85 protein-coding genes and 4 tRNA genes (1 of these 89 running past the window's edge) are annotated in these 89,964 nt (G+C 40.5%); 63 read left to right on the plus strand and 26 right to left on the minus strand.

Going from position 1 to position 89,964, the window contains the following annotated elements; translation table 11 throughout:
* Positions 1 to 154: the final stretch of a quinolinate synthase NadA gene (gene nadA, locus KCG35_RS04495; protein ID WP_215818472.1), read on the plus strand. It extends 911 nt beyond the left edge of the window; the window shows 154 of its 1,065 coding nt (coding positions 912–1,065); its start codon lies beyond the left edge, outside the window; the stop codon is at positions 152 to 154.
* Between the two features lie 124 nt (positions 155 to 278).
* On the opposite strand, the gene KCG35_RS04500 is transcribed toward nadA, so the two are convergent.
* Positions 279 to 1,715: a M48 family metalloprotease gene (locus KCG35_RS04500; RefSeq protein ID WP_215818473.1), complete on the minus strand. Its 1,437-nt coding sequence runs from the start codon at positions 1,713 to 1,715 to the stop codon at positions 279 to 281.
* A gap of 368 nt (positions 1,716 to 2,083) precedes the next feature.
* Here KCG35_RS04500 and KCG35_RS04505 point away from each other — a divergent pair, with 368 nt between their 5' ends.
* Together KCG35_RS04505 and KCG35_RS04510 are read left to right on the plus strand one after the other, a co-directional pair.
* The gene (locus KCG35_RS04505) at positions 2,084 to 2,317 is read left to right on the plus strand and encodes a sulfurtransferase TusA family protein (RefSeq protein ID WP_215818474.1); all 234 of its coding nucleotides are present in this window, start codon (positions 2,084 to 2,086) and stop codon (positions 2,315 to 2,317) included.
* Between the two features lie 55 nt (positions 2,318 to 2,372).
* Positions 2,373 to 3,452 (plus strand): AI-2E family transporter, encoded by a 1,080-nt coding sequence (locus KCG35_RS04510; protein ID WP_215818475.1) that lies wholly within the window; start codon positions 2,373 to 2,375, stop codon positions 3,450 to 3,452.
* Positions 3,453 to 3,480: 28 nt separating this feature from the next.
* Here KCG35_RS04510 and KCG35_RS04515 read toward each other — a convergent pair whose 3' ends face one another.
* Positions 3,481 to 3,948: a peroxiredoxin gene (locus KCG35_RS04515; protein ID WP_215818476.1), complete on the minus strand. Its 468-nt coding sequence runs from the start codon at positions 3,946 to 3,948 to the stop codon at positions 3,481 to 3,483.
* Between the two features lie 392 nt (positions 3,949 to 4,340).
* Between KCG35_RS04515 and dapA the strand changes: the two genes are divergently transcribed.
* The 4 genes from dapA (at position 4,341) to KCG35_RS04535 (ending at position 8,473) form a co-directional block, all read left to right on the plus strand.
* Entirely contained in the window at positions 4,341 to 5,216 is an 876-nt protein-coding gene (dapA, locus tag KCG35_RS04520) for a 4-hydroxy-tetrahydrodipicolinate synthase (RefSeq protein WP_215818477.1), read from the plus strand.
* Complete coding sequence (bamC, locus tag KCG35_RS04525; RefSeq protein WP_215818478.1) at positions 5,216 to 6,388, plus strand: NlpB/DapX family lipoprotein; 1,173 nt, start codon at positions 5,216 to 5,218, stop codon at positions 6,386 to 6,388. The genes dapA and bamC overlap by 1 nt, the downstream gene beginning before the upstream one ends.
* Positions 6,389 to 6,477: 89 nt before the next feature.
* Complete coding sequence (gene purC / locus KCG35_RS04530; protein WP_215818479.1) at positions 6,478 to 7,194, plus strand: phosphoribosylaminoimidazolesuccinocarboxamide synthase; 717 nt, start codon at positions 6,478 to 6,480, stop codon at positions 7,192 to 7,194.
* A gap of 424 nt (positions 7,195 to 7,618) precedes the next feature.
* Positions 7,619 to 8,473, plus strand: a complete 855-nt coding sequence (locus KCG35_RS04535; protein WP_215818480.1) for a tetratricopeptide repeat protein — start codon at positions 7,619 to 7,621, stop codon at positions 8,471 to 8,473.
* Between the two features lie 24 nt (positions 8,474 to 8,497).
* On the opposite strand, the gene rdgC is transcribed toward KCG35_RS04535, so the two are convergent.
* Positions 8,498 to 9,409, minus strand: coding sequence for a recombination-associated protein RdgC (gene rdgC / locus KCG35_RS04540; RefSeq protein ID WP_215818481.1), 912 nt, complete (start codon positions 9,407 to 9,409; stop codon positions 8,498 to 8,500).
* Between the two features lie 289 nt (positions 9,410 to 9,698).
* On the opposite strand from rdgC, the gene KCG35_RS04545 reads away from it, so the two are divergent.
* From KCG35_RS04545 to KCG35_RS04560, 4 genes are all read left to right on the plus strand, one after another.
* Positions 9,699 to 9,774: transfer RNA gene (locus tag KCG35_RS04545), tRNA-Val, on the plus strand.
* 15 nt (positions 9,775 to 9,789) lie between these two features.
* Positions 9,790 to 9,866: transfer RNA gene (locus KCG35_RS04550), tRNA-Asp, on the plus strand.
* A 243-nt stretch (positions 9,867 to 10,109) separates the two neighbouring features.
* Positions 10,110 to 10,185: transfer RNA gene (locus KCG35_RS04555), tRNA-Val, on the plus strand.
* Positions 10,186 to 10,200: 15 nt separating this feature from the next.
* Positions 10,201 to 10,277, plus strand: a tRNA-Asp gene (locus KCG35_RS04560).
* Positions 10,278 to 10,559: 282 nt separating this feature from the next.
* Here KCG35_RS04560 and KCG35_RS04565 read toward each other — a convergent pair.
* The 3 genes from KCG35_RS04565 to KCG35_RS04575 all read right to left on the minus strand — a co-directional run bounded on the left by KCG35_RS04565 (position 10,560) and on the right by KCG35_RS04575 (position 14,847).
* Complete coding sequence (locus KCG35_RS04565) at positions 10,560 to 12,680, minus strand: carboxy terminal-processing peptidase (protein ID WP_215818482.1); 2,121 nt, start codon at positions 12,678 to 12,680, stop codon at positions 10,560 to 10,562.
* Between the two features lie 461 nt (positions 12,681 to 13,141).
* A complete protein-coding gene (locus KCG35_RS04570) occupies positions 13,142 to 13,318 on the minus strand; it encodes a hypothetical protein (RefSeq protein WP_215818483.1) in 177 nt (58 codons plus the stop codon).
* A gap of 212 nt (positions 13,319 to 13,530) precedes the next feature.
* Positions 13,531 to 14,847 (minus strand): M18 family aminopeptidase, encoded by a 1,317-nt coding sequence (locus KCG35_RS04575; protein ID WP_215818484.1) that lies wholly within the window; start codon positions 14,845 to 14,847, stop codon positions 13,531 to 13,533.
* A 55-nt stretch (positions 14,848 to 14,902) separates the two neighbouring features.
* Between KCG35_RS04575 and KCG35_RS04580 the strand changes: the two genes are divergently transcribed.
* Entirely contained in the window at positions 14,903 to 16,057 is a 1,155-nt protein-coding gene (locus KCG35_RS04580; RefSeq protein WP_215818485.1) for a tRNA-queuosine alpha-mannosyltransferase domain-containing protein, read from the plus strand.
* 19 nt (positions 16,058 to 16,076) lie between these two features.
* On the opposite strand, the gene KCG35_RS04585 is transcribed toward KCG35_RS04580, so the two are convergent.
* Genes KCG35_RS04585 through minC form a run of 4 tightly spaced genes read right to left on the minus strand, consistent with a single transcriptional unit; the run spans position 16,077 to position 18,648 of the window.
* Positions 16,077 to 16,712 (minus strand): RluA family pseudouridine synthase, encoded by a 636-nt coding sequence (locus tag KCG35_RS04585; RefSeq protein ID WP_215818486.1) that lies wholly within the window; start codon positions 16,710 to 16,712, stop codon positions 16,077 to 16,079.
* Between the two features lie 54 nt (positions 16,713 to 16,766).
* Positions 16,767 to 17,036: a cell division topological specificity factor MinE gene (gene minE / locus KCG35_RS04590; protein ID WP_215818487.1), complete on the minus strand. Its 270-nt coding sequence runs from the start codon at positions 17,034 to 17,036 to the stop codon at positions 16,767 to 16,769.
* A gap of 6 nt (positions 17,037 to 17,042) precedes the next feature.
* Positions 17,043 to 17,852 carry a septum site-determining protein MinD gene (gene minD / locus KCG35_RS04595; RefSeq protein WP_215818488.1) on the minus strand — a complete coding sequence of 270 codons (810 nt, stop codon included), beginning with the start codon at positions 17,850 to 17,852 and terminating at the stop codon, positions 17,043 to 17,045.
* Positions 17,853 to 17,907: 55 nt separating this feature from the next.
* Positions 17,908 to 18,648, minus strand: coding sequence for a septum site-determining protein MinC (minC, locus tag KCG35_RS04600; RefSeq protein WP_215818489.1), 741 nt, complete (start codon positions 18,646 to 18,648; stop codon positions 17,908 to 17,910).
* Between the two features lie 229 nt (positions 18,649 to 18,877).
* On the opposite strand from minC, the gene lpxL reads away from it, so the two are divergent.
* Positions 18,878 to 19,792: an LpxL/LpxP family Kdo(2)-lipid IV(A) lauroyl/palmitoleoyl acyltransferase gene (gene lpxL / locus KCG35_RS04605; protein ID WP_215818490.1), complete on the plus strand. Its 915-nt coding sequence runs from the start codon at positions 18,878 to 18,880 to the stop codon at positions 19,790 to 19,792.
* 132 nt (positions 19,793 to 19,924) lie between these two features.
* Here the strand turns inward: lpxL and rapA are convergent, their stop codons facing one another.
* The gene (gene rapA, locus KCG35_RS04610; RefSeq protein WP_215818491.1) at positions 19,925 to 22,807 is read right to left on the minus strand and encodes an RNA polymerase-associated protein RapA; all 2,883 of its coding nucleotides are present in this window, start codon (positions 22,805 to 22,807) and stop codon (positions 19,925 to 19,927) included.
* A gap of 136 nt (positions 22,808 to 22,943) precedes the next feature.
* Positions 22,944 to 23,246, minus strand: coding sequence for a YebG family protein (locus KCG35_RS04615; protein WP_215818492.1), 303 nt, complete (start codon positions 23,244 to 23,246; stop codon positions 22,944 to 22,946).
* 915 nt (positions 23,247 to 24,161) lie between these two features.
* Here KCG35_RS04615 and KCG35_RS04620 point away from each other — a divergent pair.
* The 6 genes from KCG35_RS04620 to KCG35_RS04645 all read left to right on the plus strand — a co-directional run bounded on the left by KCG35_RS04620 (position 24,162) and on the right by KCG35_RS04645 (position 28,247).
* Positions 24,162 to 24,473 (plus strand): BolA family protein, encoded by a 312-nt coding sequence (locus KCG35_RS04620; RefSeq protein WP_215818493.1) that lies wholly within the window; start codon positions 24,162 to 24,164, stop codon positions 24,471 to 24,473.
* Positions 24,474 to 24,905, plus strand: coding sequence for a hypothetical protein (locus KCG35_RS04625; protein ID WP_215818494.1), 432 nt, complete (start codon positions 24,474 to 24,476; stop codon positions 24,903 to 24,905). It abuts the gene before it with no gap.
* Positions 24,906 to 24,938: 33 nt separating this feature from the next.
* Entirely contained in the window at positions 24,939 to 25,865 is a 927-nt protein-coding gene (gene trhO, locus KCG35_RS04630) for an oxygen-dependent tRNA uridine(34) hydroxylase TrhO (RefSeq protein ID WP_215818495.1), read from the plus strand.
* Positions 25,866 to 26,059: 194 nt separating this feature from the next.
* Positions 26,060 to 26,500 (plus strand): acyl-CoA thioesterase, encoded by a 441-nt coding sequence (locus tag KCG35_RS04635; protein WP_215818496.1) that lies wholly within the window; start codon positions 26,060 to 26,062, stop codon positions 26,498 to 26,500.
* Positions 26,497 to 27,561, plus strand: coding sequence for a DUF2804 domain-containing protein (locus KCG35_RS04640; RefSeq protein ID WP_215818497.1), 1,065 nt, complete (start codon positions 26,497 to 26,499; stop codon positions 27,559 to 27,561). The genes KCG35_RS04635 and KCG35_RS04640 overlap by 4 nt, the downstream gene beginning before the upstream one ends.
* A gap of 35 nt (positions 27,562 to 27,596) precedes the next feature.
* A complete protein-coding gene (locus tag KCG35_RS04645; protein WP_215818498.1) occupies positions 27,597 to 28,247 on the plus strand; it encodes an ion channel in 651 nt (216 codons plus the stop codon).
* Here KCG35_RS04645 and KCG35_RS04650 read toward each other — a convergent pair.
* Positions 28,244 to 28,885: an O-methyltransferase gene (locus tag KCG35_RS04650; protein ID WP_215818499.1), complete on the minus strand. Its 642-nt coding sequence runs from the start codon at positions 28,883 to 28,885 to the stop codon at positions 28,244 to 28,246. The genes KCG35_RS04645 and KCG35_RS04650 overlap by 4 nt on opposite strands.
* A 194-nt stretch (positions 28,886 to 29,079) precedes the next feature.
* Here KCG35_RS04650 and KCG35_RS04655 point away from each other — a divergent pair, with 194 nt between their 5' ends.
* Complete coding sequence (locus KCG35_RS04655; RefSeq protein ID WP_215818559.1) at positions 29,080 to 29,355, plus strand: Rdx family protein; 276 nt, start codon at positions 29,080 to 29,082, stop codon at positions 29,353 to 29,355.
* Here the strand turns inward: KCG35_RS04655 and KCG35_RS04660 are convergent.
* The 3 genes from KCG35_RS04660 to KCG35_RS04670 all read right to left on the minus strand — a co-directional run bounded on the left by KCG35_RS04660 (position 29,352) and on the right by KCG35_RS04670 (position 31,204).
* Positions 29,352 to 30,026, minus strand: a complete 675-nt coding sequence (locus KCG35_RS04660; protein ID WP_215818500.1) for a TIGR04211 family SH3 domain-containing protein — start codon at positions 30,024 to 30,026, stop codon at positions 29,352 to 29,354. The two genes, KCG35_RS04655 and KCG35_RS04660, sit on opposite strands and share 4 nt — an antisense overlap.
* Before the next feature lie 272 nt (positions 30,027 to 30,298).
* The gene (locus tag KCG35_RS04665) at positions 30,299 to 30,598 is read right to left on the minus strand and encodes a YciI family protein (RefSeq protein ID WP_215818501.1); all 300 of its coding nucleotides are present in this window, start codon (positions 30,596 to 30,598) and stop codon (positions 30,299 to 30,301) included.
* Positions 30,599 to 30,607: 9 nt separating this feature from the next.
* The gene (locus KCG35_RS04670; protein WP_215818502.1) at positions 30,608 to 31,204 is read right to left on the minus strand and encodes a septation protein A; all 597 of its coding nucleotides are present in this window, start codon (positions 31,202 to 31,204) and stop codon (positions 30,608 to 30,610) included.
* A 265-nt stretch (positions 31,205 to 31,469) separates the two neighbouring features.
* Between KCG35_RS04670 and KCG35_RS04675 the strand changes: the two genes are divergently transcribed.
* The 5 genes from KCG35_RS04675 (at position 31,470) to rluB (ending at position 36,249) form a co-directional block, all read left to right on the plus strand.
* Positions 31,470 to 32,342 carry a PHP domain-containing protein gene (locus KCG35_RS04675; protein WP_215818503.1) on the plus strand — a complete coding sequence of 291 codons (873 nt, stop codon included), beginning with the start codon at positions 31,470 to 31,472 and terminating at the stop codon, positions 32,340 to 32,342.
* A 23-nt stretch (positions 32,343 to 32,365) separates the two neighbouring features.
* The gene (locus KCG35_RS04680) at positions 32,366 to 32,992 is read left to right on the plus strand and encodes an L-threonylcarbamoyladenylate synthase (protein ID WP_215818504.1); all 627 of its coding nucleotides are present in this window, start codon (positions 32,366 to 32,368) and stop codon (positions 32,990 to 32,992) included.
* A 424-nt stretch (positions 32,993 to 33,416) separates the two neighbouring features.
* Positions 33,417 to 34,316: a segregation and condensation protein A gene (locus KCG35_RS04685; protein ID WP_215818505.1), complete on the plus strand. Its 900-nt coding sequence runs from the start codon at positions 33,417 to 33,419 to the stop codon at positions 34,314 to 34,316.
* A complete protein-coding gene (gene scpB / locus KCG35_RS04690) occupies positions 34,313 to 35,308 on the plus strand; it encodes an SMC-Scp complex subunit ScpB (RefSeq protein WP_215818506.1) in 996 nt (331 codons plus the stop codon). The genes KCG35_RS04685 and scpB overlap by 4 nt, the downstream gene beginning before the upstream one ends.
* 77 nt (positions 35,309 to 35,385) lie before the next feature.
* Entirely contained in the window at positions 35,386 to 36,249 is an 864-nt protein-coding gene (gene rluB, locus KCG35_RS04695) for a 23S rRNA pseudouridine(2605) synthase RluB (protein ID WP_309227288.1), read from the plus strand.
* Between the two features lie 9 nt (positions 36,250 to 36,258).
* Here the strand turns inward: rluB and KCG35_RS04700 are convergent, their stop codons facing one another.
* The 5 genes from KCG35_RS04700 to KCG35_RS04720 form a co-directional block, all read right to left on the minus strand.
* The gene (locus tag KCG35_RS04700) at positions 36,259 to 37,206 is read right to left on the minus strand and encodes a GGDEF domain-containing protein (RefSeq protein ID WP_215818507.1); all 948 of its coding nucleotides are present in this window, start codon (positions 37,204 to 37,206) and stop codon (positions 36,259 to 36,261) included.
* Positions 37,207 to 37,596: 390 nt separating this feature from the next.
* A complete protein-coding gene (locus KCG35_RS04705; RefSeq protein WP_215818508.1) occupies positions 37,597 to 38,337 on the minus strand; it encodes a YciK family oxidoreductase in 741 nt (246 codons plus the stop codon).
* 22 nt (positions 38,338 to 38,359) lie between these two features.
* Positions 38,360 to 39,046: an HAD-IA family hydrolase gene (locus tag KCG35_RS04710; RefSeq protein ID WP_215818509.1), complete on the minus strand. Its 687-nt coding sequence runs from the start codon at positions 39,044 to 39,046 to the stop codon at positions 38,360 to 38,362.
* A gap of 90 nt (positions 39,047 to 39,136) precedes the next feature.
* A complete protein-coding gene (gene ubiG / locus KCG35_RS04715) occupies positions 39,137 to 39,889 on the minus strand; it encodes a bifunctional 2-polyprenyl-6-hydroxyphenol methylase/3-demethylubiquinol 3-O-methyltransferase UbiG (protein WP_215818510.1) in 753 nt (250 codons plus the stop codon).
* 41 nt (positions 39,890 to 39,930) lie between these two features.
* Positions 39,931 to 41,259, minus strand: coding sequence for a TRZ/ATZ family hydrolase (locus tag KCG35_RS04720; RefSeq protein WP_215818511.1), 1,329 nt, complete (start codon positions 41,257 to 41,259; stop codon positions 39,931 to 39,933).
* Positions 41,260 to 41,643: 384 nt separating this feature from the next.
* Here KCG35_RS04720 and mtnA point away from each other — a divergent pair, with 384 nt between their 5' ends.
* The 35 genes from mtnA to KCG35_RS04895 all read left to right on the plus strand — a co-directional run bounded on the left by mtnA (position 41,644) and on the right by KCG35_RS04895 (position 81,172).
* Positions 41,644 to 42,711, plus strand: a complete 1,068-nt coding sequence (mtnA, locus tag KCG35_RS04725) for an S-methyl-5-thioribose-1-phosphate isomerase (protein ID WP_215818512.1) — start codon at positions 41,644 to 41,646, stop codon at positions 42,709 to 42,711.
* Positions 42,712 to 43,292: 581 nt separating this feature from the next.
* Positions 43,293 to 45,977, plus strand: coding sequence for a DNA gyrase subunit A (gene gyrA, locus KCG35_RS04730; protein ID WP_215818513.1), 2,685 nt, complete (start codon positions 43,293 to 43,295; stop codon positions 45,975 to 45,977).
* Positions 45,978 to 46,117: 140 nt separating this feature from the next.
* Positions 46,118 to 47,206, plus strand: a complete 1,089-nt coding sequence (serC, locus tag KCG35_RS04735; protein WP_215818514.1) for a 3-phosphoserine/phosphohydroxythreonine transaminase — start codon at positions 46,118 to 46,120, stop codon at positions 47,204 to 47,206.
* Positions 47,207 to 47,213: 7 nt separating this feature from the next.
* A complete protein-coding gene (pheA, locus tag KCG35_RS04740; protein WP_215818515.1) occupies positions 47,214 to 48,302 on the plus strand; it encodes a prephenate dehydratase in 1,089 nt (362 codons plus the stop codon).
* Positions 48,303 to 48,334: 32 nt separating this feature from the next.
* The gene (hisC, locus tag KCG35_RS04745) at positions 48,335 to 49,438 is read left to right on the plus strand and encodes a histidinol-phosphate transaminase (RefSeq protein ID WP_215818516.1); all 1,104 of its coding nucleotides are present in this window, start codon (positions 48,335 to 48,337) and stop codon (positions 49,436 to 49,438) included.
* 82 nt (positions 49,439 to 49,520) lie between these two features.
* The gene (locus KCG35_RS04750; RefSeq protein ID WP_230409006.1) at positions 49,521 to 51,773 is read left to right on the plus strand and encodes a bifunctional prephenate dehydrogenase/3-phosphoshikimate 1-carboxyvinyltransferase; all 2,253 of its coding nucleotides are present in this window, start codon (positions 49,521 to 49,523) and stop codon (positions 51,771 to 51,773) included.
* Positions 51,773 to 52,456 carry a (d)CMP kinase gene (cmk, locus tag KCG35_RS04755; protein ID WP_215818562.1) on the plus strand — a complete coding sequence of 228 codons (684 nt, stop codon included), beginning with the start codon at positions 51,773 to 51,775 and terminating at the stop codon, positions 52,454 to 52,456. Before KCG35_RS04750 ends, cmk begins: the two co-directional genes overlap by 1 nt.
* 171 nt (positions 52,457 to 52,627) lie before the next feature.
* Positions 52,628 to 54,307, plus strand: coding sequence for a 30S ribosomal protein S1 (gene rpsA, locus KCG35_RS04760; protein WP_215818517.1), 1,680 nt, complete (start codon positions 52,628 to 52,630; stop codon positions 54,305 to 54,307).
* A 216-nt stretch (positions 54,308 to 54,523) separates the two neighbouring features.
* Entirely contained in the window at positions 54,524 to 54,820 is a 297-nt protein-coding gene (gene ihfB, locus KCG35_RS04765; protein ID WP_215818518.1) for an integration host factor subunit beta, read from the plus strand.
* A gap of 116 nt (positions 54,821 to 54,936) precedes the next feature.
* Complete coding sequence (locus KCG35_RS04770) at positions 54,937 to 55,245, plus strand: LapA family protein (RefSeq protein WP_215818519.1); 309 nt, start codon at positions 54,937 to 54,939, stop codon at positions 55,243 to 55,245.
* Between the two features lie 11 nt (positions 55,246 to 55,256).
* On the plus strand, positions 55,257 to 56,438 hold the full coding sequence (gene lapB, locus KCG35_RS04775) for a lipopolysaccharide assembly protein LapB (RefSeq protein ID WP_215818520.1): 1,182 nt from the start codon (positions 55,257 to 55,259) through the stop codon (positions 56,436 to 56,438).
* 254 nt (positions 56,439 to 56,692) lie between these two features.
* Positions 56,693 to 57,385: an orotidine-5'-phosphate decarboxylase gene (pyrF, locus tag KCG35_RS04780; RefSeq protein ID WP_230409007.1), complete on the plus strand. Its 693-nt coding sequence runs from the start codon at positions 56,693 to 56,695 to the stop codon at positions 57,383 to 57,385.
* A 17-nt stretch (positions 57,386 to 57,402) separates the two neighbouring features.
* Entirely contained in the window at positions 57,403 to 57,882 is a 480-nt protein-coding gene (locus KCG35_RS04785; protein WP_215818522.1) for a transcription termination/antitermination NusG family protein, read from the plus strand.
* Positions 57,883 to 58,003: 121 nt separating this feature from the next.
* Entirely contained in the window at positions 58,004 to 59,032 is a 1,029-nt protein-coding gene (locus KCG35_RS04790; protein ID WP_215818523.1) for a Wzz/FepE/Etk N-terminal domain-containing protein, read from the plus strand.
* Positions 59,033 to 59,312: 280 nt separating this feature from the next.
* A complete protein-coding gene (locus KCG35_RS27045) occupies positions 59,313 to 59,513 on the plus strand; it encodes a transposase (RefSeq protein ID WP_373687351.1) in 201 nt (66 codons plus the stop codon).
* Positions 59,514 to 59,637: 124 nt separating this feature from the next.
* Entirely contained in the window at positions 59,638 to 60,375 is a 738-nt protein-coding gene (locus KCG35_RS04800) for an IS3 family transposase (RefSeq protein ID WP_309227294.1), read from the plus strand.
* Between the two features lie 162 nt (positions 60,376 to 60,537).
* A complete protein-coding gene (locus KCG35_RS04805) occupies positions 60,538 to 61,536 on the plus strand; it encodes an FAD-binding oxidoreductase (RefSeq protein ID WP_215818526.1) in 999 nt (332 codons plus the stop codon).
* Between the two features lie 20 nt (positions 61,537 to 61,556).
* On the plus strand, positions 61,557 to 62,330 hold the full coding sequence (gene rfbF, locus KCG35_RS04810; RefSeq protein WP_215818527.1) for a glucose-1-phosphate cytidylyltransferase: 774 nt from the start codon (positions 61,557 to 61,559) through the stop codon (positions 62,328 to 62,330).
* A gap of 2 nt (positions 62,331 to 62,332) precedes the next feature.
* On the plus strand, positions 62,333 to 63,400 hold the full coding sequence (gene rfbG / locus KCG35_RS04815; protein WP_215818528.1) for a CDP-glucose 4,6-dehydratase: 1,068 nt from the start codon (positions 62,333 to 62,335) through the stop codon (positions 63,398 to 63,400).
* A gap of 20 nt (positions 63,401 to 63,420) precedes the next feature.
* A complete protein-coding gene (gene rfbH / locus KCG35_RS04820) occupies positions 63,421 to 64,764 on the plus strand; it encodes a lipopolysaccharide biosynthesis protein RfbH (RefSeq protein ID WP_309227289.1) in 1,344 nt (447 codons plus the stop codon).
* A 17-nt stretch (positions 64,765 to 64,781) separates the two neighbouring features.
* Entirely contained in the window at positions 64,782 to 65,663 is an 882-nt protein-coding gene (locus tag KCG35_RS04825) for an NAD-dependent epimerase/dehydratase family protein (RefSeq protein WP_215818529.1), read from the plus strand.
* Positions 65,660 to 66,679, plus strand: a complete 1,020-nt coding sequence (locus KCG35_RS04830) for a GDP-mannose 4,6-dehydratase (RefSeq protein WP_215818530.1) — start codon at positions 65,660 to 65,662, stop codon at positions 66,677 to 66,679. Before KCG35_RS04825 ends, KCG35_RS04830 begins: the two co-directional genes overlap by 4 nt.
* A complete protein-coding gene (locus KCG35_RS04835; RefSeq protein ID WP_215818531.1) occupies positions 66,679 to 68,016 on the plus strand; it encodes an oligosaccharide flippase family protein in 1,338 nt (445 codons plus the stop codon). The genes KCG35_RS04830 and KCG35_RS04835 overlap by 1 nt, the downstream gene beginning before the upstream one ends.
* On the plus strand, positions 68,003 to 68,965 hold the full coding sequence (locus tag KCG35_RS04840) for a glycosyltransferase family 2 protein (protein ID WP_215818532.1): 963 nt from the start codon (positions 68,003 to 68,005) through the stop codon (positions 68,963 to 68,965). Before KCG35_RS04835 ends, KCG35_RS04840 begins: the two co-directional genes overlap by 14 nt.
* The gene (locus tag KCG35_RS04845; protein WP_215818533.1) at positions 68,962 to 70,209 is read left to right on the plus strand and encodes a glycosyltransferase; all 1,248 of its coding nucleotides are present in this window, start codon (positions 68,962 to 68,964) and stop codon (positions 70,207 to 70,209) included. The genes KCG35_RS04840 and KCG35_RS04845 overlap by 4 nt, the downstream gene beginning before the upstream one ends.
* On the plus strand, positions 70,199 to 71,377 hold the full coding sequence (locus tag KCG35_RS04850) for a hypothetical protein (protein WP_215818534.1): 1,179 nt from the start codon (positions 70,199 to 70,201) through the stop codon (positions 71,375 to 71,377). Before KCG35_RS04845 ends, KCG35_RS04850 begins: the two co-directional genes overlap by 11 nt.
* Positions 71,378 to 71,470: 93 nt before the next feature.
* A complete protein-coding gene (locus KCG35_RS04855) occupies positions 71,471 to 72,508 on the plus strand; it encodes a glycosyltransferase family 10 domain-containing protein (RefSeq protein WP_215818535.1) in 1,038 nt (345 codons plus the stop codon).
* Between the two features lie 52 nt (positions 72,509 to 72,560).
* Positions 72,561 to 73,586 carry a glycosyltransferase family 2 protein gene (locus KCG35_RS04860; RefSeq protein ID WP_215818536.1) on the plus strand — a complete coding sequence of 342 codons (1,026 nt, stop codon included), beginning with the start codon at positions 72,561 to 72,563 and terminating at the stop codon, positions 73,584 to 73,586.
* Positions 73,587 to 73,657: 71 nt separating this feature from the next.
* Positions 73,658 to 74,740 (plus strand): glycosyltransferase, encoded by a 1,083-nt coding sequence (locus KCG35_RS04865; RefSeq protein ID WP_215818537.1) that lies wholly within the window; start codon positions 73,658 to 73,660, stop codon positions 74,738 to 74,740.
* Between the two features lie 29 nt (positions 74,741 to 74,769).
* Positions 74,770 to 75,888, plus strand: a complete 1,119-nt coding sequence (gmd, locus tag KCG35_RS04870; protein WP_215818538.1) for a GDP-mannose 4,6-dehydratase — start codon at positions 74,770 to 74,772, stop codon at positions 75,886 to 75,888.
* Positions 75,889 to 75,900: 12 nt separating this feature from the next.
* Positions 75,901 to 76,869, plus strand: coding sequence for a GDP-L-fucose synthase (gene fcl, locus KCG35_RS04875; protein ID WP_215818539.1), 969 nt, complete (start codon positions 75,901 to 75,903; stop codon positions 76,867 to 76,869).
* A complete protein-coding gene (locus tag KCG35_RS04880) occupies positions 76,870 to 77,622 on the plus strand; it encodes a glycosyltransferase family 2 protein (protein WP_215818540.1) in 753 nt (250 codons plus the stop codon).
* A complete protein-coding gene (locus tag KCG35_RS04885) occupies positions 77,622 to 78,548 on the plus strand; it encodes a UDP-glucose 4-epimerase family protein (protein WP_215818541.1) in 927 nt (308 codons plus the stop codon). The genes KCG35_RS04880 and KCG35_RS04885 overlap by 1 nt, the downstream gene beginning before the upstream one ends.
* Positions 78,545 to 79,102 carry a sugar transferase gene (locus KCG35_RS04890; RefSeq protein WP_230409008.1) on the plus strand — a complete coding sequence of 186 codons (558 nt, stop codon included), beginning with the start codon at positions 78,545 to 78,547 and terminating at the stop codon, positions 79,100 to 79,102. The genes KCG35_RS04885 and KCG35_RS04890 overlap by 4 nt, the downstream gene beginning before the upstream one ends.
* Before the next feature lie 48 nt (positions 79,103 to 79,150).
* Positions 79,151 to 81,172 (plus strand): polysaccharide biosynthesis protein, encoded by a 2,022-nt coding sequence (locus tag KCG35_RS04895; protein WP_215818542.1) that lies wholly within the window; start codon positions 79,151 to 79,153, stop codon positions 81,170 to 81,172.
* Between the two features lie 49 nt (positions 81,173 to 81,221).
* Here the strand turns inward: KCG35_RS04895 and KCG35_RS04900 are convergent, their stop codons facing one another.
* Positions 81,222 to 82,145, minus strand: coding sequence for a DMT family transporter (locus KCG35_RS04900; protein WP_215818543.1), 924 nt, complete (start codon positions 82,143 to 82,145; stop codon positions 81,222 to 81,224).
* A gap of 189 nt (positions 82,146 to 82,334) precedes the next feature.
* Here KCG35_RS04900 and KCG35_RS04905 point away from each other — a divergent pair, with 189 nt between their 5' ends.
* Together KCG35_RS04905 and KCG35_RS04910 are read left to right on the plus strand one after the other, a co-directional pair.
* The gene (locus tag KCG35_RS04905) at positions 82,335 to 82,907 is read left to right on the plus strand and encodes a DJ-1 family glyoxalase III (protein ID WP_215818544.1); all 573 of its coding nucleotides are present in this window, start codon (positions 82,335 to 82,337) and stop codon (positions 82,905 to 82,907) included.
* Between the two features lie 445 nt (positions 82,908 to 83,352).
* Positions 83,353 to 83,673: a hypothetical protein gene (locus KCG35_RS04910; RefSeq protein WP_215818545.1), complete on the plus strand. Its 321-nt coding sequence runs from the start codon at positions 83,353 to 83,355 to the stop codon at positions 83,671 to 83,673.
* A gap of 66 nt (positions 83,674 to 83,739) precedes the next feature.
* Here KCG35_RS04910 and KCG35_RS04915 read toward each other — a convergent pair whose 3' ends face one another.
* On the minus strand, positions 83,740 to 84,435 hold the full coding sequence (locus tag KCG35_RS04915; RefSeq protein ID WP_215818546.1) for an OmpA family protein: 696 nt from the start codon (positions 84,433 to 84,435) through the stop codon (positions 83,740 to 83,742).
* Between the two features lie 198 nt (positions 84,436 to 84,633).
* On the opposite strand from KCG35_RS04915, the gene KCG35_RS04920 reads away from it, so the two are divergent.
* Complete coding sequence (locus tag KCG35_RS04920) at positions 84,634 to 85,128, plus strand: DUF2244 domain-containing protein (protein ID WP_215818547.1); 495 nt, start codon at positions 84,634 to 84,636, stop codon at positions 85,126 to 85,128.
* Between the two features lie 29 nt (positions 85,129 to 85,157).
* On the opposite strand, the gene KCG35_RS04925 is transcribed toward KCG35_RS04920, so the two are convergent.
* Genes KCG35_RS04925 through KCG35_RS04935 form a run of 3 tightly spaced genes read right to left on the minus strand, consistent with a single transcriptional unit; the run spans position 85,158 to position 89,584 of the window.
* The gene (locus KCG35_RS04925) at positions 85,158 to 86,363 is read right to left on the minus strand and encodes a lipocalin-like domain-containing protein (RefSeq protein ID WP_215818548.1); all 1,206 of its coding nucleotides are present in this window, start codon (positions 86,361 to 86,363) and stop codon (positions 85,158 to 85,160) included.
* 3 nt (positions 86,364 to 86,366) lie between these two features.
* Positions 86,367 to 88,904, minus strand: a complete 2,538-nt coding sequence (locus KCG35_RS04930; RefSeq protein ID WP_215818549.1) for an FtsX-like permease family protein — start codon at positions 88,902 to 88,904, stop codon at positions 86,367 to 86,369.
* Positions 88,901 to 89,584, minus strand: coding sequence for an ABC transporter ATP-binding protein (locus tag KCG35_RS04935; protein ID WP_215818550.1), 684 nt, complete (start codon positions 89,582 to 89,584; stop codon positions 88,901 to 88,903). Before KCG35_RS04935 ends, KCG35_RS04930 begins: the two co-directional genes overlap by 4 nt.
* Positions 89,585 to 89,964: the final 380 nt, after the last annotated feature.

Raw genomic sequence — 89,964 nt, forward strand, 5'->3', positions numbered from 1 at the left:
TATGAATGGTTTGGGTAATGCTATTAGTACACTTGAACAAGGTAATAATGAAGTATTTGTAGAACCTGAGCTGGCAAAGCGAGCAATGATTCCTCTCAATCGAATGCTTGAGTTTGCAGCTGAATATCAGCTTAAAATTAAAGGTAATGCTTAGCCTTTGTACCTTTATGCTTATCAGTGATAGAGCTATTAAAAGAGCCAACAAGAAGTGATAAACATCCTGTTGGCTTTTTTTATGGTCAGGCCTGCAAGCTTGAAGTATGGGTTAATAAACTTATTTAACCAAAGCCAAGGTCTTTTAATTCTTTTTTATAGGCTCTTAGGTCTTCTATTTGTTTGTTTAGTTTTGCAGTAATTGCAAACTTACCTTTTGCAAGTTTCAGTGCGTATTCAAGGTGTTCAATTGCTTTATCAACATTACCATTGAGCCGGTAGTATTCTGCTCGAGCTTCATGTACACCCAAAATATTTTTATTTAACCCTCTTGCCTCTGCGAGTAAGTACCATACATAGGGGTCGGTTGCACGATTGCGTGAAAGACGGCGTAAGGTTTGCTCTGCTTTTGCGTATTGTTTTCCTGCCATCTGGTTTTCAGCCAGCTGTAACATTAATGCATGATTTTTTGGATAAATATCCAATAAAGTTGTCACTGTTTTGTTAGCTTGGCTTATATTGCCCATCGCTTTTTCCAGTCGCGCTTGTGCTAGTGCAAACTGGATATTATCAGGTGATTTTTCATAAAGCGGTTTGAGTGTGCTTTGGGCTTGTTTTAGTTGGCTACTTGCTGTTTGTGCCAGTGAAAGACCATAACGCGCCACAGTTTGCTTGGCATTAGCTTTGAACTGTTTGGCTGCAGTTTGTGGAGTACTAGCATAATGAAGTTTAATTTTTGCTTTGATTAGCCCATAACGAGAGTTATAGGTGTAATTTTGTTTAGGAAATTGTGTTGCTCGGCTTTTTGAATCCGCGATACGGTTTTGAGTGACAGGGTGAGTTAACAAAAATTCAGGTGGTTTTTGCCCAAGAAAGCGTGTTGCACGATTCATTTGCTCAAACATGGCTGGCATAGCTTGAGGGTTCATTCCAGCACGATAGAGGTTTTGAATACCAACATTGTCAGCTTCCCGTTCATTTTGTCGGCTAAAACTGAGCATCTGGCTGCGCATACCTGCTTGTGTGGTAGCCAGTGCCGCAAATCCTGCATCTCCTCCACCTGCGGCAAGAACGGCTATGCTGGCAAGAGTTGCGGCAATGTAAGGCAATTTGTTTCGTTCAGCATTTTCAACACCACGAGCATAGTGTCGTTGACTTAAGTGTGCTAATTCATGGGCAATAACGGAGGCAAATTGATGTTCATTTTTAGCATAGAGAAAAAGACCTGCGTTAATTCCAATAATGCCACCTGGTGCAGCAAAGGCATTAAGCTTAGGACTATCAATGACTATGATCTCTAAACGACGGTCTTTAACTTCGCTGGTATTGATGAGCTTAAAAATCAGTTCTTCAACATAGTCCTGTACTTCTGCATCCTGCAGCATGGGGACCTGGCCGCGAAGGGAGGCGAGAAATGCACGGCCAAGCTTGTGCTCATGGGATGGAGAAACAATGGCTGAACTACTATCCCCTAGGTCCGGAAGTAAAAGCTCATTCCCTGATGCAGTCAATGAAAGAGCCAATGAACAGGTACATATTGTTGTGCAAAATTTTTTAAACATGATGAGATTTTTTCGCCAGCGGATAAAAAAGATTCAAACAATTCTTCTGACGGCTATCCGAAAGAGCGTTTATAAATGAAACCTTGATCCTATTGTGTCGTTAGTGACAGCCAGTTGTCACCTTGTTAAGTTGAAACACATTAACATGATGGAATTTAAACTGTCTCCTAGAAGCCTCTGTACTTTTTACTGTCAGTGCATTTTAGTGCATTGCGTTTTAGTGCATTGCGTTTATGGATGCTAGCCGTAATAATGAGTTAGCATTATTCCTTATACTGCAATTAGTTACTTGATTCGAGTGCATTGAGCACACTTTTGTTCCTTGGCAGAGCTTTAAGGTCAGGATAACAACAAATTATTGAGCCACCATGACAACTACTGATATCGAACTGGATATGATTGGGCAGCGTTGTCCAATGCCATTGTTGAAGGCTAAGCAAGCGCTTGTATCAATGCAGCTGGGACAAGTACTCAAAGTTGCGGCCACAGACCCTGGCTCAGTTAGAGACTTTGCTGCATATTGTCAGCTGAGTGGACACACGTTACTTTCAAGTAATTTGGTTGATGGGGTTTACTACCACAGGATTAAAAAAACATCTTAGTGGCTTTAGGGCAAGATGCCAATTCAAAATGTACATGGTATGAAAGGTACACCGCATGTTAGACGTTTTTAAAAGCTGGTTTCATCGCTATTTTTCTGACCAGGAAGCAGTTGTGTTAACTGTGCTATTGGTGGTGGGACTTGTTGTGATTCTTACCATGGGCGTTATGTTGGCTCCAGCACTGGCTGCATTGGTATTAGCATTTTTGCTTCAAGGTCTGGTTGCTTTATTAGAGAAGTATAAAATACCTCATGCGCTTGCAGTAACCATTGTGTTTATTCTATTTGTTGCTGCTTTAACCCTGATATGTTTTGTATTGTTACCCTTAATTTGGGATCAGATAACAGGGTTAGTTAATGAACTGCCTGCCATGATTAAAGATGGACGTCAGATTCTATTGTTGCTGCCAGAGAAATATCCTGAGTTTATTTCTGAGTCTCAAGTTAATTTATGGATTAGCTCAGCAAGTAAACAGTTAGCCGATCTAGGACAAACGGTGTTGTCCTTTTCACTTTCTCAACTTCCTAATTTTGTAGGAATCATTGTTTATTTAATCCTTGTACCTATTCTTGTTTTTTTCTTTTTGAAGGATCGAAACGTTTTACTCAATTGGGTAACTGCTTTTTTACCAAGTGAACGTCCCTTGATTGATCGCGTATCAGAGGAAATGAACGAGCAAATTGCAAATTATGTTCGTGGCAAGGTCATTGAAATTCTTATTGTGGGGACGGTTACTTATATTGCTTTTGCCTTTTTGAATGTTAATTATGCTGCTTTATTAGGTTTGCTCGTAGGGCTGTCTGTTATTGTTCCTTATATTGGCGCTGCCGTTGTCACAATACCCGTTGCGTTAATTGGTTTCTTTCAGTGGGGCTGGGGTAATGATTTTATTATTCTAATGGTTGTATACGGTATTATTCAGGCACTTGATGGGAATGTATTAGTACCCTTACTTTTCTCAGAAGCAGTTAATTTGCATCCCGTAGCCATTATTGTCGCAGTGCTTGTGTTTGGGGGACTTTGGGGCTTTTGGGGCGTATTTTTTGCTATACCGTTGGCAACTTTGCTCAAGGCGCTATTGTCAGCCTGGCCAAGAGTTTCTACAAAAGCAGAGGGAGTAAACCCGCAAAGTTAGCGGGTTTGACCAATAACAATCAAGTTGTTTAAGACAAGGCCTCTGCCGCAGCAAGTACTTCTTTAACATGGCCTGGAATGGATACTTTACGCCACTCTTGTCTAAGTACGCCTTCTTTATCAATTAAAAATGTACTGCGCTCAATACCCATAACCTGTTTGCCGTACATATTTTTCATTTTGATGACATCAAATAGCTTGCACAGTTCTTCGTCTTGATCAGAAATAAGTGCAAAGGGAAAGTTTTGTTTCTGCTTAAAGGCTTCATGCGATTTTAGTGCGTCGCGGGATACGCCAAACACAACTGTTTTGCATGCTTTAAACTCGTTATAGTGGTCTCTGAAGTCTTGTCCTTCCGTTGTACAGCCTGGCGTGCTGTCTTTAGGATAAAAATAAAGTACGACGTTATATCCTTTCAGGGCTGACAACAAGACATCTTTATTGTTGGTTGCTTGTGCTTGAAAGTCACTTACTGGTTCACCCACGGTTACACTCATTATGCCGTCCTTACTCTTTGTACAGTTGTTGCTGAATTACAGTAACAGTTAGTTAGATATGAGAAACCCAGAGTGGGGTTATGATGATCACTAACGACTACCTGTGTACTACTTATACAGGTATGAAGCCGGTAATGTGTAATAATTTAACGGATTGCGGTGGAATTATTAGAGTATGATTTTATTAAGATTAGGTAAAGAGATAAAGCTATTTACAGGAGAGGGCTGCTACTGACTAGCTGCAAATTGTTCACTTAGTCAATGTTATGTGACTTAAAACATACTCAAGCCGCAAAGTATTTTTTTTAGGCATGAATATTACGGGATTACTTGAGCAATTCAGCCAGCCTCAGTAACATAACCGCCAATTAAAGTGTGAATGGAGCAAGGCAATGATTTCAGGCAGCATTGTAGCCCTAGTAACCCCTATGCATAGTGGGGGTGGTATAGATTGGGAATGCTTGACGAGACTGGTTGACTTTCATTTGGAACAAGGTACTCATGCTATAGTTGCTGTGGGAACCACTGGAGAGTCTGCAACCCTGACTGTTCCTGAACACTTGAAAGTGATTAAACATGTTGTACAACAGGTGAAAGGAAGGATTCCCGTTATAGCAGGTACGGGGGCAAACTCAACAGCTGAAGCAATAATTCTTACCCAAGAGGCTAAAGATGCAGGCGCTGATGCCTGTTTACTGGTAACTCCTTACTATAACAAGCCGACTCAGGAAGGATTATTTCAGCACTTTAAAACAATTGCCGAGCAAATTGATATACCTCAAATTTTGTATAATGTGCCTGGCCGTACAGCCGTTGACCTGCTTCCTGAGACTGTAAAACGTTTGTCTGAACTCCCTAATATTATTGGTATCAAAGAAGCAACAGGTGATGTCTCTCGTGCTGTGGATATTATTGAGCAGTGTGAGAGAGAGTTTTTGGTATTGTCGGGAGATGATGCAACAGCAGTGGAGCTTATGCTAGCAGGAGGTAAGGGGAATATCTCTGTAACGGCAAATGTGGCGCCAGCTAAAATAGCTGAACTATGCACTTTAGCTGTCGCAGGTAAAACTGAAGAAGCTAGAGCGTTGAATAATAGTCTTATGCCACTACATAAAGCGTTATTTTGGGAGTCAAACCCCATCCCTGTTAAGTGGGCTTTGGTAGAAATGACGTTAATTGACAAAGGAATACGTTTACCATTAACCCCCTTAAGTGAACAATTCCGAGCACCATTAGTTGATATTTTACGGGAACAAGGATTGCTATAATGGCGCCTAACTATGTTCAATTTGACCTTAACCCAGGTCGTCTGAAGTGCCTGCTTGTGGCATTTTCTGTAACAGCCAGTGCACTATTATCTGGGTGTAGTTTTTTTGGTGACGGGGGGTATATTAGAGACCGTTCCAATGATTATTTAAAAGCGGAAACTACTCCTCGCTTACAATTGCCAGAACGCTTAAAAGAGAATGCTATTGATGATGCGATGGCAATCCCTGAAATTGATCAGGATACAACATTAGCTGATGAGTTTCGGTTACCGCGTCCTGAGCGTGTGGTAGTGAAGTCAGATAATGTCCATTACCAAATTATTAAACGTGGACCTCTACGTTGGATGATTACTGATAAAACACCTGACTATGTTTGGCAGGAACTGCTGTCTTTTTGGAAGCAAAATAAAATTTCGCTTGAAAAACAAGATACATCTGCAGGTGTGATGGAGACGGGTTGGTTAACACCTCGAGAGTACAGTAATGCTGACTTTATTGGTCACTTTATTTTGGATCTTATTGGTGATGATGATGAGGACCTGTTTAATGACAAGTTTCGTGTATTTGTAACAAAACGTGCAGAAACAGGAGAAACTCAGGTTTTTGTTATGCATGGTCGACAAACAAAGTCGCAACGTGATGATGATGAGCAAATAGATTGGGAAAAAAATAAGCAATCGACTGATGCTTATGCGGCAGGAATGTTGAACGAACTCTTACTGTACTTCTCTCGAGGAGGGAGTGGTCAACAGGTAGTAGATACTTCACTAGACCTTAGTGCAACAGCATTACTTGAGGAAGATGGTAATGGTAATCCTGCATTGTTGATCAAGGCGCCTTTTGAACGAAGCTGGGCTGCTACAGGTCAAGCACTGGCTGAGGCGAATATTAAAGTGGCAGATAAGAACAGGTCTGCAGGTTTGTACTATATAGCTGTAGGAGAGAACCAGGAACCCGTTAAGGCTGAAGAGGAAAATCCTGGGTTTTTTTCCCGTCTGTTTGGCGGTGATGAGGATGAAGAAGAAGGGACAGCTAAGCCAACACAGTATCAAATCAGGGTAACGCCCTTTGGTAATAAAGTATATGTTTCTGTTGAGAAAGACATTAACACCATTGCTCCAAAAGACTTTAGTCAGGATTTGCTAAGGTTAATAAAGGATAACTTGCGATAGTGATGTTGAAAGACCAGGCCAAGTGCCTGGTTTTTTTTGTCTGAATTATTCTGTGTGCCGCAATAGTGATTTGTTCGTGGAGAAAATCAATGGAAAAGCGTAATGAGTTGTATTCGGGGAAAGCAAAGTCGGTTTATACGACGGATGATCCAAATCGATTGGTATTGCACTTTCGTGATGATACCTCTGCGTTTGATGGTAAGAAGAAAGAAGCATTAAATCGTAAAGGTGCCGTTAATAACCAGTTTAATGCTTTTATTATGGAAAAACTTGAAGCTGCTGGTATAGCAACTCATTTTGATAAAATGTTATCAACACAAGAGTCTCTGGTTAAATGCTTAAAGATGATTCCTGTAGAATGTGTGGTGAGAAATATTGCAGCAGGAAGTATCTGTCGTCGTTTAGGTGTGCAAGAAGGGATAACGCTTGAGCAACCTGTCTTTGAATTTTTCTTAAAAAATGATGAGCTGGGCGACCCAATGATCAATGACTATCATATTGCGGCATTTGGGTGGGCTGAGTCGGTGCATGTAGAGCGAATGAAAAAGCTTACCCTTGCAGTAAATGATGTGCTTAAGCCACTCTTTCTGTCTGCAGGACTCTTGTTGGTAGACTATAAACTTGAATTTGGCCTTTATGAAGGTGAGCTAGTACTAGGTGATGAGTTTACGCCTGATGGTTGTCGTTTATGGGATGCTGAAACTAGAGCTAAGCTTGATAAAGACAGGTTTCGCCAAGGATTAGGTAGTGTGGTAGAAGCTTATGAAGAAGTAGGGCAGAGACTTGGAATTACCTTTAATTACTAAGCATTTTTTCTAGCGAAGTGTCACTGCTGGTTAGCACGCTCGCTAATGAGTGGTGACGCTTTTGGACGGATTATACATTTGGCTTCTTATAATTTTCTCTCAGGTTTATTACTAGTTAGTCACTAAAATGAAGTGTACATTTGCTGTTCAATTTGAAAAATAGGTCTATATTTATAGGATTTAGTCCCTTTTAATAAGGGTGATCCACAAACTTATCCACAGAAACTGTGAGTAACCCTCATTCTGGCTTTAAATCACCATGCTTGAAATGTGCAACTAAGAACACCATGTTCATACTATAGGTTTGAAACAGTTGAGTTGTTTATTGTGCACTTTGAAAGTAGCCTTCAGCATTTTTATTTGAGTCACAATATTTAAAGTGCCAGATAATACGTCTATTTAAAAACATTGTTTGGAAGAGAGCATGTCAGACAGCCCTTATATTGTTGATGTCACTGTTGATAACTTTCAACAGGTGGTTGTTGAAAAGTCGCAGTCAGTACCTGTATTGCTAGATTTTTGGGCAGATTGGTGTCAGCCCTGTAAAAGCCAGCTTCCTATTCTGGAAAAGCTGGCAACAGCATATGGTGGTAAATTTATTGTCGCTAAAATTAATGCCGATGAACAACCCATGTTGGCACAGCATTTGGCTGTACGTTCTTTACCAACACTAAAAATTATTTTTCAGGGACAAATTGCTCAAGAATTTACGGGTTTAACCAGCGAAGCGGATTTAAAAGCTGTATTGGATGAATTGACCATGAGCCCTGCAGATCGGATTCAATTGCAAGTTGACGCTTTGGTTGAGGCAGGGCAGTTTGATCAAGCATTATTGTTTGTTCAGCAAATGCTACAAAATGAGCCTGATAACCAGGCGCTGAAAGTTCAGTTAGCTAAATTACTGTTACAAACAGGAAAAATAGAAGATGCTAAGCAGGTAATGGCTAGCATTCCTGATGATGCACCAGGTATAGAGCAACCTAAAGCCAAAATTGCCTTTTATGAGATGGCCGCAGAGTTGCCTTCTACAAGTGAGCTTGAAGCACAATTAAGCAAACAGCCTGAGGACCTAGAGGTTTCTTACCAGTTGGCCGTCAGGCGAGTGGTAGACGACGAGTTTGAGTCTGCATTATCTCTACTTTTCACTATTGTGCAAAAAGATCGAACCTTTAAAGAAGACGGTGCCAGATTATTAATGTTGCAGGTTTTTGATTTGCTGGGGTCTGCAGATGATCGGGTTAAGTTATTTCGTCGCAAGTTGTTTAGTCTGATGCATTAGTCTTAAAAGCCCTCTGAGAGGGCTTTATTCATCGTTGGAAAATCCTCCAAATTGTTCTCCCAACTTATTAAGAAGTGCTAACAGTGTTGTGGTCATGAGGGTAAAGTCTGCATCAAATTGTGCAGCTTTATTATCTGGGTCATCAATAGAAGCTTGTTCTATCAATTCATCCGCAAACTTTAAGCGTTTAAGAGTGAAGTCATCAGCAAGGACAAAGGATAGCTCTGCTTCGAGTTGTAAGGACAGCTTACTGACTTGCTTGCCATTGGTAATAAGTGTGCAGATTTCATCATTAAGCAAGTCTTGACGTTTACAACGAATAATACTGCCATCCTCTGTTGGTTCTCTCAGCTCACATTCATCACCAATAATAAAAGGTGTTGGTAACTCATTACCATTAAGCCAGCTAGTCATAATGGAGTTTGGTGAGTCATTAGGCATTAGTGGTACAACAGGTAGTGAGCCTATGGATTGCCTTAGAAAACTTGTTAGCTCTTCCGCTTTCTTATGGCTTGCTGCATCCACTAATAACCAACCTTGTTGTGGTGCCAAGCAAGCAAAGGTTTTTTGAGAGCGGCTAAATGCTTTGGGTAGAAGTGCTTGAATAGTATCTTCTTTTATTTGTTCGCGCTCTTTGCGAGTGACTTTGCGGAACTGACTTTCTTCTATTTCGGTAACTTTGTCTTGAACAAAATCTTTAATAACAGACGCTGGGAGTATTTTGTCTTCTCGTTTGGCACATAGGAGAAGTAGGCCATTAGCTTGATGAACAAATAAATCACTGTGTGATCCCAGAGGGGGAACCCAGCCATAGGTGGAAGCTTGCTGTTTAGTGCAGGGGGTAAATAAATGATCTTGTAGTTGTTGATCAAGTTGTTCGCTATCAAAATCAATGGGCTTAGTTAAACGGTAAGCGATTAAGTTTTTAAACCACATACTTGCCTCACTTTGTTAAGAGGCCGCATGTTAGCAAAAGCTTACTTGGCACCTCAAAGTTTTTTGCTTTGGCTGCATCTCATTTAACATATTGATGAAGAATATCATGCGGTGTTAATACCCAAGTTGAAAGAAGTTTATGTGGAGTTGTATGGCAGTTTTTTGGGATAGGTTGAAGAATGTTTATAAGTTAGCTGGTTGAAATAGAAAGCTAAATAAGAAAAAACTTTACAGAAGGGTTGCAATGCGAGCAAAAGCGCTTATATAATTCGCTCCGTCCTAAAGCGATGGGCAGATAGCTCAGCTGGGAGAGCATCGCCCTTACAAGGCGAGGGTCGGGGGTTCGATCCCCTCTCTGCCCACCATTTCTTATAGGATTCGGAGCGGTAGTTCAGTTGGTTAGAATACCGGCCTGTCACGCCGGGGGTCGCGGGTTCGAGTCCCGTCCGCTCCGCCATATTCATCTCATCAAAATCTCTTTTTTCCTTCATTATAAAACTTACTAAAAATTTAGTAGTGTCTTTATAAAGCTAAGCTTTTGTGCTTTCTAGTATTTGTTTTTTTCTTAGATTAACCTCTACTTAAGCAGGCTGTATGGCGTGTGTTAAAGTGCTAGAGCTTAGCTATCAGTGAAAAGTGTTAAAAGATAGTTGCAATCAGTCATCTATAGTGCGTATAATGCGCCCCGTCCTGAAGCGATGGGCAGATAGCTCAGCTGGGAGAGCATCGCCCTTACAAGGCGAGGGTCGGGGGTTCGATCCCCTCTCTGCCCACCATTTCTTACAGGATTCGGAGCGGTAGTTCAGTTGGTTAGAATACCGGCCTGTCACGCCGGGGGTCGCGGGTTCGAGTCCCGTCCGCTCCGCCATCACTTCAAATAAACACACATAGTGTTTTTCTTATACTTATCCTCATCTATTTAAACATGCTCTGTTACTTTTAATTCTTTATCTTGTTCTGCTTTTGTGCTTAATGTTTTTCTTGTCCATTGAATATAATGCTGGGATACGAGTTAGCTTTGCTTTCCTCGTTGGGCTAGTAATGAGGGCTTTGTTTGGGTGGTGAGGGGCTGCCAGGATGGTGGGAAAAAATGCTAAAGCTATTAGCCATTTCTGGCTAATAGCATGATACCAAATATGTTTAACAACGTTTAGAAAACATTATCATTAGCAGCGATGCGGTGCTTAAGCTGAATGTAATCAACCAATACATTGCCTGCTTCAAATAGGTAGGCATCATCCTCAACAGGAAGGTCATCTTGCTCCTTCTGACTTTCTTCTGCGGCTATTTTTTCAAAGTCAGAATAGTCTTTATAAACGTTCTTTCCTTTTGCTTTGCGGAAGATGTTTTCTATTGAGAGTCGCTGCTCCTGACGCTGTTTAAGTTCGTCTTGCCGTTGTTTTTCATTTAATGAGATCGCTGTTTGCTTCTCAAGTTCTCTTTGATAATTCAACTGATCCTGAATGTAAATAAAATCAGGGCTAGATTGAATCCGTTGATTATGTTTCTTTTGCAATAACATCATTTCAGGAATACTGGCTTGATATGGCGTATGTCGAACAGGCTTGATGGTATCCCAGGGTAGAGCATCAGGTAATGAGCTTTCACCAATTTCTTCAGTATTGTAGACAGCGGGAAAATGTATGTCCGGCATAATGCCTTGGTGCTGTGTGCTTTGCCCAGATATGCGATAAAACTTCGCCAAGGTGTATTTAAGTTGCCCATGATTTAATGGCTGAATACTTTGCACTGTGCCTTTACCAAAAGTTTGGCTGCCAACGACGAGTGCACGGCGATAGTCCTGCATGGCACCAGCGAAAATCTCAGATGCAGAAGCGCTTAAGCGATTAACAAGAACGACCATGGGTCCATCATAATAAATTGAGCTATCAGGATCTTCCTGAGTATCTACTCGTCCAAAGCTGTCTTTTACAACAACCGTTGGACCTTGTTTGATAAATAATCCAGTAAGTTCATTCGCTTCTTGTAGAGAGCCACCACCATTGTTACGAAGATCAATGACTAACCCATCAATTTTTTCTTTTTCCAGCTCTTTAAGAAGACGTTTAACATCGCGTGTTGTGCTTCTGTAGTTAGGGTCGCCAGCTTGAGCAGATTTGAAGTCGATATAGAAGGTTGGAATTTGGATAATGCCAACTTTAAATGATTTTCCTTTTTCCTTAATGCTGAACAGCTTTTTCTGCGCTGACTGTTCTTCAAGCTTAACCGTATCACGCTTGATAGAATAAACTTTTCCTGGTCCTGTACTGTTGCTGCCAGAAGGAAGAACCTCTAGTCTTACAATTGTGTCTTTTTTGCCACGTATTAACTCAACAACTTCATCTAGCCGCCACCCGATTACGTCAACTATATCACCATCTGTTCCTTGACCCACACCAACAATCTTATCTGCTGGTTTTAGTTGTCCGGCTTTATCGGCTGGCCCTTTATTTACTAGGCGGACAACTTTTGTATATTCATCTTCAGATTGTAAAACCGCACCAATACCTTCAAGCTTAAGGCTCATATTGATATCAAAGTTTTCGGCTCTGCGAGGTGAAAAGTATTGTGTGTGAGGGTCGTAGATTTGTGTGAAGGCATTTACAAAAATTTGGTAAGCATCCTCATTATTGTTTTGATGTAGTCGGTTGAGCTGGTTATTAAAGCGCTTAGTAAGCAGTTTGGCTATTTCTTTATCTTCTTTACCTGCGAGCTTCAATCGCAATATGCGGTCTTTTAATATTTTTCGCCATAAACTTTGTTGTTCTGTATGAGTCACTGACCAGTGAGCATTTTTTCGATCAGTTTCAAGGGTCTCTTTGATAGCAAAGTTAAAGCGATTAACACCACGTTTCAATAGCTTAAGGTTGAATAGCAAGTGTTGTTTAACGCGAGCTTGATAACGATTGAATATTTCAAATGCATGGCGCAGATTGCCTGTTTTTAAATCGTTATCTAGCTTATGACGGTACTTTTCAAACGCATTAATATCTTGAACTAGGAAGTAGCGTCGGTCAGGGTCAAGATTTTCAAGGTATCGGTCAAAAATTTTAACTGAGCTTTGATCGTTAAGAGGAATCTTTTCATAATGACGACGCAATAATTGCACCATGTTTACAGTTGCCAGACGTTGATCTTCAGTAGGCGTTAATTCTTGCAAATTTAGCTGTTCTGCAGGAATAACCTTTGCCACTGTCGCAAGTGATATGCCAGCCAGGGTAGTAAATAATAGCGCATGTATTAGCTTGTTTTTACAGAGATTTAATGCCATTGGTTAATGCTCGATACCTTTCCGATGCTTATAGTCTTTTTATGCCCTATTTGGAGAGCCTGTATGCATTATTAGTTCCCAGTTTCCTACTTCCAGGAGAGGGGATACTTGCAATCATAACCTGTTTTACGTGTTAAGTTTAGCCTATTTATGGTTGTATCAGCCTTGAACAACTGCATAAAACCTATGGGAGGGAATCTCGAACCTGTCAATATGTGAGCTGGAAGGCTAATGATGTGAGAGTAACTGCTTTCGGCTAATAAAGAATATTGAATGAAGATGATCAAGTTGTGCAGGAAAGGTTGTATATATTGTTATATATAAGGAAGTTAACATTGCTAGATAATATAAAGCCACTTAAAATATAAAATTAAGTGGCTTAAAGAAATCTTGGTAGTTAGCTAAGTTCTATCTAATAAACGAAGACTATAGTTAAATAGTGCTTTTAAGCTATTTGTTATTTAATTATAGCCTCGCACAAAATTTGCGTTTGAGTCATTTTCAATATCAATTTTGGTAGTGAACTTAGACTTAAGAAGAGTAGCTGTTGAGTTTTGAGTATTTTTTTCAGATCGTTTTCCAAAACGATGGCAGGCGATGTGGTCAGCAAAGCTTGCTCTTTTGGTTCTGGTAGGCATGTTGAGCTCCAAGCGTTGGTCATGCAAGTTCTGGCTGCTTCAGACTGAGCCTTTGGCTTTTCTCAATCCGTGATGGTTATTTTAGCACCAATTTGGTGTGAACTGACTCCGTATGAATACGTAAATGTGGATGGTACTGCGACTATATCTTCATAAAGTCGCAGTTTTTTTATTGCGGAAAATGAGGGCTTTCGTACTATTTTGCTATTGATTTATGAAGGAAGTTGAGGTGTTTTAAAAAAGGTTTGTAATACCTTATTTAAGGTATAGCCATCTTGGTTACCAGTTAATTCTCTAGGTGAGTGCATAGCAAAAGTAGGAACACCAATATCTAACGTTTTTACCCCTAATTCTCCTGCAGTAATTGGACCAATGGTTGAGCCACATGCCATATCTGTGCGGACAATAAATGATTGAAAGGGCGCATTTTGCTGCTGACTTAACCATTTGTAAATAGCTGCTGTTTCACTGTTTGTAGCATATCGTTGATTACAATTTTGTTTAATGACTGGGCCATGATTAAGTATTGGGCCATGGTTAGCATCATGCCGGTCTGCATAGTTTGGGTGAATACCATGGGCATTATCTACAGAAATCATAAGTGAATCTGACATTACTTTAGCTGTGGTGATAGGGCAGCCGATGATACGAGTTAATGTTTGTTGTAGAAAAGGTCCCTGAGCACCACAGTGTGATTGACTGCCGACTTCTTCGTGATCATTACAAACCAGTAAGCATGGCACTTCATTACTTTGATAGTCACTGTTGACTAGGGCATGAAGTCCAATAAAGCAACTTAACAAATTATCCAGTCGAGCACTGGCAATAAACTCTTTTTTTAAGCCAACTAGTGCTGGAGGCTGTTTGTCATAGAAGCAAAGTTCGTAATCTAAAATTTCTTTAATATCTTGATGACCAGTACTGTTCAATTGATCAATTAACAGTTTATTGAGAGTAGGTTTTTCTGTGCTGTCCTCTGCAATTAGGCCTAAAATAGGCGGGATATCCGTTTGAGGGTTAATAGAACGTTCTTTATTAGCATTTCTATCCAGGTGTATAGCTAAGCTTGGAATAATAGCTATAGGCTCCTCAAAATTAATTAAGGTACTGCACATTTGTTTTTGGTTATTTAAAAAAGTAACGCGGCCAGCCAAAGATAAATCACGGTCATACCAAGGGTTTAGCAAAGCACCACCATAAACTTCTACACCCAATTGCCAATAGTTTTGTTGGTATAGGTCAGCATTTGGTTTGACTTTAAGGCAGGGGCTATCTGTATGGGCACCCACAAAACGCCAGCCATGTTTGGTGTATTGCTGGTTACCAGTTGTAAAAACAATAATTGAAGAGTCATTTCGTGTGATAAAATATCCCTGAAAGTCTTTGAGTGACCAGTCTTCATTTTCTTTTAAAGGTATAAATCCAGCGTTAATCAGCAATTCTGTCATAGAAGAAACAGCGTGAAATGGTGTAGGAGATGCATTCAAAAACTGTAGAAGCTGCTGATTGAAGTCTGACAATGTACTCATAAGTTACTCTAAATCCATAATGAAAGCTTTGTTTTATTCATATAGTGCCAAAGCTATGCCAGAAAACAATACACCAGTTATTTTTCCTAAACGTATTTTGCTGCTTTCACCCTATGATGCAGTGAGTCATCGATATTGGCATAAGGGATTAGTGAAAGCTTTTCCTGCAATAGAGTGGACGGTACTGACGTTGTCACCACGCTATTTTTCTTGGCGAATTCGTGGAAATAGTTTGACGCTAGGATTGGGCTATCAAGATACACTTCTTCAGCCGTATGATTTAGTTATCGCTACTTCAATGACGGACCTGTCATCCCTTCGTGGACTGGTACCCGCGTTAACTCAGATACCAACAATTCTTTATTGTCATGAAAATCAGTTTGTGTATCCAGCTCAGGAAAATGCTGTTGATTCTGTGGGTGCACAAGTCGTAACGCTTTACTCAGCATTAGCGGCTGACTGTGTGGTATTTAATACACTGTATAATCAGGAGACTTTTATTTCTGGAGCAAAAAAATTATTAGGTCAGTTTCCTGATGGGGTGCCAAAAAACGTGATATCTGAAATAACAAGAAAGAGCAGGGTGATACCTGTACCACTACAAGCAGATCTCTTTTTTAAAATTAAACCTACAGTATCAGAGCAGAAATTACAGATCGTTTGGAATCATCGCTGGGAGTATGATAAAGCGCCAGAACGTTTTTTTTCAGCAATTGCTCAGTTAGCTACCAAAACGAGAAATATATGTGTTCATGTGGTTGGACAACAATTTCGAAAGAAGCCACCGTACTTTGCTGAGTTTTATCAGAAATATGCCGATATAGTCGGACAGTGGGGATTTGTTGATAGTCGTGAAGATTATCATCAGTTGCTGGCCAACAGTGATGTTGTTGTTTCTACTGCATTACATGACTTTCAAGGAATATCAATTCAAGAAGCTGTGGCGTTAGGCTGTATTCCTGTTGTACCTGATCGGCTTGCTTACCCTTATTTATTTTCTAAAGCGTTCTGTTATCAATCTAATATTGATGACGTTGAAGGTGAGGTAGATACTCTTGCGAATCGACTATATCAACTTGTAGTTGCAAAGCAGGAAAATAAATTACCTCAAGCGCCTGAAATGCAAGAGTGGTATTGGTCATCATTAAAAGAAGCTTATGCTTCCTTATTCACTCAAGTTTGCACTTCATTAACTAAGTACGAGTTATAGGGCTGCTTTATAAGTGTTTTTAAAAGGGGGCAGGAGAAGAAAAAGACATTGGGTTAGCATGAATTGGGTGATTAAACTTTAAGTATTTTGCATGAAGTAGCATTCGTTCACTCAAGCGTTGTACTTCATCTGGTGCATACAGTGAATCACCAAGGATCGGGTGTCCTAGCATCATCATGTGTACACGTAATTGATGAGAACGACCTGTCACAGGTTTAAGCTTAACACGGGAATGCTGTTTTGTTTTGTGTATAACATGCCAGTGAGTTAAAGCGGGCTTGCCTTGTTGAGAGTCTACTTTTTGTTTTGGGCGGTTTGGCCAGTCAGCACAAAGAGGCCAAGTAGCTTTTCCATGATCTTCTTTTATTGCTCCATGTACTATAGCTTCATAGCATTTATCAACTAAGCGATCATGAAACTGTTTTGATAAGTTTCGGTGTGATGTTTTATCTAAGGCAAGTACCATTAAACCAGATGTTTCCCAGTCAAGGCGATGTATAACTGAGGCATTAGGAAACAACTGTTGTGCTCGAGATGCAATACTATCCTTATGCTCAGGTAAGCGGCCTGGAACCGCCAGCAAGCTATTGGGCTTATTGACCACTAAAATATGATTATCTTGAAAGATAATATCGAGTGCTGCTTGCTGGGGCATGAGGTTTAACCAGTGATACGGCAGGAACTACTTTAGTCCTAGAAAATCCACCCACTACTCTTGAGCGGGAAGGTTCTCGGGTAGGGTTACATTAAGCTCCAAAATGGCATAGTCATCGAGGGTATCAAAATTAACGGCAACATCCTCTGGATTGATTGAAATATAACGACGCACGACTTCTAATATATCTCGCTGTAAAGCGGGTAAATAATCTGGCCCATCACGCGTGGCACGTTCATGTGCCACAATGATTTGCAGGCGCTCTTTAGCCATTGAAGCACTGGCATCTTTTTTGGTGTTTTTAAAAATTTCAAAAAAACTCATGATGGGTTAGCCTCCAAACATCCGCTTTAGCAGGCCTTTCTTTTGCACTTCAAGAAAGCGGTGGGGCAGATCTTTACCAAGAAATCGATCCACAGAATCAGCATAGGCTTGTCCTGCATCACTTTCAGCATCATGGATAACAGGAATCCCTTGGTTGGATGCCTTAAGGACGGCTTTTGACTCAGGAATAACCCCCAATAAAGGAATGGCAAGAATATCTTCTACATCACTTACGCTCAGCATTTCACCGCGATTTACGCGCTCAGGATCATAGCGACTAAGCAGTAAATACTCTTTAACGGGCTCTAGGTCTTGCTCAGCCCGGACGGATTTACTTTGTAAAATACCCAGGATTCTATCAGAGTCACGAACGGAAGAAATTTCAGGGTTAGTGACAATAATGGCTTCATCTGCATAATAAAGTGCCATTAGAGCACCTTTTTCAATACCTGCAGGAGAGTCACAAACGATATAATCATAAGACTTGCGAAGCTCTTCTAAAACGCGTCCTACGCCTTCTTTCGTTAAGGCTTCTTTATCACGTGTTTGTGAAGCAGGTAAAACAAATAAATTAGCAATTCGCTTATCTTTAATAAGTGCTTGTTTTATGTTTGACTCTTCGTTAATCACATTAACAAAGTCATACACCACTCGGCGTTCACAGCCCATCACTAAGTCAAGATTACGTAACCCCACGTCAAAGTCGATGACAACTGTTTTATAACCACGCATTGCTAAACCTGTGGCAATAGCTGCACTGGTCGTGGTTTTGCCAACGCCACCTTTGCCTGAAGTGACAACAATTATTTTGGCCAACGTAGCACCCTATAAAAAAATTAGTTTCTAGCGTAATTTATCAAAAAATTATTGTTTAAAGTGGAAGGATCTGCAAGTTTTCTCCTTCACGAAAAATATGAGCACCTTTTTGCCAGAAAGACTGGAAGGGCGTCATTTCTGTCATATAGTGTCCTGCGATTGCTACAAGCTCAGCTGCAAACTGTAAGCAAAAAATACCTGTATTGGTGTTGCCTTCTATACCGGCAAGCGCTCGCCCCCGAAGAGGTCCGTAAACATGAATATTACCTTTTGCTAGTAACTCAGCACCAGCACTGACTGGAGCAAGTACGATAAGATCTCCTTCAGGAGCAATAACTTGTTGGCCTGAGCGCACAGGTTTATTTACGACAACATGCTTTGGATGTATGGGCTTTGGTTCTGAATTTGCTGTTTGCTCAATGGTTTGATGCTGAGGTTTGCTAATTGGTTCGTCTGACTGTGTTGAAAGTGTGGGTAAATAGGCAATTTCAGTTGTTTTTAAGCAATGGCGCCAGTGGGCTTGTGCTCGAATTGCTATTATTCTTAGTCCCATTCGTTCACATTCATGGATGATCGCGTTAATATTGCACGTTTTCTCTGGTAGAGCCACTTTTTCAAGGCTTAATATCACAGGCATGTCATGGAGTAAATTAGGTGCAAGCTTGGCCTGTTCTGTTAATTGAAGCCGAATTATTTCTAGCTCGAGACTAAGTAGCTCAAGCGTGGTCAGCGTTAACCGGCTTCTTTTTAATTGGAAACCAGTTGAGTTATTAGGATGAGAGGCATTCGCAGTCATTGTTTGCGCATCAGTTAGAGTTTATTGCTGAATTTACCTGGTTTATTGGCTGTTAAATTATACGACATGAGTTTATAAGGCGTTGACCTTGGTATCAGCAGACATTACTTGTAATGGCTGCATGACTAACTGTAGTTGTTTTTAGCATCAATTGCTATTTTATTAAACGCGTATGTGTCAATGAGGCTAATCATTGAGCACTGTTCGTCATTAGTATTTGAGTGTTTTTATGGAGCCTTTGAAATTTTCCAAGCAATTTTTACATCCTCGGTTTTGGCTAACCTGGCTGGGATTAGGTGTAATGTGGTTGCTTTGTCAACTGCCTTATGCATGGATCCAGTTTATAGGAAAAGGTTTAGGAAAAGTTGCATATTATATAGGAAAACAGCGCCGTCATATTGCGGAAACAAATATTAAGCTGTGTTTTCCTGAGCTATCATCTGGCGAACAAGCAGCGCTGGTGAAGCAGAGTTTTCAGTCTTTGGGCATTAGCATGCTGGAAACAGGAATGGCATGGTGGTGGTCAAAGTCACGACTAGCAAAATACGTTGTATTTGAGGGTAAGGAGCATCTTGAAGCATTAAAAGAGCAAGGGGTGTTATTAGTTGCGATGCATTTCACAACTTTGGAGATTGGCGCTGCATTGCTTGGTCTCCATTTTCCAATTGATGGTATGTACCGCAAACACAAAAACCCAGTATTTGATTATGTACAAAGACAAGGCAGGGAGAATTATCATCCTTCTTCACGCACGATTCCCAGAAAAGATATTCGAACAATGTTAAAGGCACTACGTGATGGTCGGATAGTGTGGTATGCGCCTGACCAGGACTATGGCCCAAAACAAAGTGTTTTTGTGCCTTTTTTTGGTGTTCAAGCGGCTACTGTTACTGCAACGTCAAAGTTTGCGCGGATGGGTAAGGCAAAAGTTGTTGTATTTTCACAGCAGCGGTTACCTGGAAATAAAGGCTATTTGGTTACTATACACCCACCGCTGACAGATTTTCCATCAAAAGATGAAGCTGCTGATGCAATCAGAGTTAACCAGTGTATTGAGCAAGAAATCCGAAAACAACCAGATCAGTATATGTGGTTACATCGCCGTTTTAAAACGCGTCCAGAGGGAGAGAATAAGTTATATTAGTTGCACAGTTTAAGGTGGGTTGAGCCTAAAGATCTCTCTAAAAACTGATTAAGAGATATTTTTAATAAATTAAACTGTAAAGCGTAAGTAGGGCGTTAGTAGCACCTACTTACGTTATATTCCCTCTCAGTTTTACCCAGCAAACATAACACGTACAGCATCAAGCCGGAGTTGAGCTTGAGATAACCCACTAAGCCCAGATGCGATAGTTTGTTGAAGATGTGTAATTTCTTCTTCCCGGATATTAGGGTTTACTTCCTTAAGTGCTTGTAGACGTTCAAGCTCAGCACCAAGTGTTGTCTTAAACGTTTGAGTAGCTGATTTGACAATATCCGGCATTTGTTGGGCCGCTGCGTTTTCTGCCAGCTTTAATGTTTGCATGATGGGTTCATGTTGTGCTTTGACCAGTTTTCGTGCAGTCTTTTTCTTTAAAGGATGTAACTGAGCATCAAGTGTATCAAAGTTCACACTGTTATTGAGGTCATTTCCTTTAGGATCAATTAAAGTACGAATACTGGTAGGAGGTAAAAAGCGATGTAATTGACGGTGCTCAACTGGTGGTACTACTACATAAATTGCTTCTACTAGCATTGTGCCAGGCTTAAGCGCTTTATTTTTCAGTAGGGCAACTGTGGTATTACCAAACTCACTATCGAGTAACATCTCCATGCCATTACGCAATAGAGGGTGTTCCCAGGTGAGAAAGTGTATATCTTCACGACTGAGAGCAATATCTCGGCTAAAGGTCATGGTCATACCTTCTTCTTGCAAGCCTGGAAATGAGGGTACCAGCATTTGCTCACTGGGTCTGACGACAATGCAATCCTTTGAGTGATCTTCATGGTCAATACCAAAACAGCTAAATAACTTTTCAGTGTATTTACGAAGCTTTTTGCTATTCCCTTCGTTTTGAAGTGCATTTATCAGGTCAAAGCTTTTAATATTACCCTGAGAGTTGAGCTCAAGAAGGCGATCTCGCCCTTCATGAAGGTTATGTGCAATTTGTTTAAGCTGCTGTTGGGTATTTTTTAGTAGGGTTGGCCACTTATCATCGTTAAATGGATTTGTTTGTTGGCATAAAGTAATTATTTCTTTTTGAAAGAGTGAATATAGCTGTGTGCCAGCTGGACAGGTATCTAGAAAAGCATTTAAGCCATCATGGTACCAGCTATAGACCAGGGCTTGAGATGAGCTTTCAAAGTAAGGTACATGAATTCTAATGGCTTCTGTTTGTCCGATCCGGTCAAGTCGACCAATGCGTTGCTCCAGCAGGTCAGGGTTGAGTGGTAAGTCAAATAAAACCAAGTGGTGAGCAAACTGAAAATTGCGTCCCTCGCTGCCAATTTCAGAGCAAATTAAAATTTGTGATCCATACTCTTGGTCGGCAAAATAAGCAGCAGCACGATCACGTTCAATAATCGACATGCCTTCTTCAAACACGGCACTTGGTATGCCAGAGCGAACTCGGATCGCTTCATCAAGGTCAAGCGCTGTTGTGGCATTAGCGCAAATAAGTAATATTTTTTCGCCTTTTAATGCTTTGAGTAGAGTAAGGAGCCAATCAACTCTTGGGTCGAATCGCCACCAAGGATCTTTATCGTCAACAGTAATTCTCTGCTGGTATGCTATTTCAGGAAAGAGAAACTCTTCTAGCTTTTCGCTATCTTCCCAGGCAAGTTTGTAAAGTTCGGGTATTTGTTGTGGATAAGGCTGTACAAGTCGCCCAGGAAAACCATGCACGCCAGCACGAGTATTACGAAATAGAACACGACTGGTGCCGTGCCTATCAAGCAGTATATTGATGAGAGAAGATTTTGCTTGCTCTCGCTCGTCGTTATCTTTAGATGTTTGGATAACGTTTATTAAGTCTTGTGCTCTGTGTTGCTCTGTAGAGGTAAACGTCAGAAGGAGTTTAGCGGTATCTTCACTAATCGAGTCAAGTTCAATTAAGTTTTGAACAGCTTTTGCGACTGGCGTGTAAGCGGTTTCTTCTTCAATAAACGCTTCTAAACTATGAAAACGTATGGGGTCTAACAACCTCAGCCGAGCAAAGTGACTCTCTTTACCCAGCTGTTCAGGTGTAGCGGTTAGTAGTAGCACGCCTGGTGTTGCGTGTGCCAACTTTTCAATACATAAATACTGTTTACTGGGTTGGTCAATAGACCAGGTTAAGTGGTGAGCCTCATCAACAATCATTAAGTCCCAGCCCGCTTTGCAGCATTGCTCGTGGTAGATAGGATGCTGAGAGAGAAATTCCAGGCTTGTCAGTACAAGTTGTGCACTGTCAAAAGGGTTTTCGTCTGGGTATTGCTGACAGCGTTCTAAATCAAACAAGCTAAAGTGCAGGTTGAAACGACGAAGCAGCTCTACTAGCCATTGATGTTGAAGTGTTTCTGGGACAATAACTAAAACACGCTGGGCACGCATTGATAAAAGTTGTTGATAAATGATCAGCCCTGCCTCAATGGTTTTCCCAAGGCCTACCTCATCTGCAAGTAATACACGAGGTGCTGTTCGTTGTCCTACCTCGTAAGCAATATGCAGCTGATGGGGAATTAACGCTGTGCGTGAGCCCACTAAACCGAGTAGATTAGAGCTAAGTAATTGGTGATTATGTTGTAATGTTTTATACCTTAGGGAAAAGTGCTGGTTTTGATCTAGCTGTCCAGCTAATAAACGCTCTTGTGGTTTATTAAATGTAATAAAGTTACCCAAACATGATTCGGGTACCTCAACAGTTTCCCCTATAGAATTGCTACCAGTGTATGTGATTAGGTCATTTTTAGTAGCAACATCTGTGACTTTAACCTGCTCGCCTTCATGATTTTCAATCGTATCACCAATATTAAAAACCACCCGGGTCAAAGGAGCGTTATGGATAGAGTAAATCCGTGTGTCGCCAGTGGAAGGAAATAATAGCGTGACCAGGCGGTTATCCAGCGTCAGAATAGTACCCAGACCCAGCTCTGTTTCGGTATCACTAATCCAACGTTGTCCTGGAGCAAATGTTGTCATGCTTTACGCCTACTACCTCTGAAAAAAAGCCGCTATGGTAGCTGATCCTGACAGAATGACAATAGGGAGGTGAGACAAATAATAATTGTCAGGCTGACTTACACGGTTTATCAAAGTGTAAGCCAGCAATGCAACACTATGTGTCTTTTTTCTCAGCTTTTTTACTGGAGGATGCAGCTGTTTTCAGGTCAGCTTGAGGCTCAATTTCTAAAATGAGCTCAGGCTTTCCTTTTATTGCTTTAGCGATTGTTTCCTTGTTTTGGGCAAAAAGCAAGCCAATGTCTTCCGCAAGTTTTTCATCAATTGTTGAATAATGACGTTCTAACATGTGAGTGATGTTAGCCGCCAGCTCCAGCATTTTATCGTGCTCTTCAGCAGCTTTTTTATCATCAAACATACTGCCATCCCTATCACATTTCCACATGGGTATTACCGGCATGGGTCACCTCGATTGAATTTACGCAGGATAAGGGTTGAGTTGGTATCCCTAGAGTAAAGCGCACACTGTATAAAATATCAGTATTGATGTCTATTATTAACTGAGGATTGTTAAAAACTTTAAGTGTGACTTATTTGTTTGGGAGTTTGATGACCAGCTCTCTGGTATTAGAAAAAATTGCGGTAAATCAATAGAAGAATTGATGCTGATTAGTTATTTATCCGTATTGACTAAAGTCAAATATCCTTCTGAGAGATCAGTGCTAGCCTTACAAACAGTCAATGCAGTAATACAAACCATCCAAGCAATTCAAGACAGTTAATGTGAGGTTCGACCATGTTTGTTGCTGGGACAGTTGTAGCTGGCCTATTTGTTGTAACAATGGTGATTGTGTTTTTAGGTGGTTTTGCTTGGTTTATAAAACACGATAGTAAAAAGTATAAGACACAATGATCTTAAATTGAAAAACAACATAAAGTGTATTTTAACAACAGATCTAAATTACTTAAGATGATTCAGGGTGGTAAGTGTTATATCACTTTTTTAACATTAAATAGTTGAATGCACATTAACAAACAAAAGGAGAGCTGGCGAAACAAGAGCGAACGCAGGGTAGGTTAAGAGTTATCAATAATTATTGCTCAGCTTCTGGCTGCATATAATAACAAAACTATAAGTGGGGTATCGCCCGCTAAAACATATCATGCTGATATGTGCTTAAAAGGCAGATGAGACAGATAAAAGAGGTCAGGTCCTTTTAACTGCTTTATCTGTCTTTTTCTTATCTATAATTTCCAGTCTAAAAGCAGCTAGCTGCTTGTTTTTCAGTATTTAACCCTAATCTCTATGTGTGTATGGTGTGAGCTAATTCTGTTAGGCTTGTACTAAGAATTTCTGGATTTTGAGGGTTAGTGCGTGACTGTGCAAGATGCCATTATTAGCAAGCTGAATGAGGGTTTGCAGCCAACGTATTTAGATGTGCAGAATGAAAGTTATATGCACAATGTCCCACCTGACTCAAGTACACACTTTAAGGTTGTTATTGTTTCCAAAGCCTTTGCTGATAAACGCAGTGTGGCCCGTCATCAGCTGGTTTATCATCTGTTAGCCAATGAGCTGGCGGGCCTAGTACATGCATTAGCACTTCATACTTATACACCTGAAGAGTGGCAAACACGATCAGCCTCAGCGCCACAATCACCCAATTGTCAGGGTGGGGGTCATTAAATGTGTGGTGGAGTGACCTTCCAACAAGAACAAGAGACGATTCGCACTTTTTTTCCCAATCCTAAGAGTTGCCTGCCTGTTCGCAGTAAGCGTGGGCAGATAGTACTTGTTCCCTGGGGCAGAAGAGAAAAACAGCCTGGTTTTACTCCCTTAGGTGGGTGGGCGCGCTTAGAATCAATCCATTCTGGGAAGTGGAATAATTATAATCCTAGGCCCGTCAAAATTATGATTGATGGATTTATGGAAAAGGATCAGCAGGGAAATAGTCACTGGTATACTTTAGGTGAAGATGAGTTTATTCAAGGGTTATTGACTGAGGATGCAGGTATTACCCGTATCTATGTTGTCACTATAACAGATCCTCAGTCTCAACATAAAAGTACGCGCTGGCCTCGTATTCTAAAACACCAAGAAAATAACCTGGGTGAGTAATTACCATTTAGCCTTTATTAGTGAGAACCAATTATGTCGTTTGTGGTGGCAGCATTATATAAGTTTGTTGAGCTATCGGATTATCAGATGCTGCAGGCTAGTTATAAGGCGGAAATGCTGAAATATGATATCAAAGGTACCTTGTTGCTAGCAAAAGAGGGTATTAATGGCACGATAGTGGGCACTAGATTTAATCTGGACCAGTTTTTGTCATATTTAAGGTCTGACAATCGTTTGGCAGACCTAGCCCATAAAGAATCATATAGTGAAAAAATGCCATTTTACCGAACTAAGGTAAAACTCAAAAAAGAGATTGTTACATTAGGACAGCCAGGGATTGATCCAACCAAAAAAGTGGGCTCATATGTTAAGCCTCAGGACTGGAATGCACTCATCTCTGATCCTGAAGTAGTGTTAATAGATACTCGAAATGATTATGAAGTCAAAATTGGCTCATTTCAGGGAGCCGTTAACCCTGAGACAAAAACATTCCGAGAGTTTCCCGATTATGCGAAACAGCTAGACCCCAAAAAGCATAAAAAAGTGGCGATGTTCTGTACGGGTGGGATTCGTTGTGAAAAAGCATCAGCTTTTATGTTGGATATGGGCTTTGAAGAGGTATATCACTTAGAAGGTGGTATTTTGAAGTATTTGGAAGACGTGCCTCAAGATGAAAGCTTGTGGCAGGGGGAGTGCTTTGTTTTTGATGGGCGAGTTGCAGTAAAGCATGATCTTTCTGAAGGACGGTACGACATGTGCTTTGGTTGTCGAGAGCCAATAAGTGAGGAAGATAAGCGTTCGCCTCAATATATGCCTGGTGTGTATTGTCCTAATTGTTTCGATATTCAATCTGAGCGAACTCGACAGCGAGTCATGGCAAGACAAAAGCAGATTGACTTAGCTAAGCAGCGTCAACAACCTCATCCCATTGGCTCCACACAAGCAAAAAAGAATAAATAGTTACCAGTTAAGTTATTAACAGGTGTTGTTTAAAGGATTAAGCAACGCCTAAGTTTGCTTAAAACCTCATGAATAAAAACCAGAAAGTCACATTTCATAGCAGGTTTCCTGTTTTAGCTTGGATACAATTCAGAAGCTGAATTATTTATTAATAGGCTTATGTCGGATGAGTGTGAAGTCCAAGGAGTTGGTTTATGGCATCATCTTTTGAAATTGCTTCAATGCCTGTGGTCATAGATGCAACTGTAGAATGGGGGCAGATGGATGCATTAGGGCATGTGAATAACACAACTTATTTTCATTATTTTGAAAATGTACGCATAGCCTATTTTGAGCGCTTGATGCAGGGTAATTTACTGGATTCACAACACCTTGTGCCTGTTTTGGCTGAGACCTCTTGTCGTTTTAAAATGCCTCTGGTTTATCCAGATAAATTGGCGATAGGCGCGAAAGTAACGGAAATACTCACTGATCGAATAAAAATGCAGTATGTTGTTTTTAGTCAAAAGGCACAGCGAATTGCAGCAGAAGGAATTGGGACTGTGGTGTGTTTTGATGTGTCAAAGCACACCAAAACTGCATTGCCTGATCATGTTACTGAGGCTATTCGTAAACTAGAAGGGAGTCAGGTTTGAGCGAAAGCATGCTGATTGATCAACATGAATCTGTAGAGCAGTTCCCTGATGCAAAGCTAATCCAACAAAATGGTCAGCCTCGATTTGGGATTATAGATTACCCAATTTCTGAAATAAATTATCGTGATTGCCGTTTGTTGACGCCAATGGGGAAGGTTGCATCGCGTTGGCAACGTTGGTTTGGTTTTAATGCTTTTCAATATTACGGAATTATTTCACCTGAAATTGTTTTAGGTTGTGCATTGGTCGATACCAAACTGGTGGGGTTGGCATTTTGTTATTTATATCACCCACCTTCTAAGCAAAGGTGGGCATTAACATTTCATGATTTACTGAGCCAGAACTGTCACTTGAGTTTAAGCCCGGATGAAGGTGGCAGCTATTTTAAGCGTGGTAACCGGGTTATTGTCATGAAATATGATCGGTTAACACGAACGAAATCACTTCGTATTGAGTTGCCCAACCTGAATGTAAACTGTGTATTTGATGAAGCAATTCAACCTATGCAGCCATTACGTATTTGTACACGTTGTGGTCCAACTGGCTGGGTTTATGCGCAAAAAGTGGCTGGGTTGGCTGTTCAAGGTGAAATCCATTGTGAATGGGGTCACTTTGATTTATCCAAAGTAAAGGCATCTGCCCACCATGACTTTTCAGCTGGGTATATGCGCCGAGAAACTTTTTGGAACTGGGCATGCTTAGGTGGAAGGTTGCATTCTGGCGAATGGCTGGGATTGAATTTATCTGCAGGTGTGAATGAAACGAGCTTTACTGAAAACTGTTATTGGTTGGATGGCCAGTTAGGAAAAATAGATCATATTCACTTTGACTATCATGTGGATGATATCTATTTGCCTTGGCACATCACATCTTATGATAAGTCTCTTAATTTAACGTTTACGCCTCTTGGTGCGCACCGTGAATGTTTAAATTTATGGTTAATGGCGACCAATTTTCATCAACTCTATGGCTATTTTTCAGGGACGATAGAGACTGGACAGCAAACAATTCAAGTAGATAATATTTTAGGATTTGTTGAAGAGCATTATGCCAAGTGGTAGGAGTGTGGTAAGCCTATGGAATAAGGGTGCTTTGAATGAAAGTAAAAGTCCCACGCTATAGTTTTGCCTCGCTTTTAGTTGCACTTATTTTAGTGGGTATTATCTTTCCTTTAATTCCTGAGCTTATTACCCGTAGCGTTATGTTGAAAGCCAGTTTAACTTTGTTACTGGTCTGCTCTATTTATGTTTTTAGTCATGATCGACGGACATTAATTTCAACACTGATTTTAGCGATTCCTACAGCTCTTACTGGCTGGATATCTGTAAGCAGGGGAACACCAACCTTTGCAATGCTGGACACTTTTTTGTACATCATTTTTTTTGCGTACATTATTATTCGTATTATTAAACTGGTATTTGCTAACACGGTTATTACGCGTGATACGCTTTATGGTGCTATGTGTGTTTACCTGTTGTTTGGTATTTGGTGGGCGTTATGCTACAGCTTCATTGAGTTGGTTCATCCAGATTCATTCCATGGCATTAATGCTGTGGATGGTTATGATGTGTGGGGTTTTATCTATTTTAGTTATGTTTCTTTAACCACGTTAGGGCTTGGTGATATGGTACCCATTACCCGAGCAGCGCAGTCATTGACTGCACTGGAAGCTGTTGTTGGGCAGTTTTATTTAGCGGTTTCTGTTGCCAGGCTGGTGGGAATGCATATTTCTCAAAAAATCGCTTAACACTTTCGTATGATATTGACGCCATCGCGAATGCTAAGTAAGACATTTTCAAGTGTTTCGCTTTCAGCAACATAACGGTTTAACTCAGCAACAGCCTGGTCTCTCTCATCATTAGGTGTCAGTACATTTCCCTGCCACAGTGCATTGTCAACAATAATGAGTCCTCCTGACCTAACAAGCGGTAGTGTTGAATGCAAGTAATGGGTGTAGTTTTTTTTGTCAGCATCAATAAACACTAAGTCAAAAGTCATCTCAACCAGGGATGATATGGTATCCAAAGCTTTACCAAAGCGAATATCAATTTTATGGCCATGAGGCGATTGCTCAAAAAACTGCTTAGCGAACTCAATTGCTCGAGGGTTTGTTTCACAACAAATGATTTTACCTTCTTCAGGTAATGCTTCTGCCATTGATAATGCTGAGTAGCCAGTGAACATACCAATTTCAAGAATCGTCTTGGTTTGACTAATGCTGACAATCAGTTTTAATAGGCGCCCTACCTGTCTACCCGATAACTTGACGGGATAGCCCATATTTTGGTTGGTTTCGTCAATAAGGGAGAGGAGCAAGTCTGACTCTTTTGTGGTGTGTTGGTGGCAATAATCTTCTATATCAGGGTTAACAAGATAGTCCAGCATAATAATGATCGTGTAAAAAGAAGTAATGATGGCCGGCTAGTTTAACGTGTCCATTCTTGAATAGCTATTTGCTTCAGCAGGAATAAAACGATTGAATGCTAAAGAGTGTATAGCTGGCTTTTTGGCCAGAATAACTATTAATAATAATGCAGTGTAATCGATGATTACGTTTGGATTAGTTTGAGGTTATTATGATGAAGAAGCCATTAGTAACGATTGAGTACTGTTGTCAGTGTCAGTGGTTGTTTAGAGCGGCTTGGTTGGCTCAGGAGCTTTTAAACACATTTGCTGAGGATCTTGCAGGCGTTACCCTTAAGCCTACGCACGGCGGCCGGTTTTATATCTATGCAGATGATGTTTTGCTCTGGGAGCGTAAGCGTGATGGAGGCTTTCCTGAGGCAAAAATACTCAAACAACGCTTACGCAATTATTTTCAGCCAGATAGAGACTTAGGCCATATCGATAGTTAAAGCCATTCACTTTGTTTACGACGTAGTCTAATTCGAGGCAAAACTAAGCCTAAAGTGATGCCAAGAATCATAGTACCTGCCCCATACAAGAACCACTTTAAGTAGGCCATTTGGGATAGCTCACTATTTTCCGCTTGTAAGATATTGATTTGTTCAGTGAGCTGAGTGTGAGTATTGCTGAGCGTTTTATTTCGAGCCACAATTTGCTGTGTATTTTTTGTCATTGTTTCAAGTGTTTGAAGGCGCTTCTGAATGGTTTGTTTCTCTTTTTTTAGTTGGTCATTCAAGGATAAGATATCTTGGTGCTCATTTTTATAATCAGTAATAAGCTTTTCTAACCTGGTTTTTTCCGCAGTTAGGGAAGACATGTCACTTTGTAACTCCTCAAGCTGAATTTTGGCAACAGGTTCTTCAACCAGGTATTGGTTTTCAATATATCCTTCTAAACCTGAAGGTGTTTTAACTAAGCTGTAACCTTTTTCGAGGTCATAGGCGAGAATCTCAAGTTGAGTACCTGTTTTAAGACCTGAATGGACAATACGGTAGCTACTGGCTGGACCTGCACGGAGGGGGACATAGATTTCATCACCGACGTATCCAATACGGGCAGCTTGAGCAGATGAGGAAAGTAAAAAAAAGACTGCAATAAAAAAGGTCACAATGCTTCGCATTCGGCCCAACTCCCTGTCTCAGCAAAAATACGTAGTTTTTTGTGTTGTTCAGAAAAAGTTATTCAGCTTTAAATGTGTTAGCAAAATATAGTCAACGCTATTTTTTCATTGAACAAACAAAGGAAAGATTAAGAGAATAACACAAATTTTTTATGAACTTGAACGGATAAAAACGATATTACATCGCTGGGGCAGTAAGCCTGACCTTTTACTTAGAATTATTGGCGTCTTAGTCCGCCAATCTGAGTGGGGCAGGCAAAGCGAGAAAACTATTACGGGAAAACTTTCTTGAAAGGTTTTACCGTTGTTTGAGCGTACACACCTGCTTTTATGTAGGGGTCATCATTTGCCCAACTTTTAGCATCCTCTAATGAGCCAAATTCAGCAATTATGACGCTTCCAGTAAAACCAGCTTCTCCAGGGTCACTACTATCGATAGCTGGTGTAGGGCCTGCTATCACCAGCCTGCCTTCCTCTTTAAGTTGTTCTAGTCGAGCAAGGTGTTGTGGACGTACCTGCTGACGAAGGGGCAGACTATTTGGGACATCTTCAGCAATTATGATATATAGCATAAGGTTCTGTTATTCTTGGTCTTCGTTGATTATTGCAGGCTCAGTTTTTTGCTCAGAATCCATATAGCGAGATAGTGGCATAATCAACGCAATCATAAAAACTAGCGTGATGCCTGTTAAGCCAAATAATTTAAAGTTGACCCAAGCTGACTCACTGAACTGGTAAGCAACATAAAGGTTGGCGACGCCAATTGCCGCTAGAAACCCAAAAACGCTTAAATTTAGCCTATTCCAGGTAGTGGTTGGTACTGCTTGGAGTTGAACATTTGAGCTTTTTAGCAACCCTTCAAGACTTCGCTGGGTAAGGTTTTTCTTTCCCCAAAACTGAGAAACAAGGACGGCCACACCCATTACCCAGTAGAGGATAGTAGGCTTCCATTGTAAAAAGGCGGAGTTATCAAAAAGCAGTGTCATACCACCAAGTACTGCAAGCAACCCTGCTGAAATAAGATGAATACGTTCAATTTTGCGGTGACGAAACCAGCTATAAGCCATTTGCAGACCAGTTGCAGCCAGAATGCTGATGGTTGCCAGTAAAAAATCACCTGTAAGTTTGTATACCGTGAAAAAAATGATGATTGGGAGTAGATCAACAAAGAATTTCATTGCGTTTCTGTCACCCTGGGTAGTAAGTAAGCGTTTATAGTACTTTATTTTGTTGGCAATCTAAATAAAAAGTCTTCCTACCATAATGGCAGGGGTCAGGCTGAGGGTATTGTTAAGTTGGTACTAAAGAGGTATTTCTGCTGTTATTTGAGTCCTTAGTGATTAGTTTAGTTCAATTGAGCGAGCTAGGGAGGCTTGATGACATTAACACACATCAATAAAAACTGTTACTATGAGCTGATGTAAGTAAAAATAGAGAGTTAACGTGCTATACGATTTGCACACTCATACAACAGCCTCTGATGGCCTATTATCCCCTTTAGCTCTGATTGACCGCGCAAAAGCGCAACAAGTTGATGTGCTTGCCATAACTGATCATGACAGTGTGGCTGGTATTAACTGGTTGAATCATTCTTGTGGATCAGAATTACAATCACAACCTTTGGTTGTTATTCCTGGTATTGAGTTTTCCTGCGTTTGGCGAGGGATCACATTACATGTATTGGGCTTAAATATTCATCTGCAAGCGCCAGGTTTGCAGCAAGCACTCGTTTTTCAGCATCAGGCAAGGGAAGCTCGTGCTATCAAAATTGCAGAACGTTTAGCCAAAATAGGTGTTCATGACCCATTGGAGGGTGCATTAGAGGTTGTTCGAAAACAAACAGAAGGTATTTTTGCTGATCAAGAGTTACAACTAGGACGGCCCCATTTTGCGGAACATATGGTTCGTTCAGGCTTTGTGGAAACTCGTGATCAGGCATTTAAGCGGTGGCTGGGGGCTGGCAAAATGGGCGATGTAAAAAGCCAGTGGCCAGATTTGCAGCAAGTTATCACTTGGATTAGTGAAGCAGACGGTCAAGCCGTATTGGCGCATCCTGCTCGATATAAATTGACTAATACTAAGCTACGTAGCCTGCTACAGCAGTTTAAAGCATATGGTGGCCACGGGATGGAAGTGGCTACTGCAGGTACTACCCCCGATCGCTTAGCGTATTTAGCCAAGTTAAGTTGTGATTATGAGTTACTGGCATCCTGTGGTAGCGACTTTCATGGGCCTGCGACCCGCTGGGCTGATGTGGGCAAAGTACCTCCATTACCCAAACAGTGTCGACCAGTCTGGTCTGCCTGGTCGCTTTGAATATAAAACAGTAGGTAAATACTGTGAGTCAATTTTTTCAAATTCATTGTGAAAATCCCCAGCAGCGTTTAATACGACAAGCTGCAGATATTATTCACCAAGGGGGGGTGGTCGTTTATCCAACAGATTCTGCCTATGCGTTAGGTTGCCATATTGGAGATAAAAAAGCGGTTGATCGTATTCGTCGTATTCGAAACTTAGATGAACGCCATAATTTTACATTGATGTGTCGTGACTTATCTGAACTTGCAATTTATGCACGTGTTGAGAATACAGCCTATCGTTTACTAAAAGCATATACACCAGGGCCTTATACGTTTATTTTGCAGGCTACCCGCGAAGTCCCTCGTCGTTTAATGCATCCAAAACGGCGAACGATAGGTTTGCGTGTACCAGATTTTGCAATCACCCAGGCCCTGTTAGCTGATTTGGGAGAGCCTCTCATGAGCACGACTCTGATTATGCCTGGGGACGAATATCCACTCATCGATCCTTATGATATGCGTGATTTATTAGAGCATCAGGTTGACCTTATCATTGATGGCGGGTTTTGCGGAATGGAGCCTACAACTGTGATCAATATGGTTGATGAGGTGCCCAGTGTCATTCGAGAAGGCAAAGGAGATTCTGCACCTTTTTTACAGGCATAAAATTCTCTCTTTAGCATTTGGACATTTGGGTGAACTATTTTCTTCTAAGCTGATTATAGTGTGGTTATTTATTGCTCCTTAATATTACCGTATGAAACATATGTATGGTCAGCTTTTCCTAGAAGCCAGATAAATGCTCAGTCTGGAACTTTTATCAAGATTTATTCAGATATAGCCGCACAAAAATGGGTGCAGGATAGGTGTTGTTTTGCGAAAATAGACTGTTTAGACAACTGAAATGGTATTGCTATGGAGGTTGATTTCCTCTTTGTCAAAATAGTTGTTATCAATACATTAAAAAGTACCTGTGATGTTGATTGAGGTTTACGCTAGTCGAGTCAGCCTTTTGCAGGATTTGAGTAAGCCCAACCACCTGAAAAAGCCCGTTTAACTATGTGCTTGCTCTATCGTTAGGAATGCATGAATGTCAGAACCAGTGCCTCAACCGGAAAATACTACCGTCAAAGATGCGGTGGATCACCGAACTGACTTGCTATCTGAAAGCCAGATCTATCAGCGTCGTTTTCGGCAAACACCTGAGCAGGCTGAGCTACCCTTTGCGATAGTGCAAGGTGAACCTGTCACAGAAATACCGCAGGATCTGTACATTCCTCCAGAAGCGCTGGAAGTCTTTCTTGAGGCTTTTGAAGGGCCTTTGGATTTACTCCTGTATCTAATTCGACGACAGAATGTGGATGTTTTGGAAATATGTGTTGCAGATATTACACAGCAGTACATGGAGTATGTTGAACTAATGAAGGCTGTCCATTTTGAGCTGGCGGCAGAGTACTTGGTGATGGCTGCAATGTTGGCAGAAATTAAATCTCGTATGCTTTTACCAAGAATGAGTGAAGAAACTGAAGAGGAAGAGGACGATCCTCGAGCAGAGCTAATAAGACGTTTATTGGAGTATGAAAGGTTTAAAAAAGCGGCTGAATCTATTGATGAAATGCCAAGGCAAGGGCGTGATATTCATTTAGCAAGAGCATTACCACCACACATTGTGCATGATAAACCTCAGCCGGATGTGGACTTGAAAGAGGTATTGGTTGCATTTGCGGGTGTACTAAAGCGTGCAGAAATGTTTGAAAGTCATCAAGTGGAACAAGAAGCACTTTCGACCAGGGAACGCATGTCTCAAGTGTTGGGGGCTCTATCAGCTGACCATTTTACGCCTTTTGTAGCACTTTTCTCACTTGAAGAAGGACGGTTAGGGGTTGTTGTGACATTCTTAGCTGTTTTGGAATTAATAAAAGAGTCCCTTATTGAGCTAGTTCAAACAGAGCCATTTGGGGCTATTCATGTAAAAGCACGAGCCTCATGACAGATTTTGACGTTACTTTAAGCATGATATTAGAAGGTGCGTTACTTGCGTCACCAAAGCCCTTAACCATAGAACATATGCAACTTCTGTTTTCAGAAAATAGTCGTCCAGACTCTGAAGCCATTAAGCAAGCTTTAACAGTAATCAGTGAGCAGTGTGAAGGGCGTGGGTTTGAACTTAAAGAGGTCGCTTCAGGCTATCGCTTTCAAGTACGCAGTCAGTTGAGTGAGTGGGTTGGTAAGCTGTGGGAAGAGCGACCACCTCGTTATACTCGGGCTCTGCTGGAAACACTTGCACTCATTGCTTATCGGCAGCCAATTACACGTGGTGAAATTGAAGATATTCGTGGTGTCAGTGTAAGTTCTTCCATCATTAAAACCTTGCAAGAGCGAGAGTGGGTAAGGGTGGTAGGGCATCGTGATGTGCCTGGCAGGCCTGCAATGTATGCAACAACACGTCAATTTTTAGATTACTTCAATCTGCAAAGCTTAGATCAGCTGCCGCCGCTTGCTGAAATTAAAGAAATGGCTGCGAATGAAGAACTGGCTCTGGATGAGTCTGGAGAACAGCAAGTAGGCTCAAGTGAGGAGTCACAGGATAAACCAATGTCAGCAGATGAACTGTTTGCTGAGCTTGATGATATGGAGCAGCATTTACCTGAACATTTTGATCAGTTGTTATCTGGCAAGTTTGAGCCAGAAGCTGACGAAGAGGAAGCTGCAAGTGAAGACACGACTGAAAGCATTGATCAGGATAAGTCATTACATGAAGCGTCTTTGTCCGTGATTGAAGTTGAAGAAACAGAAAAAGTGACATTGGCAGAAGAAACTGCAAGAGCTCAAGAGCGTGTAGCAGCATTCTTGGATAAGCAGCTTCAAGAAGAACACGTACAACATGGCACTGAAGAAACTGATTCAAGTGAATCTGAAGTAATATCTGATGAAAGAACTTTAGATGAGTCTTCCTCTCAACAGGATGGCTCTGCTTCTTAATAAAGATTTCTTTAATTTGAAAAACTGGAAGCTCAATACCTGAGATTGGTAGTAAGCTTTAATTATTGAAAACGGTTGTGAGTAAAAACGAAGTGGAAACGGTTAAGTTACAAAAAGCCTTGGCTCAAACAGGCCTGGCTTCCAGGCGTGAAATTGAGCGATGGATTGCCGAAGGTCGTGTTCAGGTAAATGGGCAAACAGCGGCTTTAGGTGCAAGAGTTTCTAGTGTTGATCAGGTAAAAGTAGATGACCGATTAGTAACCATTAGTTGTGGTGCTGAACATCGACGTGTATTGGTTTATAACAAGCCTGAAGGAGAAGTTTGTTCAAGAAAAGACAATGAGGGCCGTCCTACAGTCTTTGATCGACTACCAAAGCTTAAAGGAGAACGCTGGATAAATATCGGGCGTCTGGATATAAACACATCAGGGTTATTGTTATTTACCAGTGATGGTGAGTTGGCAAATCGCCTGATGCATCCTTCATATCAGGTTGAGCGAGAATATGCTGTTCGAGTCATGGGTGAGGTAACACCTGAAATAACTGAACGCTTATTTAAGGGGGTAACGCTGGAGGATGGCCCTGCACGCTTTACGGATATTGTTGATTCTGGTGGTGATGGCATTAATCGCTGGTTTCATGTTGTTATCATGGAAGGCCGAAACAGAGAAGTTCGTCGTCTTTGGGAGTCTCAAGGGGTAAAAGTAAGCCGTCTAAAACGCGTGCGTTACGGAAATGTTATTTTGTCTAGTCGTGTCAAGGTTGGCGCTTGGGAAGAGCTTCCCCAGCGAGAAGTGGATGAATTAGCTAAGCTGGTAGGCTTAAGTGTTAAACCTGTGCCAGTGCATAGTAAACAAGGTAAGACGGATTTACAGCGCCAGCAGCGAAAGCATCCCACCAGTAAGCCTAGAAAAAAGAAGCCAGTTCGCCCTCAGCGTTAATTAGTGTGACTAACTATTAACGACCACATTTCGACCTGATGCTTTAGCACGGTACAAGGCTTGGTCTGCTCTATTAAATAAGTCTTGTATCGTATCTTTTGCCTGAAGCGTTGATGTGCCCAAGCTAACAGTGAGTGGAATTGCAGCGTTATTAAATTGGCATTGCATATCTTCAATACTCTTACGCAAACGCTCTGCCACAACTGTTGCGGCTTTTTTACTGGTTTTAGAGAGCAGGACAATAAATTCCTCGCCACCATACCGAAAAACCATATCTACATTTCTTAAGCTGTTATGTAAACAGGCTACAGTTTGCTTAAGTACATAGTCTCCAGCACTATGGCCGTAATTATCATTGATTTGTTTAAAATGATCTAAATCTAAGACCAGCAAGGACAGAGGTTGTTTTTCCCGCTTACAAACCTGTAACTCTCTATGAAGCGCATTATCAAGTGCAATGCGGTTGCCTGCACCTGTTAGTGGATCGTAAAGAGCAGCCTGAATAGCTGACCGATACTGCAATGCATTGCGTAGCGGGCAAACGACATACTGCAGTAACTCTTCCATACAGGCCAATTCATCTTCAGTAAAACGGCGTTGGCGGTAGCCGATTATTTCTCCGAGCTGATCCGTTTCTGTGATCATTCTATAACTACAGCTGTGGTGCTTGGTTTTTCCACAGTGAATACTCAGGCCATAATCTTTATGAAGATAGGTAAGGCCATCTAGCTCAACCAGCCCATCGATACTACTAAAGATTTGTTGAATGAGTGTCTCTATTTCCAGTGAGGTTTGCAGTCGTTGGATAAACTGCAAACGCTGTGTTATTGAAAGGTTATCCGTTTGAATTGTGTGTAGCGGTTGTCTATTAACCTTTGCGTTGGATGAGGCTTGTCCATTGACTGCGGTGAGCTTTCTTAACTTGCTCATGTGAGATTGCTGCACAGGTTGATTCATAACGACCAAAGCCTTCTGTAAATAGTTCCGTCTTGTTCGCTAAACCATTGCGAATTTTATGCCACTTAATTAATTTTTTATTATTTAAATATTTCTGCGGCTTTACAGTCCCGTAACGAGCTAAGGCGGCAAACTGGTTCCGCCTGAATGGCTATTATTTGATTTAACAACTAATAATAACGGATAGAGTGGGGGGAGCGTCAAATAAGTGACGAAAAAAAGCAGTTTGTTATAGGTGCTTTTTTGCTTTTAACAATTAGCAGGAGAACTAATAATAGGCTCAGTAATAGCTTTTCAATGCTCAAAGAGGAGCATGTAATCCTCTTTGAGCATTTTATGGGATGATTTCAGGTTTTACTTTACTGGAAGGAAATTATTAATAACGGGCGTTTATTGAGCATTAAAGGCTTGGCCATTGACGGGTTGACTCTCAGGTCCCATTAAATAGAGGTAAACATTCATGATGTCTTCTGGGCTAGCCAATTTAGCTTGATCCTCTGCCGGATAAGCTTGTGCTCGCATGGCTGTTCTGGTTGCTCCTGGGTTCACCGAGTTAAAGCGGATGTGGCTAATTTCTTCCTCTTCATCGGCAAGTACCTGCATCAGTCCTTCAGTTGCAAATTTGGATACAGCATATGCGCCCCAATGCGCTCTGCCCTTACGCCCAACAGAGGATGACGTAAAAATGACAGAGGCATCACTTGATTTGCGAAGTAGTGGTAGAAGCGCTTGCGTCATCATAAAGGCTGCATTGACATTAACCTGCATGACCTGATGCCATGTATCAATATTGTACTGGCTAATGGGGGTCAGTGTTCCTAAGCTTCCTGCATTATGAAGCAGGCCATCTAACTGACCAAATTCCTGGTCAATACGTTGTGCTAAATCATCATAATCTTTAGGGCTAGCACCATCTAAATTCATTGGGTAAATAGCAGGTTGTGGATAGCCTTTTTGCTCAATTTCATCATAAACAGCTTCTAGCTTTTTGGTGGTACGGCCTAGCAAAATTACAGTGGCGCCGTAATGGGCAAAACTTAGGGCAGCTGCCTTGCCAATGCCATCACCAGCACCTGTAACCAAAATAACACGATCAGCTAACAGATTATCGTGTGCTTGATATTCAAACATGATGTTCGCCCAATTAGTAAAGTTAAGCTCGTAAAGTCCAGTTGTTATCGTCAAGCCAATCAAGAATATCCATGGCAGAATCTGCATGAAAATCAGCAGGCCAGGATTCTGGATTGCTGTCATTGTCAATATAGCCATAGCATGCCGCAACCGTCACCATACCTGCACGTTGGCCTGCTTCAATGTCCCGTTCATGATCACCAATGTAAATACACTGCTGAGGTATGCAGTTAAGCTGATTGCAGGCAGTGAGTAGCGCTTCTGGGTGAGGTTTGCGCTGCTGAACATGATCTGGACATAGCGTTACTGCACTGCGTTTAGTGAGTGCAAGTGAGTCCATTATTGGCAAAGTATATTGACTGGGTTTGTTGGTAACTACGCCCCAGGGGAGCTGGCGAGACTCAATAGCTTGCAGTAAATGATCCATGCCTGGAAATAAGGTTGTTTCGTTGACAAGCTGCTCTTCATAAAAGGCTAACAGTTGCTGGTGTAATGCAGTAAAGCGCTCATCCTCTTCTGTTATCGAAAAAGCTAGTTTGACTAAGGCTTTTGCGCCATTAGAAACGCAGTTGCGTACCAAATCGTAGTCAAGGTTACTTTCACCATGAGCGTGGCGCAGACGATTTACTGCAGCAACTAAGTCTGGAGCGGTGTCGAGTAAAGTGCCATCTAAGTCAAACAAAATGGCATGGATTGGAGACGTTTGCATGAAGGTTTCTGCTTCTCAACTGAACAGGTGTTACTCATTATGTTTGGTTTAGCTCAGATAACTAAACCTGAGCTATGCCAACTACAGTATTCATTCTGGTTTTACAGTGTGCAGCAAATAGTTGACGCTGACATCGTGTTCATCCAGTTTATAGTGTTTGGTGATGGGGTTATAGCTCATCCCTGTCATAGTTTGTGACTGTAAGCCTGCAGCACGTACCCAGCGAGCAAGTTCTGCTGGACGTAAGAACTTGTTCCACTCATGAGTACCTTTAGGAAGTAGCTTTAAAACGTATTCAGCACCGACGATGGCAAATAAATAAGATTTGGGGTTACGGTTAATAGTTGAGAAGAAGACATGGCCGCCAGGTTTAACCAATTGGCTGCATGCTTTTATGACTGATGATGGATCAGGGACGTGTTCTAACATTTCAAGACAAGTGACAACATCAAAATACCCTGGCTTTTCTTGCGCTAAGGTTTCTGCTGTGGTTTGAGCGTATTCAACACTTGCGCCGGATTCCAGACAGTGGAGTTTAGCAACGGTTAATGGCGCTTCACCCATATCGATGCCTTGCACTTGAGCACCACGTAAGGCCATGGACTCAGCAAGAATGCCACCACCACAGCCGACATCGAGTACTTTTTTGCCTGGCAGAGATGCTCGTTCATCAATGAAATTAAGCCTCAGCGGATTGATATCATGGAGCGGCTTAAACTCACTGTTACGATCCCACCAGCGGCTAGCTAATGCCTCAAACTTAGCGATTTCATCGGCATCAACGTTTTTATCTGTATTAACATTGTTTGGGGTATTAACGTTGCTGTTAGGGGATTGTTCCATTGCGAGCATTTCCCGTTTTAAAGTACCTTGCTGGTACTGGTTTATTTGCCAGTAATGATATGTTCTTTCCAACGTAAAGTGTTGGCTTTGAGATAATCAATATCTAATGTAGTGAGTTCCCGATTGTTTAACACTAAATTACCGTCAACCCAAACATGCGTCACTTGTCGTGAACTTGCGGTGTACACAATTTGTGAAACAGGATGGTACATGGGCAGATTTTCCAGCTCATCTAGATTGATGGCCGTAACATCTGCAGCTTTATTAACTTCTAAACTACCCGTGATGTCATCAATGCCTAATGTTTTTGCACCATTTATTGTCGCCATGGCGAGTGCTTCATGGGCAGACAAAGCGGCAGCATCTTCAGCAACCGCTTTAGCTAGTAAGGCCGCCGTACGCATTTCGCCCAGCATATCCAGGTCATTATTGCTGGCTGCACCATCAGTACCTAAGGAAACATTAACACCTGCTTTTAGAAGCTGATCAACAGGGCTAAAACCGCTGGCTAGTTTTAAGTTGGATTCTGGGCAATGAACAACATGTGCTCCTGTTTGCAGGAGTAGCTGAATATCTGCTTCAGTGATTTGGGTCATATGCACACACTGTAGGCGTGGGCTGAGTAAGCCTAAATCATGCAGTCGCTGTAAAGGACGTTTTCCTGTTTTAGCCAGTCCCTCATCAACTTCAGTGGGGGTTTCATGAATATGCATTTGGACTGCGGCATCTAATTGCTCAGATAGAGTAGCAATACGTTTTAGTGGTTCATCTGACACGGTGTAAGGGGCATGAGGGCCAAACATAATGCGCGTCATAGACTGATGACGGAACTGATCAAAAACCTCAAGCCCTTTGTGAATATATTCGTCTGGATCTTTGGCCCAGGGGGTGGGGAAGTCCATAATAGGAAAGCTGATCTGGCTACGAATTTTAGCATCTAAAGCGACTCTGGCGGCTACTTCTGGGAAAAAATACATATCACTGAAGGTTGTAGTACCACAGCGAAGCATTTCAGCAATCGCAAGTTGGGTGCCATCGTGAACAAATTCAGCGCTTACCCATTGAGATTCTGCAGGCCAAATATGTTCATTTAGCCAAGTCATTAAAGGAAGGTCATCCGCTTTTCCACGGAAAAATGACATTGCTGCATGACAGTGAGTATTAATAAAGCCGGGAATGAGTGCATGGTTCGGTAGTTGTTGATGGTTTGTTGGCTGGTACTGATTTAGTACTTGTTCATTAGGTATGATGGCAATGATTGTTCCACCATTTATAACAAGTGCATGATTTTGGAGTACTTCTTTATCACCATTGACAGGGATGACCCAGCCAGCCTCAATAATAGTATCGACAACTTTTTTTTCACTCATAGCGGCTTCCACAGACTGATTAAAAATACAACAGCATTAGTTAGTAGACTTATTCTAGTAATAAGTGATCAGCACGTGTTCATGCATCCTGCACTAACCGGCTGTATCCAGAGATCAGTCGGCAGTATATAGTTTTGTGTTGTCTATTTCGAGTTTGATATTCATCGTATGTCGTGTAGCGGGTCTCCTGCTCATATAAATAGGTAAATAAATTAATATACGACAACTAAATTATTTATGGTGTTATTAAAATAATTGAATGTTTAGATAGTGGTCTGATTCAAGGGTAAAAGGTTTTATAAATATACAGATTTTTGCGCTGTAAACTGACAAGTAACCATGCTGAGTGAGTTTATTAAGTTGATGTAAAAGGATACAAAAAAGATGCAGTCTTCTTTTTCAAAGGTCGAAGCGATTAGTTGGACAGGGACGCAGTTAAAGCTGCTGGATCAACAAGTATTACCCAGTCAAATACATTATGTACTGTGCTCAACAGCAGAGGATGTAGCTAAGGCAATACAACAAATGGTTGTTCGTGGCGCGCCTGCTATTGGTATTAGCGCAGCTTATGGTGCTGTTCTTGCAGCAACAGAGGGGCAATCAATAAGCTCACTAATGGCTATGCTTGATATGTTGTCTGCAGCAAGACCAACAGCCGTTAATCTTCGTTGGGCAATAGAGCGAATGCGTAAGCTAACCAATGAACATGTATCATCTTCAGCTGAAGAGCAGGTTACTGCATCACTGAAAAATAAGCTTATGGCTGAAGCCGTGGCTATTCATCAGGAGGATGTCTCTGCTAATCAAATCATGGGGCAGTATGGTAAGAAGGCTATCTTAGCATCATCATCTGCTGGCCATAAGCTCAGTGTGATGACCCACTGTAATGCTGGAGCACTCGCAACAGGCGGCTATGGAACTGCTCTGGGAGTTATTAGGGCATTGGCTGAAACTAATGAGTTAGATAAGGTTTGGGTTAATGAAACGCGTCCATGGTTACAAGGTGCTCGGTTAACGGCATGGGAGCTGACCCAGGAAAACATTCCATTTGTTGTAGGTGTAGATGGCGCTGCAGCCTATCATATGACGACGAATAAAATAGACTGGGTCATCGTAGGTGCTGACCGTATTACCGCAAATGGTGATACAGCTAATAAAATTGGAACCTATGGTTTGGCACTGTTGGCCCATCATCATGGGTGTAAATTTATGGTTGTAGCCCCTTCGTCGACAGTTGATATGAGTTTGGCATCAGGAGAAGAAATTGAAATTGAGTGCCGAGGGCGTAATGAGTTAATCATGCTAGGTGATAAAATGCTAGCACCTGAAAACACCTCTGTGAGCAACCCTGTGTTTGATGTGACGCCTGCTAGTTTAATCAATATGATTGTCACAGAGCGTGGTGTGATAGAAAATCCAACGCAGGCAAAAATGCAACAACTGTTTTGCTGAAAATGAGGCTGATAGTCGTAATGTGACGACTTAAATGTATTGTTGGAATAGCTTAAGTTAGATGCATTGATTAAATATACACCTTTGCGGTAATTGGTTATAATTACTCATCTTTTTGCTGGGTGACCGGAACTTCACGGAATATTGCCCAGCCCAACTAACAGTAACTGGTTGTATTAAAGCTGGCTAAGCGTTACCAGTGGTGAATAGATTAATTGTGCATTGAGCATGGTAAAACCCATACCCCTTTACATTAATCATTGACGTAATCCGTGTTGAGGATGCGTTCCTATTGGTTTTTTGAGCGTTTCTGGTAAAGGAGGTGGGGCTGTAGTGCATGTTAGGTGATGTCGATAAATAGTGTTACTTAAAGCTGTAAGTAGTACGGGCATCTTAATAAAAGCGCTATGAGTTGTCAGAGTGATTCGAGTTGACTCGATTTTAGAAGACAAGTGCTCAATACGTTTTTTCATGTAGATAGCTTCACTTGGTGCAGTTACTTAATGCATAGGTGTTATCGGTTTTTGACTCATTGATGCTGGCATCAGTCAGAACCCACAGCATAAGGAAACATATCCGTAATGGGTGATTTAGCTAAAGAAATACTTCCGATTAATATCGAAGATGAGCTGAAACAGTCGTATCTTGATTATGCTATGAGCGTGATTGTTGGGCGTGCATTGCCTGATGTCCGCGATGGTTTGAAGCCAGTACATCGTCGTGTACTGTTTGCGATGAGTGAGCTTAATAATGATTGGAACAAAGCTTACAAAAAGTCGGCACGTGTTGTTGGTGACGTAATCGGTAAGTATCACCCGCATGGTGACTCTGCTGTATACGATACAATTGTCCGCATGGCGCAGCCTTTTGCGATGCGTTATGTGTTGGTTGATGGCCAAGGTAACTTTGGTTCTGTTGATGGTGACTCGGCAGCGGCTATGCGTTATACCGAAGTACGCATGGCAAAAATTGCCCATTCCATATTGGCAGATTTAGAAAAAGAAACCGTCGATTTTACACCTAACTATGATGGCACAGAGCAAATCCCCGTTGTTTTGCCTACGCGTATACCAAACTTATTGGTTAATGGTTCATCTGGTATTGCGGTGGGAATGGCAACCAATATTCCTCCCCACAACTTGAGAGAGGTGGTTAATGGTTGTTTAGCATTGCTTGATGATGCTTCTTTATCTATTGATCAGTTGATGGAATATATCCCAGGGCCTGACTTCCCTACAGGTGCAATCATTAATGGCCGAGCAGGGATTCTCCAAGCTTACCGTACTGGTCGTGGCCGGATCTATCTCAGAGCAAAAGCTGATATTGAAGAGGATCCTAAGACGGGTAAGCAAACGATTATCGTTTCTGAAATTCCCTATCAACTTAATAAAGCGAAGTTGATTGAAAAAATTGCTGAGCTGGTAAAAGATCGAAAAATTGAAGGCATTACTGAGCTTCGCGATGAGTCTGATAAAGATGGGATGCGTGTTGTTATTGAGCTGCGCCGAGGTGAGTCGGGAGATGTTGTACTCAATAATCTTTACTCTCAGACTCAGTTGGAAAGTGTTTTTGGTATTAATATGGTTGCGCTGGTTGATGGTCAACCTAAGCTGCTAAACCTTAAAGAATTAATTGAAGCCTTTATCCGTCATCGCCGTGAAGTCGTTACTCGTCGTACAGTTTACGAACTTCGCAAAGCTAGAGAGCGTGGCCATATTTTGGAAGGTCAGGCAGTTGCTCTGTCCAATATTGACCCTGTTATTCAGCTTATTAAAGAATCTCCCTCACCCGCAGAAGCTAAAGATAAGTTAATTAATACTCCCTGGCAGCCCGGCCATGTGTTAAACATGATTGACCGTGCTGGAGCTGTTTCTTGTCGCCCTGATGGTTTAGCAGAAGAATTTGGGTTGCGCGATGGGAAGTATTATTTATCACCTGAGCAGGCGCAAGCTATCCTTGAGCTACGTTTGCATCGGCTGACTGGTTTAGAGCATGAAAAGTTATTGAATGAGTATCAGGAACTACTCAAGCGAATTGCTGAGTTGATGCTTATTTTGTCAGATACAAACCGGCTCAAAGCGGTTATTCGTGAAGAGTTAGAGCAAGTTCGTGAAGAGTATGGTGATGAGCGTTGTTCTGAGATTGTCAGCTCGCGAGTTGATTTAACCGTTGAAGACTTGATCACTGAAGAAGATATGGTAGTTACGATTTCACGTAGCGGTTATGCCAAGACAACGCCTCTGGATACCTATCAGGCTCAGCGTCGTGGTGGTCGTGGTAAGTCGGCAAGCTCTTTGAAAGACGAAGACTATATCGAACACTTGTTAGTTGCCAATACCCATACTCAAATTCTATGTTTTTCGTCTGTTGGTAAGGTGTACTCGTTAAAGGTTTATGAAATTCCCGCTGCAGGTCGAACATCTCGAGGACGTCCGATTAATAACCTATTATCACTGCAAGCAGATGAATATATTACCGCTATATTGCCAGTAACCGAGTTTACTGAAGGACATTTTGTCTTCATGGCTACAGCTAATGGCACTGTGAAGAAAACACCGCTGGAGCAGTTTTCACGTCCACGTAATGCAGGCCTCCGCGCATTAGAGCTTGATGAAGCAGACCGTCTTGTTGGTGTTGCTATTACAGACGGTGAGCAGGATGTCATGCTGATAAGCAGTTCTGGTAAAGCTATTCGCTTTAAAGAGTCAGATGTGCGTGCGATGGGGCGGACAGCTAAAGGGGTGAGAGGTATTCGCCTGCAACAGCAGCAAAAGGTAATTTCACTGATTATTCCTGATAATGATGGCTTTATTCTTACTGCAAGTGAAAATGGTTATGGTAAGCGTACCCAGGTTGCTGAGTTTCCTATTTATGGGCGTGGTGGTCAGGGTGTGATTGGTATGCAAAGTAGTGAGCGTAATGGCGCTATTATTGGAGCTATTCAAGTCTGGGATAATGATGAAATGATGCTGATTTCTGACCAGGGTACATTGGTTAGAACACGTATTGATGAAATTTCAGTACTTGGCAGAAATACTCAGGGTGTACGCCTAATTAAACTGGGTAATGGTGAACGTCTAGTCAGTATTGAGCAAGTTGCAGAGCCTGAAGAGACTGATGATATCGAAGGCGATATAGAAGCCCTTGATGATGCTCTAGAGGAAAATGTTGACGTTTCACATGACATGACCACTGAAACAGATGAGCCAGAAGTTGATACTGATGACCCTGGTGCTCAGGATGGAGAAGAACCTGGTGAGGACTGACGGACGGCAACGAAAGAATGAACAGTTAGCTGGTGGTCAAGCTGATCAGGAGCCGCTAAGTTGTTAACAAAACGGCCAATATCCTTACAAGGATATTGGCCGTTTTATTGTCTATGGTGTTAGTTGGTACGGTATTGCTTATGACACGAGCCTTTAATTTTTGTGCAGGACCTGCTGCTTTGCCTGATGAAGTGTTGCTACAGGCTCAGGCTGAACTACTTGATTGGCAGCAAATGGGCATTTCTGTGATGGAAATAAGTCACCGTCATGCAGCTTTTGAATCTATGGCAGCAGAGGCAGAGCAAGATTTACGAGATCTGCTGCAAGTGCCTGATGACTATGCCGTATTGTTTATGCAAGGGGGGGCGACAGCTCAATTCTCACTTATTCCTATGAACCTTTTAGGTAAAGAGGCTGACCCTCTGGTTGCTTGTGTTAATACCGGTATTTGGTCGCAAAAAGCCACTGCTGAAGCTGCTCGGTATGCAAAAACGCACATCGTGGCGGATGCCCAAACCTTTCAGAATACAACAATCCCTCCGTTGGTTGAGTGGGATATTCCCAAACAGGCTTCATATTTGCACTACACCCCAAATGAAACGATTGGTGGGCTTGAATTCCATTTTGTCCCCGAGGTGGAATCAATACCACTGGTCGTTGATATGTCTTCTACGCTGCTTTCTCGCCCGATTGATGTAAGCAAATTTGCGTTGATTTATGCAGGGGCACAAAAAAATATTGGGCCAGCTGGGATTACTCTGGTGATTGTGCGTAAAGACTTACTTGATCGTGTTATGCCATCAACACCTTCAGTGTTTAATTACCAGCGTATTGCTGATCATGGTTCGATGTTAAATACGCCTCCAACATTTGCCTGGTACTTATCTGGTTTGGTATTTAAATGGTTAAAGCGTCAAGGGGGACTGTCAGCAATGGCAGAAATTAATAAACGAAAAGCCACTAAGTTATATCGCTTTATTGATGAGAGTGACTTTTATCATAATCCAATTGATCCTGATTGCCGCTCTTGGATGAATGTGCCGTTCACTTTAAAAGATGACGCCTTAAATGCTTGTTTTCTGCAAGAGGCTGAAGCAAATAAGCTGATGAACTTAAAAGGTCATCGCTCTGTAGGGGGGATGCGTGCTTCTATCTATAATGCAGTTCCAGAGCAAGCGGTAGATGTATTGATTGATTTAATGAAAGATTTTGAGAAACGCCGTGGTTAAGAAAAGTATGTCGGAATCTGAGCAAAAATTAAAAGAGCTACGTAATCGCATTGATACTATCGATAGTAAATTACTGACGCTGATGAGTGAACGCGCTGACTGTGCGAAAAGTGTTGCCCAAGTAAAGCAACTTGAAGGCGATAGCTTTTATTACCGGCCTGAGCGAGAAGCACAGGTGTTGCGAAGCATCATGCAGAATAATCAAGGTCCACTAGATGATGAGGAAGTGGCCCGTCTGTTTCGTGAAATTATGTCTGCTTGTTTAGCTTTGGAGCAGCCAATTCAAGTGGCCTACCTGGGACCAGAAGGCACATTTACGCAAGCCGCCTCAATAAAACATTTTGGGCATTCCGCTGTGTGTGTGCCAATGGCAACTATTGATGAAGTATTTAGGGAAGTACTCGCAGGTGCAGTTAATTACGGTATTGTGCCTGTTGAGAACTCTACGGAAGGGGTTATCAACCACACGCTTGACTCATTTATGGAGTCACCCTTAAAGATTTGTGGTGAAGTTGAGCTCCGTATTCATCATCATTTATTGGTTTCAGAGCATACTCGCCGCGATAAAATTTCTCGTATTTACTCGCATGCTCAGTCATTAGCACAATGTCGCAAATGGCTGGACTCCTACTATCCTAGTGCTGAGCGAGTAGCGGTGAATAGTAATGCTGAAGCAGCGAAGCGCATTAAAAGTGAATGGCATTCAGCAGCCATTGCGGGAGATATGGCTGCTGAACTTTATGAGCTAGAAAAAGTAGCAGAGAAAATTGAAGACCGTCCTGACAACTCAACACGGTTTTTAATAATTGGAACCCAAGAAGCGTTACCAAGTGGGCAGGATAAAACATCAATCATGGTTTCAATGCGTAACCAGCCAGGTGCTTTGCATGAGTTATTGGAGCCATTCCATAAGGGAAATATTGATTTAACGCGAGTAGAAACGCGTCCTTCAAACACTGGTACCTGGAATTATGTGTTCTTTATCGACTTCTTAGGACATGTTCATGACCCTAAAATTGCTGAAGTAATGAAAAATGTTGCAGCTAAAGCTTCTGACTTGAAAATTTTAGGGTCTTATCCGAAAGGGGTTCTTTAGTAAAACACATTAATAATAATTAGGGAGTGGCTATGTCGGTGGATTATACGCAGTTGGCTGTACAGGGGGTTAGACAGTTACAGCCTTATATACCAGGCAAACCTGTTGACGAAGTTGCTAGAGAACTGGGGTTAGCGCCAGAAAATATTGTAAAACTGGCAAGTAATGAGAATCCTTTAGGACCTTCGTCCAAGGTTTTAGAGGCTATTACCAAGGCTCAAAGTGAGTTAACGCGTTATCCTGATAGCAATGGCTATAGCTTAAAAAATACACTCTGTGCTCACCTTAACGTAGCATTTGACCAAATCACGTTGGGTAATGGCTCTAATGATGTGCTTGATCTTTTAGCGCGTGCATTTGTAGCTCCAGGTGCAGAAGTTATTTTTTCGCAATATGCTTTTATTGTGTATCCCATTGTCACGCAGGCTGTTGGGGGTAAAGCTGTTGTGGTCCCTGCGGTAGAGTGGGGGCATGATCTTGAGGCGATGGCGAAGGCAGTTACTGAAAAAACTGTAATGGTGTTTTTAGCGAATCCAAATAATCCCACGGGTACCTGCTTTTCTCGAAGTGAGTTAGTTAAGTTCCTTGGGCAGGTTCCTGAGCATGTCATTGTAGTGCTTGATGAAGCCTACTTTGAATATGTTGATAGTGAAGACTACCCTAACGGGTTACGACTCCAGCAGGACCTCCCTAATTTAGTTGTGTGTCGTACTTTTTCTAAAGCCTATGGGCTTGCAGGTTTGCGAGTGGGTTATGCGGTTGCATCACCTGAAATAACAGATATGTTGAACAGAGTGCGACAGCCTTTCAATGTAAGTAGCCTAGCGCTGGCTGCAGCTGAGGCTGCTTTGCATGATCAGCCATATTTAACAAAAGCCTGTCAGATAAACCATGAAGGTATGGAGCAAATTACATCTGCACTCAATGCTTTTGAAGTGAGTTTTATTCCTTCAAAGGGTAATTTCGTGACAGCTGATTTTGGTGAGAATGCGGCGGGTATTAATCAACAGTTGCTTCAGCAGGGGGTAATTGTTCGTCCTGTTGCAAACTATGGTATGGCTCGTCATCTGCGTATATCTATAGGCTTACCCAAAGAAAATGAACGATTGATTAAGGTGCTTGAACAGATTCTTTAACTTTCAAGCGACATTCATATTACCTATATTGCTAGTTGAAATGAGTTAAGCGAAATTTGTAGATCATGAGCAGTAGAACATTATGAGCAGTACTGAGCCAAATGGCTTTGTTATGAAACCGTTATCAAAGCAAACGCTGGTTGTTGTTGGGTTAGGCTTGATTGGTGGATCTGTGGCGACGGCTGTAAAGCAGCGGTCGCTTTGTCACCGTGTATTAGGCGTCGATCTTGATCAACAGGCATTGAAAATAGCCAAAGCGATACAGGTAATTGATGATTATTTGCCATTAGCTGATGCAGTAAAAGCAGCTGATATCATTGTTTTAGCGATACCGATGTTGCGAATGCAACAAATGTTGCAGTCAGTGGCTGACGTTGAAGGTTGGCAAGATAAAGTCATCACTGATGTGGGTAGTGCTAAAGGGTGTTTAATTGATGCTACTGAGGCGGTATTTGGTGAGTGGCCTCAAAATTTTATTCCTGGACACCCCATTGCTGGTTCAGAAAAAAGTGGGGTGACTGCAGCAAATCCAGACCTGTTTGTTAACCATAAAGTGATTCTGACACCGCATGCGATGGCAAATCATCAGGCGCTATGCTGTGTACGTCAGTTGTGGCAGGGGATTGGTGCTGATGTTTTGCAAATGGATATTCAACGACATGATGAAGTGCTTGCGGTAACAAGTCATTTACCCCATCTCCTTGCTTTTTCTCTGGTTGATACGCTAGCAACAGAGCGTGATAATCAAGATATTTTTCGCTATGCAGCGGGTGGCTTTCGTGATTTTACTCGAATTGCCGCTAGTGATCCGACTATGTGGCACGATATTTTTGTGGCCAATAAAGGCGCTGTGCTGCGAGCACTTAATGATTTTACAGCCGATTTAGTCAAACTGCAGAAGGCTGTGGAAACAGAAGATAGCCAGTATATGCTGGGCGTTTTTACGCGAGCCAAAGTGGCTCGTGAACACTTTAGTAAAATGTTGGCCCGTCGTGCCTATGTGGAGCCTATGAAACAGCAAGAAATACGTTATATCAGTCGTCAGGCAGGTCCGTTATCTGGAGAGATTCGAGTTCCTGGAGATAAGTCTATTTCTCATCGTTCTATTATGCTGGGATCGTTAGCAGACGGCGTGACGGAAATAGAAGGCTTTTTGGAAGGTGAAGATAGTCTGGCCACATTGCAAGCATTTCGGGATATGGGGGTAGTGATTGAAGGCCCTCATCAAGGTAAAGTCACTATCTATGGAGTAGGCTTGCATGGACTTAAGCAGCCACCAGGGCCTCTCTATCTTGGTAATTCAGGTACCGCGATGCGGTTGTTTGCTGGGTTGTTGGCTGCACAGAAATTTGATGTCACCTTGACAGGAGATGCCTCGTTATCTGGAAGGCCAATGAGTCGAGTTGCTGTGCCTTTACAACAAATGGGTGCAGTCATTAACACGGAGGCTGAAGGTCGACCCCCGCTAAAAATTGAGGGTGGGCATCAATTAACTGGCATAGATTACATACTACCGATGGCCAGTGCCCAAGTTAAATCCTGTTTGTTGCTTGCGGGTATGTATGCTCAGGGCTCGACGACAGTGACTGAACCTGCGCCCACTCGTGATCACACAGAACGTATGCTAACAGGGTTTGGTTATCCCGTAGCGGTTAATGGCAATTCAGCGACGATCCAGGGTGGTGGTCAACTTTCTGCGTGCAAAATTGAAGTACCAGCAGATGTTTCTTCTGCTGCATTTTTTATGGTTGCTGCTTCCATTGTGCCTGGGTCTGAATTGCTGATTAAGCATGTAGGGATTAATCCAACACGTGTAGGAGTGATTAATATCTTGCGCTTAATGGGTGGAAATATCACCCTGGAAAATGAGCGTGAAGTGGGTGGTGAACCTGTTGCTGATGTTCGTGTACGTTCTGCTCAGCTCCAGGGCATTGAGGTTCCTGAAGATCAGGTACCGCTAGCTATTGACGAATTTCCTGTACTTTGTATTGCTGCAGCCAATGCGCAGGGTACTACCACGGTGCGAGGTGCAAGTGAGTTGCGGGTCAAAGAAAGTGATCGTATTCAAGCCATGGCTGATGGTCTGGATGCGCTGGGGGCTCGTGTCGAAACAACCTTGGATGGCATTATCATTAAAGGTGGTCAGACATTGCAGGGTGGTAAGGTTGATAGTTTAGGTGATCATCGTATAGCAATGGCGTTTGCTGTTGCAGGCTTACGAGCAAGTGGTCCTATAGAAATAGCAAATTGTGCTAACGTGGCGACCTCATTTCCAAACTTCATAGAACTTGCGAAAGTAACAGGATTTAATCTAGTCGTGGAGTCAGCTGAGTGATGAATGAAGTACCTGTTATTACCATTGATGGGCCTAGTGGTTCAGGAAAAGGTACCGTTAGCAGTCTTTTGGCTCAACAGCTTGGTTGGCACTTACTGGATAGTGGTGCACTTTACCGTTTAACAGCACTTGCTGCACTAAAGGCTCAGGCTGATCTTGATGATATTGCTGCATTATCTGCACTAGCCAAAGACTTAGATGTGTCTTTTCGCACTTGTGATGGTTCATCACAAAGGCAGATTTTTCTTGGTGAAGAAGATGTTAGTCTCCAAATCAGAACAGAAGAAGTGAGCCTGTCTGCATCAAAAGTAGCTGCAATAACTGAGGTACGTGATAGTTTATTTGCCAGGCAACAGGCTTTTGCACAGATGCCTGGGTTAGTTGCGGATGGTCGTGATATGGGGACGGTGGTATTTCCACATGCAACCATGAAGTTTTATATCACCGCTTCTGCTGAAGCGCGCGCCCAGCGAAGGCTTAAACAATTGCAAGCACAGGGTATTGATGCTAATATCCAGCGCATTTTTGAGGATATCGTGGCTCGAGATAAGCGAGACAGTGAGCGCGCTATCTCACCTTTGTTGCCGGCGACAGATGCAATCATTATTGATACAACACCTTTGAGTATTGAAGAGGTTATCGTTGAAATAAAAATGCACCTGAAGCACAAAGGTCTGCTATAACAAGTTTATTTATGTAAAAAGGTAAGCAGCACACTGTTGAGCCAGCGGCGCGGTGTGCTGTTTGATTATTGGGCAACCCGCAGATGCTGGTCCTGCGGCCACTGTAGTGTATCATCCGCTCAACAGATTAAGGGTGCTCTATGCTACTCAGTCAACTAGTAGGTATGTGTAATGAGCGAAAGCTTTGCTGAATTATTTGAAGAAAGTTTAAAAGAATTAGACATGCAACCAGGCTCTATTATCAGTGGAGTGGTGGTTGATATTGATCAGGACTGGGTTACTGTCCATGCTGGCTTGAAGTCTGAAGGTGTGATTCCTCGTGAGCAGTTCCTGAGCGAAAGTGGTGAGCTTACTATTCAAGTGGGTGATGAAGTTCAGGTTGCTCTGGATACTGTAGAAGACGGTTTTGGTGAAACTCGCCTGTCTCGTGAAAAAGCTAAACGTGCAGAAGCTTGGAAAGAGCTTGAAGCTGCGTTTGAAGCAGATGAAGTGGTTAAAGGTATTATCAATGGTAAAGTTAAAGGCGGCTTTACAGTTGATATTAACTCTATTCGTGCATTCCTACCTGGTTCACTAGTTGACGTTAGACCAGTCCGTGATACAACTCACCTTGAAGGCAAAGAGCTTGACTTTAAAGTGATCAAGCTGGATCAAAAACGTAACAACGTTGTTGTTTCTCGTCGTAGCGTACTTGAAGCTGAAAACAGTGCTGAGCGTGAAGCATTGTTGGCAACACTGCAAGAAGGTCAAGAAGTTAAAGGTATCGTTAAGAACCTGACTGATTACGGTGCGTTCGTTGACTTGGGTGGTGTTGATGGTCTACTACATATCACTGATATGGCTTGGAAGCGTATTAAGCATCCAAGTGAAATTGTGAATGTCGGTGATGAAATCAACGTTAAAGTATTGAAGTTCGACCGTGATCGTAACCGTGTGTCTCTTGGCCTGAAACAATTGGGTGAAGATCCATGGGTTGCAGTGAAAGCACGTTTCCCTGAAGGTACACGTACTTCTGGTCGTGTAACTAACCTGACTGACTACGGCTGCTTCGTAGAGCTGGAAGAAGGTGTTGAAGGTCTGGTTCACGTTTCAGAAATGGATTGGACTAATAAGAACATTCATCCTTCTAAAGTGGTTTCTTTGGGTGATGAAGTTGAAGTTCAAGTACTGGATATTGATGAAGAGCGCCGTCGTATCTCCTTAGGAATCAAGCAATGTAAAGTGAATCCTTGGGAAGAGTTCTCTACTAAATACAATAAAGGTGACAAAGTTTCAGGAACCATTAAGTCTATTACTGACTTTGGTATCTTTATCGGTCTTGATGGTGCTATCGACGGTTTGGTTCACTTGTCTGACATTTCTTGGAGTGAAGCAGGCGAGCAAGCTGTTCGTAAGTATAAGAAAGGTGAAGAGCTTGAAACTGTTATCTTGTCAATCGATCCTGAGCGTGAGCGTATCTCGCTAGGCATTAAGCAGCTTCAAGACGATCCATTTGCAGCATATGCTTCTAAGCATGAAAAAGGCGCGATTGTTAATGGTATGATTAAAGAAGTGACTGCTAAAGCAGCAACTATTCAGCTTGCTGATGACGTTGAAGGTACATTGAAAGCTTCTGAAATCAGCCGTGATCGTGTTGAAGATGCTTCCAACGCGTTGAAAGAAGGTGATGCTATTGATGCTAAAATTATCAGCATTGATCGCAAAAACCGTGTAATCAGTCTTTCTATTAAAGCAAAAGACGAGGCTGATGAGAAAGCAGCATTGAAAGAGTTGCGTAAGCAAGAAATGGAAGCTGCAGGACCTACTACCATTGGTGACTTAATCAAAGCACAAATGGATAGCAAGGAATAAATTCTCTTACAGTTTATTTAAGAGAGTATAAAAAGGGTGGCCATTTGGTCACCCTTTTTTGTTATGAGAGAATAAGTGTTAAATACAAGCGTTGTACATCTATTGTGTTGTATTTTAGATATGATATATCCTTTATAATCAAATAGTTACTTGAATTAAGTTGATTTCTTGGCTATGTTAGTGATGGTGCCATATGACCAAGGTGAGGATGCCTGCATGACCAAGTCAGAACTAATCGAACGCATTGCTGAGCAACAGCCGCAATTGTCTCTCAAGGACGTTGAATTGGCGGTTAAAACGATGTTAGAGCAAATGTCATATGCGTTAGCAAATGGTGACCGTATTGAAATACGGGGCTTTGGTAGCTTTTCACTACATTTTCGTGAGCCTCGTTTAGGCCGAAATCCAAAAACAGGTGAGGCTGTTATGTTGGAAGGAAAATATGTACCTCACTTTAAACCAGGCAAAGAACTAAGAGATCGGGTAAATAAAGGGTTAACGGCCAGTTATTAAGCATCCATTAAAAATTCATTATGAAACGGTATGATCTTTTGATAGTACCGTTTTTTTTATCTGTTATTTAACCCTATAATGCCTTGCATAGTGTAACTAACCAGTGAGTTTTATTCATGTTGAAACGGTTCGTATCTTGGTTTAAGTGGATTGGAGCAGGTCTTGTCGCATTGCTGTTAGCGTTAGTGATGGCAGATTTTATTAGTAGTAATACATTGCTTGTTGATTTAAACCTTGTGGGTTTTTCATTTCCAGGGCTCTCTTTACCTTGGCTTATTATTGTATCGTTTGTAGTAGGAGGCATTTTAGGCCTTTTATCTGCGTTGATGATTATTATATTAGCTAAGCATAAAATTCGCCGGCTAGAGAAGAAGCTCAAAAGTCGAGATGAAGAATTACAAAAAATTAGGACAAGCACACTGTAAGGTGCAAGTGAATGTCTGAATCGCTGTTATTTGGAATGGTATTAACAGCTATTGCTGTTGGTTATGTATTGGGCCGCTGGGACCGAAAGAAGAGACAACAACGTGTCAAGGACCGGCTATCAAAGGAATATTTTATTGGGTTAAATTATTTGCTTAATGAGCAAACAGATGAAGCGATTGATATTTTTATTAAAGCATTAGAGATCAACCCTGATAGTCACGAAGCTTTTGAAACATGTATTGCCCTAGGTCGATTGTTTTGCCGACGCGGAGAGGTTCAGCGAGCTATTCAGATTCATCAAAGTTTGTTAGCTCGACCAAGTTTAAATCGTAGGCAGTCATTACAGGTACAACTTGAGTTAGCACGGGACTATTTGTCCGCAGGAGTACTTGATCGAGCTGAGTCTTTATTTTTAGAGGTTACAAAGTCGGGTCATGATTTAAAGTTCACAGCATTACAGGCGCTGGTTGAAATTTACCAACAGGAAAAAGAATGGGAAGAAGCAATTAATATTGCTGATCAATTAGTATCCTATGATAGCCCCCGCTATATTCCCCTTTTAGCCCATTTTTGCTGTGAGCAAGCTGAGCATTGTATTAGTAAGCAAGACTATAGTGCGGCTAGGCAAGCTATAAAACGTGCAATGAAATACGATAAATGTTGTGCACGTGCTTATTTAATCTTAGGTCGTTTAGAGTTTGAGCAGGAAAACTACAAAGAAGCAATTAAAATATTGCAACAAATTTTTCATCAAGACCCTGACTTTGTTTCTGAGTCTGTACCTTTATTAATAGAATGTGATCGTAAAGCAAAAACGCTCTTTGGTATTAATGGATATTTATCAAAATGTCTCAAAGAATATCCTTCAATATCAGTGGTTTTAGCGTTGGCACAAAGTATTCGAGAAAAAGAAGGTGATAAAGCAGCAGGAAAGTTTATTGCAGAGCAGCTAGTGCAACGGCCCTCGCTGCGTGGGCTAAATGCACTGATTGACTTACATATTGCGAATACAGAAGGTAAAGCTAAAAAGAATTTGGGGTTATTGCGTGAGCTGACTGGTCGGTTAGTTGACAATAAGCCTATTTACCGCTGTCATCACTGTGGTTTTGCAGGGAAGGAGCTTCATTGGTTGTGCCCAAGTTGTCACCAATGGGGGAAAGTTAAACCTATTAGAGGTATTGAAGGACAATAGGTTTTGTATTAATGAGATGTATTATCAAACAAGGTATAGCTATTCTTAATTAGCTTTAAATAAAGTCTTTATACTTTTTAATTTAACCCAAAGCACTAACCCATATAGAATTGTGCGCTACTCGGTAAATTAGCGAGTTTGTATTTTATCTGTTTAGCACTTTAGTCAGAGAAGACTTGCAAAGTGAAATCTGATATTATCGCGCAGCTAAATTTCTATCGTTGACTTAAAACTGCAGGCAAATGGGTTTGAGTATGTCTCCAATCATTGTTGCGTTGGATTATCCAACAAAACAAGCTGCTTTACATATGGCTAAGCAGCTTGATCCCCAAATCTGTCGTGTAAAAGTAGGTAAAGAACTTTTTACTGCCTGTGGTCCTGCTATTGTTGAAGCGCTTCAAAAGGAAGGCTTTGACGTTTTTTTAGATTTAAAATTTCATGATATTCCAACAACGACTGCAAAAGCAGTCAATGCTGCAGCTCAGTTAGGGGTATGGATGGTGAATATTCATGCTTCAGGTGGGCAGAGAATGCTAGCGGCTTGTAGAGATGCTATAGAGAAATGTCGGCATAAACCATTACTGATAGCGGTAACTGTTTTAACCAGTATGGATAGTTCTGACTTTAAAACGCTTGGCCACACAATTTCCCCTGAAGAGTATGCATTAGCCCTTGCCAGATTATCCTACAAATGTGGTGTTGATGGTGTCGTTTGTTCGGCCTTTGAAGCAACAGATATTAAGAACCATACTTGCAAAGATTTTCTAACAGTAACCCCTGGAATCCGCTTAAAAGAGAATCATTCAGACGATCAACGTCGAATTATGACACCTGCTGAGGCTGCAAAGAATAATGCGGATTATTTAGTGATAGGTAGGCCTGTAACACAGGCAAAATCACCATCTGTTGTTATTCAGGATATTGTACGAGATCTTTCCTCTTTCTAAGACAAGGATTGTTGAGTATGTGGTATTTACTGAAAACAAAACCACGTGAAGAGGTGCGTGCTGTAACTCATTTAGAAAATCAGAACTTTACTGTGTATTGCCCTTGGATTGATAAGCTTGATAAGGCTGGAAAAATAAAAAAAGAGCCTTTATTTCCAGGTTATGTTTTTTTAAATAATGAAAATGTCGAAGGTATAAATTATACCAAAGTACGTTCAACCAGAGGTGTGGCAAATTTTGTTCGTTTTGGTATTAATCACGCACAAGCAAGTGATGAGTTAATAGAGCGAATAAAGCGGCAAGAAGATTTATTGTGCGCAGAACCAAAAGAAAAGTTTAAAATAAACCAGTTAGTAGAATTTAAAGAAGGACCTTTTAAATATCTACAGGGAATTTATCTGAGTAAGTCAGGTGATGAGCGCTGTATTATTTTGTTAAGTTTTCTGAGTAGATCCCAGAAAGTAAATGTGGCTCAGAAAAGCATTAAATCTGTTTAACTAATAATAGAGTTATTATCATACGACTTAGGTTTCAAGCGTAGAGTTTTTAAGATAGAAACTGTAAATCTTAGGGCGGTAGCTTGCATTTTTTATATAAAACACATAAAAGTAGAAAGAAATGAATGCTCGAAATTATTCGTATCAAAACGAAATTGAGGTAAAAGTTTTACTTAAAGAGTTATCTAGAGAAAAAAAAATAATTTTTTTGTTTTTAACTGCAAGCCTACTTTTTTCTCTAAGTTATATTTTTATTAAAACACCAATTTATAAAGCAGAAGTGGTTTTAGGAAAACCATATGAATCACAGTTGCTTGAGTTGAATGTTGACAATATATATAAAGTGTCGCCGGCCACGACAGTTGTCTCGGTTGTAGATAGTTTTCGTAATGGTAAATATTTATTAGAGTTTTATAGAAACAATAGGAAGCTATTCACTAATTATTTAATTGATGAAAGAAATATTGAAGTGAATTTAATGAATGTGACGAGTGCATGGAAAGTGAATAGTTTGAAAATTGAAAAGAAAGAAATAGGTTTTTTTTCCTTTGCAATTGAATATCCAGAAATAATTGAAGGACATAATCTTTTAAATAAATATATCGAATTTATTATAGAAGAAGAAAAAAAAATATATCTAAATGAATTAAAGGAAATAGTAAAATCTAAGATTAGTTTGGTTGAGAAATACATGAATGCAAGTAAATTGGCATATGAAATAGAAAAGCAAGCAAAAATTGAAATGTTTGATGAGGCAATTATAACTGCGAAGGCTATAGGGTTAAAAAAACCTTATGAGCAAGAAAATGATAAAAGTAACACTGTATTAAAAGCACAAATTAACAATCAACAAAATCCTTTGTATTATAGAGGGTATGATGCTTTGGAGGCTGAGAAAAAAGTATTGTTGGAGAGGGAAAAAGATGAGCTTTTTATTGCTGAACTTGTCGAGTTAAAGAAAAAATTATTTCTTTTAAATAAAATTGATCCGGAAAACAAGAAAATATTAATAGTAAATTGGGTGAAAAAAGCTTTTAAACAAGAAGAAAAAATTGAACCAAGAAATTTGCTTGTTATTTTGTTGTCTATTTTAGTTGGACTAATTATAGCTTTTCTTAAGATTTTGATTAAAATGACGTTTGAAAAATAGCAAGACAATTAAGTTTATGCTGTAGTGTTTAGTGGGTTCTGTTACCAGTGATCTTCACCCCATTTAACGGACACCCAGTGCGCCGGGCTAAGCCGGCAAAAGGTTGGAGGTGAAATTCCTCTACTCAGTAAGGGCTAGCGACCCGCTGAGACTTCGAGTCATGGGCGGTTGTCCGTAAGGACAATGGTTAAGCGTTGACAGAAGCATGTATAGGCTCAGTATTGAGCTCCGAAATCACCACGTTGAGAGCGCTGACCTTGTTGGGTGAAGGGGGACGGCGATTGCAAAAGAGCTAGGTATTGGAGTGAGTTTGCTTTACGCGTGGATTAACCAACAGACAGTTGAGCACCCGATGAGCGTAACCCCAAAGCAAATGGAGACCCAGAGGATCAAGGAGCTTGAAGCAGAGATCAGGAAACTAAAATCTGAAAACTCCCTGTTAAAAAAGGTGGCAGCATACTTCGCGAAAGACCAGCTGTGAAGTATGCCTTTATCAAGCAAAACATGCAGGACTGGGCTGTGGCTTTTCAATGTCATGTTTTTAATGCTTCTCGGTCAGGCTACTATCCTACTATCAATGATGCCAGTCAGATGAAACACAGAGAATCACGCGTAATCAGCAATTGGATAACGATATTATCGAGCTATTTGAACACCATAAAGGCCGTTACGGTTCTCCTCGTATCACCAAAGCATTAAAAGACAACAAGCAATGTGTTAATCACAAACGGGTTGCTAAACGGATGGTAGCGCTAGGGCTTCAAGCTAAACAAGCCAAAAAGTTCAAGGCCACAACGAATAGCGAGCATGGTTTACCGGTAGCTGAAAATTTTTTGCAACAGGATTTTAGTGCGAAAAAACCGAATGAAAAGTGGGTGGGTGATATCACGTATGTTTGGACACTGCAAGGCTGGCTATATCTCGCTATTTTCATTGATGTCTTTAGCCGACAAGTCATCGGTTGGTTGATGTCTAGGCGTATCAATAAAGAATTAGTCTATGATGCATTATTAATGGCGTTATGGCGCCGTAATTTTACAACAGGTGTCATTGTTCACAGCGACAGAGGTAGCCAATATTGCTCTAAAAAATACCAACAACTACTTAAGGACAATAAACTTATCTGTAGTATGAGTGGCAAAGGCTGTAGTTACGATAACGCTCTTGCTGAAAGCTTTTTCCATAGCCTTAAAGTGGAGTGTATCTATGATTATACTTTTAGTGATCGAGCTCAGGCAAAAAAGATAATTTTTGAGTACATTGAAGTTTATTATAATCAGCAAAGGTCGCACTCATCTATTGGTTATAAAACACCGGCTAGGTTTGAGCAGCTATGCGTGTAAACTCCTAATAACAGATGTCCGTTAAATTGGGTAAAGATCAATTTTTTTAGATAAAAGAAACGTCAAAGTTATCAGAAAGAGCCGTAGGGTTAACAAGATTAATCAAGAATCAAACTTATAAGCACATCCAAAATTGAATACTTCGTATAGGTGCAAGTAACAATGCCAATAATTAAGTTGACTTCTGGCATTCACTTTAAGAGTCAGCGGGATATATCAATTCTCGAAGCAGCTTCTCAAGCTCAAGTATTATTGCCTTACAGTTGCAAAAATGGGCGCTGTAGCGCTTGCAGGTGTAAATTGATAAGTGGAAAGACTCTAGCTCTTCAGCCAGAAATTGGACTAAGCAAATATGAAAAAGCTGAAGGCTGGATACTTAGCTGCATTCGCTCGGCAGAAACGGATGTGCTTCTTGAGGCAGAAAACCTTGATGGAATTTCTTTGCCTCATGCTAAAATGCTACCTTGTCGAATTAGCCAAATTCAGCATTTAGCACCTAACGTTATTAAAGTTAACCTTCGCCTTCCTCCAGCAGCTGACTTTTATTTTATCCCTGGCCAATACATAGATGTGGTTGGTCCAACTGGAGTCTGTCGTAGTTACTCCCTTGCAAATGCTGACTTTAAAGGTAAAGTTTTGGAGTTGCATATTCGAGCTTTTGAAGGTGGGGCGATGAGTCAATATTGGTTTAATCAAGCCAAGGTTAATGATTTATTGCGTATTAATGGTCCTTTAGGAACATTCTTTTTACGAAATACAGCAGGCATTGATTTAATCTTCCTAGCAACAGGTACAGGTATTGCTCCTATTAAAGCCATGCTTGAATCGATAACAGCTTTACCAAGTAAACTACAACCTAATTCAGTTACTATTTTGTGGGGGGGGAGAACACTTCAAGACCTATATCTTGATATTATTTGCATTACTTCTAATAAGTTCACTTATGTGCCTGTCTTGTCACGCCCAACTAATTGCTGGTCAGGTTCTCAAGGTTATATTCAAGATGTTTTGCTCAGTATAAAGCCCAACTTGAGTAAAGCTAATGTATATGCATGTGGATCAGTCCAAATGATACATGATGCTAAAGAATGCCTCACTCAAGCGGGGTTATCACCTAAACACTTCTATTCAGATGCATTTGTTTGTTCAGGCAAAAATTAATTAAACAGAGATCATCGTAAATGAAAGCGGTTATTTTGGCAGGCGGTCTTGGGACTCGTCTGAGCGAAGAAACATCAACAAGACCCAAGCCTATGGTTGAAATTGGGGGGCAGCCAATTTTATGGCACATAATGAAGATGTATTCTCATCATGGAATTCAGGATTTCATTATTTGTTGTGGCTATAAGGGTTATGTAATCAAGGAGTATTTTGCAAACTACTTCTTACACATGTCAGATGTAACATTTGATATGCAAGCTAACACTATGCATGTGCATGAAAAGCGCGCTGAGCCTTGGAAAGTTACCCTTGTTGATACAGGAGAAAACTCTATGACAGGGGGGCGACTTGGCCGCATAGCTGATTATCTGAAAGAGGAAGATGCCTTTTGCTTTACATATGGTGATGGTGTTGGTGACATCGATATATCTGCCACGATAGACTTTCATTACCAGCATGGCAAGTGGGCGACGCTGACAGCCACCTACCCTCCAGGCCGGTTTGGTGCACTGGATATTCAAAATCGACAGGTGATGAGCTTTAAAGAAAAACCTAAAGGTGATGGGGCTATGATTAATGGCGGATTTTTTGTTCTATCACCTAAGGTTCTTACCCATATAAGAGGCGATAACACAGTTTGGGAGCAAGAACCATTGATGAAATTAGCAAAAAATGGCGAACTTATGGCTTTCGAGCATCAAGGATTTTGGCAGCCTATGGATACTCTTCGTGATAAACATCATTTAGAAGAACTATGGGAAAGTGGAAGAGCTCCCTGGAAAAAATGGGATTGATAATGCAACCAATTAGTCCTGATTTTTGGAGAGGCAAGAGAGTTTTTCTAACTGGCCACACAGGTTTTAAAGGTAGTTGGTTGAGTATTTGGTTAAAATCAATGGGAGTTGAACTATATGGTTTAGCACTTCCTCCACCTACTAAACCTGCTCTATTTAGTGAAGCTAATATTGAATTGGGAATGACCAGTACAATTGGTGATATAAGGGATTATGATATTGTCTTGGCTGCAGTGGATGATTGTAAACCTGAAATTATTATACATATGGCCGCGCAACCATTAGTACGACCTTCCTACCAAGCGCCAATTGAGACCTATGCTACCAATGTAATGGGCACGATTCATGTTTTTGAGGCTGCCCGTAATGTTGGAACAGCGAAGGCTATTGTCAACGTTACAACTGATAAGTGTTATGAAAATAGAGAGTGGGTTTGGGGTTACAGAGAAGATGAACCTATGGGGGGCTATGACCCATATAGCAATAGTAAAGGCTGCTCAGAGCTAGTAACGAGTGCCTATCGACGTTCATTTTTTCAACAAAGTCGAGTTGCTTTGGCATCCGCTCGAGCTGGTAACGTGATTGGTGGTGGAGATTGGGCTACCGACCGTCTAGTACCTGATATCCTTAAAGCTTTTGAGAGCAAGAAATCTGTTACCATTCGCAACGCTCATGCAACTCGACCTTGGCAGCATGTACTAGAGCCTTTGTCTGGATATCTCTTGTTGGCAGAACATCTATATAACGATGGGCAATGTTTTGCGGAAGGGTGGAATTTTGGTCCTTCTGAAGAGGATTCACGATCTGTTCAGTGGATTGTTGAGCATATGGCGAAAGAGTGGGGCAAAGGGGCAAATTGGCAATTGGATAGTGGAAAACACCCACATGAAGCAAACCATCTCAAGCTTGATATATCAAAAGCCCGTTTTAAACTAGGCTGGAGTCCTCGTTGGAGTCTAGCGACAGCCATAGAAAAAATCATTGATTGGCACAACACATGGTTGGCTAAGGCTGATGTGCAAGCAAAGTGCCTGCAACAAATTGCTGAATACCAAAGAACAGCTATTTAACAGACTGAACGGAACTTATCGTGATTACTTCTGAAAATAATGAAACACCCAAAACTTTGGATGCTATCCGTCAAGAAATTGCCAACCTTGTACAGCAATATGCAGATATCGCTTACACCCAAAAGCCTTTTATTCCTGGAAAGACTCCTGTTCCCGTTTCAGGTAAGGTTATTGGTGCTTCGGAGCTAAGAAATATGGTTGAAGCTAGTCTGGATGGTTGGCTGACTACTGGACGATTTAACGAAATGTTTGAGGGGCGGTTGGCAAAATACCTTGGGGTTAAACACCTTATGACTGTCAACTCTGGCTCTTCAGCTAACCTAGTCGCCTTCTCAGCTTTGACTTCCTCTAAGTTAGGTGAGCGAGCTATAAAACCTGGGGATGAAGTGATTGGTGTTGCTGCAGGTTTTCCAACGACAGTAAATCCCATAATCCAATTTGGAGCTGTACCTGTCTTTGTAGACATAGATCTCACTACCCACAATATAGATGCCAGCAAGATTGAAGAGGCTATTGGCCCAAAAACCAAAGCCATTATGCTAGCTCATTCACTAGGAAATCCTTTTAATCTAGAAGTAGTAACAGCTTTATGTAAAAAATATAATCTTTGGCTGGTAGAAGACTGCTGTGATGCTTTGGGGGCTACCTACAATGGACAGATGGTTGGCACCTTTGGAGATATTGCGACACTAAGCTTTTACCCTGCCCATCATATCACCATGGGAGAAGGTGGAGCAGTATTCACCAATAATGCAACGCTCATGCAAATTGCTGAGTCTTTTCGTGACTGGGGGCGTGACTGCTATTGTCCCCCGGGAAAAGATAACACCTGTGCTAAACGATTTTGCTGGAAGCTAGGTAACTTGCCTGAAGGTTATGACCATAAGTACACTTACAGTCATCTTGGATACAACCTTAAAATAACCGACATGCAAGCAGCTTGTGCTTTAGCTCAGATGGATCGGTTAGAAGAATTTATTGCTGCTCGTAAAAATAATTTTGTTTACCTGAAAAATCGTCTTCAATCATGTGCAGATTACTTGCATTTACCTGAAGCTACTCACAACTCCGATCCATCTTGGTTTGGTTTCCCTATAATTCTTAAGGAAAACGCCCATGTCAGACGTGTTGATCTCTTAAATTACCTTGATCAGAATAAGATTGGCACACGTCTATTATTTGCTGGAAATCTCACCCGTCAACCTTACATGATTGGACGAAGTTACCGTGTCAGTGGTGAGCTGGTAAACACAGATATTGTAATGAATCAAACGTTTTGGCTTGGTGTTTATCCAGGACTCCAAAGTGAGCATTTAGACTTTATCGCAGATCGCTTAGAAGAGTTTTTGGGTATTAGTTTTTAAATCAATGGTGCATTCTTTTGAAAATTCTTTTAACTGGTGCTAGTGGGTTTCTTGGAAGTGCGTTAGCCCTTCACTTTCTGGATGCTGGACATCAAGTCTCCCTTCTCTTACGACCTAATTCAGTTTTAAATCGCTTACAAGGAAGGGACTCAGAATTTATTCTAGGCCACTGTTTGTCTAATGATGAAATCGACGCTTTTGTTCGCCATGTTGAGCCTGATATTGTTATTCATTCTGCTTGTTCTTATGGTCGTCAAGGTGAAACACTGCTGCAAATCTGTGACACCAATTTACGTCTAGGGCTTGTTTTACTAGAAGCTTTAACAAAATTAGACCAGCAAATCACATTTATTAATACAGGTACTGTACTTGAGTCAAAAGTCAGTCCTTATGCGCTTGCTAAGCATCAATTTGTCGAATGGGGAAAATTATTCGCAACTCAACCTCAGAAAAATTTACGTTTCGTAAACGTGCTGCTTCAACATATGTATGGACCTGGTGATGCTCCATCAAAATTCACCACTTATGTGCTAAATACCTGCTACCGTAATGAACCTGTTCTTGAGCTCACAGCTGGAGAACAAAAGCGTGATTTCATTTATATTGATGATGTCGTGAGTGCATATTCAATAATAGTTAATCAAAGACATAGGTTTGAGTTGGTTTTTGACATTGAGGTAGGTTCAGGTGTTGCTCCTACCATTCGAGAGTTTGTTGAAACTACGCACCAGCTAACTGAATCCCGTACCAAATTATTTTTTGGAGCACTTCCTTATCGTAAAAATGAAGCAATGCACTGTCAGGCAGATACTACACAATTAAAGGCTCTTGGTTGGAAACCAAGATTCGATCTAAAGACTGGTTTAAGAAAAACTATAGAATTAGAGTTTATAAAATGAAATTGATTATCACTGGTGGGTGTGGTTTTCTTGGCAGCAACCTTGCCGCCGAAGCTCTTGCTAATGGTCACCAACTCGTCGTATTCGACAATCTATATAGAAGTGGATCCCGTAAAAACCTAGCCTGGTTACAAACTCAAGGGCAGTTAACCTTTGTTCACGGAGATATACGCAACCAGAATGATATTTCTCGTATCATCGAATCCTTTAGGCCTGATACAATTTTTCATCTAGCTGGGCAGGTAGCGATGACTACATCAATAGTCAATCCGCGGATGGATTTTGAGGTAAATGTACTAGGCACACACAATTTACTGGAAGCTGTTCGGCAACATGCTCCTAAATCTATAATTGTTTACTCATCAACTAATAAGGTTTATGGTGATCTTGAACAGTACACCTATGAGGAAACTGAAACACGCTACCACTGCATACAGCACCCTGAAGGTTTCAATGAGGATATTTCTCTTGAATTTCATTCACCTTATGGTTGCTCCAAAGGTGCTGCCGATCAATACATGCTCGATTATGCCCGCATTTTTGGTCTTAAGACAGTTGTTTTCCGCCATTCCTCAATGTATGGAGGTAGACAGTTTGCAACTTATGATCAGGGGTGGGTTGGGTGGTTTTGCCAAAAGGCTATAGAGGCCAGTCGTGGCCAAATTCAAGAGCCGTTCACCATATCAGGTACTGGTAAACAGGTCCGGGATGTACTCCATGCTGCTGATATGAATCGGCTTTACTCTGCAGCGGTAACTAATATAGATAAGGCACAAGGCCAAGCGTTTAATATTGGTGGAGGAATTGAGAACAGCCTATCTTTATTAGAGCTTTTTTCTCTACTTGAAGAACAGCTCAGTATCAAACTTTGTTATAACCATCTTCCTGTACGTGAAAGTGATCAGCGTGTTTTTGTTGCCGATATTGGAAAAGCTAAGCGTTTGCTAAATTGGCAGCCAGTTGTTTCGGCTCCAAACGGGATTGAGCGTATGATTGATTGGGTAAGCAAAGCTTGATGATTAAGGAAAACTCAACAGAGCGTAGCCGTAACTATCTTCAGCAACTTAAGGGAGCTGTTATTTACAGAGCAGTTGCTATAACAGCTTCATTCATAGCAATTCCTTTAATGATTAATTACCTAGGACAAGAGCAGTTTGGAATTTGGTCAACTCTCTTATCTGTAATGTCCTGGGTGATCTTTTTCGAACTAGGTATTGGTAATGGTATGCGGAACAAGGTTGCAGAATATCTTGCAAAGGATGAAAAAGCAAAAGCTGTTAACTACATTTCTTCTGGTTATGCGCTCATTGGTTTGATTGGACTCTTTCTTTGGGTTGTTATCACGACAATATCATATTTTGTTCCTTGGCAAGGAGTATTTAATACCATAAAGATATCTGAAGATACTTTAGGTAATACCTTTCGGATCGTGACATTTTTTGTAGTTTTAAACTTCTGGCTTGGGCTAATTAGTTCACTTCTCAGTGCTCTCCAAAAAACTTCACTAATAGCTCTTGGACAACTAATAACAAACCTTCTCGTTTTAACCTTTGTGTTTGTTTTATCAAAGTTCACGAGTGCCTCAATAATTAACTTAGCATTTGCCTATGGCCTATCAATCACTAGTGCTAATCTATTGTTAAGCATTTGGTTTTTTCGGACAAATCCTGAATTACTTTCTACTCTTTGTATTGATAAGCAGCATATAAGTCCGTTGTTAGCAATTGGCCTACAGTTTTTTATTATCCAATTTGCAGTTCTTATTATATTCTCAACGGACAAGATTTTAATAACACAACTCTTTGGTCCAAGCTTTGTCACCGAATATGAGGTTGTATTCAAGCTTTTTAGCGTCATTACACTTGCTCATGGATTGATATCTACTCCACTCTGGTCTGCATATACTGATGCCTATCATCGCTCAGACTTTAAATGGATTAGGCAAATGTTAAATAAACAGCTCATTATATTTATGGGTATTTTTTGCGCAGTTATTATACTTTGTCTTTCGACTAAATCGATCCTAGCAATTTGGATAGAGGGTGAACTAGATGTATCTTTCTCTCTAATAGTTTTAATGGGAGCATTTGTTTTGATTTCATCCTGGAATAACATTTTTGCAATGTTAGTCAACGGGATTGGAAAAATCACCCTACAGTTGTATACTGCTGTAGCAGCGATGGTGGTTAATATTCCGCTCTCGATATTTTTTGGAATAAATACCAGTCTAGGTATAAGTGGGATTGTTTTAGGTACCATTTGTAGCCTTGTTTTTGCATCTATAGCCCTTCCTCTTCAAGTAACACAACAAATTAACTCTTTAACTAAAATACAGCAAAATGTTTCAAAATAGTCGCTCACCAAAAGTGAGTATTTTAATTCCGGTATACAATCGTGCAAACTTTATCAAAGACTGTATTCAATCGGCACTTTATCAAACATATTCAGACTTTGAAGTAATTGTAATTGACAACGCTAGTAATGATGGTACTTGGGATATACTTACTGAATTATCAAAATATGATGATAGGATAAAAATACATAAAAATAGTACAAATATAGGTCCGTTGAGAAATCTAGTCTTTGGAATAGCAAAGTGTAGAGGTGAGTATGTTAAAATACTATTTTCAGATGATTTAATGGCTAGAAATTGTCTTGAGAAAATGGTTTATGTATTAGCTAACAACTCAGACACTGGAATTGTTATATCGAATATAAAAACGATTAGAGATCAAACTAATGATAACTCAGTCAAATATAATTTTGAGAATGGAAAGTTAAGTTCTGTCGATTATATTGAGAAGGCTCTGCTTTCTAACTCCATACCATTATCACCTGGCTCATGCCTGTTTCGAAAAAAAGACATACTTAAAAACTACATAGTTGATATTAAATCACCAATTGATAGAAAATTCGAGGAACATGGAGCTGGACCAGATTTATTATCTATGCTATTGACTGCTGCAGACTATGAGAATGTTTTTTTTATTAATGAGCCACTTAACATTTTTCGGGAACACACTCATTCTCTTTCAATATCTGAGTCAGGAAATAAGTTATCGGATTGCTACATACAGTGTAAAATAAATTTTGCGACCAACTATTATAATGAGCAAAAACTCTATTCAGTAATCGCTCAAATTTATTGGTGTAGAAATATTGGTTATAAGTGCTTTTTAACTCCTGCTAAGTTTATTCAATTATTTGGAATATCCTTTTCAACTAGAGCGCGCTTTACTCTATATGTTGAAATCCTTAACTACATATTCATAAAAATTACTAAGGCGTTATTTGGCGGATGAAAGTCATTCACATATCGTATGTAGATGATGGAGAAGGTGCAGCTATAGCGGCGACACGAATATGTGAAGCTTTGATTGAAAATAATATTGACTCAAAAATTATTGTAAAACGTAAAATTAGCGGAAAACCTTTTATAATAAAGAATGCTAAAAGTTTGATGAGAAACGTAATCTCTTGGGGGCTTTTAGGTGTTGACATGTTAATTTCACGCTTAGTATCTAAAGATAGATCTACCTACTTTAGTATTCCTCTCTTTTCATCATTTGATTTAAATAATGAAGTTCGAAATGCTGATATAATTCATCTTCATTGGGTTAATCGTGGTTATTTAAATTTAATAGATCTATATAAATTATCAAAGTTAAAAAAACCTATCGTTATTACCCAACATGATAACTGGTATTTCACTGGGGGGTGTCATATGATAGGTAGCTGTGTTGGATTTAAAACTGGCTGTAAAAGTTGCCCTAGATCAAGAGTAAAGGTGCTGGTCAGATTAATGGCAAGCTTAAAAAAATATATTTTTACGAAAGATAAACTGTATTTTTTTGCTGCTATCTCTGAACAGATGTTTAAACTAGCAAAAGAAAGTTATATTCTCTGTAACGTTCAAAATACTCAAATCCCGAACTGTGTAAATATTGATATATTTAAACCATTAAATAAAAAATTTTGTCGAGAAGTATTGAGATTAGATAGCAATAAAAAAATTATTTTGTTTTTAATATCCGGTGATCCACGTAAAGGAATGGATTACGTGAGACAACTTATATGTGACCCAGACTGTATCAAAAATGACTATTTATTTTTAGGATATGGATCAGAAGTACTACCAAAAAGTTTTCATGGTTATCAGAATGTGGAGGTTGTTGGTCGATTTCGGGACTCTCACTCATTGGCAATTTTATATAATTCTGTTGATGTTCTGGTTTCACCTGCTTTAGAGGAACCGTTTGGATTAACCCATATTGAGGCCATGGCTTGTGGTACTCCAACTATTGGATTTAATCATACTGGGACTGCATCGATCATACGCCATAATCAAACAGGATATCTTGCAGAGTTTGGTAATATTGAAGACTTGAAGCGTGGCATAACTGCAGTATTTAATAATCAGAATATCATGTCACAGGCGTCGCGTGATACTGCTTTGCATTGTTTTAGTTATAAAAAAGTGGGGGCATCTTTAATTAACCTCTACAAAATTTCTAAAAAAACAATAGAAAAAAAAAATGATAACTAAACTTTTTGTTGCTGCTTCTATAATTCTTAGTGGAAGTCTGATCCCTTTTATTTTTTCTGATGGATATGGTCTTTGGCTTCTTTGTTTTTTGTTTACTTTACTGCTTATAGCGTATCAAAAAAAATCTAAAATAACATTGATTGGTGCTTTTAGTTATTTGATATTAGTTTCATTCTTGTTGTTATTCCCTCTTTTGCAGTTAGATTTTGAATCTTTAGGCGAGACATTTGGAATAATAGTTCGACTATCTATTGCGCTATTGTTTTGTTCTATCATTCCGTTTAGTAGGTTCGTAACCGCTTATGCTCAATTTTTTTACATATATGCGTTTATCTCATTAATATTTTATATTTATGGCTTAATATATGAGCATTTCATATACCTACTTCCAGTCTCACATAATGATGCGGGAACAGGTTATAGGCATTTATTTCTCTATTTTTACCAAGGTGTTGACTACTGGAACTACAGAAATTCAGGGTTATTTTGGGAGGCTGGGGCATATGCAGTATTTCTTTGTTTCGCGCTTTTATTCTCTTTGGCTAATGAATTCAATAAATATAAAGTTATAGTTATTGTTCTGGCAATTATTACAACTGGGTCAACAACAGGTATTTTATCATGTTCGTTGATGATTTTATTTGCTAGAAAAATTAAACTTTCAAGAAAAATAGTTGGGGTTGTGGTTATAGTATTGATCTCTTTGCCTTTGCTAGATGTTGCAGAGTCTATTTTTATATCTAAGTTTTCGGAAGAAAATATTTCTTTTGTCGATAGGTCAGTTGGGATTATGGCTAACTTAAGTATTTTTCTTTCATCTCCAATTTTTGGAGTAGGACTATCAAATTATAAAGAAAGTTTTCAAGAGACTGCGGTTCTACTAGGAGCATATACTCCTACATCATCTGATTCATTTACTGGTCTTTTAGCTCTCTATGGCTTTTTTTATACAATAGCAGTATTTTTTTCAATATTTTATGCGTTAATCAAATTATCAAAAAAAATATTAAATCCACTGGTTGCTTTTTTATCAATCGCTATTTTGTATGCAAGTCAAGGGTTGGTTAATTTTCCAATCAGTTATATTCTGTTATTTTATGGTCTTCAATTAGTCTATCTTTCTTTTAAATTGAACTCTGTAAGGCTATCCCAAGTAAATTACAGATAGTATATTGAAAATTAATTAGTAAAAGGAGACGTTGAAGGTGATTAATAAAAATCAAAATTAGTCTGGTAGTATTAAGAATTTTGAGTAAAATTAATGAAAAAGATTTTGGTGCATAGTAACTATCCAGTGTTAAACAAAAATTCAAATATGCTCAGGGGGGTAGGGCACGTATCTGTTAAAGACTTTTTAAAACAGATGTATCAGCTCAAGATTTCAGCATCAACAAGAGGTATAGAGCTTATTTCATCTGAAATAAGTGATCTACATGGCATTGATGCATTTATCTTTGTTGATTGTCCTGACTACTTTGACCCATTATTACAAGCGGCAATAAAGTCTGGGAAGCCTATTTTTCTCTTAGTTTGGGAAAGTGATTTAATAAATAAAAATAACCATAATCGGGATATGCATAAAATTTTTAGTGCAATCTTTACTTACGATGACTCATTAGTTGACTCAACTAAGTATTTCAAGGTGGCATATAGTTTTGACTTTAGTCAGTTCAATTGCCCTTCAGGAGATTTGTTTGCACGAAAATTAGTATGCATGGTTGCAGGTAATAATTACTTAAATCGGCCAGGTGAAAATTATTCTCTTCGTCGTAGTATAATCAACTGGTATGCGGAAAACTTTCCAGATAATTTCGATCTTTATGGTATAGGATGGGGGAAGATAGTGCCACCTGATAATTTATGGCACAAAATATATAATAAGCTTGAAATGATTCATCCAATTTTTTCAAAGTTTAATAAGTGTTATAAAGGGGAAACTGATAATAAAATAAAAACAGCTAGCGAATATAAGTTTCAAATCTGTCTTGAGAATTCATCTGGTCAGACAGGCTATGTGTCTGAAAAGTTATTTGATGCTTTTTTTTCTTGTACTGTCCCTGTTTACTTAGGGGCTCCAAACATCGAGAAACTAATTCCTAGTTCGTGTTATATTGATTATAGAAATTTTTCAGATTTTCCTAGCCTTCATTCTTTTTTATCTAATATGAATTACTTAGAGTATCAAAGTTACTTGGAAAGTGTCTTAGAATTTTTTAATTCAGATAGTTCTAAGTTATTCAAAACAGATTTTTTTTGTGACACTATTATTAATGTATTGGTTGGAAAACTCTGCATTTGATAATTAATGTTTCGTAAACATCGATCTTTACTTTATTTGGTCATAAACTAGAATGAATCCAAAATTATCGATTTGCATACCAACATATAATCGAGGTCAATACATCGGTGATACGTTGGAAAAAATTCTCAATCAAAACGATCCTTTAATACAGGTTGTTATTTCTGATAATGCCTCCACTGATTATACAGAAGATATAGTTGCTAGTTATTTAGATAAGGGAGTGTCAATCAAATATTTTAAATGGACAGAAAATATGGGGGCGGATAAAAATTATCTGAAAGCTGCTGAGCTAGCAGATGGTGAGTACATTTGGTTTTTGGGCAGTGATGACTGGATATGTAATGGAGCAATTTGTAAAGTCTTAGAACTACTTGATACATATAGTACAGATATTTTATTGTGTTCAGAGTATCTATGTGATTTAGTAATGAAACCGTACAGTGTTCACTACCTTTTAGGAGAAGGAGTCTCTGATAGAGTATTCAATTTATCCAATCGGTGTGAATTAATAGAGTATTTTAGCATTGCTCAATCACATAGTGCTCTTTTTGGTTATTTATCGTCAATCATAGTATCTAAAAAGAGGTGGGATGCTATAGCATACGATGATAAATATACTGGAACCTTATACTCTCATATGTTTATTCTATATAGCATTGTCTTTGAAGGTGCTTCTTTATACTACATATCTAAACCGCTCGTCATGTGGCGTTCAGGGAATGATAGTTTTGGGGGGAAAGGAAAAATCACTGAAAGGTACCTTATTGACATAGTCGGATTTAAGATGATTATTAATGATTTTTTTAAATCTGACTTAGAACTAATTGAGGTTTTCACAGGAGCTTTTCGCAGGCATCACCCATACAAAAATATCGGATACCTTAGGATGCACACTGCGTCCCAACTAAAGTGGAACGATATACGGCGAGAGTTGATAGATAGTTTTGGTTATAGTGAAAGCATTCTGAAATTATTAAGTGTCTCATATGCTCCATCAATCCTAAAGGCTGCCTTTCTTTTTTATAGAGTACAGATGAAAATATCTAGGCTAATTACAAATGTAAATATGCACTAACGTGTCATTACTATCTGAATTAGCTCTTAATTGGATTAACCAATAAGATGTATGTGAGCAAAACTAGTCCGATGCTTTCTAAAAAGATGATTCGAATCCACTTAACTAATGTTACAGGTGTGGGTGCAACAAGGCTTTTGCAATCTCTACTTCCAGAAATAGAAAGCAGTAGATCTACTGTTGTAGAGCAAGTTTATTTACCAGATAAAGGAGAACTTTCTGCGTATTGCAGTCCTCATACTTCAGCTTTAATCGATGTTTACCATCGATGGCTGCCCAACTCTTTATCCCGCATACTTGAATGTTTGATTTTAGCGACACATTTTAATGGTAGTTCTCCATTATTGGTTTTGGGTGATCTACCACTTTGCTGTAAAGCAAAACAAGTGGTGTTCGTACAAACTCCAAACCTGATAAAACCATCAAATATTCAGCTCAAATGGGAGGATCTCAAATACTGGGTTTCAAGAATTCTTTTCCGGTTTAATATGAATCGAGTCCATGCATTCATTGTTCAGACTGACGTAATGCTGAATGCATTAGAGCAAAGTTATCCAGAAATAGCAGGTAAAGTGTATGTGGTTGCACAACCAGTACCAACTTGGTTATTAGATAGTAACTTAAAGCGTATAGGGCATATGAGTCGAGATAGTAATCGTCTTAGATTGATTTATCCTGCGGCTAGCTACCCGCACAAAAATCATACTTTACTTTCTTTATTAGATCCACGAGTTGATTGGCCGGTTGAGCAGTTAGATCTTACGTTAGAGGAAGCACTTAATCCGGCACCTAATTTACCTTGGATCAAATGTCTTGGATTCCTTTCAGAGGAAAAAATGCTTGAAGCATATGGGCAAACTGATGCTTTACTCTTCTTGTCAAAGGATGAGAGCTATGGGTTTCCACTAGTGGAAGCAATGTTTGTAGGATTACCAATTGTTTGTCCAGATTTACCTTATGCTCGTACTCTTTGTGGGGATATGGCGATTTACTTTGATCCAGACTCTCCAGATACACTTTACAAAGCACTGCTTCTGTTACAGTCACGACTGGCTGAGGGGTGGTGGCCACAATGGGAAAATCGTCTTAATACTATCCCTAAAGATTGGGCAACAGTAGCAAGAAAAATGCTGGAAATTTGCTTTAATGAATGATTACTTTTTAAAAAAATTGAGTTAACTGAATGAAAAAAGCTTTGATAACAGGGGTTACTGGCCAAGATGGTTCATACCTCGCTGAATTTTTGTTAGGAAAAGATTACGAAGTACATGGCATTAAGCGCCGAGCTTCACTTTTTAATACACAACGCATAGATCACATTTATGAAGACCCTCACCTTATCGATCGTCGTTTCGTTTTACATTACGGAGACCTAACTGATTCTTCAAGTCTCACTCGCATCATCCAAGAAGTACAGCCAGATGAAATTTATAATCTAGGAGCACAAAGTCATGTAGCTGTTAGTTTTGAAAGTCCGGAATACACAGCTGATGTGGATGCTATTGGCTCATTACGAATTTTAGAAGCAATACGTATCTTGGGTCTCGAAAAGAAAACTCGTTTTTATCAAGCATCTACATCAGAACTATTTGGCCTTGTGCAAGAGATTCCACAAAAAGAAACAACACCTTTTTATCCGCGTAGTCCTTATGCTGTAGCCAAACTTTACTCATATTGGATCACTGTGAATTATCGTGAAGCTTATGGAATATATGCTTGTAATGGAATTCTATTTAATCATGAAAGTCCCCGCCGAGGAGAAACGTTTGTTACCCGAAAGATTACTCGTGGCCTCGCGAACATCGCTCAAGGGTTAGAAAAATGCTTATACATGGGAAACATGAATGCTTTACGGGACTGGGGGCATGCTAAAGATTATGTGAGAATGCAGTGGATGATGCTGCAACAAGACCAGCCAGAAGATTTTGTTATTGCAACTGGTGAACAACATTCTGTTCGTCAGTTTATCGAATGGTCGGCAAATGAGCTTGGGATTAGTTTGCTCTTTGAAGGTCAGGGTTTAAACGAACGTGGAATAGTTACGAATGTTTGTGGTGAAAAAGCACCAGGAATAAAGGTAGGTGATGTAATTATCCGGGTTGATCCTCGCTACTTCCGACCTGCAGAGGTAGAAACACTCTTGGGTGATCCAGAAAAAGCGAAGCAGGAATTAGGTTGGATACCTGAGATTTCGGTACAGCAAATGTGTGCAGAAATGATAGCTGAGGATCTAAAAGTAGCACAGCGTCATGCATTCCTGAAAGCTAACGGGCATGATGTACCCGTCTCAGTTGAGAAGTGAGGATAACTGTTAATGGGTTATAGCAAAAATATATTTGTAGCTGGACATCGGGGCATGGTGGGATCAGCAATTGTTCGCAATTTGCAAACTTTAGGTTGTAACAATATCATTACTGCTGATCGTGGTGAGTTAGACCTTTTAAGTCAGGAGGCTGTATTTTCATTTTTCCAGCATAATAAGATTGACCAAGTGTACCTAGCTGCTGCTAAGGTTGGCGGGATTCATGCCAACAACACTTATCCTGCAGAATTTATATATGAAAACTTAATAATTGAAGCTAATATTATTCACTCGGCACACAAATCGGATGTTCAAAAGCTGCTATTTTTAGGGTCCAGTTGTATCTATCCCAAGCACGCTGACCAACCCATACAAGAGAAAGCGCTGTTGACTGGCTTACTGGAGTCTACAAACGAACCGTATGCAATAGCCAAGATTGCTGGAATCAAGTTGTGTGAAAGCTATAATCGGCAGTATGGTCGAGATTATCGTAGTGTTATGCCTACAAATCTTTATGGTCCAAATGACAATTTTCATTCTGAAAATAGTCACGTGATACCTGCTTTAATTAGGCGTTTTCACGAAGCAACTCAACGCAATGATGCTGAGGTAGTTATTTGGGGTAGTGGAAAGCCAAAACGAGAGTTTTTATATGTAAGTGATATGGCTTCAGCTTGTGTTCATATTATGGAATTACCTCTGGATACATATCAGGTAAATACTAGTTTAATGCAAAGCCATATTAATATAGGCTCTGGTATTGACTGCACTATTCAGGAGCTAGCCGAAACGGTAGCCAAAGTTACAGGTTTTCATGGAAAGTTGATATTTGACTCAACAAAGCCTGATGGAACACCGCGTAAATTGTTGGATACTTCTCTGGTTAATTCTTTGGGCTGGTCTTCGCAGATTTGCTTGGAAGATGGCATTCGACGTACGTATGAATGGTATGTCAAGAATGTACTTACTGTGAGGCTATAAATGTGTCTTAAGATATCAATTATCACTGTGTGTTTTAATAGTAGTGCTACTATTCGACGAACAATTGAATCTGTTCTTAAGCAAAACTACTGTGATATCGAGTATATTATCGTCGATGGTGCTTCTACAGATAATACAATGGAAATTATTTTTGAATATAGAGAAAGGATCTCGAAGGTTATCAGTGAGCCAGATAAAGGGATCTATGATGCCATGAATAAAGGGCTGGACTTTGCCAGTGGTGATATTATTTGTTTTTTGAATGCCGATGATTTATACGCAAAACTAAATGTGCTTAGCTTGGTAAGCTCTTATTTTCAAAAAGGTGGACTTGATGTCTTAATGGGAGATGTTGTTTTTTTTCATCATAAAAATCCAACTCAAGTAGTACGGCGATATCGTTCAGATCGCTTTACTCCTGAAAAACTAAGTTGGGGCTGGATGCCTGCTCATCCTGCCTTGTTCCTGAGTAAACGAATTATTCAAAGAGTTGGCCGATTTAAGACAGATTACCATATAGCAGGGGACTTTGAATTTATTGTTCGTATATTCCATGGGTATGCCTTGCAATACTTACATATACCTGAAGTACTTGTTAATATGCAAACCGGTGGAGTAAGTACTAAGGGATTGCGCTCCAAGATCCAACTCAATCAGGAAGTCCTTCGTGCTTGCCGTGATAACGGCCTAAGTACCAATATTTTAAAAATACTCTCTAAATATCCCTTGAAGTTTTTGGAAATAATCTATTAGTGAATATTTTAGTTTCTGGAGCTAATGGCTTCATAGGACGTTCTTTGTGCCCATACTTATCTTTTCTGGGTTATAATGTAGTGCCAACAGTACGAAGGCCTTGTCATATACCAAATGAACGTATTGTTAATGATGAGTTTTCTTGGAAAAATGCCTTGACTAGCTGTGATACTGTTGTTCACTTAGCTGGCTGCTCCCACTTTATCAAGACGGAAAAGAGTCAGCATTTAGCCTTCAAAACTTCCAATATCAAAACCACGTTGGACCTGGCTTGTCATGCTGCTGATATTGGAGTGCGCCGCTTTATATTTCTCAGCACAATTAAGGTTAATGGTCAGCAAACATTACGAGGATGTAGTTTTAGACCTGATAATTGCCCTGCTCCAGAAGACTCTTATGCCAACTCGAAATGGAACGCTGAACAAGGTCTTTTTGAAATAGCACAGAACACAGGTATGCAGGTCGTTTGTATTCGCCCGCCTTTAGTTTATGGTCCAGGTGTAAAAGGAAATTTTTTATCCTTAATGCATTTTATAGATAGAGGCTTACCACTCCCTTTTGGCTCAGTTCAAAATAAACGCAGCCTGGTGAGTATTTATAACCTTATTGATCTAGTTAGAACTTGCATAGATCACCCTTCTGCAGTAAACCAGACTTTTCTTGTTAGTGATGATGAAGATCTCTCTACAACTGAGTTACTTCAAAAGTTGAGTTTAGCTTTAAATCGACCCGCACGGCTAGTCCCTATTCCTGTCCAGTTTCTTCGTTTAACTGCTCAGCTTGTAGGAAAAAAAGAAGTTGCTCAGAGACTATTTGGAAATTTGCAAGTTGATATTTCCAAAACCAAACAACTACTGGGGTGGTCTCCATCTGTCACTGTTGATGAAGGCTTGCGGAAAACAGCAGAATGGTACTTGAATCTATGATAAAGCGATTGCTTGATGTTATCTTTTCTTTAATAGGTTTGATTACACTTTCACCTGTGCTGATTGTTGTTATGGTTTTAGGTTGGGTTGATACACGTTCACCTCTATTTAAGCAAGAGCGTGTAGGTCGTCATCAAAGATCTTTTATTTTAGTCAAGTTTCGCACCATGCGAATAGAAACTCAATCTGTAGCCTCACATTTGGCTGATGCCTCAGCCATTACACCACTAGGTCATTTCCTTCGTCGTACAAAGCTGGATGAGTTACCTCAATTATGGAATGTATTAAAAGGTGAAATGAGTTTAGTTGGTCCTCGTCCCTCGCTTTTTAATCAGGAAGAATTGATTCAAGAGCGTGAAAGACAAGGGGTTTATAATGCTAGACCTGGTATAACAGGGCTAGCACAAATTGAAGGGATTGATATGTCTACTCCTCAGCTATTGGCAAGAACTGATGCGAAAATGCTAAAGACGATGAATCTTAGAAACTACTTTAGTTATATCGCTTTGACTGTTTTGGGTAAAGGGTCAGGAGACCGAGTGAGGGGCCATTAAACTGTATGAATTATTTTATGCTTACAGTTATGTTAAAGTTTCTATTTTATGAATATTAAAAAGCTATTACTAAGCTTACCTCGACGACTTAAACGTATAATTGGTCTTATTGCTGATGTTTTAATGACATGGTTATCCTTATGGTTAGCTTTTTTTATACGGTTGGGAACTGATCAAATAATCAACCCATTTGAGCAAGATCATTACATACTCTTTGTTTCAGCACCTTTTATTGCAATACCTGTATTTATCCGTATGGGCTTATACCGTGCCGTCTTGCGCTATATGGGGCGTGATGCATTCCTGTCGATTTTTAAAGCAGTAACGCTTTCTTCTTTGATTCTTGCACTGGCTGTATTTTGGGCTAAGGATGAAGTGTTTGTTCCTCGCTCTGTTATCTTGAACTACTGGGCATTGAGCTTGCTGTTTATTGGTGGGTTTCGTTGGCTTATTCGTTCATGGTTAGGGTCATATTTGCACAGTACTGTGGTTGAAGATGCTAAGTATAAGTTGCAAAAGACACCAGTTGCTATCTATGGAGCTGGTCAGGCAGGCTTTGAGTTACTAGGTGCTTTGGAGCGTGGTCGGCAGTTGCAGCCAGTCGCTTTTGTGGATGATGATCGATCTATAGCTAATAGAATGATTGGTGGACTTAAGGTTTATACGCCTAAACATATCATTCAGATGATTAATGAAGCGGGCGTCCAAGAAATTTTACTAGCAATGCCTACTTTGAAGCGTGCAGAAAAAAGGCAAATTTTGGAAAATTTACAAGGCTATCCTTTGCACGTCCGTACAGTTCCAAGTGTTACTGAATTAGCACAAGGCAAAGTAAAAGTTCAGGATATTCGTGAAGTTGAAGTTGCTGATGTGTTGGGGCGAGATGTTGTTAAGCCTGATAAAACATTATTAGCACGATGTATTCGTGGGAAGGTAGTTCTTGTTACTGGGGCGGGAGGTTCAATTGGTGCTGAGTTATGCCGGCAAATTATCAGCCAAAAGCCTGAACTTCTTATTCTTTATGAGCACTCTGAGTTTAACTTGTATACGATCCATGATGAGTTAAAACGTCATGAAATGGTTGTAAGCGATCAAGTGTCTATTGTGCCTTTGCTTGGCTCTGTGCTGGATATATGCCGCTTGATGAGTATTTTTTCTGGTTATCAGATTGATACAGTTTATCATGCGGCTGCTTATAAACATGTGCCTATTGTCGAACATAATCCAATTGAGGGCTTTCGGAATAATGTGTTGGGTACAACATATACGGCACTTGCAGCTATTGCAGGACAAGTTAATCACTTTGTATTGATTTCTACTGATAAAGCAGTACGTCCAACCAATATCATGGGGGCCACTAAAAGAGCGGCAGAACTCGTGCTGCAAGCGCTTGCTGATGAAAAGCAGGTAGTAATTAGTGATATAATTGACAATAGCCAGTATAAAACACCTTATAAGAATTTGACGTGTTTTACGATGGTTCGTTTTGGTAATGTGCTTGGCTCCTCAGGCTCTGTTATTCCCCGGTTTAGAGAACAGTTGGCGGGTGGAGGACCAATTACTGTAACACATCCAGAGATTACTCGTTACTTTATGACGATCCCTGAAGCATCTCAATTAGTTATCCAGGCTGGAGCTATGGGGTCTGGTGGAGAAGTCTTTGTACTGGATATGGGGGAGCCAGTTAAAATTAATGATTTAGCGATTAAAATGGTTAACCTTTCTGGGCTAACAGTTAAGTCTGAGAGTAATACCGAAGGTGATATCGAAATTGTTTATACAGGGCTACGTCCCGGTGAAAAGCTTTACGAAGAGTTACTAATTGGTGATGAAAACTGGCCTACTGATCATTCAATGATAATGAAAGCGAATGAGCATAAGTACGGCTGGCTTGAGTTAACGCATTACCTTAAAACATTGAATAAGCAGTTAGTTGAGGGGGACATACCCGCATTCAGGGATCAGTTGGAAAAGCTAGTGTTAGGTTATCAGCCTGGACCCATTGTAGATTATTTGTACCAAATTGGTCAGGAGGACCCAGCCCCTGTGGTTTTGGAAAATGTTGGATAGCATACAGCACTTAAAGAGTATAAATAATACACACACTTTAAAAGGCAGCTTACGCTGCCTTTTTTTGTTTTAGGGTATTAGGTTGTTGGGTTGTTCTGGAAAAACGTTGTTGGATCAAAATTCCACTAATAATGAGGGCCAGCCCACTGTAAACTGAATTATGGATGGGTTCATTCAGAATAGTGGCAATAAAATATAGGGACATAAATGGGGAAAGAAAAATTAAATTGCTGATTTTAGCTGTTTGCTTGGCATAGCGAAGTGCAAATAACCACAATACATAGGTAATGCCCATTTCAAAAAAGCCAATATACAGTGTACCTGCAATCCCTTGCCATGCCAGATTAAATTTGGCATCAAAAGAGAATGTGGTGATGATTGTTAAAGGTAAACTCCCTATAAAACAGGCAAGTAAGTTAGCAATTGGGTCGGCAGTCTGTTTTGTATTTATAATCCAGTAAAGTGACCAGATAAGCGTGCTGATTAAGATATAGCATAATCCAAGAGGGTTAGTGTTATTGAAGTCAATCAAGCTACCTTGAGTACAAATAACAATAACGCCCAAATAACAAACAACCATGGCAACGGCATCAGCAACATAGAGACGTTGTTTTAAAAAAGGAACTGCTAGTAAGGTTAATGTGATAGCCCAGGTATAATTTATCGGCTGAGCCTGCTGGGCAGGGAGTAAACTGTACCCAGCAAAAAGCAATAAATAATAAGCAAATGGGTTTAATGAACCAAGCATAAGGTAATACAGCGGACGTCGTTTAAGTAACTGAACAACAAGTAAGCATTTTCGTTGGATGAGGAGTATAGTGGAAAGACAAACAATGCAGCTAAGGCATGACAAAAATACAAGTTGAAGTGGAGAAAAGTATGTAAGTGATAATTTAAATGCAGTGGCTACGGTAGCCCACAGTGTAACAGCTATTAGGGCTAAGCCCGTCGCTAAACGTTGATTTTTAGTCATACAACAATAAAGGCCTTTTTAAAGTAGGATATGGCTTACGGGTCCGTGTCACTGATTTTAAGGTCAAATTACAGTTAATGTGAATAGCCTTTCGTGTGAGCAAATGGTCACTTGTTGTTTATAATTAAGTGGAAGTAACGCTAAGGGTTAATTTACTTTGTAGATAGATAAGGCTAAGGGGAACACTGAATGAGCAAACGGGCTTTAGTTGCTATCGCTGATGGTACGGAAGAAATCGAGGCTGTCACTGTGATTGATGTATTACGTCGTGCTGCAGTTGATGTATCTGTTGCAAGTTGTCAGTTGACCCGGGAGCTTCAGATTAAGGCTTCTCGTGGGGTGAAGTTAGTTGCAGATAGCCATATTGATGAGTGTGTTGATTACTCATTTGATTTGATTGTATTACCTGGTGGGATGCCTGGTGCTGAACACTTGCGGGACTGTCCAACCTTAACATCAATGCTGACTTGCCAGCAAAAGGCAGAGCGCTGGATTGCTGCAATTTGTGCTGCTCCTGCTGTTGTGCTTTCGGCGCATGATTTGATCACTGATGCGAAAGCCACATGTCATCCTGCATTTTTTCAACAACTTAAAGCTAAGCAAGTGGTTACAGACATGCCTGTAGTGGTGGATGAGGATCACTTTTTGATCACTAGTCAAGGGCCTGGAACGGCAATGGCATTTGCTTTGAGATTGGTTGAAATTCTAATGGGTGAAAAGAAAGCAAGCCAAGTGGGACAACCGATGGTACTTTTAAACTAAACGTTTAAATTAAAATAATAATATGATTTTTCATCATATAAGATATTTTTAGCTGGAATTCATAATTATATCAAATAGTTACCGTTGTGTTGGAAAGTGGTGTCGGATGGTTTGTAATACTTAATTAAGGTAAACTACAGGCTAACAGTATTACCTGTTCCTTATCAGTTAATTCCGTTCTTAACGTTTTTCTATAAGATGAGTTAATTATATATGCCTTCAGTATAGAGGGTATCGCAAGTGCTTGCGTGAGCAGAAAGACAATAAAAAAAGTTCTGAAAGGTATTGTTTATACTTAACAAATGAGCCTTTTTAATCACTTTTTTAACGTTTTATTTGTAAGCGTAATAGTATTGCGATCTCTTCTGAGGACGAGGGACATAAAATTTATTGCAATTGAACTATGTTTATACGTTAAGGGAGGGAAAAATAGGAGGTGTTAGCTATGAATTCTTTTAGTTCTTCACATCATGGTGTTGATCACTTTGATTGGACTTATCAAAAAAAACTTGTTCAAACTTTGATTTGCTCTCTGATAACACAAATGATGTTGTTACTCATTAATGTTTCAGTGACAACTGAGCAAGGGTATGTGGCCATTTTGCATAGTTTATCATCATCTTATATGCTATCAATGAGCTTAATGTTAGGCTTTGCAGCAGGTTTATCTGTCATTCTTGCTGCATTGCCTTATGATCGAAAAGGGACTTTGTATTTTGTTGTAGTTATTGTAAATATTATTTTAGCAAAAGCATTACTTCCATAATCAGCTGTTTATATCACTTTCCCTGGATTTCTGGCTGTAAAATAAGAGGGAAAATAATTTTCCCTCTTATTGATTTAACCACTCATCACTGACAAAAAAAGTTACTCTTACTTTTCTATCAAGTGCCTGCTGGTCACTGATTGAACTATTCTGAGCCAGTTTATTGCCATGGGCGATACTATTTATGCGTTGATCATCAATGCCTGATTCAAGAAGCATTTGGTGAATGGCATTTACTCGGGACAGTGATAGTTGATAATTGCTATCATTCTTTCCGCGTATATCTGCAAAACCTTCTAGTTGGATATCAAGTTGAGGGTTAGCATTTAATGTATTAATCAGGTAGCCAATTTTATCAATTTCCTGCTGTGGTATATCATTTTTTCCCGTAAAAAAATGAATATCAACTGCTAGTTTATCTGTGGCGGGTAGTTGGAGGTATTCTGCGTCTTCTGGCACTGTAATTGTTTCATTTGGGTTGAGCAGGGTACGCAATGATTGAAGTTCTTGCTCTGCCTTTGAAAGTGCTTGAGCATTTTGTTCTGCTTGGTCTGCTAATGCCAGACGTTCACTGATAAAGTCACCAGCCGCTGCGCCTAAAACCACACCAAAAGGACCTGCAGCTAATCCACCTATAACCATTCCTGAACTGCTCATTAACAGTTTATCTTCAACTTCTGCGATAGGTTCGTCTGCATGAAGCGCAGAAACCGGTAAGTTAATTAATAGACAAAATGCTGAAGCAAGCAGTTGTTGTTTCATCACTGTAATCCTTGAATAAGCTTGAAAACGAATAATGTGTATTATTAAAAACTTACAAAGCGACATACCCAGGTAAAGAAAAAGGAATTGTTAAGATTAATTCTGACGAAATATGGCATTTGTAAAAACTGCAGAGGTTTGCCTAAGCTTGAATAAGTGAGAATAAAAGTTAAGTAGTACTTTTTCAGAAGAATCGCTATGGTTGCAGTGCATCCCAGATCAGGAGGCCAAGAGGCCTCCCTGACATTAACAGCGAACCAATCGATGAGTTGGCAGCAAAATATCATGCTATTTGGTTGTGTGGCGCTGTTTAGTTTAATGATGACAGTCGTGTTAGTTTTGTCGGGAGCCTGGTTAGTTGTTCCTTTTGTGGGATTTGAGTTAGCTGCGCTAGGAATAGGTCTTTATATTACCTCATTGCAGGCGAGTCGTTGGCAGCATATTCACTTTAATCGAGATACTATAGGCGTCGAGTCTGGGCGATATCGATTAGAGCATTCAGTACAAGTATCTCGAGCATGGGCACTTGTTACTGCAATACAACCTTCAAAGCCAGGAAGTACAGGTCAAGTTTGGCTATGCTGTCATGATCAGCAAGTCAGATTGGGCGCTTTCTTGAATCACGATGACCTTCAGCAGCTTATGCATCACTTAGAAGCTAAAGGGTTAATGATTCATATACAAGCAATGTAAAACATAGTGTTTCTGTTGAGAGGTATTCTTTAATAACCTGTAAGCTCTACATAACCTTTACCTTTGTGTGATCCCGATAGCATAACGGACCCTTCCCAGTAATATAGGGCCAGTCTCATTTCCTGATCATTAATCGTAGGCTTAACTTCCAGGTCTATTGCATAGCGAGAAATCTTAATTCGCCACAGACTAGGGTATCGACGACCTGTCTTGCTGCTTGTCCAGTGTTGTTGTGTGTTAATCGTTACATCAGATGTTTGTATGGGAAGACGTGTACCATTTTCATTAATCAGTGCAATATCAGCCCAGCGAATCCCTCCTTGTTTATTTCTTATCTGATAAAGCATGAGTTCATGGTTATTATCTAACTGTAAAGCAAACCAGTTCCAGCCAACTTGGCCTGTATCCAGTGAGCTGCTACTCCACTCATGATCAAACCACGCTTGCCCGTTAACAGGGAGGTTTTGGTTTTGCCAATACAGCGATCCCCATGCTTTTAATCTTGTATAGGAGTAATACATGGATGCATTGTCTGGGTTATTGCTTTTTTGGCTATACCCTAAAGAACCTTGCAAAGTAATAGGTTTGAGGGGGAATAGATGCAGGTTTATGCCTATCTGTTGCTTTTGATCACGAGCACTAATGCGAACGGGCCACCAACTATTGGGAGTCGGCTGAATTTTCCAGTCTAGTACATGTAAGAAGCTAGAATTATCGTTTAACCCGGCAAGACCTGGACCCTCACGACTAAAGCGCTGTGCCGCTCGGTGAATACTTGCTTGATGATGAGAGATAGCGAGATGTCCCATATAGATCTGGGGTCTTTGCCATGCGTTGTTTACTGCTGAGCTATTAATAGGTGGTAAAGCACGCTGACGAAAGAGGGTGAACTGAAAGCCAAGCGATAATGGTGTAGATGATATTTCAGCTGTACTGTTTGAATCTGGTGTCATGTGTCCTGTGAAATACCACCATTCAGAACGGTACTCAGGGTGAGTATAGTGGTCAGCTGGCCACTTAAGGGGAATGGGTGAGGTAACTTTTGGATAAAAAACACTCAAAGTATTTGAGCTTGTTTGCAGTAAATCCTGCACGCTAAATGTGGGGGCAGGATGACTTTGAGTAGACTCCTGCTGGCAGCCAGAAAGTAGCAAGCACACTGTCGTTAGTAATACAGTTGAAGCCAAACTATTGGGGACAAAAAGCTGTTTGATATTAGCGATTAGCTGCCTCACCTTCTACTCCCAGCCAGCCTGTCTTGCGGGTGTATGGAGTGTTTTCCAAGTAGGATAGAGACTTCCAAGTACAGCGGCTGCGAGGGACAAACCTAAAATTTGGCCAACTAATACAAGGTTGGGGGTGAGAGGAATGCTCCAGCCAAACGATCTAACATTAACCACTTCGGTGAGTAGCCATCCTTGAAGCAACGTAGCAGGAATTGCAAACAAACCCGTCACTATACCAAGGAAAATAGGTTGGCCAATTAATAAACCAGCTCTAAGCCAGCCATTGCAGCCTAGAGCATGCAGTAAGCGCATTTCAGGCAATCGGGCTAATTGAGTTGCCATTAACGCAGCCGTAATGGCACATAGGGCAATACCTAAAGCGATACCGTTAAGCACATCAGTGATTACAAATGTTTGTTTGAAAATATGTGTAGCGCGCTCAATGATCTGCTGTTGTTGGGTAATGACAAAGGTATGTTGTGGCCATTGTTTATTTATGGTTTGTATAAATGTGTCAACATTGGTATCTGCCGTTAGATATAGCGCAATTCCTTTTGTTTTGATTTCAGGAAAAAAACGCTGGTAGTCAAAAGGCTGCATCCACAGTTGGCCTTGTGGGCTGCCATAGTCATAAAAAACACCTGCAATTGTGAATGTTGCTGTATGTCCAGCCCAGTCCAGCTTGATTTCATCCCCCCATTTTAGCTGATGCCGTCTGGCAAGCGGCTCATTAATCAAAATATGGTTTTTCGTTATGACGTCATGCCAGATGAGCTGAGAAGGTCTCCTCAGAAATAGCATGCTGTCCTGAGTCTTTTGACTCCACTGACCACTTTGGATTTTAACCTGCTCGTTTCGCCAAAGTATTTGCTGACTCATATAGGTGCTCAGGCTAGCTATTTGTTTATTTGTAGCTAATTGTTCGTAAAGTACTTGGAGTCTTGTTGATGGCAGGCTGTGCTCAGCTAAGCGAATATATAAATCGGCGCTCACTCGTTGCTGCAGCCAATGTTGAAAAGCGCTATGAAAGCTTGAAACCATTAGATTAATACCGCCACTCGCAGAAATTGCAATTAAAAGCGCCATCAATGCATAAGCGGTATGGTGTAACTGCCGTTGGCTATCACGTAGTAGCATTTTGATAAAAATAGGCTGGTTGGAAGCTTTGGAGGGGCGATTAAATTTACTTATCACTGTAACTAATTGTGGAAGGCACAATGCAAACCCAAGCAACCCTGTCGCTGTGGCAATAAAACCACCCATAATGCCTGTTGGTAGCATAATCATACTCACAGTAACAACTAAGCATGTAGCAGCAAGGCGCTGCCAGTAAGGAAATAAGTGCTGATGAATATGAGCGAGCTGGTGGCTGGTGCGAACTAACTGAAGGGGGGGGCGTTTGGCAATATGGGTGATTGACCACCAGCTACAGCCAACAGCAATTAATACCGTAGAAGCCCAGCTTAATAAAAATTGAATAATTGAGTACTGAAGTTTAGTGTGAGCAAGGGCGTAGTAAAATTGGTTAATGGATTGGGTAATCATGATCAACAGAGGGTTTGCCAATAGCCATCCGAGTAAAAGGCCTGTTGCACTAGCAACACTTGCAATCAAGAAAACTTCACAAAGTAAATAAATTTGAATTGCTTTGCTGGGGATACCTAAGCTCCTCAACTGAGATATGAGCCGCTCTCTCTGCTGTAAGCTAAAGCGTAGTGCATTAAACATTAAAAATAGACCTATGATGAATGCAAGAAGGCTGAGTGCATGTAGGTTTAAATGAAAAGCATTAGCCAGGTTGTCCAGAGCCTGTCGTTCGTCATTGACAGGAACTAAAGCATAGGGTTTGGGAAGCCAGTCTTTTAGCAAATCTATTTGTTTATCATGAGTGAGCACCAGGTTGATGGCTGTGAGCTGGCCTTGCATGTTTAGTACTTGTTGCCCAATACCAATATCCATTAACAGAAGGTCAACGCCTAAAGTGCCTTGATTGTGTTGAGGCTGATTTGGACGTAAGTGAGTGACATTTAAGTGAAATGATGTGTTTTGATAACTAAATTGTTGTGATGATACTTGCTGACTAATTGATGGAATTGATTCAGATGAAAGAAGCAATGCATTGGGAGGCATGTCAGAAAAAATGAATTGCGTCAAAGGTATGTTGAGTGTCGTTAAAGATAGCCCTAGCGTTGATGATATTACATCATCAATGAGTAAGTCTGTGGCAAGGAGCTGATAGCTTTGATGCTTGGAACTATCCCACACAGTTGCTTGAAGTTGGGGTGTTGCGGGTACATTGAAGCGTTGTTTAAGCTCAACATAAAGTTGTTCATCAACCAATGGTTGTCCACGGATTTGATGTGTTGCTTTGCCTATAAACAGGTTGCTGGCACTGATGAAGTTTTGGTGTGCACTGTAACTTGCAAGATAAATAGCTACTACCACAGTGACGCTGGCTGTTAGCCCTGCCCACATTAATATGAGTTGCCATGGGTGTTGGTAAAAGTGACCCAGACTAATAGCTTTTAACAGTAAATAGTGACGACTCACGACAAAGTTTGCTCAGTAATTTTGCCTGAAGCCAGACGGCATACGCGATCAGTCTGGCTTGCTAGTTGTAGGTTATGAGTTGCGATAATGAGCGTTTGCTGCTCCTGATGAGCGATATTAAGTAACAGGGTAAAGACCTGATCGGCTGTTTCATTGTCTAAACTTCCCGTTGGCTCATCGGCTAACACTAAGCGTGGCTGGTGAATCAAGGCGCGACAAAGTGCTACACGCTGTTGTTCACCGCCTGATAAATCATCTGGATATCGGTCCAAGAGTTGCTCAATCTGTGTGCTGTTAACTAATAACTCAAAAAAAGCCTGATCGGTTGTTAACTGATTTAGCTGTAATGGAAGCAGGATATTCTCTCTGACAGAGAGAGTGGGTAGCAGGTTGAAAAACTGAAAGATAAAGCCAACTTGTTGCCGACGAAAACGAGTCCTATCAGCCTCAGACAGTTGATTTAAAACAGTTTGCTCTACAGTAACTCGTCCTGTATCAGGCAACTCAATACCCGCAATGATATTGAGTAAGGTGCTCTTGCCAGAACCACTTGCCCCTATCAGCGCAATGACTTCACCTTGATTCACACTGATGGATAAATCTTTGAGTAAAGGATGTTGCTGATGATGCTCTGCAAATGATTTGTTGATATGGGTGAGTGTGAGTAAGTGTGCAGACATGAGAATTAAGCTATTCCATTAACCTCAAGGTGTTAATCAAACTTACCGCGCATCATGTTGCATGATGTAGCTCAGGTGAAATCTCCATAGTTTTAAAGCGTAGCTTAAAAAAGGAGAGTTAATGCCATAGCACCACTATGAATTTATCGTTGCATTCGGTTGTGGTGACTGAATGCGTAGGCGCTATTTTTAGCTTAGATTTATGATTGTCTCTAAGTTTTTATATCACTCAAAGGTGATTAACCATTAGAGCTCTAATTGATTTGTTGGAAATACTGAGTTTTCAGTAAATTATTCATGCAAACTGTTTATTAGTATGTAAGGCTGGGAAGTTCAGCTAGTGGCTGGCTTTACAGTTTTTTATTCAAATTTACTATAAA

It is taken from the genome of Zooshikella harenae, from assembly GCF_018837975.1.
In the GTDB taxonomy this organism is placed as follows: domain Bacteria; phylum Pseudomonadota; class Gammaproteobacteria; order Pseudomonadales; family Zooshikellaceae; genus Zooshikella; species Zooshikella harenae.

What these genes read in the sequence shown, in the direction of transcription:
- KCG35_RS04500 (WP_215818473.1), bottom strand. Translation starts at nt 1,715, where the DNA reads ATGTTTAAAAAATTTTGCACAACAATATGTACCTGTTCATTGGCTCTT.
- KCG35_RS04505 (WP_215818474.1), top strand. Translation starts at nt 2,084, where the DNA reads ATGACAACTACTGATATCGAACTGGATATGATTGGGCAGCGTTGTCCA.
- KCG35_RS04510 (WP_215818475.1), top strand. Translation starts at nt 2,373, where the DNA reads ATGTTAGACGTTTTTAAAAGCTGGTTTCATCGCTATTTTTCTGACCAG.
- KCG35_RS04515 (WP_215818476.1), bottom strand. Translation starts at nt 3,948, where the DNA reads ATGAGTGTAACCGTGGGTGAACCAGTAAGTGACTTTCAAGCACAAGCA.
- dapA (WP_215818477.1), top strand. Translation starts at nt 4,341, where the DNA reads ATGATTTCAGGCAGCATTGTAGCCCTAGTAACCCCTATGCATAGTGGG.
- bamC (WP_215818478.1), top strand. Translation starts at nt 5,216, where the DNA reads ATGGCGCCTAACTATGTTCAATTTGACCTTAACCCAGGTCGTCTGAAG.
- purC (WP_215818479.1), top strand. Translation starts at nt 6,478, where the DNA reads ATGGAAAAGCGTAATGAGTTGTATTCGGGGAAAGCAAAGTCGGTTTAT.
- KCG35_RS04535 (WP_215818480.1), top strand. Translation starts at nt 7,619, where the DNA reads ATGTCAGACAGCCCTTATATTGTTGATGTCACTGTTGATAACTTTCAA.
- rdgC (WP_215818481.1), bottom strand. Translation starts at nt 9,409, where the DNA reads ATGTGGTTTAAAAACTTAATCGCTTACCGTTTAACTAAGCCCATTGAT.
- KCG35_RS04565 (WP_215818482.1), bottom strand. Translation starts at nt 12,680, where the DNA reads ATGGCATTAAATCTCTGTAAAAACAAGCTAATACATGCGCTATTATTT.
- KCG35_RS04570 (WP_215818483.1), bottom strand. Translation starts at nt 13,318, where the DNA reads ATGCCTACCAGAACCAAAAGAGCAAGCTTTGCTGACCACATCGCCTGC.
- KCG35_RS04575 (WP_215818484.1), bottom strand. Translation starts at nt 14,847, where the DNA reads ATGAGTACATTGTCAGACTTCAATCAGCAGCTTCTACAGTTTTTGAAT.
- KCG35_RS04580 (WP_215818485.1), top strand. Translation starts at nt 14,903, where the DNA reads ATGCCAGAAAACAATACACCAGTTATTTTTCCTAAACGTATTTTGCTG.
- KCG35_RS04585 (WP_215818486.1), bottom strand. Translation starts at nt 16,712, where the DNA reads ATGCCCCAGCAAGCAGCACTCGATATTATCTTTCAAGATAATCATATT.
- minE (WP_215818487.1), bottom strand. Translation starts at nt 17,036, where the DNA reads ATGAGTTTTTTTGAAATTTTTAAAAACACCAAAAAAGATGCCAGTGCT.
- minC (WP_215818489.1), bottom strand. Translation starts at nt 18,648, where the DNA reads ATGACTGCGAATGCCTCTCATCCTAATAACTCAACTGGTTTCCAATTA.
- lpxL (WP_215818490.1), top strand. Translation starts at nt 18,878, where the DNA reads ATGGAGCCTTTGAAATTTTCCAAGCAATTTTTACATCCTCGGTTTTGG.
- rapA (WP_215818491.1), bottom strand. Translation starts at nt 22,807, where the DNA reads ATGACAACATTTGCTCCAGGACAACGTTGGATTAGTGATACCGAAACA.
- KCG35_RS04615 (WP_215818492.1), bottom strand. Translation starts at nt 23,246, where the DNA reads ATGCCGGTAATACCCATGTGGAAATGTGATAGGGATGGCAGTATGTTT.
- KCG35_RS04625 (WP_215818494.1), top strand. Translation starts at nt 24,474, where the DNA reads ATGTGTGGTGGAGTGACCTTCCAACAAGAACAAGAGACGATTCGCACT.
- trhO (WP_215818495.1), top strand. Translation starts at nt 24,939, where the DNA reads ATGTCGTTTGTGGTGGCAGCATTATATAAGTTTGTTGAGCTATCGGAT.
- KCG35_RS04635 (WP_215818496.1), top strand. Translation starts at nt 26,060, where the DNA reads ATGGCATCATCTTTTGAAATTGCTTCAATGCCTGTGGTCATAGATGCA.
- KCG35_RS04645 (WP_215818498.1), top strand. Translation starts at nt 27,597, where the DNA reads ATGAAAGTAAAAGTCCCACGCTATAGTTTTGCCTCGCTTTTAGTTGCA.
- KCG35_RS04650 (WP_215818499.1), bottom strand. Translation starts at nt 28,885, where the DNA reads ATGCTGGACTATCTTGTTAACCCTGATATAGAAGATTATTGCCACCAA.
- KCG35_RS04655 (WP_215818559.1), top strand. Translation starts at nt 29,080, where the DNA reads ATGAAGAAGCCATTAGTAACGATTGAGTACTGTTGTCAGTGTCAGTGG.
- KCG35_RS04660 (WP_215818500.1), bottom strand. Translation starts at nt 30,026, where the DNA reads ATGCGAAGCATTGTGACCTTTTTTATTGCAGTCTTTTTTTTACTTTCC.
- KCG35_RS04665 (WP_215818501.1), bottom strand. Translation starts at nt 30,598, where the DNA reads ATGCTATATATCATAATTGCTGAAGATGTCCCAAATAGTCTGCCCCTT.
- KCG35_RS04670 (WP_215818502.1), bottom strand. Translation starts at nt 31,204, where the DNA reads ATGAAATTCTTTGTTGATCTACTCCCAATCATCATTTTTTTCACGGTA.
- KCG35_RS04685 (WP_215818505.1), top strand. Translation starts at nt 33,417, where the DNA reads ATGTCAGAACCAGTGCCTCAACCGGAAAATACTACCGTCAAAGATGCG.
- scpB (WP_215818506.1), top strand. Translation starts at nt 34,313, where the DNA reads ATGACAGATTTTGACGTTACTTTAAGCATGATATTAGAAGGTGCGTTA.
- KCG35_RS04700 (WP_215818507.1), bottom strand. Translation starts at nt 37,206, where the DNA reads ATGAATCAACCTGTGCAGCAATCTCACATGAGCAAGTTAAGAAAGCTC.
- KCG35_RS04705 (WP_215818508.1), bottom strand. Translation starts at nt 38,337, where the DNA reads ATGTTTGAATATCAAGCACACGATAATCTGTTAGCTGATCGTGTTATT.
- KCG35_RS04710 (WP_215818509.1), bottom strand. Translation starts at nt 39,046, where the DNA reads ATGCAAACGTCTCCAATCCATGCCATTTTGTTTGACTTAGATGGCACT.
- ubiG (WP_215818510.1), bottom strand. Translation starts at nt 39,889, where the DNA reads ATGGAACAATCCCCTAACAGCAACGTTAATACCCCAAACAATGTTAAT.
- KCG35_RS04720 (WP_215818511.1), bottom strand. Translation starts at nt 41,259, where the DNA reads ATGAGTGAAAAAAAAGTTGTCGATACTATTATTGAGGCTGGCTGGGTC.
- mtnA (WP_215818512.1), top strand. Translation starts at nt 41,644, where the DNA reads ATGCAGTCTTCTTTTTCAAAGGTCGAAGCGATTAGTTGGACAGGGACG.
- gyrA (WP_215818513.1), top strand. Translation starts at nt 43,293, where the DNA reads ATGGGTGATTTAGCTAAAGAAATACTTCCGATTAATATCGAAGATGAG.
- serC (WP_215818514.1), top strand. Translation starts at nt 46,118, where the DNA reads ATGACACGAGCCTTTAATTTTTGTGCAGGACCTGCTGCTTTGCCTGAT.
- pheA (WP_215818515.1), top strand. Translation starts at nt 47,214, where the DNA reads ATGTCGGAATCTGAGCAAAAATTAAAAGAGCTACGTAATCGCATTGAT.
- hisC (WP_215818516.1), top strand. Translation starts at nt 48,335, where the DNA reads ATGTCGGTGGATTATACGCAGTTGGCTGTACAGGGGGTTAGACAGTTA.
- KCG35_RS04750 (WP_230409006.1), top strand. Translation starts at nt 49,521, where the DNA reads ATGAGCAGTACTGAGCCAAATGGCTTTGTTATGAAACCGTTATCAAAG.
- cmk (WP_215818562.1), top strand. Translation starts at nt 51,773, where the DNA reads ATGAATGAAGTACCTGTTATTACCATTGATGGGCCTAGTGGTTCAGGA.
- rpsA (WP_215818517.1), top strand. Translation starts at nt 52,628, where the DNA reads ATGAGCGAAAGCTTTGCTGAATTATTTGAAGAAAGTTTAAAAGAATTA.
- ihfB (WP_215818518.1), top strand. Translation starts at nt 54,524, where the DNA reads ATGACCAAGTCAGAACTAATCGAACGCATTGCTGAGCAACAGCCGCAA.
- KCG35_RS04770 (WP_215818519.1), top strand. Translation starts at nt 54,937, where the DNA reads ATGTTGAAACGGTTCGTATCTTGGTTTAAGTGGATTGGAGCAGGTCTT.
- lapB (WP_215818520.1), top strand. Translation starts at nt 55,257, where the DNA reads ATGTCTGAATCGCTGTTATTTGGAATGGTATTAACAGCTATTGCTGTT.
- pyrF (WP_230409007.1), top strand. Translation starts at nt 56,693, where the DNA reads ATGTCTCCAATCATTGTTGCGTTGGATTATCCAACAAAACAAGCTGCT.
- KCG35_RS04785 (WP_215818522.1), top strand. Translation starts at nt 57,403, where the DNA reads ATGTGGTATTTACTGAAAACAAAACCACGTGAAGAGGTGCGTGCTGTA.
- KCG35_RS04790 (WP_215818523.1), top strand. Translation starts at nt 58,004, where the DNA reads ATGAATGCTCGAAATTATTCGTATCAAAACGAAATTGAGGTAAAAGTT.
- KCG35_RS04805 (WP_215818526.1), top strand. Translation starts at nt 60,538, where the DNA reads ATGCCAATAATTAAGTTGACTTCTGGCATTCACTTTAAGAGTCAGCGG.
- rfbF (WP_215818527.1), top strand. Translation starts at nt 61,557, where the DNA reads ATGAAAGCGGTTATTTTGGCAGGCGGTCTTGGGACTCGTCTGAGCGAA.
- rfbG (WP_215818528.1), top strand. Translation starts at nt 62,333, where the DNA reads ATGCAACCAATTAGTCCTGATTTTTGGAGAGGCAAGAGAGTTTTTCTA.
- KCG35_RS04830 (WP_215818530.1), top strand. Translation starts at nt 65,660, where the DNA reads ATGAAATTGATTATCACTGGTGGGTGTGGTTTTCTTGGCAGCAACCTT.
- KCG35_RS04835 (WP_215818531.1), top strand. Translation starts at nt 66,679, where the DNA reads ATGATTAAGGAAAACTCAACAGAGCGTAGCCGTAACTATCTTCAGCAA.
- KCG35_RS04840 (WP_215818532.1), top strand. Translation starts at nt 68,003, where the DNA reads ATGTTTCAAAATAGTCGCTCACCAAAAGTGAGTATTTTAATTCCGGTA.
- KCG35_RS04845 (WP_215818533.1), top strand. Translation starts at nt 68,962, where the DNA reads ATGAAAGTCATTCACATATCGTATGTAGATGATGGAGAAGGTGCAGCT.
- KCG35_RS04850 (WP_215818534.1), top strand. Translation starts at nt 70,199, where the DNA reads ATGATAACTAAACTTTTTGTTGCTGCTTCTATAATTCTTAGTGGAAGT.
- KCG35_RS04855 (WP_215818535.1), top strand. Translation starts at nt 71,471, where the DNA reads ATGAAAAAGATTTTGGTGCATAGTAACTATCCAGTGTTAAACAAAAAT.
- KCG35_RS04860 (WP_215818536.1), top strand. Translation starts at nt 72,561, where the DNA reads ATGAATCCAAAATTATCGATTTGCATACCAACATATAATCGAGGTCAA.
- KCG35_RS04865 (WP_215818537.1), top strand. Translation starts at nt 73,658, where the DNA reads ATGCTTTCTAAAAAGATGATTCGAATCCACTTAACTAATGTTACAGGT.
- gmd (WP_215818538.1), top strand. Translation starts at nt 74,770, where the DNA reads ATGAAAAAAGCTTTGATAACAGGGGTTACTGGCCAAGATGGTTCATAC.
- fcl (WP_215818539.1), top strand. Translation starts at nt 75,901, where the DNA reads ATGGGTTATAGCAAAAATATATTTGTAGCTGGACATCGGGGCATGGTG.
- KCG35_RS04880 (WP_215818540.1), top strand. Translation starts at nt 76,870, where the DNA reads ATGTGTCTTAAGATATCAATTATCACTGTGTGTTTTAATAGTAGTGCT.
- KCG35_RS04890 (WP_230409008.1), top strand. Translation starts at nt 78,545, where the DNA reads ATGATAAAGCGATTGCTTGATGTTATCTTTTCTTTAATAGGTTTGATT.
- KCG35_RS04895 (WP_215818542.1), top strand. Translation starts at nt 79,151, where the DNA reads ATGAATATTAAAAAGCTATTACTAAGCTTACCTCGACGACTTAAACGT.
- KCG35_RS04900 (WP_215818543.1), bottom strand. Translation starts at nt 82,145, where the DNA reads ATGACTAAAAATCAACGTTTAGCGACGGGCTTAGCCCTAATAGCTGTT.
- KCG35_RS04905 (WP_215818544.1), top strand. Translation starts at nt 82,335, where the DNA reads ATGAGCAAACGGGCTTTAGTTGCTATCGCTGATGGTACGGAAGAAATC.
- KCG35_RS04910 (WP_215818545.1), top strand. Translation starts at nt 83,353, where the DNA reads ATGAATTCTTTTAGTTCTTCACATCATGGTGTTGATCACTTTGATTGG.
- KCG35_RS04915 (WP_215818546.1), bottom strand. Translation starts at nt 84,435, where the DNA reads ATGAAACAACAACTGCTTGCTTCAGCATTTTGTCTATTAATTAACTTA.
- KCG35_RS04920 (WP_215818547.1), top strand. Translation starts at nt 84,634, where the DNA reads ATGGTTGCAGTGCATCCCAGATCAGGAGGCCAAGAGGCCTCCCTGACA.
- KCG35_RS04935 (WP_215818550.1), bottom strand. Translation starts at nt 89,584, where the DNA reads ATGTCTGCACACTTACTCACACTCACCCATATCAACAAATCATTTGCA.